The 115,343-nt window shown below is 48.5% G+C and carries 97 protein-coding genes (1 of these 97 only partly in view); 71 read left to right on the plus strand and 26 right to left on the minus strand.

The window, feature by feature from the left end; all coding sequences use genetic code 11:
• The 10 genes from AC566Q_RS00295 to AC566Q_RS00340 all read left to right on the plus strand — a co-directional run.
• Window positions 1–1,068: the 3' portion of a UxaA family hydrolase gene (locus AC566Q_RS00295; protein ID WP_499612601.1), read on the plus strand. Its footprint begins 435 nt before the window's first position; only the last 1,068 of its 1,503 coding nucleotides appear in the window; its start codon lies beyond the left edge, outside the window; the stop codon is at window positions 1,066–1,068.
• Between the two features lie 13 nt (window positions 1,069–1,081).
• Window positions 1,082–2,503 (plus strand): glucuronate isomerase, encoded by a 1,422-nt coding sequence (gene uxaC / locus AC566Q_RS00300; protein ID WP_499612602.1) that lies wholly within the window; start codon window positions 1,082–1,084, stop codon window positions 2,501–2,503.
• A 2-nt stretch (window positions 2,504–2,505) separates the two neighbouring features.
• Complete coding sequence (locus tag AC566Q_RS00305) at window positions 2,506–3,969, plus strand: mannitol dehydrogenase family protein (protein WP_499612603.1); 1,464 nt, start codon at window positions 2,506–2,508, stop codon at window positions 3,967–3,969.
• On the plus strand, window positions 3,969–4,607 hold the full coding sequence (gene eda / locus AC566Q_RS00310) for a bifunctional 4-hydroxy-2-oxoglutarate aldolase/2-dehydro-3-deoxy-phosphogluconate aldolase (protein WP_499612605.1): 639 nt from the start codon (window positions 3,969–3,971) through the stop codon (window positions 4,605–4,607). The genes AC566Q_RS00305 and eda overlap by 1 nt, the downstream gene beginning before the upstream one ends.
• Window positions 4,604–5,518 carry a sugar kinase gene (locus AC566Q_RS00315; RefSeq protein WP_499612606.1) on the plus strand — a complete coding sequence of 305 codons (915 nt, stop codon included), beginning with the start codon at window positions 4,604–4,606 and terminating at the stop codon, window positions 5,516–5,518. The genes eda and AC566Q_RS00315 overlap by 4 nt, the downstream gene beginning before the upstream one ends.
• A gap of 159 nt (window positions 5,519–5,677) precedes the next feature.
• Window positions 5,678–7,045 (plus strand): alpha/beta hydrolase family protein, encoded by a 1,368-nt coding sequence (locus AC566Q_RS00320; RefSeq protein ID WP_499612608.1) that lies wholly within the window; start codon window positions 5,678–5,680, stop codon window positions 7,043–7,045.
• A gap of 1 nt (window position 7,046) precedes the next feature.
• Window positions 7,047–8,078, plus strand: coding sequence for a sensor histidine kinase (locus tag AC566Q_RS00325; RefSeq protein ID WP_499612610.1), 1,032 nt, complete (start codon window positions 7,047–7,049; stop codon window positions 8,076–8,078).
• Window positions 8,069–8,785 (plus strand): LytR/AlgR family response regulator transcription factor, encoded by a 717-nt coding sequence (locus AC566Q_RS00330; protein ID WP_499612612.1) that lies wholly within the window; start codon window positions 8,069–8,071, stop codon window positions 8,783–8,785. The genes AC566Q_RS00325 and AC566Q_RS00330 overlap by 10 nt, the downstream gene beginning before the upstream one ends.
• 153 nt (window positions 8,786–8,938) lie before the next feature.
• Window positions 8,939–9,292: an FAD synthase family protein gene (locus AC566Q_RS00335; protein ID WP_499617629.1), complete on the plus strand. Its 354-nt coding sequence runs from the start codon at window positions 8,939–8,941 to the stop codon at window positions 9,290–9,292.
• On the plus strand, window positions 9,289–9,894 hold the full coding sequence (locus tag AC566Q_RS00340; protein WP_499612614.1) for an SDR family oxidoreductase: 606 nt from the start codon (window positions 9,289–9,291) through the stop codon (window positions 9,892–9,894). The genes AC566Q_RS00335 and AC566Q_RS00340 overlap by 4 nt, the downstream gene beginning before the upstream one ends.
• 54 nt (window positions 9,895–9,948) lie before the next feature.
• Here AC566Q_RS00340 and AC566Q_RS00345 read toward each other — a convergent pair whose 3' ends face one another.
• Both AC566Q_RS00345 and AC566Q_RS00350 read right to left on the minus strand, forming a co-directional pair.
• Complete coding sequence (locus AC566Q_RS00345) at window positions 9,949–10,704, minus strand: rhamnogalacturonan acetylesterase (RefSeq protein WP_499612616.1); 756 nt, start codon at window positions 10,702–10,704, stop codon at window positions 9,949–9,951.
• Between the two features lie 149 nt (window positions 10,705–10,853).
• Window positions 10,854–13,550 carry a TonB-dependent receptor gene (locus tag AC566Q_RS00350; protein ID WP_499612618.1) on the minus strand — a complete coding sequence of 899 codons (2,697 nt, stop codon included), beginning with the start codon at window positions 13,548–13,550 and terminating at the stop codon, window positions 10,854–10,856.
• Window positions 13,551–13,987: 437 nt separating this feature from the next.
• On the opposite strand from AC566Q_RS00350, the gene AC566Q_RS00355 reads away from it, so the two are divergent.
• The 7 genes from AC566Q_RS00355 to groL all read left to right on the plus strand — a co-directional run bounded on the left by AC566Q_RS00355 (window position 13,988) and on the right by groL (window position 22,625).
• Window positions 13,988–15,178, plus strand: coding sequence for a glycoside hydrolase family 88/105 protein (locus tag AC566Q_RS00355; protein ID WP_499612620.1), 1,191 nt, complete (start codon window positions 13,988–13,990; stop codon window positions 15,176–15,178).
• A gap of 3 nt (window positions 15,179–15,181) precedes the next feature.
• Complete coding sequence (locus AC566Q_RS00360; protein ID WP_499612622.1) at window positions 15,182–16,852, plus strand: glycoside hydrolase family 43 protein; 1,671 nt, start codon at window positions 15,182–15,184, stop codon at window positions 16,850–16,852.
• On the plus strand, window positions 16,849–17,838 hold the full coding sequence (locus AC566Q_RS00365) for an alpha/beta fold hydrolase (RefSeq protein ID WP_499612624.1): 990 nt from the start codon (window positions 16,849–16,851) through the stop codon (window positions 17,836–17,838). Before AC566Q_RS00360 ends, AC566Q_RS00365 begins: the two co-directional genes overlap by 4 nt.
• Before the next feature lie 2 nt (window positions 17,839–17,840).
• Complete coding sequence (locus tag AC566Q_RS00370) at window positions 17,841–19,265, plus strand: glycoside hydrolase family 28 protein (RefSeq protein ID WP_499617631.1); 1,425 nt, start codon at window positions 17,841–17,843, stop codon at window positions 19,263–19,265.
• Window positions 19,255–20,427 carry a pectinesterase family protein gene (locus AC566Q_RS00375; RefSeq protein WP_499612626.1) on the plus strand — a complete coding sequence of 391 codons (1,173 nt, stop codon included), beginning with the start codon at window positions 19,255–19,257 and terminating at the stop codon, window positions 20,425–20,427. The genes AC566Q_RS00370 and AC566Q_RS00375 overlap by 11 nt, the downstream gene beginning before the upstream one ends.
• Before the next feature lie 227 nt (window positions 20,428–20,654).
• Window positions 20,655–20,945 (plus strand): co-chaperone GroES, encoded by a 291-nt coding sequence (locus AC566Q_RS00380; RefSeq protein WP_070175315.1) that lies wholly within the window; start codon window positions 20,655–20,657, stop codon window positions 20,943–20,945.
• Between the two features lie 33 nt (window positions 20,946–20,978).
• Window positions 20,979–22,625, plus strand: coding sequence for a chaperonin GroEL (gene groL, locus AC566Q_RS00385; RefSeq protein ID WP_499612628.1), 1,647 nt, complete (start codon window positions 20,979–20,981; stop codon window positions 22,623–22,625).
• An 84-nt stretch (window positions 22,626–22,709) separates the two neighbouring features.
• Here groL and AC566Q_RS00390 read toward each other — a convergent pair whose 3' ends face one another.
• Window positions 22,710–23,087 (minus strand): DUF3224 domain-containing protein, encoded by a 378-nt coding sequence (locus AC566Q_RS00390; RefSeq protein ID WP_499612630.1) that lies wholly within the window; start codon window positions 23,085–23,087, stop codon window positions 22,710–22,712.
• 90 nt (window positions 23,088–23,177) lie between these two features.
• Here AC566Q_RS00390 and AC566Q_RS00395 point away from each other — a divergent pair, with 90 nt between their 5' ends.
• Both AC566Q_RS00395 and AC566Q_RS00400 read left to right on the plus strand, forming a co-directional pair.
• Window positions 23,178–24,020 carry a helix-turn-helix domain-containing protein gene (locus AC566Q_RS00395; protein WP_499612632.1) on the plus strand — a complete coding sequence of 281 codons (843 nt, stop codon included), beginning with the start codon at window positions 23,178–23,180 and terminating at the stop codon, window positions 24,018–24,020.
• Window positions 24,021–24,399: 379 nt separating this feature from the next.
• Window positions 24,400–24,816 (plus strand): cupin domain-containing protein, encoded by a 417-nt coding sequence (locus AC566Q_RS00400; protein ID WP_499612634.1) that lies wholly within the window; start codon window positions 24,400–24,402, stop codon window positions 24,814–24,816.
• A gap of 216 nt (window positions 24,817–25,032) precedes the next feature.
• Here AC566Q_RS00400 and AC566Q_RS00405 read toward each other — a convergent pair whose 3' ends face one another.
• Window positions 25,033–25,560 (minus strand): NADPH-dependent FMN reductase, encoded by a 528-nt coding sequence (locus AC566Q_RS00405; protein WP_499612636.1) that lies wholly within the window; start codon window positions 25,558–25,560, stop codon window positions 25,033–25,035.
• Window positions 25,561–25,783: 223 nt separating this feature from the next.
• On the opposite strand from AC566Q_RS00405, the gene AC566Q_RS00410 reads away from it, so the two are divergent.
• From AC566Q_RS00410 to AC566Q_RS00430, 5 genes are all read left to right on the plus strand, one after another.
• Window positions 25,784–28,123, plus strand: coding sequence for a glycosyltransferase 61 family protein (locus tag AC566Q_RS00410; RefSeq protein WP_487118943.1), 2,340 nt, complete (start codon window positions 25,784–25,786; stop codon window positions 28,121–28,123).
• Window positions 28,124–28,635: 512 nt separating this feature from the next.
• A complete protein-coding gene (locus AC566Q_RS00415) occupies window positions 28,636–29,793 on the plus strand; it encodes an NAD(P) transhydrogenase subunit alpha (protein ID WP_499612638.1) in 1,158 nt (385 codons plus the stop codon).
• A 3-nt stretch (window positions 29,794–29,796) separates the two neighbouring features.
• A complete protein-coding gene (locus tag AC566Q_RS00420) occupies window positions 29,797–30,081 on the plus strand; it encodes an NAD(P) transhydrogenase subunit alpha part 2 (protein WP_105933132.1) in 285 nt (94 codons plus the stop codon).
• A 12-nt stretch (window positions 30,082–30,093) separates the two neighbouring features.
• Entirely contained in the window at window positions 30,094–31,482 is a 1,389-nt protein-coding gene (locus AC566Q_RS00425) for an NAD(P)(+) transhydrogenase (Re/Si-specific) subunit beta (protein ID WP_499612641.1), read from the plus strand.
• 119 nt (window positions 31,483–31,601) lie between these two features.
• Window positions 31,602–32,090, plus strand: coding sequence for a helix-turn-helix transcriptional regulator (locus AC566Q_RS00430; protein ID WP_499612643.1), 489 nt, complete (start codon window positions 31,602–31,604; stop codon window positions 32,088–32,090).
• A 3-nt stretch (window positions 32,091–32,093) separates the two neighbouring features.
• Here the strand turns inward: AC566Q_RS00430 and AC566Q_RS00435 are convergent, their stop codons facing one another.
• From AC566Q_RS00435 to glpK, 4 genes are all read right to left on the minus strand, one after another.
• Entirely contained in the window at window positions 32,094–32,822 is a 729-nt protein-coding gene (locus tag AC566Q_RS00435; RefSeq protein WP_499617633.1) for a fumarate reductase iron-sulfur subunit, read from the minus strand.
• Window positions 32,823–32,854: 32 nt separating this feature from the next.
• A complete protein-coding gene (locus tag AC566Q_RS00440) occupies window positions 32,855–34,828 on the minus strand; it encodes a fumarate reductase flavoprotein subunit (RefSeq protein WP_499612645.1) in 1,974 nt (657 codons plus the stop codon).
• Entirely contained in the window at window positions 34,828–35,589 is a 762-nt protein-coding gene (locus AC566Q_RS00445; RefSeq protein ID WP_499612646.1) for a fumarate reductase cytochrome b subunit, read from the minus strand. Before AC566Q_RS00445 ends, AC566Q_RS00440 begins: the two co-directional genes overlap by 1 nt.
• 324 nt (window positions 35,590–35,913) lie before the next feature.
• Window positions 35,914–37,410: a glycerol kinase GlpK gene (gene glpK / locus AC566Q_RS00450; protein WP_499612648.1), complete on the minus strand. Its 1,497-nt coding sequence runs from the start codon at window positions 37,408–37,410 to the stop codon at window positions 35,914–35,916.
• A gap of 242 nt (window positions 37,411–37,652) precedes the next feature.
• Here glpK and AC566Q_RS00455 point away from each other — a divergent pair, with 242 nt between their 5' ends.
• Window positions 37,653–38,921 carry a pectin acetylesterase-family hydrolase gene (locus tag AC566Q_RS00455; protein WP_499612650.1) on the plus strand — a complete coding sequence of 423 codons (1,269 nt, stop codon included), beginning with the start codon at window positions 37,653–37,655 and terminating at the stop codon, window positions 38,919–38,921.
• A gap of 42 nt (window positions 38,922–38,963) precedes the next feature.
• Here the strand turns inward: AC566Q_RS00455 and AC566Q_RS00460 are convergent, their stop codons facing one another.
• A complete protein-coding gene (locus tag AC566Q_RS00460) occupies window positions 38,964–39,695 on the minus strand; it encodes a MauE/DoxX family redox-associated membrane protein (RefSeq protein ID WP_499612652.1) in 732 nt (243 codons plus the stop codon).
• A 175-nt stretch (window positions 39,696–39,870) separates the two neighbouring features.
• Window positions 39,871–40,248: a DUF3224 domain-containing protein gene (locus AC566Q_RS00465; RefSeq protein WP_105933142.1), complete on the minus strand. Its 378-nt coding sequence runs from the start codon at window positions 40,246–40,248 to the stop codon at window positions 39,871–39,873.
• A 283-nt stretch (window positions 40,249–40,531) separates the two neighbouring features.
• Here AC566Q_RS00465 and speA point away from each other — a divergent pair, with 283 nt between their 5' ends.
• Window positions 40,532–42,460 carry a biosynthetic arginine decarboxylase gene (gene speA / locus AC566Q_RS00470; protein ID WP_499612654.1) on the plus strand — a complete coding sequence of 643 codons (1,929 nt, stop codon included), beginning with the start codon at window positions 40,532–40,534 and terminating at the stop codon, window positions 42,458–42,460.
• 34 nt (window positions 42,461–42,494) lie between these two features.
• On the opposite strand, the gene AC566Q_RS00475 is transcribed toward speA, so the two are convergent.
• Window positions 42,495–43,598: a serine hydrolase domain-containing protein gene (locus AC566Q_RS00475; RefSeq protein WP_105933166.1), complete on the minus strand. Its 1,104-nt coding sequence runs from the start codon at window positions 43,596–43,598 to the stop codon at window positions 42,495–42,497.
• A 249-nt stretch (window positions 43,599–43,847) separates the two neighbouring features.
• Here AC566Q_RS00475 and AC566Q_RS00480 point away from each other — a divergent pair, with 249 nt between their 5' ends.
• Genes AC566Q_RS00480 through AC566Q_RS00490 form a run of 3 tightly spaced genes read left to right on the plus strand, consistent with a single transcriptional unit; the run spans window position 43,848 to window position 46,588 of the window.
• Complete coding sequence (locus AC566Q_RS00480) at window positions 43,848–45,239, plus strand: DNA-3-methyladenine glycosylase 2 family protein (protein WP_499612656.1); 1,392 nt, start codon at window positions 43,848–43,850, stop codon at window positions 45,237–45,239.
• Entirely contained in the window at window positions 45,239–45,691 is a 453-nt protein-coding gene (locus AC566Q_RS00485; RefSeq protein WP_499612658.1) for a methylated-DNA--[protein]-cysteine S-methyltransferase, read from the plus strand. The genes AC566Q_RS00480 and AC566Q_RS00485 overlap by 1 nt, the downstream gene beginning before the upstream one ends.
• Window positions 45,692–46,588, plus strand: a complete 897-nt coding sequence (locus tag AC566Q_RS00490; RefSeq protein WP_123324118.1) for a DMT family transporter — start codon at window positions 45,692–45,694, stop codon at window positions 46,586–46,588.
• On the opposite strand, the gene AC566Q_RS00495 is transcribed toward AC566Q_RS00490, so the two are convergent.
• A complete protein-coding gene (locus tag AC566Q_RS00495) occupies window positions 46,574–47,998 on the minus strand; it encodes a sensor domain-containing diguanylate cyclase (protein ID WP_499612660.1) in 1,425 nt (474 codons plus the stop codon). The two genes, AC566Q_RS00490 and AC566Q_RS00495, sit on opposite strands and share 15 nt — an antisense overlap.
• A 200-nt stretch (window positions 47,999–48,198) precedes the next feature.
• Here AC566Q_RS00495 and glmU point away from each other — a divergent pair, with 200 nt between their 5' ends.
• From glmU to AC566Q_RS00585, 18 genes are all read left to right on the plus strand, one after another.
• The gene (gene glmU / locus AC566Q_RS00500) at window positions 48,199–49,557 is read left to right on the plus strand and encodes a bifunctional UDP-N-acetylglucosamine diphosphorylase/glucosamine-1-phosphate N-acetyltransferase GlmU (protein ID WP_499612662.1); all 1,359 of its coding nucleotides are present in this window, start codon (window positions 48,199–48,201) and stop codon (window positions 49,555–49,557) included.
• Window positions 49,557–50,597 carry a Gfo/Idh/MocA family oxidoreductase gene (locus AC566Q_RS00505; protein ID WP_487118974.1) on the plus strand — a complete coding sequence of 347 codons (1,041 nt, stop codon included), beginning with the start codon at window positions 49,557–49,559 and terminating at the stop codon, window positions 50,595–50,597. The genes glmU and AC566Q_RS00505 overlap by 1 nt, the downstream gene beginning before the upstream one ends.
• Window positions 50,588–51,127, plus strand: a complete 540-nt coding sequence (locus AC566Q_RS00510) for a DUF6942 family protein (protein WP_499612664.1) — start codon at window positions 50,588–50,590, stop codon at window positions 51,125–51,127. Before AC566Q_RS00505 ends, AC566Q_RS00510 begins: the two co-directional genes overlap by 10 nt.
• Window positions 51,128–51,187: 60 nt before the next feature.
• Window positions 51,188–51,958, plus strand: coding sequence for a DeoR/GlpR family DNA-binding transcription regulator (locus tag AC566Q_RS00515; protein WP_499612666.1), 771 nt, complete (start codon window positions 51,188–51,190; stop codon window positions 51,956–51,958).
• Between the two features lie 2 nt (window positions 51,959–51,960).
• Window positions 51,961–53,793, plus strand: coding sequence for a glutamine--fructose-6-phosphate transaminase (isomerizing) (glmS, locus tag AC566Q_RS00520; protein ID WP_499612667.1), 1,833 nt, complete (start codon window positions 51,961–51,963; stop codon window positions 53,791–53,793).
• 208 nt (window positions 53,794–54,001) lie between these two features.
• On the plus strand, window positions 54,002–55,129 hold the full coding sequence (locus AC566Q_RS00525; protein ID WP_123324125.1) for a helix-turn-helix domain-containing protein: 1,128 nt from the start codon (window positions 54,002–54,004) through the stop codon (window positions 55,127–55,129).
• Window positions 55,129–55,680, plus strand: a complete 552-nt coding sequence (locus AC566Q_RS00530; RefSeq protein WP_499612668.1) for a DNA-binding protein — start codon at window positions 55,129–55,131, stop codon at window positions 55,678–55,680. Before AC566Q_RS00525 ends, AC566Q_RS00530 begins: the two co-directional genes overlap by 1 nt.
• A 93-nt stretch (window positions 55,681–55,773) precedes the next feature.
• Window positions 55,774–55,983 carry a helix-turn-helix domain-containing protein gene (locus tag AC566Q_RS00535; RefSeq protein ID WP_499612670.1) on the plus strand — a complete coding sequence of 70 codons (210 nt, stop codon included), beginning with the start codon at window positions 55,774–55,776 and terminating at the stop codon, window positions 55,981–55,983.
• 12 nt (window positions 55,984–55,995) lie between these two features.
• Window positions 55,996–58,137 carry a class I SAM-dependent DNA methyltransferase gene (locus AC566Q_RS00540; RefSeq protein WP_499612671.1) on the plus strand — a complete coding sequence of 714 codons (2,142 nt, stop codon included), beginning with the start codon at window positions 55,996–55,998 and terminating at the stop codon, window positions 58,135–58,137.
• The gene (locus AC566Q_RS00545) at window positions 58,134–59,345 is read left to right on the plus strand and encodes a restriction endonuclease subunit S (protein WP_499612673.1); all 1,212 of its coding nucleotides are present in this window, start codon (window positions 58,134–58,136) and stop codon (window positions 59,343–59,345) included. Before AC566Q_RS00540 ends, AC566Q_RS00545 begins: the two co-directional genes overlap by 4 nt.
• 14 nt (window positions 59,346–59,359) lie before the next feature.
• The gene (locus tag AC566Q_RS00550) at window positions 59,360–61,459 is read left to right on the plus strand and encodes a RecQ family ATP-dependent DNA helicase (RefSeq protein ID WP_499612675.1); all 2,100 of its coding nucleotides are present in this window, start codon (window positions 59,360–59,362) and stop codon (window positions 61,457–61,459) included.
• Window positions 61,456–62,796 (plus strand): DNA-processing protein DprA, encoded by a 1,341-nt coding sequence (locus AC566Q_RS00555; protein WP_499612677.1) that lies wholly within the window; start codon window positions 61,456–61,458, stop codon window positions 62,794–62,796. The genes AC566Q_RS00550 and AC566Q_RS00555 overlap by 4 nt, the downstream gene beginning before the upstream one ends.
• Before the next feature lie 12 nt (window positions 62,797–62,808).
• The gene (locus AC566Q_RS00560; protein WP_499612678.1) at window positions 62,809–66,069 is read left to right on the plus strand and encodes a type I restriction endonuclease subunit R; all 3,261 of its coding nucleotides are present in this window, start codon (window positions 62,809–62,811) and stop codon (window positions 66,067–66,069) included.
• Between the two features lie 269 nt (window positions 66,070–66,338).
• Complete coding sequence (locus tag AC566Q_RS00565; RefSeq protein ID WP_499612680.1) at window positions 66,339–69,044, plus strand: NERD domain-containing protein kinase family protein; 2,706 nt, start codon at window positions 66,339–66,341, stop codon at window positions 69,042–69,044.
• Window positions 69,045–69,166: 122 nt separating this feature from the next.
• Entirely contained in the window at window positions 69,167–70,699 is a 1,533-nt protein-coding gene (istA, locus tag AC566Q_RS00570) for an IS21 family transposase (RefSeq protein WP_499608196.1), read from the plus strand.
• 9 nt (window positions 70,700–70,708) lie between these two features.
• Window positions 70,709–71,449, plus strand: coding sequence for an IS21-like element helper ATPase IstB (gene istB, locus AC566Q_RS00575; RefSeq protein ID WP_123324632.1), 741 nt, complete (start codon window positions 70,709–70,711; stop codon window positions 71,447–71,449).
• A 74-nt stretch (window positions 71,450–71,523) separates the two neighbouring features.
• Window positions 71,524–73,884 carry a DEAD/DEAH box helicase gene (locus AC566Q_RS00580; protein WP_499612682.1) on the plus strand — a complete coding sequence of 787 codons (2,361 nt, stop codon included), beginning with the start codon at window positions 71,524–71,526 and terminating at the stop codon, window positions 73,882–73,884.
• 2 nt (window positions 73,885–73,886) lie between these two features.
• Complete coding sequence (locus AC566Q_RS00585) at window positions 73,887–75,323, plus strand: hypothetical protein (RefSeq protein ID WP_499612684.1); 1,437 nt, start codon at window positions 73,887–73,889, stop codon at window positions 75,321–75,323.
• Window positions 75,324–75,660: 337 nt separating this feature from the next.
• On the opposite strand, the gene AC566Q_RS00590 is transcribed toward AC566Q_RS00585, so the two are convergent.
• Window positions 75,661–76,209, minus strand: coding sequence for an outer membrane beta-barrel protein (locus AC566Q_RS00590; protein ID WP_499612685.1), 549 nt, complete (start codon window positions 76,207–76,209; stop codon window positions 75,661–75,663).
• Window positions 76,210–76,517: 308 nt separating this feature from the next.
• Here AC566Q_RS00590 and AC566Q_RS00595 point away from each other — a divergent pair, with 308 nt between their 5' ends.
• Together AC566Q_RS00595 and AC566Q_RS00600 are read left to right on the plus strand one after the other, a co-directional pair.
• Window positions 76,518–76,748 (plus strand): ribbon-helix-helix domain-containing protein, encoded by a 231-nt coding sequence (locus AC566Q_RS00595; RefSeq protein WP_499612687.1) that lies wholly within the window; start codon window positions 76,518–76,520, stop codon window positions 76,746–76,748.
• Window positions 76,749–77,036, plus strand: a complete 288-nt coding sequence (locus AC566Q_RS00600; protein WP_499612689.1) for a type II toxin-antitoxin system RelE/ParE family toxin — start codon at window positions 76,749–76,751, stop codon at window positions 77,034–77,036.
• A 34-nt stretch (window positions 77,037–77,070) separates the two neighbouring features.
• On the opposite strand, the gene AC566Q_RS00605 is transcribed toward AC566Q_RS00600, so the two are convergent.
• The 4 genes from AC566Q_RS00605 to AC566Q_RS00620 all read right to left on the minus strand — a co-directional run bounded on the left by AC566Q_RS00605 (window position 77,071) and on the right by AC566Q_RS00620 (window position 81,758).
• Window positions 77,071–78,447 (minus strand): NAD-dependent succinate-semialdehyde dehydrogenase, encoded by a 1,377-nt coding sequence (locus AC566Q_RS00605; protein ID WP_499612691.1) that lies wholly within the window; start codon window positions 78,445–78,447, stop codon window positions 77,071–77,073.
• Window positions 78,448–78,777: 330 nt separating this feature from the next.
• On the minus strand, window positions 78,778–79,590 hold the full coding sequence (locus AC566Q_RS00610; RefSeq protein ID WP_499612692.1) for a transglutaminase domain-containing protein: 813 nt from the start codon (window positions 79,588–79,590) through the stop codon (window positions 78,778–78,780).
• A gap of 341 nt (window positions 79,591–79,931) precedes the next feature.
• On the minus strand, window positions 79,932–80,792 hold the full coding sequence (locus AC566Q_RS00615; protein ID WP_499612694.1) for a DNA ligase: 861 nt from the start codon (window positions 80,790–80,792) through the stop codon (window positions 79,932–79,934).
• Window positions 80,793–80,861: 69 nt separating this feature from the next.
• Entirely contained in the window at window positions 80,862–81,758 is an 897-nt protein-coding gene (locus AC566Q_RS00620; protein WP_499612696.1) for a helix-turn-helix domain-containing protein, read from the minus strand.
• A 151-nt stretch (window positions 81,759–81,909) separates the two neighbouring features.
• On the opposite strand from AC566Q_RS00620, the gene AC566Q_RS00625 reads away from it, so the two are divergent.
• The 6 genes from AC566Q_RS00625 to arsB all read left to right on the plus strand — a co-directional run bounded on the left by AC566Q_RS00625 (window position 81,910) and on the right by arsB (window position 87,783).
• A complete protein-coding gene (locus tag AC566Q_RS00625) occupies window positions 81,910–82,809 on the plus strand; it encodes a DMT family transporter (RefSeq protein ID WP_499612697.1) in 900 nt (299 codons plus the stop codon).
• 161 nt (window positions 82,810–82,970) lie between these two features.
• A complete protein-coding gene (locus AC566Q_RS00630) occupies window positions 82,971–85,076 on the plus strand; it encodes an alpha-glucuronidase family glycosyl hydrolase (protein ID WP_499612699.1) in 2,106 nt (701 codons plus the stop codon).
• A 127-nt stretch (window positions 85,077–85,203) separates the two neighbouring features.
• Window positions 85,204–85,539 (plus strand): metalloregulator ArsR/SmtB family transcription factor, encoded by a 336-nt coding sequence (locus AC566Q_RS00635; RefSeq protein ID WP_499612701.1) that lies wholly within the window; start codon window positions 85,204–85,206, stop codon window positions 85,537–85,539.
• Between the two features lie 23 nt (window positions 85,540–85,562).
• Window positions 85,563–86,033: an arsenate reductase ArsC gene (locus AC566Q_RS00640; RefSeq protein ID WP_499612702.1), complete on the plus strand. Its 471-nt coding sequence runs from the start codon at window positions 85,563–85,565 to the stop codon at window positions 86,031–86,033.
• The gene (gene arsH, locus AC566Q_RS00645) at window positions 86,033–86,755 is read left to right on the plus strand and encodes an arsenical resistance protein ArsH (protein WP_499612704.1); all 723 of its coding nucleotides are present in this window, start codon (window positions 86,033–86,035) and stop codon (window positions 86,753–86,755) included. The genes AC566Q_RS00640 and arsH overlap by 1 nt, the downstream gene beginning before the upstream one ends.
• Before the next feature lie 11 nt (window positions 86,756–86,766).
• Window positions 86,767–87,783 (plus strand): ACR3 family arsenite efflux transporter, encoded by a 1,017-nt coding sequence (arsB, locus tag AC566Q_RS00650; protein ID WP_499612706.1) that lies wholly within the window; start codon window positions 86,767–86,769, stop codon window positions 87,781–87,783.
• 20 nt (window positions 87,784–87,803) lie between these two features.
• Here the strand turns inward: arsB and AC566Q_RS00655 are convergent, their stop codons facing one another.
• Complete coding sequence (locus AC566Q_RS00655; RefSeq protein ID WP_499612708.1) at window positions 87,804–88,790, minus strand: Kelch repeat-containing protein; 987 nt, start codon at window positions 88,788–88,790, stop codon at window positions 87,804–87,806.
• 296 nt (window positions 88,791–89,086) lie between these two features.
• Between AC566Q_RS00655 and AC566Q_RS00660 the strand changes: the two genes are divergently transcribed.
• The 5 genes from AC566Q_RS00660 to AC566Q_RS00680 all read left to right on the plus strand — a co-directional run bounded on the left by AC566Q_RS00660 (window position 89,087) and on the right by AC566Q_RS00680 (window position 93,875).
• Window positions 89,087–89,662 carry a DUF2239 family protein gene (locus AC566Q_RS00660; protein WP_499612710.1) on the plus strand — a complete coding sequence of 192 codons (576 nt, stop codon included), beginning with the start codon at window positions 89,087–89,089 and terminating at the stop codon, window positions 89,660–89,662.
• The gene (locus tag AC566Q_RS00665; protein WP_499612712.1) at window positions 89,646–91,061 is read left to right on the plus strand and encodes an MATE family efflux transporter; all 1,416 of its coding nucleotides are present in this window, start codon (window positions 89,646–89,648) and stop codon (window positions 91,059–91,061) included. The genes AC566Q_RS00660 and AC566Q_RS00665 overlap by 17 nt, the downstream gene beginning before the upstream one ends.
• Window positions 91,058–91,450: a carboxymuconolactone decarboxylase family protein gene (locus AC566Q_RS00670; protein WP_499612714.1), complete on the plus strand. Its 393-nt coding sequence runs from the start codon at window positions 91,058–91,060 to the stop codon at window positions 91,448–91,450. Before AC566Q_RS00665 ends, AC566Q_RS00670 begins: the two co-directional genes overlap by 4 nt.
• A gap of 151 nt (window positions 91,451–91,601) precedes the next feature.
• A complete protein-coding gene (locus AC566Q_RS00675) occupies window positions 91,602–92,912 on the plus strand; it encodes a short-chain fatty acid transporter (RefSeq protein ID WP_499612716.1) in 1,311 nt (436 codons plus the stop codon).
• Window positions 92,913–93,038: 126 nt separating this feature from the next.
• A complete protein-coding gene (locus AC566Q_RS00680; protein ID WP_499612718.1) occupies window positions 93,039–93,875 on the plus strand; it encodes a sulfotransferase family protein in 837 nt (278 codons plus the stop codon).
• Window positions 93,876–93,930: 55 nt separating this feature from the next.
• On the opposite strand, the gene AC566Q_RS00685 is transcribed toward AC566Q_RS00680, so the two are convergent.
• Entirely contained in the window at window positions 93,931–94,464 is a 534-nt protein-coding gene (locus AC566Q_RS00685) for a helix-turn-helix domain-containing protein (RefSeq protein WP_499612720.1), read from the minus strand.
• A 162-nt stretch (window positions 94,465–94,626) separates the two neighbouring features.
• Here AC566Q_RS00685 and AC566Q_RS00690 point away from each other — a divergent pair, with 162 nt between their 5' ends.
• Window positions 94,627–95,649, plus strand: a complete 1,023-nt coding sequence (locus AC566Q_RS00690) for a 1-aminocyclopropane-1-carboxylate deaminase (protein ID WP_123325323.1) — start codon at window positions 94,627–94,629, stop codon at window positions 95,647–95,649.
• A 66-nt stretch (window positions 95,650–95,715) separates the two neighbouring features.
• Here the strand turns inward: AC566Q_RS00690 and AC566Q_RS00695 are convergent, their stop codons facing one another.
• Window positions 95,716–96,723 carry a LacI family DNA-binding transcriptional regulator gene (locus AC566Q_RS00695; protein WP_105933377.1) on the minus strand — a complete coding sequence of 336 codons (1,008 nt, stop codon included), beginning with the start codon at window positions 96,721–96,723 and terminating at the stop codon, window positions 95,716–95,718.
• A 291-nt stretch (window positions 96,724–97,014) separates the two neighbouring features.
• On the opposite strand from AC566Q_RS00695, the gene AC566Q_RS00700 reads away from it, so the two are divergent.
• Window positions 97,015–98,184, plus strand: a complete 1,170-nt coding sequence (locus tag AC566Q_RS00700; RefSeq protein WP_105933376.1) for an MFS transporter — start codon at window positions 97,015–97,017, stop codon at window positions 98,182–98,184.
• 8 nt (window positions 98,185–98,192) lie between these two features.
• Here the strand turns inward: AC566Q_RS00700 and AC566Q_RS00705 are convergent, their stop codons facing one another.
• The 3 genes from AC566Q_RS00705 to AC566Q_RS00715 form a co-directional block, all read right to left on the minus strand.
• The gene (locus tag AC566Q_RS00705) at window positions 98,193–99,065 is read right to left on the minus strand and encodes a dioxygenase family protein (RefSeq protein WP_105933375.1); all 873 of its coding nucleotides are present in this window, start codon (window positions 99,063–99,065) and stop codon (window positions 98,193–98,195) included.
• Window positions 99,066–99,191: 126 nt separating this feature from the next.
• Entirely contained in the window at window positions 99,192–100,088 is an 897-nt protein-coding gene (locus AC566Q_RS00710; protein ID WP_105933374.1) for a tetratricopeptide repeat protein, read from the minus strand.
• A 135-nt stretch (window positions 100,089–100,223) separates the two neighbouring features.
• Window positions 100,224–101,192: a GGDEF domain-containing protein gene (locus tag AC566Q_RS00715; protein WP_105933373.1), complete on the minus strand. Its 969-nt coding sequence runs from the start codon at window positions 101,190–101,192 to the stop codon at window positions 100,224–100,226.
• 396 nt (window positions 101,193–101,588) lie between these two features.
• On the opposite strand from AC566Q_RS00715, the gene AC566Q_RS00720 reads away from it, so the two are divergent.
• From AC566Q_RS00720 to AC566Q_RS00730, 3 genes are all read left to right on the plus strand, one after another.
• The gene (locus AC566Q_RS00720; protein WP_105933372.1) at window positions 101,589–102,446 is read left to right on the plus strand and encodes a class II glutamine amidotransferase; all 858 of its coding nucleotides are present in this window, start codon (window positions 101,589–101,591) and stop codon (window positions 102,444–102,446) included.
• Between the two features lie 97 nt (window positions 102,447–102,543).
• Window positions 102,544–103,431, plus strand: coding sequence for an ABC transporter ATP-binding protein (locus AC566Q_RS00725; RefSeq protein WP_105933371.1), 888 nt, complete (start codon window positions 102,544–102,546; stop codon window positions 103,429–103,431).
• Between the two features lie 11 nt (window positions 103,432–103,442).
• Complete coding sequence (locus tag AC566Q_RS00730) at window positions 103,443–106,997, plus strand: ABC transporter permease/M1 family aminopeptidase (protein WP_499612724.1); 3,555 nt, start codon at window positions 103,443–103,445, stop codon at window positions 106,995–106,997.
• A gap of 36 nt (window positions 106,998–107,033) precedes the next feature.
• Here the strand turns inward: AC566Q_RS00730 and AC566Q_RS00735 are convergent, their stop codons facing one another.
• Both AC566Q_RS00735 and AC566Q_RS00740 read right to left on the minus strand, forming a co-directional pair.
• Window positions 107,034–108,302: a patatin-like phospholipase family protein gene (locus AC566Q_RS00735; RefSeq protein WP_499612726.1), complete on the minus strand. Its 1,269-nt coding sequence runs from the start codon at window positions 108,300–108,302 to the stop codon at window positions 107,034–107,036.
• A gap of 88 nt (window positions 108,303–108,390) precedes the next feature.
• Window positions 108,391–108,573, minus strand: coding sequence for an oxidoreductase-like domain-containing protein (locus AC566Q_RS00740; protein WP_499612727.1), 183 nt, complete (start codon window positions 108,571–108,573; stop codon window positions 108,391–108,393).
• Window positions 108,574–108,874: 301 nt separating this feature from the next.
• Between AC566Q_RS00740 and AC566Q_RS00745 the strand changes: the two genes are divergently transcribed.
• Window positions 108,875–109,015: a hypothetical protein gene (locus tag AC566Q_RS00745; protein WP_499612729.1), complete on the plus strand. Its 141-nt coding sequence runs from the start codon at window positions 108,875–108,877 to the stop codon at window positions 109,013–109,015.
• 14 nt (window positions 109,016–109,029) lie between these two features.
• On the opposite strand, the gene AC566Q_RS00750 is transcribed toward AC566Q_RS00745, so the two are convergent.
• Window positions 109,030–111,384, minus strand: a complete 2,355-nt coding sequence (locus AC566Q_RS00750) for a fatty acid cis/trans isomerase (protein WP_499612731.1) — start codon at window positions 111,382–111,384, stop codon at window positions 109,030–109,032.
• Window positions 111,385–111,632: 248 nt separating this feature from the next.
• Here AC566Q_RS00750 and AC566Q_RS00755 point away from each other — a divergent pair, with 248 nt between their 5' ends.
• The 5 genes from AC566Q_RS00755 (at window position 111,633) to AC566Q_RS00775 (ending at window position 115,336) form a co-directional block, all read left to right on the plus strand.
• Window positions 111,633–112,319, plus strand: coding sequence for a CsgG/HfaB family protein (locus tag AC566Q_RS00755; RefSeq protein WP_499612732.1), 687 nt, complete (start codon window positions 111,633–111,635; stop codon window positions 112,317–112,319).
• 7 nt (window positions 112,320–112,326) lie between these two features.
• Window positions 112,327–112,677 carry a DUF4810 domain-containing protein gene (locus tag AC566Q_RS00760; RefSeq protein WP_499612734.1) on the plus strand — a complete coding sequence of 117 codons (351 nt, stop codon included), beginning with the start codon at window positions 112,327–112,329 and terminating at the stop codon, window positions 112,675–112,677.
• Window positions 112,677–113,339: a DUF799 domain-containing protein gene (locus AC566Q_RS00765; protein WP_499612735.1), complete on the plus strand. Its 663-nt coding sequence runs from the start codon at window positions 112,677–112,679 to the stop codon at window positions 113,337–113,339. The genes AC566Q_RS00760 and AC566Q_RS00765 overlap by 1 nt, the downstream gene beginning before the upstream one ends.
• Window positions 113,340–113,568: 229 nt before the next feature.
• Window positions 113,569–114,288 carry a DUF4198 domain-containing protein gene (locus AC566Q_RS00770; RefSeq protein WP_499612737.1) on the plus strand — a complete coding sequence of 240 codons (720 nt, stop codon included), beginning with the start codon at window positions 113,569–113,571 and terminating at the stop codon, window positions 114,286–114,288.
• 76 nt (window positions 114,289–114,364) lie between these two features.
• Window positions 114,365–115,336, plus strand: a complete 972-nt coding sequence (locus tag AC566Q_RS00775) for an acetyltransferase domain-containing protein (protein ID WP_499612739.1) — start codon at window positions 114,365–114,367, stop codon at window positions 115,334–115,336.
• Window positions 115,337–115,343 lie beyond the last annotated feature (7 nt).

Raw genomic sequence — 115,343 nt, forward strand, 5'->3', positions numbered from 1 at the left:
GAACGAATCGCCGCGGAGTGCGATCGTCGTTTCTTTGGTGAATGCGATGGCTTTCGTTCATTCACCCATCCGTTTGGCTGCTCACAATTAGGCGATGACCTGCACGACACACAAACCATACTCGCCTCGCTGGCATCGCACCCTAATGCGGGTGCTGTATTGATTGTGGGACTGGGGTGCGAAAACAACCAGTTATCCAATCTGCTTGAGAAAGTAGACCGCCCTGCCGGACAGATCCGGTATTTTAACTCCCAGCAGGTTGGCGACGAAATTGAGGAAGGTATCCGCCTTATTCATGAAATGCTGGCTGATGTTGGCAAGTGTACCCGGGAACCTATTGATGGCAGCGAGTTGGTACTGGGTGTGAAGTGTGGCGGGAGTGATGCGTTTAGTGGCATTACCGCCAACCCGCTGGTGGGTCGCATGACTGATTTAATGGTTAAACAGAACGGCAGTGTGCTGCAAACTGAAACCCCGGAAATGTTCGGTGCCGAACAGTTATTGATGAACCGTGCGACCAGCCAGGCTGTATTCTCCGAAATAGTTGAACTGGTTAACGACTTTAAACAGTATTTTATTGATAACAACCAACCTATTTATGAAAACCCGTCTCCGGGTAATAAAGCCGGCGGACTCACCACACTGGAAGAAAAGTCCCTGGGCGCCGTGCAAAAAGGCGGACAGGCACCGGTAAACGGTGTATTGCAGTATGGCGAGCCTTTGTCAAAGAAAGGCCTCAATTTGCTTCAGGCACCAGGCAACGATGCGGTAAGTTCCACTGCGCTCGCCGCCAGCGGCGCGCACATCATTTTATTCACCACCGGACGGGGTACCCCGCTCGGCTTTCCTGTACCCACAGTGAAAATCTCATCTAACAGTGAAATTGCTCATAAGAAGCCACACTGGATAGATTTTAATGCAGGCCAGATATTGCAGGGCACCAGTATTGATGACTGTGCTGCTCTGCTGTACCAGCAATGCCTGAATATTGCGTCGGGCGAGAAAACCTGCAACGAGAAAAATGGCAGTCACGAGATAGCGATCTGGAAACGTGGCGTAACCCTGTAACAAAGAGACTGATATGAAACCAATACTATTACACGAAGACAGATTGTTTCCGGCCGACGAAGCAACCCGATCTGTTGCTCGCGCGCTGTATCAAACAGTCAAAGACCTGCCTATTATCAGCCCCCACGGTCACACCGATCCGCGCTGGTTTGCCTATGACGAAAATTTTGGTAATGCCACCGAGCTGTTTATTTTACCCGATCACTATGTGTTCAGAATGCTCTATAGTCAGGGCGTTTCGCTGGAGAATCTCGGTATTCGTCGCTGGGATGGTGGTCCAACCGAAAGCGACCCGCAGAAAATCTGGCAGATTTTTGCTGACCATTATTACCTGTTTGCCGGTACGCCATCCAGAATGTGGCTCGATACGGTATTTAAGAATGTGTTTGGTTTAACCGACATGCTGTGCAGCGAAAACGCCATGGAGTACTACCATTTCATCACAGCAGAGCTGGCGAAAGACGCATACAAACCCCGCGCTTTAATGGACCGCTTCAATATTGAACTGATTGCCACCACTGAAGGGGCTCTGGATAATCTTGAGCACCACCGGGTATTAAAAGGCACCGGCTGGGATAAACGTGTTATTACTTCCTTCCGTCCGGATGATGTGGTGGATGCCTCCCGTGAAGACTTCGCACAGAATATTGAGCTACTCGGTGAAATTACCGGTGAAAATACCAGTGACTGGGAAGGTTATCTGGCGGCTATTCGCCAGCGTCGGGCTACATTCCGCGAACATGGTGCGACGGCAACCGACCACGGCCACCCTACTGCCCGTACCGCAGATCTGTCGAAGGCTGATTGTCAGGCGCTGTTCAGCAAATGCCTGAGCGGCAAAGCCAGTGAGGCCGATCAGGAATTGTTCCGCGCTCAGATGCTTACCGAATTAGCGGGTATGAGTATTGAAGATGGGATGGTTATGCAAATCCATCCGGGCGCATTCCGTAATCACAATAACGATGTGTTTACCAAATTCGGCCGCGACAAAGGCGCAGACATTCCGCTGCAAACCGAATACGTCAACGCCTTAAAACCGCTGCTGGATAAATACGGCAACGATCCGCGCCTGAACATCATTTTGTTTACGCTTGATGAAACCGTCTATTCCCGTGAGCTGGCGCCGCTGGCTGGTCATTATCCGTGCCTCAAACTGGGGCCTGCCTGGTGGTTCCACGATAGTCCGGAAGGCATGTTGCGTTATCGCCATCAGGTAACAGAAACCGCCGGTTTGTTTAATACCGTTGGCTTTAACGATGACACCCGCGCTTTTCTGTCGATTCCGGCTCGCCACGATGTAGCCCGCCGCATTGATTGCCGGTTCCTGGCCAATATGGTGGTGGAACATCGAATCAGCGAAGAAGAAGCTGGCAGCCTTATTAAACAGCTGTCTTATGATTTGGCGAAAAAAGCTTACAAACTGGGGCAGGCATAATCATGGCGGCGTCATTAACTAATTCTACGCTGGCCACCCTGCCAGCCGAGGTCAAAAAGCCAGAATACGATCGCACTGAACGCAGTCGCGGTATTGTGCATATCGGGCCGGGCGCGTTTCACCGTGCCCACCAGGCAGTGTATACCGATATGGCTATGGCCTATGGCGGTAACTGGCGCATTACCGGCGTGTCGATGCGCAGCGCTACGCTAAAGCAAAAGCTCGCCGATCAGGGCAACCTGTATTCACTGGTGGTACTGGATAATGAGCCCTATGTGCAGGTAATTGGCGCCTTCGATAGCGTACTGGTATTAAATGAAGACCGTGAAGCCATCATGGCGGCGCTGACCGACGCCAATACCCATATTATTTCGTTAACCATTACCGAAAAAGGCTACTGCCTGACCAGCAATGGTGAGCTCGATACATCCCATGCTGACATTATGCATGATTTAACTCACCCTGATGAGCCGGTATCGGCGGTAGGACTTATTGTTAGCGCGCTCAAGCACCGTTTTGAGCAGCAACAGGCCGATATCACCGTGATCAGTTGCGATAACCTGGCTGATAACGGCAAAAAGCTGGCCAGGGCGGTATTGCAGTTTGCTCAGAAAATTCAGCCCGAACTGGCGCAGTGGATTGAACAGAACATTGCCTTTCCCTGCACCATGGTTGATAGCATTACGCCGGCTACCGATGAAGCACTGATTAGCCTGGCGGCCGACAAGCTGGGTGTTGAAGATGCCTGGCCTATCCAGCGCGAAGGCTTTACCCAGTGGGTGGTTGAGGACAAATTCAGCGGGCCTCGTCCGGCCTGGGATAAGGTTGGTGTCACCTTTACCGATGATGTTGCTGCCTTTGAAAATGCCAAACTGCGTATTTTGAATGGTACCCACTCAACGCTCGCTTACACCGGTATTTTGCTTGGTAAAGAAACCGTTTATGAAGCGATCAGCGACAGCGCCCTGGAAGCGTTTATTCGTCGTTTGCTCAGTGATGAAATTATTCCATCTATCAATGCAGAAGGCGTGATGGATTTAGCGGCCTACGCGGAAGATATTTTAAATCGCTATAAAAACCGCCACATTCGCCATTTGTTGGCACAGATTGCCTGGGATGGTTCGCAGAAGCTGCCTTTCCGTGTGCTGAATACCGTGCGCGATAACTTAAAGCTTGGTCAGCAGGCAAAGCTATTATGCGTGCCGATTGCGGCATGGATTTTATTTATTGCTAAACGCGCTAACGATCAGGAAGAGCTGGTGGATCCCTTGGCAGAGACCTTAATTGGTTTAGCCAATCAGCACCAGGGTGACCTGCCGGCGCTCGGCGCAGCTGTGCTGAATCTGCCTCAGGTGTTCGCCGAACTGACTGCCAGCACATGGTTTAAAGACACCGTGCTGGAATATGTTGAAGCACTGTCGTCCATCAACACCAACAATGCGACTGACGTGTTGGGAGCCTTGTAATGAGCGACTTTAAAAGCCTGATTAAGGGCACACCATTGCTGCCGATTTTGCAGCCACAAAGTGTAGAGCAGGCCGTTAATATTGCCGGTGCCGTGCATGCCAGTGGCTTGCGTAGTATCGAAGTAGTGCGCCGTACACCCGTAGCGGCGGCCGCGGTAACCGCCATTCGTGAAGCATTTCCGGAACTGTTAGTAGGCATGGGTACTGTGTTAAATCAAGACCATGTGCAGGAAGCGGTAGACGCCGGGAGTCAGTTTATTATTACCCCGACTATCAGTGAAAAACTGCTGTTGGCACTGAGCGACATTACTATTCCCTATCTGCCTGGTACTGCTTCTCCCTCAGACATTTTACTGGCCGTCGAGGCCGGCTTGTCGGAAGTGAAATTCTTTCCGGCCAGTTTAAGTGGTGGTGCCGCTATGCTGAATAATTTCAGCGCTATTTTTCCGCAAGTATCACTCTGCCCAACCGGTGGTATTTCCAACTCTAATTTGCATGAGTACAGCAGCCTGCCCAATGTGTTCGCCGTGGGCGGCTCCTGGATGATTCCAAAAAGCTGTGTCGCAAGCGGCGACTGGCAGGGCGTAACCGCTGCCTGTGCGCTGGCGCAACAACAATTTACTAAGGATGCCGCGTGAAAAGAGTCGTCATTTTTGGGGAATGTATGGTGGAACTGGTGTCAACCAGCGCCACCGAACTGAAGAAGAGCTTTGCCGGTGACACATACAACACCGCAGTGTACTTAAAGCGCAATGCGCCGGGCTTGTCGGTAAGTTATCTGACCGCTATTGGCGAAGACTTTTTAAGTAATGAGCTGCTGTTTGCCATGGGTGATGAGCAAATAAATACCGACCATGTTTATCGCTGCAGTAAACGTAATCTGGGTTTGTATATGGTGCGAACCGACAAGTACGGTGAGCGTACCTTTGCCTACTGGCGGGATGGTTCGGCAGCCACACAAACCCTCAATGTGATGACTCAGGCCCCGGACAATATCGAGATGTTCTATTTCTCGGGTATTTCGGTGGCGATTTTAGATGTTGAGCAGCGCGAGAAGCTGTTTGACCTGATCAATACCTTACGCAGCAACGGATGCCGAATTGTCTTTGATCCTAACTATCGTCCGCGACTGTGGCGTGATCAGCAGGAAGCTCAGGAGTGGATGGATAAAAGTTACCAGGTTGCTGACATCGCATTCCCCGGTGGTGACGACCACCTGGCGTTATATGGCCATACCAATGCTGATGATGTGCTTGCGCATCTCGCTCCGTTTGGCATTAGCGAAGTGGTGATGAAAAACGGCGCGGTAGGCGTGCATATTGTGAATCACGAAGGCCAGTTTATCGTTCCGGTACAAACGGTAACAAACGTGGTGGATACCACCGCCGCAGGTGATGCGTTTAACGGCGGTTATCTTGCAGCGCGGTTATCCGGTAAAAACGTGACTGAGTCCGCCAGCTTTGGTGCCATGGTGGCCGGTACGGTTATCCAGCACCCCGGTGCCATTATTCCGGCCGACACCCTAAGAAAGGCCGTAACCCCCCTTTAATGAATAAATCAGCAGGGTAATTTGCCGCCCTGCTGATTTACCGCCTATCCCCGCTATTTACCATTTACCCGTCGTTATCACCGTTAGTCATTTAATCCACCAGACTTGATTTAATCAGGCATTCTGTGTTCCATAGCACAACCGTTAAGGAGACATTTTATGCTTAAGTGGATAACAGGTTTGGTTGCCGGATTACTGCTGGCAAATAGCAGTACAGCAATGGAAACCGCGGGTGATTGGCACGGCGAACTCAATATTCAGCCTGGTGTATCACTGCCTTTGGTACTGCATATTGCGGGCAGTGAGCCTGATTGGCAGGTTAGTCTGGATAGCCCGAACCAGGGGGCATTCGGCATCCCGGGCAGTGCCGGCAAAATCACGGAGACGCAGGTAACGTTGAAGTTTGCTGCTATCGGCGCATCTTTTGAAGGGGCATTGGAAGATGGCGAGCTTGTCGGGACATTCACGCAAAGCGGTAAATCTTTTGCGCTGACCCTGGCGCGCCAGAGTGAGGAAGGCAAAGAAAAAGCCCGGCAGGCAGCAGCCCGGCCGCAGCACCCTAAGGCGCCTTTCCCCTATTCTGTTGAAGAGGTCAGCTACCCTCATACATCCGGGCCTTTTGCGTTTGCTGCAACGCTAACGTTGCCCAAAGGCAAAGGCCCTTTTCCGGCAGCCATACTGGTGTCCGGCTCGGGCCCTCAGGATCGTGATGAAACCCTGATGGGACATAAGCCTTTTCTGGTGATTGCCGACCATCTGACCAAAGCCGGCATCGCGGTATTGCGGTTTGATGATCGCGGTACCGCTAAAAGTGGCGGTACTTTTGCTGGAGCAACCATTGATGATTTCAGCACCGACATAGCTGCCGCCTTCGAGTACTTGAACACCCGGGATGAAATAGACCAGCAAAAGATTGGTCTGATAGGACACAGTGAGGGCGGTGTAACGGCGCCGATATTTGCTGTCCGTCAGCCTCAGGTAGCCTTTGTTGTGTTATTGGCGGGGTTGGGTGTGGATGGCACAACATTATGGGCCGAGCAACAACGGGATATAGCAATGGCCTACGGATTGCCCAATGGCGAGGCTATCTATCAGGCGATGCGTGTTTTTGCAGAGCAGGTGATTGCCGGAGAAAGTCCCCAGGCCATTGAGCAGGATTTACTGAGCAAAGGGTATGACAAGGCCACAGCCCAACAGTATCTTAAAGTGGTGGCTAACGAGTGGGGGCAAAGCTTTTTGACCTACCAACCCCAAGAGGTACTGCCAAAGCTGACTATGCCGGTACTGGCATTAAATGGTGATAAGGATTTGCAGGTGGCCGCGGCATCTAATATTGGTGGTATGGAGGCCATTTTTGCAAGCACCGACAACGAGGATGTGACATTGAAAATACTGCCAGATCTCAATCACCTTTTTCAGCAGGCTGAATCCGGCCTGCCCGACGAATACGGCAGGATTAATCAGACGTTTGCACCACCGGCGCTATTGATGATCAGCGACTGGATCAGCAGCCGGGTGGGAGAATAGTGTGAAGCAATACTGGCTGCTCCAGGTGACCGGTTGGGGATTATTCTACGCCATCGACTCAATGTTAAAAGTGGCCGCAGGCATAGTCAGCTATCCTCTATTTATCGCTGTCTTTATTCTCTATGGCTTTGCTATGGCGGCTTCACATTGTTTGCGTATCTGGTATCGCCGCTGGCAGCGTTTACCCTTGTTAAAAGTGGTCGCCGGCGTCCTGTCAGCATCTCTGCTTGCTGCTGCAGGTGCAACGAGTCTGATGCTCGGTACCCTGGTGGTCATCAAAAACCCAATTATCCAGCAGGCCAGCGGCGCACTGGATTTGTTGTTTATTAACAATTTGCTGGTGGTCTGGGCCGTTCTGCTTATCTGGAGTGGCCTGTACTTTTTTATTACCCGGCAACGCAAAGTGGATGAGCTGGAGACGTCTCAGGAAGATCTGCAGCAAAACCTGCAACAAGCGCAGTTAAACGCCTTGCTGAGTCAGTTGAATCCGCACTTTATGTTCAACTGCATTAATAATATTCGAGCGCTTATCTTAGAAGATGCTGCCAAGGCCAGAGAAATGCTGGCCAACCTGGCCGATATGTTAAGGTACAATCTGCAAAGTGATGCCGGGGAAACCTCATCGTTGTCTGCCGAACTGGCTATTGTTGAGACTTACGTGAGCCTGATGAAGATGCAGTATGAATCCCGTCTGGCCTACCAGGTGACGGTGGACGATAAAGTTAGCCAGGATTGCCCCGTACCGCGATTAATGCTGCAATTGCTGGTGGAGAACGCTATCAAGCATGGTATCGCCAGGCAGGTAGAGGGCGGTGTGGTTAGCGTGTCTATGGGCCTTGCCGAGCATTGCCTGCTGATTGAAGTGGCCAATCCTGGTTCACTGAAGGCCGGAGAGGGCGGCATCGGTGTTGATAATATTCGTCAGCGGCTTGCAATACTTTATGCAGAGCAGCAGGCGTTTACGCTGAGCCAACAGCAAGACAAGGTCGTGGCAAGGGTACAATTACCGTATAAGGACAAACCATGCGGGTAGTCATAGTGGAAGACAGCCGACTGGCGAGACTGGAGTTGTGTGAGCAGTTGTCGCAACTGCCAAATGTTACGCTGGTGGGGCAGGCCGATACAGTGGAAAGCGCCACTGCTCTTATCAACGAAGTGCAGCCGGACCTGATTCTGCTGGACATCGACTTACCCGGAGGCACCGGCTTCGACTTACTAGAGCAACTTGAGGTATTGCCAAAAGTGGTGTTTACCACTGCCTTTGACGAATTTGCTGTGCGCTCCTTTGAAGTAGATGCGCTGGATTATTTGCTTAAACCCATCACCTTACCGCGGTTAACCAAAGCTTTGGCCAAAACTGAGGCGCAACTTGCCGCGCAAGAGGCTGTTACCACCGAGTCCAGACTGCATGGCGACAGCCAGTTGTTTTTAAAAGAGGGCGAGCAATGCTGGCTGATCAGGCTTAAGCAGGTACAGCTGTTTGAGTCGGTTGGGAATTACACAAGAGTCTATTTTGATCAGCATAAGCCGATGTTGAATAAGGCTATTTCGCATATCGAGGCGCGTTTGCCCGAGGCCGAATTTTTTCGCATAAACCGTTCAGAAATTATCAACCTGGCCTTTATCGACGACATTGAAGTGCCGCTTAACGGCCAGTGGCAGGTACGTATGCAAAACGGGCGTATTCTGGTGCCCTCACGCCGCCAGGCTCAGGCATTCAGGCAACGGTTATCACTGTAACACCGCTTAAACAATGTTATCCTGAGTACATAGCTACGCAGGAAGAGAAGAATAAAAATGAAACCAATAGTCTATGTATCCGGCACCTTTGATTTATTTCACAGTAACCACCTCAAAATGATTGAATAAGGCGCTGGGTTTGGTGGTACGTTAATTGTAGGCGTGAGTACGGATGAACTTGTCTGTACTTATAAAAATCCCCCTGCGGTGCCTTATGAAGAGCGTGCGGCGATTATTTCTGCTTTAAAATATCCCAATATGGTTATCCCTCAGCGCTCGCTGGATCACACTGACCGGGTAAAAGATCTCAATATTGACGTGTTTGTGGTAGGTGATGACTGGCGCGGCAAATATGATTATCTGCGCGACTTAGGCGTAGAGGTGTACTACTTCCCTTACGGTGAAGGGGTTAGTAGCACCAGGTTAAAACAGCAAATCACCGAACAATACAATAAGCTGAAAAGCACAGCCGATAAACATGAAAACCCGGAGATTAAAAAATCATGAAGCGAGTTTTAATCACCGGTGGCAGCGGTGACTGGGCGCAGAGTTTTAAGCAGCAATACGGCGAGCAATTCCATATAGATACACCAGGGCGCAGTGAACTGGACGTCACCAGCGAAGATTCTGTTAAAGGGTATTTTGCCGGACTTTCGGCTCCCTATGATATTGTGATCAACAATGCCGGCTCCATCCATCCTAAGCGTATTCTGGCGTCGGACAGTGCGCAGTGGGTTAATGATATTCAGGTTAATCTGGTGGGTACTTATTACGTATGTAAGTATGCGCTTACTGCTTCTGAATCTACTCAGCTGATTCAGATTTCATCAACGGCCGGGTTTAATGCTTACAAAGACTGGTCGTCTTACTGCGCCTCAAAAGCCGGGGTGATTACCCTATCGAAGAGCCTCGCTGCCGATGGTTATAACTCGATTTGTTTGTGCCCCGGCGCCATTGACACTAAATTCCGCGATTACTTTGATTTACCTAACAATAATATGATGACCTGTGAGCAACTCACCGGTTACGTGATACAGGTTATAAACGGTGAATTTACACCGGGAGATGTGTTGTTTATCCGGGCTAACGAGTTTGAATTGAACCCGTAAATAACAGGCCAGCGTTGGATAACCGCCGGCCCTGTTTTGCTATAGTAAATTAACTTACAGCGAGTCGCGGTATACGTATTTCGCCAACGGGTGGTTACGGGCATGCAAATCGCGAATAAAAAACTGTGCAACCTTGGATGCGCCCACCACATTTAAATGGGTATTGTCGGTTTTGCCATCCGGATAGCGGGTGTATAAATCCGGCGGTACCTGAATAAAATACTGACGGCTTTCTGGTTCACCGATGGATTTTAAGAACCCACAGGTTTGTTCGTTAAGGTCAAAAAACTCAACCTCTTCTGATTTGGCGACTTGTCTGGCAGCGTTAGCGTAATCGATGAGTTTACGTTGCAGGTTACCTTCTTCATCAAAATGGCGTCGGCAAATCGAGCTGGCGATCATCGGAATGGCGTTGTGTTCACGCACTTCCTTAATGTACTGACGTAAAAACGCCGGATAGTCTTTGTCTACTGAAGCATAGCGGGTCGGGTCGTCTTTTTTCTGGTCGTTATGACCGAACTGAATTAACACGTAATCGCCTTCTTTCAACTCGGAAAGCACCAGCGCCCAACGTCCTTCATTGATGAAGCGGCGGGTACTGCGGCCATTGGCAGCGTGATTCACAATTTCCAGTTCTTCGTTTATGTACTGTGGCAGTAACTGCCCCCAGCCACGTTCGGGATAGGCCAAATTTGGCTTGTTCGACATAGTGGAGTCGCCCACCAGATGCAGCGCCACACGGGTAGGATCCCAGGCAAGAGAATGAGAGCAAAAAGCCGAGAGTATCAGCGCAAATAAAACGCGTTTCATCTTTTCTCCTTAAAAAATAAAAAAAGGCCATTTGTAACAAATGGCCTGGGGACCGGGCATGGGAGCAGGAATTAAACTGGTTCGTAACACCTGTTTCCCGACCCGGTCTAACAGCGGATCAAATGATCCTTGGGCACACTATAAAATCGTTACATTCTGTAGCTGGCACCGATGAAGAACTGACGACCAGTTTGGGTCACATTCCACAAGCGTCCACCCATATTGGGTGATACCAGGGCAACAATCGGCTCATCGGTCAGGTTAATGCCTTCAATCGACACTTTGAGGTTCTCTGACACATTGTAGCTGGCCGAGAAGTCGATATGGGTGGTGCCATCCACATAGCGTTCTTTGTTCGGGTTACTCTGGAATGACGTGGTGAACTCACTGCGTTTCGCCATAGAAACGCGGGCACTAAACAGGTCATTTTCCCAATAAACCGTAAAGTTAGACGATTTGTCTGACTGACCGGTGAGGTTTACGTCGGCATCAACAAACGTCATGTTAGCCAACACACCGAAGTTTTTCACCCACTCAGGTCCAGGCAGGAAATCCAGTTTTTGTTGGTACTGCACTTCGTAGCCGTCGAGCTTGCCGCCTCCGCCGTTAACCGGGCGACGTACTTCAAAGTCGGCATTATTCACGATGTCAGCCTGACCGCCCAGCACGCTGTCGGGTAAGCCAATTTGTTGCCAGTTAAGGGTGCTGGTTTCGTTGGTCGGGAACGATTCAATGTCCTTAATGAAGTAGGCGAATGACAGTAACGCACCTTCAGCAAAGTAGTACTCTGCAGACAGGTCGTAGTTGGTAGCCCGGAACGGTTCGATGAACGGGTTACCATAACTAACACCCAGGTTGAACGGGTCTACACTTCCACCCGGCGACAACGTGCTCAGGCCAGGACGAGACATTACGTCGGCATAAGAGGCACGTAATACCACGTCTTCGGTGAGATCGAGTGCCAGGTTAACCGATGGCAGCGTATCGCTGTAATCGTTTTTAACCGTGGTTGGGTCGCCATTTACCAGGCCAGTAGATTCGACATCGGTTGTCGCATAACGCACACCAGCGTTACCGCGCAGGTCCATGTCACCTACCGGGAAGAAAAAGTCAGCCTGGATAAAGTAGCTCATGTTTTCTTCGCCAACCGCATAAGTATCACCACCGCGAGGCGCATAACTCCAGCCACCACTGGCCAGGAATTGCGGCAGTTGAGCGTTGTCGGCCATAAAGAATGACTGACCACCTGCGCTGACCACGTTACCGTCGGCAGCGGTGACCACATTGCTGATACCAAAAGCGACGTTATCGACCGTGCCGTCGGCCGCATCAGCATTAGCAAAGGTCCCGTCTGCCCGTGAACCGGCGATTTCATACATGTAATCTTTGTACGTAACACCACCTTTCAGGGTGACGGAATCATTCAGGATATAGGCAAAATCAAGACGCGCGTTGTCGTAACTGGATTCTGCATCATATAAACGGTCGCGGTACTCTGATAATTCCCAGTTGGCCGGATTTGCTGTATCAAAGCTGTAGCCAATGGTTGGACTCATCGGGCTGCTGTAATCAAAAGTTACCGCGGAGCTGCTTTCGGCGTAATCGAGCATACGGCGTGAGTCATTTTCACTAAAGTGCTCATAAATAATAGTGGTTTCACGGTTATCCAGAACTGACTCAGAAGTACCTGCCAAAAGGTGCAGTTTTAAATCGTCGTTAATATGATGAACCACATCGACACTGAATTGCGTAAACTCCGATTCCCAGTTTGACTCAAAGTTTTCTGAACGCACATCTACATCGTGAGCTGTCGCCGCCACAATGCTGTCGTTACCGTCTATCGTGTAGTCGGTCAGGTAAGTCTGGCCCACGCCCAGAGAGTTAGTCCGCGCCAGAGAGATAGCCTGCATAAATGGCTCAAGACGCTGTGCTTCAATTTTGGCGTATAAGGCATCTACGGTAACCGTGGTGTCGTCGGTGGGTGCAAACTGCATTGACGCGGTAATGCCGGTGCGGTCCAGGTCGTGGCTCTTATCGGCAAAACGAGGGAAGCGCGGGTGCCAGTAGCTGCTTAAATCTTCGCTCTGGGTGCCTAAGCAGGAATCGTCGGTACAGAAGCTATCGTCTTCCCAACGGCCGGTGTCAGCGCCAACGTTGCTAATTAACTGAGAAGAAAATGACGCTGAGACTAAAAAGCCAAAGGTGCGGTCTTCGTTGGTGTAGCTGGTGAGTGCCGACAGTCTTGGATCGGCTTCTTCAGATTGGTCGTTGTAAGTGCCCTGCACATTGAGGGCTGTTACGTTGTCTTTAAAATCAAACGGTCGACCGGTGGTTAAGTCCACCGTGGCACCTAAGGTACCTTCTTCAATTTCGGCAGAAGAGGTTTTGTGAACGGTTAGCTGGCTGAACAGTTCAGAAGCAAACACGTTAAAGTCGAATGCACGGTTTTTACGCACACCACCAGGACCAGCAGACAGTGATTGCGCCTGCATGCCATTCAGCTGCACGCGGGTAAAACTGGAGTTAAGACCACGAACGGTAATTTCACGACCCTGACCGGCATCACGACTGATGGCGATACCCGGGATACGTTGTAATGACTCGGCAAGGTTCTGATCAGGAAAGTCTGCAATATCTTCGGCGAGAATGGTGTCGACTGCGCCGGCTGAGGCGCGCTTGGTGATCAGGGCTTTTTGCAGGCTGTCTGCAAAGCTTGAGGCGCGAACCTCTATAACTTCAACATCATTATCAGGTACATCCTGGGCTTGCACCAGTGCAGGTGTTAGTAAAGCACAGGCTACCGCCAGACTTAATGGGGCTTTGTTAAAACTCTTGGCAAATTTCATTCGTGGCTTCCTCACGTTTTTTATTAACCTGTTCTGCAGCGTATTCATTCCGTCAGCGGCTGCTAAACATGTTGTGTGCATGGGTACGTATTCTGTTAAACCTGTTGTTATTATGTGTATGGGTTAACAAGAGGTTAACAAGAGGTTAACAATATAGATATAAATGCTACCGGTGGCAAACGCCGTTCACAAAATTTTCAAGAATTCGCTGGTTTTGTCATTTATGTTCCATATTCGAAACATCTGTTGGTTAGTTTGAGAGGCCTGTTCAAGCAATTTTTTATACTAAAGATTAATGACTTACGTTAAATCTTGCGCGTTTTCATAGCGTCTTTTTGAGCATTTGTTATTGTGTTTACATGTTGACAACAATAGTGAAATTACTAAAATGCTACCGGTAGCATAATTTATTTACATTTTTTCAACAGGGGTCGAAAATGATCGGACAGGTGATAAGGACAACGCTGGTGGCATTGCTGTTTACAACCACAGCAGTAGCGGCGCAAACTGACACACTGGATAACACCAAGCCTTGGTATCAACGCATGGTGGAATCAGAAATGGTGCGTTTCCCAGAGGCCTGGATGATGGACTGGGATAAAGAGCCGACCTGGGACTATGTTCACGGTTTAAATTTATTGGGTTTTGCCCGGGTTTACGAAAAAACCGGTGACAAGCGTTACTTTGATTACCTCAAGGGCTACTACGACGAGCTCATCGATCAGCAGGGCAATATCGCCACCTATAAAACGGAAAAGTTTAATATTGATATGCTCAATGCCGGAAAGGTGCTGTTCTTCTTATATGATCAAACCGGCGATGAAAAGTACATGCTCGCTGCAGACAAGCTGCGCGCCCAGTTAAATGAACATCCGCGCACCAGCGAAGGCGGATTCTGGCATAAAAAGCGCTATCCAAGTCAGATGTGGCTCGACGGTCTGTACATGGGGGCACCTTTCTATGCAGAGTACATCATGCGCGCCAGAAATCCAGAGCAGCTCGATGATGTGTTTTTACAGTTTGAATTAATTGAAAAGCATCTGTACGACCCGAAAACCGGCTTGCCACGTCATGGCTGGGATGAATCCCGGGATCAGAAATGGTCAGACAACGCCACGGGGTTGTCACCGCACCACTGGTCACGAGCGCTAGGCTGGTACGCCATGGCAATGGTGGACGTAATGGATATTGTGCCGGCGCAAAACTCCAAACGTGCCTGGCTGGCAGCCCGCTTTGAGAAATTTATGTCGCAGGTAGTAAAATACCAGGATCCCACCGGTGCCTGGTATCAGGTAACCGATTTAGGCGACCGTGAAGAAAACTATCTGGAAGCCTCCGGTACGGCCATGCTGACGTATGCCATGGCCCGTGGTGTTAATTTGGGCGTATTACCAGAGTCTTACCGTGCCCATGCTGAAAAAGGCTTTGCCGGGCTAGTGGACCAAATGATTTCTGTGGATCCGGCAACCAACGTGATTAGCCTCAATCAGGTGTGTGCGGTAGCCGGGCTGGGTGGTAATCCCTATCGTGACGGCAGCTTTGAGTATTATATGAGCGAACCTATTCGCCCGAATGACGCCAAAGGCGTTGGCCCTTTCATCCTGGCTGCACTGGAATTGGGTAAGTAACCCATGCGCACTATTGCCCGGCTCTGCGCGCTAACGCTGCCCCTGTGTATTCTTGCCGGGTGCAGCGGTCAGCCCGACGGTCAGCTTGAATATACGTCGCTGAAACCTGCGGATAATCGTTTGCACATCAGCGACCTGGGCAATGGCTTTTATAAAAACCCCATACTGCATATTGATTATTCCGATCCGGATGTAGTGGCCGTAGACGGCAACTATTACATGACTGCGTCGAGTTTTAATGCTTCACCCGGGCTACCGGTGCTGCATTCAACGGATTTAGTGAACTGGACGCTGATCAACTATGCCCTGCCTCAGCAGATACCCCAGGCCCATTACGATAAACCGCAGCATGGTAATGGCGTGTGGGCGCCTAACTTTCGTTATCACGATGGTAAATACTGGATATTCTATCCTGACCCGGACTTTGGTATTTACGTAGTGACCGCTGATGATCCGGCCGGTACCTGGAGTGAACCCCGGCTTATTCTGCCTGGCAAAGGTATTATCGACCCAACGCCGCTATGGGACAAAAACGGTAAGGCTTATCTGTTACATGCCTGGGCGAAAAGCCGGGCAGGATTCAACAATGTCCTTAGCCTGCATGAAATGGCAGCGGATACCTCCTGGGTAAACCCTGAGTACACCACTATTGTGGACGGCCATCAGCTAACAGGCTACCGAACCCTTGAGGGGCCAAAGTTTTACCAGCGTAATGGCTATTACTACATTTTTGCCCCGGCTGGTGGTGTAGAAACCGGTTGGCAGGCGGTATTCCGGTCGCGCAATATTTTTGGCCCTTATCAACATAAAACGGTGATGGCCCAGGGCAATACGCTAATAAACGGCCCGCATCAGGGCAGCTGGGTAACCACCAGTAGCGGTGAGGATTGGTTTATTCACTTTCAGTCCCGCAAAGCCTATGGGCGCATTGTTCATTTACAGCCGGTGACATGGTTGAATGACTGGCCGGTAATAGGCCGTGACGATAACAATGATGGCACCGGAGAGCCGGTTTATAGCCATCGTAAACCGCTTAGCGCACTGCCTGGCCGAATAATGCCGCAGCCAACCAGCGATGAATTTACCGCTAAAACGGTGGGTATTCAGTGGCAATGGAATGGCAACTTCAAATCACAATGGCTGGACGTTAGTGAGGGCCAGCTTACTCTGAATGCGATGCCAAAAGTGTTTGATACCGGAGATAATTTGTGGATGACACCTAATCTGATGCTGCAAAAACTGCCGGCACAGACGTTTCAGGTTCGCAGCCAACTTAAGGTGCCAAAAGCACAAGCGGATATTGAAACCGGCTTACTGCTATTTGGCGAAGACTACGCCTGGATTGGCATCAAAACCATCAATAACGCCCCGCATTTGGTTTATGTGCAATGTCGTGGTGCTCGTAAAGGGTGCGATGAGAGTGTTCACGACTACGGTGAAGTCGCGCATGAAAGTATCGAGCTCAGGTACATTCTGGCCTCTGATGCCACGGTGGTATTTGCTTATCGCTATAGCGAGAGTGAGCCTTTCACCGTAGTAGGTGAGCAGTTTAAGGCCCGCCGTGGTCGCTGGGTGGGTGCCAAAACCGGTGTGTTTGCCGTGGGGGAGTCGGGTGCTGACGCGCGCTATGATTATGTGCGGTTCCTGCCGATGCACAGAGAGGTTGTTCAGTGAGTTATCAAGGCGTGGCATCCCATCACATTATCGGGTTAATCATGAGCTTGCTGGTGTCGGCATCGGCACTGGCTAAAGATATCACCGTGGATGACAGCTACTCTCCCGGTGAGCGCTTTGCCCGCTACAAAGCAAAACATTCTGAGTTGGCATGGCCGGCTCAGACTTTCAGAGCAGGCCAGAGTATTGCCTTTGAAAGACCTTATAAGCGTGTTGACGGACGCGACCTGCATGCCGATATCTTCTTCCCATCGGTTGAGAATCAAAACGGCCAGGCTGTGGTGCTGGTCCACGGCGGAGGATGGCGCTCAGGAAACAAATCACACTTTTATCCGTTGGCGAATCTGTTGGCTCAGCGTGGCTATGTGGTGATGACGCCTGAGTACCGGCTGTCGGTTGAAGCCCCTTACCCAGCCGGGATGGTAGATATTAATGATGCTATCAGCTGGTTAAAGGAACGGGCTGAAGACTTTTCGATTACCCCCGACAAGGTAGCGATTGGCGGCGGCTCTTCAGGTGGTCAGATGGCCGCTCTGGCCGGGCATGCGGCGGCCAGTGACCGATATCATTCGCAGCCAGAACAAAATACTAGTGTTAACGCAGTCATAGATCTGGACGGGGTGCTCGACTTCACCACACCGCTGGCATTGCAGTTTGAAAATAAAAAGCAGCATAGCTCCGCTGCAGCGTTGTGGTTGGGCGGCACCTATGAGGAGTTGCCAGAGGTTTGGGCAGAGGCTTCGGCAACGCAGCATTTGCATCCGCAGTCACCTCCAACGCTTATTATCAGTAGCGGTCAGCCACGCTTTACCGCTGGCCATGCCGAAATAACCGGCTATCTGAAAAAGCATCATATTATTCATCAGTACATTGAGCTTACCGAAACCATTCATACCTTTTGGTTATTTGAGCCTTATTTAAGCCAAACCGCCCAATGGATTGATACCTTTTTACAGCGAGTTCAAAAACAAGGAGAACAGCAGTGACATTGTCTTTAACCCGCAGAAATCTGTTAAAGCTGGTTGGTCAGGGCTCTGCAGCCGCTGGCGTTGTGAGTTTAAGTGGTTGTTCTGGCGCTATGCAGGCCGACAGTGCATTTGCCTGGAGTGATGAAGCGACAGCCATCCGCTCGCGCATTGTCCCCCCCACTTTTGCGGATAACACGTTGAGTATTACGGAGCTGGGCGCTAAACCCGGTAAGGGACAGAATGTTGGCCCGCAAATCAAACAAGCCATTGAGCAGGTTGCCGCTGCCGGCGGCGGCAAAGTAGTGGTACCACCGGGTGAGTTTTATACCGGGCCTGTGCACCTGTTGTCGAATATCAATCTGCATATTGAAGAAGGTGCCACGCTGCACTTTATTCCTGATCCTGAACTGTACAAGCCTTATGTGTTTACCCGTTGGGAAGGGACTGAACTCATGGGTTATTCGCCGCTGATTTATGCCTTTGAGCAAACCAATGTGGCCGTTACCGGTAAAGGGACGCTGGAAGGTGGTGGCAGCCCTACCCATTGGTGGCCCTGGAAAGGCAAGTGGAAAGCAGCGCAATGGGGTGACGACCCGGTAGAAAATCAAAAGTTTACTCGCGACGTGTTGCGTCAGATGGGCGAAGACAACGTGCCGGTGAGCGAACGGGTATTCGAGGAAAACTACCTGCGCCCACCGTTTATCCAGCCGTATCGGTGTAAGAATGTGTTGATTGAAGGCGTGACCATTAAAAATTCCCCCTTCTGGCTGGTTAACCCGGTGCTTTGTGAAAACGTTACGGTGCGCGCCGTGCATTGCGACAGCCATGGCCCGAACTCTGACGGCTGCGATCCGGAAAGCTGTAAAGATGTATTGATAGAAGATTGTTTGTTTGATACCGGCGATGACTGTATTGCGATTAAATCCGGTCGTAACGGTGATGGCCGCCGGGTGGCAACTCCTTGCGAAAACATCCTCATTAATGAGTGCAAAATGGCTGCCGGGCATGGTGGTGTGGTGATTGGCAGCGAAATTTCCGGTGGTGTGCGCAACCTGTATGCCCAGCACTGTGAAATGAGCAGCCCGGAACTGGATCGTGGGATCCGGATTAAAACCAACTCCATTCGCGGTGGTCACCTGCAAAACCTTAACTACCGCTATCTGCGCATTGGCAAAGTGAAGGATGCCATTGTGATTAACTTCTACTACGAAGAAGGTGATGTGGGCCAGTTTATGCCCAAGCTGGAAGCCATCACTATCGATAACCTGCATGTAGTAGAAGCGAAGCGGGCCTTTATGATGCGCGGTTATCCGCACACACCGATTACCGGCGTAACCTTAAAGAACATTACCTTTGAATCCGTGGAAAAGCCGTCGGTTATCGAAAATGTGGCCGACGTTACCCAGCATAATGTCACCGTAAACGGAAAGCCTTATGAGATTTGAGTTAGTGAAAGGTGTGTTCATTTGCCTGGTTTTATTGGTCACTGTGGGCTGTGCAAGCACCCGGGAGCAGGCCGACTTTACCGTTAATGCCCGGGTGAGTAACACCAACCCCGGCAATATGGTGGCAGATGGCCCTGAAGTGGTGACTTATTCCACCATTCAGGCTGCCGTGGATGCTGCGCCGCAAGGGGCGGCCGACTGGACGATTTTTATTGCCCCTGGTCACTATCACGAAAGAGTAGTTATTGAGCGAGAGGGGATAAAGCTGGTGGGCAGCGGCCAGGACAGCACCCGGATCACCTATAACCGCTATGCAGGGCAACCGGTTGAGCCCGGCAGCGATGAAACCTGGGGCACCTTTCGTACTGCAGTAGTGGAAGTGCTGGCAACGGATGTTGGCTTATTCGATTTAACCATTGAGAACACCTACGACTACCCGGCCGACGACAGGTTACCCAAAGGACACCAGGATAAAATTCGCGGTACTCAGGCGGTTGCACTCAAAATTGCAGAAAGCGCCGACCGCACTGTTTTGCAACGTGTTACATTGCTCGGGTATCAGGATACTCTTTACGTGCAGGGCGGCAGGACATTCGTTACCGATAGTGAAATTCGCGGCCATGTGGATTTCATTTTTGGCAACGGTAATGCTCTGTTCGACACAGTGGACATTGTTTCTCGCCCCAGAGCTCACCCGATGACCTTTACCGGTTACCTTACGGCGCCAAGTACCCTGCTGGACAATGACTTTGGGTTTACCTTTATAAACTGCAGGTTACTGCGAGAGCTGGACATACCGGATAACTCGGTGCCGCTGGGACGCCCCTGGCATCCAACTACCACCTTTGCTGACGGCCGGTACGCGAATCCCTTTGCGGTAGGCAAGTCGACATTCATTAACACCTTTATGGATGCGCACATTGCCAATGTGGGCTGGGGATCCATGGGCGGCACCGCTAAAGATGGCAGCCGCAAGCAGTTTGACCCCATCAATGATGCCCGCTTCAGCGAGTCTGGCAGTTACGGGCCGGGAGCCGCGATTAATGATGCTCGTCCTCAACTCAGTGAGAGTGAGCTGGCGGACTATAAAAAGCGTACTATTCTGGCCGGCTGGCAGCCTTCGCTGTTGCCACCGAGTCGATATCAGGCCTTTATTAAATAGCGATTGCCAGGCTGGCAATCGCCCTTCCCCCTGCCAATTTGTGCTATCAGAAAAAAATTTCACTTTTTTTTTAACATAGCCCTTGAGTTTGTCCGGGGGCTCCCCCATTTATCCACGCAGACAAGATTTTACGGCCCTTACAGGCCAACTAGGCAAAGGCCGCACGAATATTTTGTGCAGCCCAATAACACTTAAATTGAATAGTTGATTATTCAGGAGATTTGAAAATGGCAATTCGTCCTTTACACGATCGCGTTATCGTCAAGCGCGCAGAGCAAGAAAGCAAATCTGCTGGCGGTATCGTATTGACCGGTTCTGCGGCAGAAAAATCGACTCGCGGTGAAGTAATCGCTGTGGGCAACGGTCGCATTCTGGAGAATGGCGAAGTGAAAGCATTAGACGTAAAAGTCGGTGACACCGTTATTTTCAACGACGGTTACGGCGTAAAAACCGAGAAGCTGGACGATCAGGAAGTGCTGATCATGAGCGAAAGCGACATTCTGGCAATCGTAGAATAAGAACCCGTTTAACCGAATTAAGAGGAATTAATCATGGCAGCTAAAGAAGTACGTTTTGGTGATGACGCCCGCACAAAAATGCTGAAAGGCGTAAACATTCTGGCTAACGCAGTTAAAGTTACCTTAGGTCCTAAAGGCCGTAACGTTGTTTTAGACAAGTCGTTCGGCGCGCCTACCATCACTAAAGATGGTGTATCTGTGGCCAAAGAAATCGAGCTGGAAGACAAGTTCGAGAACATGGGCGCTCAGATGGTTAAAGAAGTAGCGTCTAAAGCGAACGATGAAGCGGGTGACGGTACAACTACTGCAACCGTTCTGGCTCAGTCAATCGTTACTGAAGGCTTAAAATCAGTGGCAGCGGGCATGAACCCAATGGATCTGAAGCGCGGTATCGACAAAGCGGTACTGGCAGCAGTTGAAGAACTGAAAGCTCTGTCTACTGATTGTGCAGACAGCAAAGCGATTGCTCAGGTAGGTACTATCTCTGCAAACTCTGACGCCGAAGTAGGCGACATCATTGCTCAGGCAATGGAAAAAGTAGGCAAAGAAGGCGTAATCACTGTAGAAGAAGGTCAGGCTCTGCAAAACGAGCTGGACGTGGTTGAAGGTATGCAGTTCGACCGTGGTTACCTGTCTCCTTACTTCATCAACAACCAGGAAAGCGGTGCAGTAGAACTGGACAGCCCATACATCCTGTTAGTTGATAAGAAAATCTCTAACATCCGCGAATTACTGCCTACGCTGGAAGCGGTAGCAAAAGGCGGCAAGCCTCTGCTTATCATCGCTGAAGATGTAGAAGGCGAAGCGCTGGCAACTCTGGTTGTGAACAACATGCGCGGTATCGTTAAAGTTGCAGCGGTTAAAGCACCTGGTTTCGGTGACCGTCGTAAAGCTATGCTGCAAGACATCGCTATCCTGACTGGTGGTACGGTTATTTCTGAAGAGATTGGTCTGGAGCTGGAAAAAGTTCAGCTGGAAGACTTAGGTACTGCTAAGCGCGTTGTTATCAACAAAGACAACACTACCGTTGTTGACGGTGCAGGCGAAGAAGCAGCTATCGAAGCGCGTTGCGAGCAAATCCGTGGTCAAATCGCTGATTCAACTTCAGACTACGACAAAGAAAAACTGCAAGAGCGTCTGGCTAAACTGTCTGGCGGTGTAGCAGTAATCAAAGTTGGCGCAGCCACTGAAGTAGAAATGAAAGAGAAGAAAGACCGCGTAGAAGATGCATTACATGCAACTCGCGCTGCGGTTGAAGAAGGTGTGGTACCTGGTGGTGGTGTTGCGCTGGTACGTGCGGCGGCTAAACTGGCTGACCTGACTGGTGACAACGAAGACCAGACTCACGGTATCAAGCTGGCCCTGCGTGCGATGGAAGCGCCTCTGCGTCAAATTTCTATCAACTCTGGTGCAGAAGCCTCAGTGGTTGTTAACGAGATTAAGAACGGCTCTGGTAACTACGGTTACAACGCAGGTAACGACACTTACGGCGATATGCTGGAAATGGGTATCCTTGATCCAACTAAAGTGACTCGTTCTGCGCTGCAGTTTGCTTCATCAATCGCTTCACTGATGATCACCACTGAAGCCATGATTGCTGAACTGCCTAAAGAAGACGCACCTGCAATGCCTGATATGGGCGGCATGGGCGGAATGGGCGGCATGGGCGGCATGATGTAAGCCACCCATAAGCTTAACGCTTATAAAGAAAGGCACTCTTCGGAGTGCCTTTCTGGTTTTTAGGCCACATACTCAGGCTGTTAACTATTCGCCAATAACATAATCAGCTTTGCCGCCTTCGCCAGAAGTAAAATACCCGGTTTGTCCCTCTAGCGCTTTAGTCGTATCGCACTCAATAATGGTAAAGTGGCTGGATGCAATACCTTGTTGAAATGAGCCAGTGTGACTTATCACCAATCGACATGCCTGATTATCAATTACGCCGTCAATGTATTCAAAACCACTGAAACTAGCATTACCGGCAGCATCATAATGCATGTGATAAAAAACCTCGCTGGTTCCGGTTAGTTCACCGGTATAGTGCTGTCTTACTTTTGCTATATTGAGTTTACTGCCCTGCTCAAAGGTTTTTTCAGTAGTCTCTTGCCAGTCGGTTATCGAAAACATGCCTCGTAATGTCATGTAAACCTCTTTGTTATATATCCTGTTTGATTTTGCAGGTTACCATTACCGGTGCCTCTGGTATTGTAAAAACACGTCAGCCAAGCTTTTGTGAGAGCCATTGATTTGCAGTACAGTCATCATCGCGCATCAGGCGTTATGCACCATAGCGACAGTCAAAAACACTACCGCTTGCGCCGTTATGTGCCTGATACTCGACTGGTGAACCTTGTTGAACAGTACTGGTTAGTAAACTGGCAACTGAAAAACGGTCGGGAGCATATTCAAAGGAATTTGCCTGATCCTAACTTTCACTTAACGTTCGATCGCCAGGGGGTAAGACTTATTGGGCCGGTGAGCAAAGTGTATCAATATCCGATGGTTGCCAGTGGTTTTGTGATTGGCGTTAAATTTAACCCTGGTTCACTCAACGTGTTGTTAGAAAGTCCATCAAGCGATTATGTCGATAAGGAACTCTCTGCCAGCAAATATTTCGGGTCAGACGTGACTGACATTTTTGCAGTGGGTGCTGAGGCCCTGACTGACGAAAGGATTGTATCGACATTAAACAAGTTCTTAGGCCGCTTTGTAGAGCCGGTTACGGCACAACAAACGCAGGTAGCAAGGCTGCTGGAATGCATAAAAAATAGCAGTGAGATTTATACCGTTGCGCAACTGGCGCAGCGCGCTGACATTTCGGTAAGGACGTTACAGCGATTATTTAATCAATATATTGGACTGTCGCCAAAATGGCTGTTGCGTAAATACCGCTTGCGAGAAGCACTTGCAGAGCTTGAAATAAACAAACTGACCATGATTGAGCTGGCCACTCAGCTTGAATATGCTGATCAGTCGCACCTGATCAGAGATTTCAAAGATATGATTGGGATGTCACCAGCGCAGTACCTGACAAGAGAGATAGTCTCTATAAGCAGCGAAAGTCAACAGCGATGAACGTCAATACAGTTGGCATTGACTGAGATACTTGAGGAACCGAGGTCTCCAAACGTCAGATCCTTGATATGGTTTTGAAAAGTGGAAAGCTAACAATCCCGGTAATTACAAGATGAAAAAAATCGGGCCGCTGCGTATCGTTTACCGTAAGTTTGCTACCTAAATTGACTCTGCAGAAAAACCTCTAAACGTTTTTTACAGCGTAGTGTTACCGATAGTCAGTGTCTAATAAAAGGTAATTCAGTAGGTGGTATTGAATTTCCTTTCTAGTCGTCATCATACTTTGATGTTTCGTCGTTTTTAACTGCAACGAAACGGGTTTATTGTTAAAGATGAATACTAATAATGTTGATTTTTTGTTGACTGACTGGGTAGAGGAATGAAGAAAGTATCGTCGAAATGTTGGCTGGCTGGCTGGCTGGCTGGCGTTGTTTCATTGTTGAGTGGCTGTGCAATGGCAGAGACCCATACAATTCCAACTGAACGAGTGGGAACAAGCCCTAAGGGATTGGAAACTGTTGATTTAGGTTCTGGTTTTGATAGCAGTCAATGGCGAAACCTTCGTATGCGGGAAGCAACTTTGCAGCCCGGGGGGAGTTTACCCATGCACAGTCATGCCAATCGGCCTGCGGTCGCTTACATGTTGCAAGGTGAATTAACGGTTTACATCGAAGGTAAGCCAGAACCGATAGTTTATCGTGCAGGTGAATACTATCAAATCTATAAAGCTAGTCATGCAATGCGTAATGTGGGCGATGTACCGGTAGTGTTTATTGAAGTTGACCTGACGAATTAGTAAATGTTTCCCGCAAACGTTACTCATTGAGCGTCAGGCTCAACTGGCATAAAACAGCGAAAATCAGTCTCACGGTGTCATGCCGATTTGATAGTTAAAATTAAGCCTCTTGTGAGCTGTACTTGATATAAAAAGGTGCGTATCGACTAATACCAGTCACCTTAAGTGACTGGTATTAGCTTGTTATTGAGCACCTTTACACTTGTACTCCAGTTACTACTCAGACAGCTTAGCTACAGCTGCTTTTAGTTCCGTGATCAATGCATCGTCGGTAACTTTACCTGCATCCATATCAAATTTGTCATAAAAGCCAGGGACGGAAACGGTTGCTTTTACGCTAGCGGCGTAGAAAGGCGCAGAAGCTTCAGCTGCGGCTAACACTGATTTCGCGCCACTTGGGCCCGGAGAGGTAGCCAGATAAACCGCCGGCTTTTGCTTGAACAATTCACGGTCGATTCGTGTTGCCCAGTCAAACAGGTTTTTATATGCCGCCGGGTAATGGCCATTATGCTCAGCATAAGAGATAACAAACGCATCAGCGTCGGCCAGATCGTTTAAGAATTCTTTAGCGCCGTCAGCCTGGCCAATTTCTTTTTCCAGATCTTCGCTGAACATAGGCACATCATAATCATTGATGTCCAACACTTTAACTTCTGCGCCGTCAACCAGACCGGCAGTATAAGTAGCCAGTGCCTTGTTGATTGAAGTTGAACTGGTACTTGCTCCATAAGCTACAATTTTCATAATTTGCCCCTTGCTAATTTAGTCATTATGATAATGATAATGGAGCCTGAAAAGCACATCCATCAGATTAAAACCCCACAGATATTCGTTTTTTCAGAATGATGTTTACAAAATGGACAAATATTCGTCAGTTAAAACGAAGGCACAAAATACGATTTCCGTTGTGCGAGGCGGCTGGTATGTGTGCTAATATGACGCCGTTTTCCAGGGACAGAGCAGTAGTTTGAATAAGCGCGTTATCTTCCATGTGGGCCCGCCAAAAACCGGTAGTTCGGCGATCCAACAGTTTCTTCATCAGCATCGCCAGCAACTGATGGCGTCGGGAGTGTTATATCCCGCGCACTCTGTGGACGAAAACGGCATTAGCTCGGGTAATGCCAGAGAAATTTGCGCTCCGGATCCAGAGGGCCGTCTGGCGTTGGATCATCAAAAACTATCCAATGTTCTCAACGCCTTTGAGAACAACCCTGAAGCTCACATACTGCTGTTAAGCTCCGAATCGTTTTTCAGAATTATGGATGACATTATTCAGGCTGTGCCCGATGCTGAAATTATCTGCTTTCTGCGAAACCCGGTAGAGTTTCAGCTGTCAATCTACAACCAGTCGGTAAAACGTCATGGCAATCAAAAGCCTTTTGCGCCGGGTAAGCGCCTCAACCTTGGCCAATGGGAGAGCATTTTAAAAACAGCCAACCAACTTGAGGCTCGTCAGCTCCATTGCTTCGCTTATAAAAATCATGGTGAAAAAGGCAATGTCATTACCGACGTCCTTGGCGTGTTAGGTCTGCGGGATGAACTTTCAGTGAGTGATAAGTCGGTGAACGTATCTTACAGTTTCGCCGCGCTCGAACTCAAACGCTGGCTTAACCAGTTTCCGATTAGCGCTTTACAAGCAGAGCTGGATGCTTATTTACAGGCGGCCAGTGCCGGCGCAGGCCGTTATCGTTTGCTGGACGATGAAACTCTGGCAGCTTATAAACAGCAGCTTGCCAATGTCACTGCTAAATTTCAGCAGTTACTGCCACAACAGGACTGGCAACTGGTTAATGAAGCCCTCAATAACGTTGCTGCATTGCCCTGGTATCAGCAGGGTGTGCATGAGTCGGATATTGCCGGATTAGTCTGTCAGTTACGACAGGATAAGCCCATGCTTTTCAGGGCACTAAGTGTAATAGTCGATTCAGCGGAACAGGCGGATGACGATGCGTCGTTGAAGAACCTGTTTGAGTTGAGCCGTGGTGCACGTTGGTTAGCGGCATTACCGTTATTCTGTACGCGTATGCTGGGCGAAGTCAGACAAAAATTGAATGCCTCGACGCGCAAATCGACGCTGCAACCCCCGGCATCGCTTAATAACGCAGTAAAGGTCAGCAATGCTGACATTATTCCGCAACTATCCGGCTCGACGCCGGCTAGGATCCGTGGTGGTGTGCGGGCACAAGCGCTGCCGGAGTTTGCTCATCAGTTTCGGTATCAACAAATCAACTTACAGCAAACGGCACCAGTGCGCGCGACCAATACTGAAGTAATCGCCGGCCAGCCAGAAATTAGCCGCTGCAAAAAGGGCCATTATTACTATGGCGGGCCAGTTTTCAGTAACTTTGGCCATTTTATCGCTGAGTCGGTTCACCGCCTGGCGGGGCTGCCAGGAGCTGAGCAGCAGGCGAATATCAGTAAGGTTGTTTTTTTACCTCAACTGCGCCGCCGTTTTCGCCTATTAGCCACACCGTTATTACCGCCTCATTTTTATGAAATTCTCGATTATCTGGGAGTAGACAAATCGCGGGTCGAATTAATTAATAAGCCCCAGCGGGTTGAAAGTTTGTGGGTTGCGCCGCAACAAAGCCTGTTCCGTAGCCACCGAAAAGTTTCTGCGGATTATCGTCAGTTTTTACTGCATTGTGAGCGCCGGGCCGGCGTGCTGCCTGATAAGCACCTGCCCGCAAAACTCTATGTGAGTCGAACGCCATTTTTAATGCGGGGCAGCTTTGCCGGAGAGCGGTATGTAGAACAGTTTTTTGCCCGGCAAGGTTACACCATCTTCCGGCCAGAGAAACACTCACTGTATGAACAGTTTCGCTATTACAAAAGTGCCGCAGAAATCGTGCTTGCCGAGGGAGCCGCTTTACACGTAATGGAATTACTTGGCGAAATGAACGCCCGGATAACGGTGCTGCAGCGCAGGAGCAATTCCGACCAACTGTTTAGCCCGATACTTGAAGCCCGCTGTAAGAATGTTAATTTCTTCGGAGCGTTAAAGGTATTGCCGTCCTTGTTTGTTGTAAAAGGTTATAAAAGTGCTGCCCACGGTAGTGCATTATCTGTTCTGCACGCTTCGGCGTTTAAAGAGCACCTGACACAGCAGCTTGCCCTTAACGGCTTTGATACTGATGAATTCCTGGCAACGGTTCGACAGGATATTGATAGTTACTTCAACGCTTATGTTGAAACGCTTCGGTCAAACGATGATTTAAAGCAGATACCGGATGAATTTATTGAAAAGGTGAAAGAGTTAGAGCCTCCATACACAGGGGGCATAGCAGAAAACTGGCCCGCTGATTGATTACCGATAAACATAGTTTGGATATTTGTGAGGGGCCGCCGTTGATGATCCGTTCGCTTGACATATTGCTGAAAAAAGCATCGCAATTATGCCGGTAAAATAAACATCCAATACCAAGCGGTGAAAATCATAGTGCAGCCCGTTGCATATCTGCGCTAAATACTCAATTCCCCGCCCGCACTATTTACCTACTTCTTTGAATTGTATTATAAGTAAGAGTTATAAGGCTTAAACGTTTCATAAGTGGTATTTACGTGTTTAAGGGTAAATTTTCTCTTTCAATTTCGATTTTATTTATGCATTATTGGCTTCTCGCTGTAATCCTTTCCTAAAACTCCAATAAAAATGGAAGATTACAAAATTGTAGATATAAACCAGTTTTATAAAGCAAGAGCTTTACAATTTTGTAGTAAATGGATCAAAAGCACCTTGTGGCAACAAACAGATACCGCTTAATCGCTCCTTAAAAACGGCGGTTAGGTTAATTTTGCCCGGAGGAAAGGAGGATACTCTTGAAACTCTTAGTTCTAAACGAAGCAAGGCACGCTATTGATGATAGTTTTGTCGAACAGCGCTGCGCTGTAACGCCTGCCACAGTGATGCGGTTTACCCGAATGGGCTTTACCGTCATGCTTGAACAAGACGCTGGCGCGTTATCAGGCTATCCCGATGCCGCCTACACCGAACAAGGTGCCAGTATTGTAGAAGCCACAGCCGATGTGCTCGGTGATGCTGATATTGTGCTCTATGTTAATCGCCCACTGAGTAGCCAGCTTGAACAACTCAAAGCTAATGCCCTCGTGATTGGTCATATCGACCCGTTCTTCCAGCAGGAACTGGTTGAGAGTATGGCCGGCAAAGGGTTGTCCACGCTTTCTGTTGAGATGATCCCGCGTTCCTCCCGTGCCCAGAAAATGGATGCCCTGAGTTCTCAGGCGAGTCTGGCGGGTTATGTGATGATGATGCAGGCCGCGAATGCCCTGCCAAGCATCCTGCCCATGATGATGACACCCTCCGGTACCATTAAACCGGCCAAGGTGTTTATTATTGGTGCTGGTGTAGCTGGCCTGCAAGCCATTGCGACTGCTAAGCGTTTAGGCGCTAACGTGCTGGCTTACGATACCCGCCCGGTAGTGGCCGAGCAGGTAGAATCTTTAGGCGGCAAGTTTCTCAAAATTGATATTGGTGAAACCGGTCAGACCAAAGACGGTTATGCCAAAGAGCTTACCGACGAGCAAAAAGCCAAGCAGCAGGAAGCGCAGCGCGATGCGATTGCCGACTCGGATATCGTTATCACCACGGCCCAGCTGTTTGGACGTAAACCCCCGGTGCTGATTTCCAAACAAACTCTGGCGTTAATGAAGCCCGGAAGTGTTGTGGTGGACATGGCTGCGCTATCGGGCGGTAACGTTGAAGGCTCTGTGCCTGGCGAAACAGCGGTGGTTGAGGGCGTTACCGTGATTGGTGACGGCAACTGGAGCCAGCGCGTGGCTCGCGATGCTACCGATATGTATGCCAATAACCTGATCAATCTCATTGATGAGTTTTTCGATAAGGAATCCAAGCAGTTCACGCTGGATCTGGAAGACGAAATCCTCGCAAGTAGCGTAATTACCCACGCTGGCGAGATCACCAATGACATGCTCAAAAACGCATACAAAGGGGGCTAACGCATGGAAACTATTTACCTGATCTTTATTGTTCTGCTGGCTGCCTTTTTAGGGTTCGAACTTATCCGTAAGGTACCGGCTACACTACACACGCCGTTAATGTCCGGCTCTAACGCAATCTCCGGGATCACCCTGGTGGGGGCGTTGGTAGCCTCAGGCTCTGACAACGATACGCTAACCACTATTTTAGGTACGGCAGCCGTAGCGCTGGCGAGTATCAACGTGGTGGGCGGGTATATGGTTACCGACCGTATGCTCAGCATGTTCAAGAAAAAACAAGGCAAGTAAGGAGATTATGCTGTGAGTGATAATGCATTGATCATTAATCTTGCCTACGTACTGGCAACCACGTTATTCATTGTTGGCCTTAAATTACTGAGTCATCCGTCATCGGCCAAAAAAGGCAACCTGGTATCGGCTATAGGTATGTTTATCGCCGTGGTCGTTACCTTAATCGACCAGCAGATTATCAGCTATCACTGGATCCTGGCGGGTTTTGTGATTGGCGGAGCGTACGGTGCATGGAAAGCCAAAAGCGTAGAGATGACTTCGATGCCAGAAATGGTGTCGCTGTTTAACGGTTATGGCGGCGCAGCATCACTGCTGCTGGGCTGGGCAACCGTTTCCGGTATGAGTGCTATTACGCTGGCCACTACCGACTCACTGGTTTTTGTCACCGTGTTTCTGACTATTTTAATTGGTGGTGTCACCTTCTCGGGCTCTGTGATTGCCTGGGGTAAGCTCTCTGGCAAGATGTCGTCGAAAGCGTTTATCTTTACTGGTTTGCGTGAACTGAGCATTCTGCACCTGATTGCGTTTTTTGTGGTGGGTTACTTATTTGCCACTGACCCGGGTAATCCAATGTGGTTATACGTGTCAATTGCGCTGGCATTAAGCTTTGGTATCTGGGCAACCATCTCCATTGGCGGTGCTGATATGCCGGTGGTTATTGCGCTGCTTAACTCGTATTCAGGTGTTGCAGCCTGTGCGGCAGGTCTGGCGGTAGCTAACACCATTTTGATTGTGACTGGCCTGCTGGTGGGCGCGTCGGGCCTTATCCTGACCAACATCATGTGTAAAGCCATGAACCGCTCGCTGATGAATGTGCTGCTATCTGGATTTGCCAAGCCGGTAGAAATGGGCGAAGCCATTGAAGGTGAAGTTAAAATCATGTCTGCCCAGGATGCATTCTATGTGCTGGAAGCCGCGCAGTCTGTACTGGTTGTGCCGGGTTACGGTATGGCGGTAGCACAGGCTCAGCACGCAGTGCGGGAAATGCAGTCGCTGCTGGAAGAAAACAACTGTACGGTAGAATATGCCATTCACCCGGTAGCGGGACGTATGCCTGGCCATATGAACGTACTGTTAGCCGAAGCCGATGTACCCTACGATCTGCTGTGTGAAATGGATGATGTTAACCCGCGTATGGAAAACTACGATGTGGTTATCGTTATCGGGGCTAACGACGTGGTTAACCCGGCAGCGAAAGAAATGAAAGGCAGCCCGATTTACGGTATGCCGGTTATCGAAGTGTATCGCGCTAAAACGGTATTTGTGCTCAAGCGTTCCGCCAATGCTGGTTTTGCTGGTGTAGATAATCCGTTGTTCTTTAAAGACAACACCCGCATGGTATTGGGCGATGCCAAAGAAACAATCAATAACATCGTTCGCGAATTTGGTGACGACTAGCCATCACTTTTAGTCAATCATCGTAAAAATGGCCTGCATAACCCAATTGTGCAGGCCATTTTTTGTTTTGACTGATAATATAAATCACTCTATCCGGCAGACGATTATTGGAGTATGCGGTGAAAGATAAAGTCCTGTCAGTTGCACTGGTGTGTATTATTGCGCTTAAGTGTATGGACCTGTACATCGATTTTTCCGAGGACCTTGAACTGATACATATTGTACAGGAGTCTTTATTAATCCTTATTTCTTCGGGATTGTTTCTCTTTTTGATTTTCGATATTCGTCAACGTTCCACTGCCTTAAAAGCACTGCGGGCAGATCTGGAGCTTTCTAATTCCAAGGTCAGCCAGATGAGTGAAGAACTCAAGCGTTCCAAACGGGATTTCTTCGCTGCTGTTCAAGAGCAGTTTGAACGCTGGCAACTCACCCCCAGTGAAAAGGAAGTGGGGTTATTTTTGCTCAAAGGTCTCAGCCTGAACGAAATTGCAGAGTTGCGGCAAACGTCCGAGAAAACCATTCGCCACCAGGCGTCAGCAGTCTATAAAAAGTCAGACTGCACCGGCCGCCATGAATTAGCCGCGTTTTTCTTTGAGGAAATGGGTTAACGGCTAACTTACCCCGGCAACCGCCATAGCACGGCGCATATAAGCAATTTGTTGTGCTAGGGGGAGTTCTTTGGGGCAGAAGTCTTCACACCCCAGCATAGTCATACAACCAAATACACCGTCTTCGTTACCGATAACGTCGTAGAATTTCGCATCGGTACGATTGTCCCGGGGATCAATTTTAAAACGAGCTAATTGATTTAAGCCTACTGCGCCAACAAATTCCGGCCGCATTTGGGCAGTACCACAGCCGGCGATACAGCAACCGCACTCAATACAACGCTCCAGCTCGTAAATCTGTTCGGCCTGCTCTGGTGCCATTTTTTCTTCCATCGCATCAAAGTTACTTACTTCTGCGCTGTGAATCCAGGTTTGTAAATGCTCACTCATGCCGCGCATCCACTTACCCGTGTTCACCGATAAGTCGCCGATCAGCTCAAAGCCGGGTAATGGCATTAACGTCACTTTGGTCGGAAGCTGGCTTATCAAGGTCCGGCAGGCAAGGCCCGGGCGACCATTTATGAGCATGGCGCAACTACCGCAAATACCGGCCCGGCACACAAAATCAAACTGCAAAGAGGGGGCCTGTTTAGCGCGAATTTCATTTAACGCGATAAACAGCGTCATGCTGTCTGCTTCTTCTAACTGGTAGGTTTCAAAATGCGGCTCGCTGGCCTCATCGAAAGGGTTATGCCGAAAAATCGCAAACTCAATGGTTCTCGCGGTGCTCACCTTTACCGGAATGGTTTTTTCTGTGCTGGCGTTCATGCATCAAGCTCCTCGGATAAACGGGCGTTGCGGCCACGGAAGGGTTCGGGCAAGCAGCCTGTAAAGGGCATCAGTTGCTGTTGTTTGGCAAAACGGTCTGCATCGCCTGCTTGTACGCCATCTACTTCGGCCTGACGAGTAGGCGTATCAGGGTGATCAATGCGCTCTTTGCCACCATAACCGCGCCAGCCGGGCGGCAATTCCATGCTCATTACATCGAGCGGCTCATAGTCTATGGCAGGCGAGGCTGCCTCAGGTGACCAGCTGGTCAGCGTACGCTTGAGCCAGTCTTTGTCGTTTCTAAGCGGGAAGTCTTCACGGCAATGCGCGCCGCGGCTTTCTTCCCTGGCTAATGCACCACTGGCCACACACAGGCTTAGCTTAAGCATCTTTTTGGCGCGATAAGCCGCGCAGAGTTCCGGGTTTACACCACGGCTGGTGTCGCTGACTTTTATTCGTCCGGCACGCTCATACAGCGATTGCAATTCAGTAACCGCCTCAGCCAACTGCTCGCCATGGCGAAAAATCCCTACCTTTTCGGTCATCACTGATTGCATGGCCTCAATAATGTGCCAGGCGTTTTCGTTATTCTCGCTGCGCTGAAACGACGCCAGTTCATCACGAACCGCACTAACCTGGCTATCAATGGCCGTAGAACTGATCGCCAGTGACGCTTCAGTCAGCAGGCTGTCGGCCATAAACTCGCCTACAATCATGCCAGCCACCACGGTTTCTGCTACTGAATTACCGCCAAGGCGATTGAAGCCGTGCATATCCCAGCAGGCTGCCTCGCCGGCGGCGAATAAGCCTTTCAGCGTAGGTGATTCGCCGCGGTAATCGGTACGGATACCGCCCATAGAATAATGTTGAGCCGGGCGCACCGGAATAAGCGACTCGGTAGGGTCGACACCTAAGAAATACTGGCAGATTTCTTTTACTTCGCGCAGTTTGCTGTTGATATGCTTTTTGCCCAGCAAACGGATATCCAGCCACAAGTGTTCACCAAAACGTGACTTTACGCCGTGGCCGTTGCGAATATGGGTTTCCATCCAGCGCGACACCACATCGCGGGAGGCAAGCTCGCGCTTCTCGGGTTCATAATCCGGCATAAAGCGGTGCTCTTTTGCATCCAGCAACAGGCCGCCATCGCCGCGACAGCCCTCAGTAACCAGTATACCCGCCGGGAAAATTCCGGTGGGATGAAACTGCACCGCTTCCATATTGCCCAGTTTGGCAATGCCGGTTTCAAGTGCGATAGCAGTACCAATGCCCTGATTAATTACGGCGTTGGTGGATACCCGGTAAATACGGCCGAAGCCGCCGGTAGCAATACAGGTGACCTTAGCCAGGTAAACAATCAGTTCGCCGGTAATGAGGTTTCGTACAATCGCACCCTGACAGCGGCCGTCTTCGTGGAGCAGAGCAATGGCCTCCATGCGCTCGTGGACTTCAATGCCTTCGGCTATGGCCTGATTACTCATGGTATACAGCATGGAATGGCCGGTGCCGTCTGCCACATAGTTAGTACGCCATTTGGCCGTGCCACCAAAGTTGCGCGCGGTAATCAACCCGTGTGACTCATCCCGTTCTGTAATCGTCACTTCTTCGCCGTTGATCACGCTTTTATGATCGCCTTTTTGTACCCGGTTCCAGGGGACACCCCAGGCAGCCAGTTCGCGCACGGCTTTAGGCGCGGTATGCACAAACATGCGGGCAACCACCTGATCGGCGCCCCAGTCGCTGCCGCGAATGGTATCGGCAAAATGCACGTCTTCGTTATCGCCCCAGCCTTTGGCACTGTTGCCTAAGCTGGCTTGCATGCCACCCTGGGCGGCGGCACTGTGGGAGCGTTTAGGCGGTACAAGGCTTAAAATGAGCGGCGTAAAGCCGCGGCGTTTAACCCCAATAGCGGTTCGTAAACCCGCCAGACCACCACCAATAATCAGCGCATCGGTTACTATAGTTTGCATTAGTCATTCTCTCCTTGCGAGGCGCTGTGCAGCTGCGAATATTCGGCGGGTTGATAACGCTCTCCGGCGCTATCCTGATGCTCGTAGCCTACTTTCATATAGGCGGCGAGCGTCAGTGATCCCAGTACCAGAAAGAATAAAGTGAGTACCCATTTGGCTATGGTCAGGCGTTTGCGGCCAACTTTTGGATCCTTGCCCATAAACCAGCCCCACTTGACGAGCACCCGGTACAGGCCAATGCCGCCGTGGAGCTCAACCACAAACAGCAGCATTAAATACAGCGGCCACATGCGCCCAGTCCATACTCTGTCGGATGAGGCGTACGGGCCGATATCCGCCGGATGCATGATTAACTGGTATAAATGAACAGAGGCCAGAAAGAATAAGGCGAAACCGGTGAACACCTGCACATACCACAGGTAACTGTCGGTATGGCGTATACCGCCAAGATGATTGTGCAGGGTACGGTACTGGCGGTGAGTGGCCGGAAACTTACGCATCGCCAGAAACGCGTGAAGCACAACTAACGACAGAATAAACAGCGCAAACAGGCTCACCAGAATGGGGTAGCCCTTACCAAAGATTGGCTCGCCCTCAAACATCTTGGTCACCCAGTACATGGCATCATTGCCCAGCAGAATGCTCGACACCATAAACATGTGCGCCCACATGAACAGGGCCAGAATGATGCCGCTGACACTTTGCAGCATGTCCATTACAGCGGGGCCGCGGGGGCTGGATAGCGGATTTTTGAACAGCACAGCACTTTCTCCCTGAAAGTCGGGTTCCCTGCATGCAGGGAAAGATGGCCTGAGTGATTGAATGTAAGAGTTACGTTTTACTTTGTTATGACATGGCTGGTTGGGATTGCATAAGACGACAGCACAAACCATGCGGTATTTGTTTTACTTTACGGCACTAAAAAGTGTGGCGCAATGCACTAACTAAGGCAACTTTACCAATGTTTGTTCTGGATCATCCTCTGGTTTCAATCTCCCGTAAAAAGAGCAGGGTGGTTAAACTACTGGTACAGTTTTGTCTCGACAAGGAGCCTAAATGGCCCCTGGCTGTGCAGAATTTGGTATTTAAGAGGTCATCAGCAGGGTTGCTTTTACCGCTTTATGCCACTGGGTTAAACGCTGCTCGCGGGCGCTGTCGGTGGCATTGGCTTCAAACTCACGCTGGCAGGGATTCGCTTCGGCCAGTTGGTTTAATTCGGTGATATCTCCGGCCTGAAAAGCGGCCAGTAGTGCAGCGCCCAGTGCGGTGGTTTCCATCACTTTTGGCCTGACTACCGGCACATTCAACGTATCGGCCAGATACTGGCAAAACCACTCGTTGGCCACCATACCACCATCTACCTTTAAAATAGTTGGTGGATTACCGCCGCTGCTCATGGCAGTGACTAAGTCGTGGGTTTGAAAACAAATCGATTCGAGGGTAGCGCGCACAATATCATTGGCAGTAGTGGCACGGGTGATGCCGAAGACTGCCCCACGGGCATCAGGATCCCAGTGCGGTGCACCAAGACCGGTAAAAGCGGGCACTACCACCAGGCCGTGTTCGTTACCCACTTGTCCGGCAATGGCTTCGGAATCGGCGGCTTTTTCAATTAAACCCAGCCCGTCGCGCAGCCATTGTACCGCCGCGCCAGCAACAAAAATGGAGCCTTCTACCGCATAATGAGTAATGCCGTTAAGCCGATAAGCAATGGTGGTAAGCAGACCGGTGTGGTTGATATCGCAACGGCTGCCGGTATTAACCAGAGCAAAGCAGCCTGTGCCATAGGTGGCTTTAACACTGCCCTGAGTAACACAGCCCTGGCCGACCATGGCAGCCTGTTGGTCGCCGGCCACCCCGCTGATGTTTAGCACCACAGGCAACAGGCCTGGCTGTGTTCGGCCAAAATCGTCGGCACAATCTTTTACCTCTGGCAGCAGGCCGGCCGGAATATCAAACAGCGCCAGAAGTTCCTCATCCCACTGCTGGCTGTGAATATTAAACAAACTGGTGCGACTGGCATTGGTCACGTCGGTGGCGTGCACGTTGCCGTTGGTTAAGCGCCAGATTAAAAACGTATCAACGGTGCCGAACAGCAACTTGTTATTTGCGGCCAGCTCAGCCGCGCCTTCCACATTGTCGAGGATCCAGCGAATCTTGCTGGCCGAAAAATACGGGTCCAGTTTAAGGCCGGTTTTATGTTGTACCAGGTCTTCGTGCACTGATAAGTTGCTGCAATAGCCGCTGGTGCGCCGGTCCTGCCAGACGATAGCGTTATACACTGGCTGGCCGGATTCTTTGTTCCAGACCAGCGTGGTTTCCCGTTGATTGGTGATCCCCACATGTTTGACTGACAGTTTGAGATCGCTGGCAACGGTTAGCGCCTCACGGGCGACATTCAGTACCGACTGCCAAAGTTCCTCGGGATCCTGCTCTACCCAGCCGTTTTTAGGGTAGTACTGCGGAAATTCCCGCTGCGCCGTGTAAATCATTTCAAACTGTTGGTTAAATAAAATGGCCCTGGAAGACGTGGTTCCCTGGTCGATGGCCAGGTAGGCAGAATTACCGGTTGCAGCAGGCATACGTCGCTCATTTTAGAATTAGTTATAATGCTGTAGTTTAACGGGATAAAAGCGGAACGCCAGTCTCTGACTATGGCGCGCGTCATGACGCAATAATTATGAGTTAAGTTAATTTATTGCTTTGCTGCCTGCGATTTTTACTTTAATGTAAGTTAAGACTTATATTAATAAGCTTTACCCGCTCCTACCTGCGGCATCAGCGGTTTATTACTTAACGACCTTTGACTACTCAAGGATGAAATATGACTCGCTTTCGCTGCTTAAGTGCTTTTATAGCACTATATTCCTGTGCTTTGCATACCAATGTTAGCGCTGAAGAATGGCAACAAATCCCGGTGCCAGCCTCAGTAGAAATCATCAATGATGAGGGGCAACCGCAAACGCTGTCGCCAGCCTGTGCTCTGGAGACAATCACTGACCCTGCTACCGGGGCTGTTATTCCAAACGATTTCCACTTTTATTTTAAACCGGGCAATGCCGGTAAATTAGTGGTCTTTTTTAATGGTGGTGGTGCCTGTTGGAACGACGCAACCTGCGTGACATCGCTGGCTCTGAGCGGTGTACCTGGTGGCCGTCCTACTTATAACCCGTCTATGTACACCGAAAACTCGCCGGTCAATGCCGGGGGCATATTCGATGATGATAATCCGCGTAACCCCTTTGCCAACTGGAGTAAGGTGTTTATTCCTTATTGCACTGGCGATATCCACATTGGCTCAAATGATGTGGTGTATGAAGATACCACTGGCATAATCACGGGCGTGCCTGCCGCGCCGGTTCCGGTGCGCCATCGCGGCTTTGATAATTTTATGGCTGTGCGCGAATGGTTAAAAGACTACTATGCTCACAGCACGGTTAAGCCCCGCAGAATGCTGGTCGCCGGTTCCAGTGCTGGTGGTTATGGTGCCACTATCAATTTCCCATACCTGCAAGCTGCGTTCCCAAGAGCCCGTACCGCTTTGTTAAGCGATGGTGCAGCCGGCGTCTTGTCTGCGGGCTTCGTGGAATCGACCTTCTCCTTCGGTCATACCTGGGGCGTAGAAAATAGCCTGGCGCCTATGTTTGCTCAGTTTATGGGAGCTTATCAGGCAGCTACGTTAAATCAGGATATGATGGGCGTGCTGGCGGCCAGCTATCCCCAGGTTCGTTTTGCTCAGTATTCCACGCAACTGGATGCAGTACAGGTGCTGTTCTACAAAATTTCCTCAGAGATTGACGCCGGTAATATGGATCCGTTTACCTGGGGCCTTACTGAAGATGACTACCTGTTGTTTATGGAGTGGAGCGCAGCAATGACAGGCTCTTATGCTTTCCTGAATGAGTATGTGCCGAATTATCAATATTTTATTGGCGCAGGTGATGCACACACAGTGCTTACGAATACTTATCTCACCGCGCCGGGAGAAAATCCGTTTTATGATGAAAGAGCGGGGCGAATGCGATTCACTCGCTGGCTTCATCAGTTTGCTAACCGCTGGCAGTTCAGAAAAACCAGTGTGATTGACCAGTAAATAGCTAAGGCTGCCATCTGGCAGCCTTTTTAATGACACGAATTAGCTCAGTAGCATCAGTAAACCACCGCCAATCATAAACAGGTTTTCCGACAGTGAAATAAAGCCCAAAGGCACATTGCTGTCGCCGCCCACGCAGGCACATTTGAGTTCTCGCTTGTCTACATACACCGCTTTAAATACTGATACGGCACCAACGGTGCCGATAAACAGCGATACCGGAGCAACCCACAGGGCTGGCAAACCCGTTATCATGCCGATACCCGCATAGGCCTCCAGAAATGGATACCAATAACCGTAGCGCAGCCAGCGCATGGCAAGCAGGTCATAGGTAATAAAAGACTGCGTAAAGCTGTATAAATCCTGCAGTTTCTGCACTGCCAGAAAACACATGCTGACGGCAATAAACAGCAATAATGAAGATAAACTCAGCAGGCTGCTGGATGAGGCAAACTGCCAACCGACGGTCATTAATGCTGCTACCGAAAAGATGGCGATAACCGGAGTGTAGGTAGTCCCTGTCTGGCCCGCCTCGCCTTTACCGAAATACTCGCGGAGGTCGTCGTAACCGCCAATCCGCTGGCCATCAATAAAGGTTTGAGGGGTAGTTTTAACATCGTATTGCTGTTTAAACGCATCGGTTTCTTCGCGGGAAGATAACTGATGATCTTCCACCTCAAACCCTTCCCGCTCCAGTAAATCTTTAGAGCGCAGGCCAAAAGGGCAAATATGTTGTGATGTCACCATGCGATAAAGCTCGGCTGTTTTATTCATGAAGTCCTCCGCAATGAAAATTATTCACACCCTACGCGCCCGACCTGCAATAACTACAGCACAACACGTTAAAATAGAGGGTGTTTAACACTTTACGGAAGAGCATTGCAGGAACCATTCCTGCAATGGTAAATCATTATTGTTAACTGCTTAGTGGCTTACTACCGCGGGGGCCTCAGGTAAAATCGAATTCAAAGTCGTAGTAGTGCTTACCATCGACTATTTGAATTTGCATATTTCCGTATAAACCTTCCAGGCCGTCGGTGGCTGTATCTGGTACCACTACGATGGTTAGCTTTTGCTCGCCCCGGCTCATAATGCCCAGATGTTGCAAAGAGAAGCTGCCTTTTTTACCTTGCAGTTCGCCTTCAAAGGTTTCGATGGCTACGTAACCTGCTGAACCTGGCACGGTGCTGCGCTTACTGAGCATCTGTCCACTGGAAGTACCGGCAAGCTCGCCGGTAAAGGATTTTGTGAATAGCATTCTGCCCATGTCCAGCTCGTCCTGCTGTGGGGTTAACTCAACGGCAAATTCTCCTAATACACGTTGCATTCCCTCATACTCCTTTCCGTGGACTTATCCCGGCACCATGAAATGCTCACAGATAATATGTTAACGTCATGAATTTGTACTACTTTATGGTACTGTGGTGAGTAAAAAATAGTCAACAAATTTCTATCATATTGACTTAATACGTAAAAAAGCAGTAATCCGGGTCAGTGCCAGGTGCGTAAATTGTCATAGCGCTGATTGTAAAGACCGTTATAATACGCGCCATGAGCATGTCAGCTGCAAATCATTTTTACCAGCACGCAAAATATTTAAGGTGTTAGCGATGGATGGAACTTCTCAGGAGTGGTCTGTTGAAGAGGCAGAACGCGTATACGGCGTTTCCCGTTGGGGCGGTGGCTATTTTCACATTGGTGAAAACGGCAATATCAAGGTCACACCCAACCCTTCAGATCCATCAATTCAAATCGATTTCAAAGCGGTCATTGAAGAGATCCATCAGGAAGGCGTGCAACTGCCAGTTGTAGTACGTTTTCATGATATTTTGCGTTCTCAGGTTGCTAATCTGAATACTATCTTCCGCAATACCATTGCAGAGGCTGAATACAGCGGCGAATATCAGGGCGTGTATCCGGTGAAAGTTAACCAGATGCGTGAAGTGGTGGAAGAGATCGTTGATGTGGGTGAACACTACAACTATGGTCTTGAGGCCGGTTCTAAGGCTGAGCTCATTACCGTGTTGGCACTTAACACCAATGAAGACTCATTGACCATTCTTAATGGCTATAAAGATGAAGAGTTTATGCGTTTGGCATTGCTCGGTCGCAAACTCGGTCGGCGCATGGTTGTGGTTGTTGAGAAATACTCAGAACTACTGCTTCTGGTTAAAATCTCCAAAGAACTGGGCATTGAACCGTTAATTGGTGTACGCGCCAAAATGACAGTAAAAGGCCGTGGTAAATGGGAGAGCTCCGGTGGCGAACGAGCCAAATTTGGCTTGAGCTTTGCCGAAATCATTAATACCGCCCGTTATCTCAAAGAGCAGGGCATGGCGCATTGCCTTAAGTTATTGCATTTTCATATTGGTAGTCAGCTTACCGATATCCGCTCGGTAAAAGAGGCGATTTCTGAAGGTGGTCGCATTTATGCTGAAATGCATAAGATGGGTTTCCCGCTCGATTATGTTGATGTGGGTGGTGGCCTGGGTATCGACTACGACGGTACTGCTTCAACCAGTGAATCCTCGCGCAATTACTCCATGCAGGAGTACGTGGCCGACGTGGTTTATGGTATGAAAGAGGTGTGCGATCTGGAAGGTGTTCCGCATCCTCATCTGGTTAGCGAAAGTGGCCGCGCGATTACCGCCCACCACAGCTGCGTAATTACTCAGATCGTGGGTGAAATTCGCTCTAATAGCGCAGGAGTAGATACCGGCGAGGCTGAAGGTGAGCATTATTTCGTTAAGAACATGCGGGAAATGGCCAGCACCTTCGACCAGCAAACCAATATGCAGGAAGTGTATAACGACGCCTCCCAATATAAAGAGCAAGCGTTGGATGCCTTCAAGTTACGGGTACTTTCGTTAGAAGAATTGGCAAAAATCGAAACGCTGTACTGGGAAATCATGGAACGGTTGCAGGAGTATTATGCTCACGCTGACTATGTACCTGAAGAGCTCCAGGAGCTTGATTACAGCTTGTCATCACAGTACCTGTGTAATTTCTCGGTGTTTCAGTCTGCGGCTGATACCTGGGCTATCGACCAGTTATTGCCGGTTGTGCCGATCACACGCATGAATGAACGTCCGGAGGTAAACTGTTCGCTGGTAGACATTACCTGCGATAGCGACGGTAAAATCGATCAGTTCACTGTCGGCCGTGAAATCACCGATGTGTTGCCAATGCACAAGCTGAAGCCTGATGAGCCCTACTATATTGGTCTGTTCCTGACCGGCGCGTATCAGGACGTAATGGGTGATATGCACAATTTGTTTGGCCGTCTGAACGAAGTGCACATTTTCAGTTACGATGACGATCCGGAAGATTTTTACATCGAAGAAGTGGTGAAAGGAACCTCAGTGGAAGACGTACTGAGCATCATGCAGTATAACCCGAAAGCTATGGCTTACGATGTGAAGCGTTTAATCGACAAGCAGGTTTCTGCGGGCAATATCAAACCCCGTGAAGGAGTACGCTGGACAGACTTTTATGAAGCCTGTCTGAGCGGTTATACCTATTTAAAAACCGGCAAATAACACCAGTCCCGCCCGCCATTCTGTGGGCGGGAAACTACTCAGGCAAGCGACGCTTTGCCTGCTCAAAGTAAGCTTCCCAGAAGTCCGCTGTGGTGGTGTTTATGAGGTTAGACTCAGCGTTCATCAGCATCACATAGCCGGCTTTGTATTTCGGCGAAAACGACACATCAGCACGATAGCCTTTTACCCAGCCGCCATGATAGTTGAGTACTTCGCCGGCATAATCGTAGATTCGCCAGCCAAGACCATAATGGGCATCGCTAAGATCGTCACGCCAGCCGCGGCGGTAGACCTCACGGGTGGTACGTACCCGCGGAGTGGTAACTGCCGCCACAACATCTTCCGGCACAACAGTGGGAAACTCCAGTAACATAGCTTGCAGCCAGCGGGTCATATCATTGATGCTGGCATTTACACCGGCCGCCGGTGTAAACCGGTAGTAATTACTTTCCACCTGACCTTCGCGCCAGCGATTTCGCGCAATCGCAATATGCGGGCGAGCCCATTGCTCTGAGGCCAGCAAACCACCTTTGCCGGCACTGGCAGTATCCATCCCGAGCGGAGTGAGCAGTTGCTCCTGCAACTGGCGCTGATAAGAGGTATTGCGACTGACAAAGTATTCCTGGATCACGCCAAACAGCGCGTTCTGATAAGTGTAACACTCGCCGGGCTGACACAAGGGTTCGAGTCCGGCGAGTTGATTGAGGACCCGCTTTAATGGGTAATTCGCTTCAATAAGATTGTCGTAAGCGTTAGGCATAAAGCCACTGGACTGGCCAACAATATGGCCCAGTGTCATGCCTGGGTTCAATGTGCCTGCGGCGCCCAGCGTAGGGCTCATTTCGGTCACGGGGGTCGTCCAGTCGAGTTGATTCTGACGCACCAGCTTGGCCATCAGTACAGCGGTAAAGGTCTTCGATACCGATGCCAGGCGGAACACCGTATTCTCGTCAACAGGCTTCCCGCCACTGTGAGTTCTGCCGTAAACCTTGATAACCGGTGATTTGCCCTGCTGATAAAATACCATGGCGTAACCGGGCACATTGTATTTGCGTGCGTCGCGCTTTACCTGGGCAGCATAGTCTTCAAACCACTGGTCGGCGGCGATCGTGGTGTTACTAACAATGCATCCAGGCATTACACACAGCGCGATAAAACAGTACCGACGCAGCAAGTCCAAATAAGGCAAACAAAAAACTCCGGAATATGGGATTGAATAATATTGTGGCAAATGATCGACGCTATTATGCGGGGTGACCGCACAGTGATCAACTCATTGAAAGTAAGTGCTGATTAATCCATCGCTGACTGTCAGTTCCGATTTCTTCGCAACCTGTTCAGCAAAGCAGGCTACAATGGCCATATGTAAATCAACCGCGAGACTGCGATGCTCGACGCCGCTCTGCAACAACAGTACTCTGAGGCCCGAAAATCCAGGGATCGCCGGTTTGACGGGCGGTTTTTTGTGGCAGTAAAAACTACCGGCATTTTTTGTCGGCCTGTCTGTCCTGCCCGTCTGCCGGATGAAAAGAACGTGGATTACTATCATTATGCGCAGCAGGCTATTGAGCAGGGCTATCGGCCTTGTTTGCGGTGTCGGCCAGACAGCGCGCCGGGCTCATTTGCCTGGCGCGGCGTGAGCACCACCACCCAGCGTGCCATGCGGTTGCTGAGTGAGTCACTCGATGAAACGGTGCAGGCCATCGCCGAACGTTTGGGGATCAGCGAGCGTTACCTTGGGCAGTTAATCAGCCGGGAAGTGGGCATGTCACCCAAACGGTTTCAGCTCTACAGTCGGCTATTGCTGGCAAAACGCCTGCTGCAGCAAACGTCTCTGTCTGTTGAGGATGTGGCGTTAGCCAGCGGGTTTCAATCGAGCCGCAGCCTGCAAAGCCACTTAAAAAAAGATTTTGCCTTAACCGCAGGTGATATTCGCAAAGCTGGCGGGCGGCAGGCCATGGCATCGGAACTAGTGCTTTTTATGCCGGTTCGTTTACCCTACAACTGGCCCCAGATCCGGGACTTTCTGCAATTAAGAGCACTGACGGATATCGAGAGTGTGGATGCGCGAAGTTATAGCCGTGCCTTTAGTGTTGATAATGAGCCGGGTTTTGTTTGCGCTACCTTCGATGAACAACAAGGCGGCTTTCACATAAAAGCGCAGCTCACCCGACCACAGCACTTGCAGCCGTTGCTGAGCACTTTGCGCCGGGTACTGGATATGGACACTGATCCGCATAGTGTCGGGCAGGCATTAAGCAATGCTGGCGTACCGCCTGAGCTGCAGGCCAACGGCGTGCGTTTACCCGGCGTGTGGAGTGTATTTGAAGCCGGCTGTCGGGCGATTATAGGTCAGCAAATCAGTATCAAAGCGGCAATCACGCAGTTGCAGCGTTTGAGCAACGAGCTGGGTGAAAAGCAGCCATATGGCCATACTTTTCCAACCCCGCAGCAAGTGGCATCGTCGTCGCTGGATATGCTTAAAATGCCTGGAGCCAGAAAGCAGGCTATCCGCGATTTTGCCGCGCTGGTGGCAGCAAATCCGGGTAAGGAACTCAGCGACAGTGACATTCTGGCAATTAAAGGCATTGGCCCCTGGACCCTACAATATATTAAACTGCGAGGCGGCAGTGAGCCGGATATCTATCTGGAAAAAGATCTTATTGTTGCTCGTCAGGCACAGCGCTTTGCCATTAAGGCATCGCTGGGGGCACCATGGCGCAGCTACCTTACCATCCAGCTATGGTTACTGGCCAATCAGCACACCGGAGAATCTTAATGGCACTCAGTTACTGGCAAAGCCCTTGCGGACTTATGGCAATCAGCGCGGATAAACAGGGCATCACCAGCATTCGGTTTGTGTCAGAACCGGCCGCTGAGGCAACCCCCTCAGATCTTACTCAGGCCTGTTGCGAGCAGCTTGAGGCTTACTTCGACGGTCACCTGACCACTTTTAGCGTGCCGCTAAACCCTTCGGGTACAGCCTTTCAGCAGCAGGTCTGGCGCCAACTGCAGGCAATACCCTATGGTCAAACGGTAAGCTACGGCGCTATTGCCAATGGCATCGGTAAGCCCACGGCTTCGCGCGCGGTGGGCATGGCTAACGGCAAAAACCCGTTAACCATAATTGTGCCGTGCCATCGGGTGATTGGCAGCAATGGCAAATTAACCGGTTATGCGGGCGGGTTAACCAGAAAGCAGTTTTTATTGGCATTAGAAGGAGCAATTTAGGTGACACCGCGAGAACTGGGCGCATTATTACTCCTTGGCGCTATTTGGGGAGCCTCGTTTATTTTTATGCGCGTGGCAGCGCCTGAATTTGGCATAGTGCCGCTGGTGGTCCTTAGAACGTCACTGGCAACCCTGGTGTTTCTACCCTTTTTATTTCTCACCGGCGGTGGCCGGCAGATGGTTAAACTGTGGAAGCCAATGTGTCTGCTAGGGGCAATAAATACCGCGGTGCCTTTTGCGTTATTCAACTTTGCCAGCCTGCAATTACAAAGCGGGGTACTGGCTATTCTAAATGCTACCGCGCCGATGTTTGCTGCCATGTTTGCCTTTATCTGGTTGCGGGAACGCCTCAGTAAGCTCGCTATCGTCGGCCTGATGTGCGGGTTTGTTGGCGTAGTGGTGATTAGCCTTGATAAAACTCTGGGCAGTCAGCTCAGTATTGTGCCGGTACTGGCTGTGTTAGGTGCTGCCGGTTGTTACGGTTGGGGCGCTTGTATGATGAAAAAATCGCTGGCGGGGGTAAAACCAGTGGCGGTGGCTGCGGGCAGTCAGTTCTGGGCGTCGCTGTTAATTACTCCATTTGCATTAATGCAGCTGCCCCAGGCCTGGCCTTCGTCGCTGGCGTGGATGAACGCTCTGGCGCTGGCTCTGGTGGGGACTGGTTTGGCTTATTTGCTGTATTTCTATCTGATAGCTGCTGCCGGCCCGGCCAAAGCGGTGATGGTGGGTTATCTGGTGCCGTTATTTGGCATTGCGTGGGGCGTTATTTTTCTTAATGAGATGTTAAGTGTGTGGGACTTCTGTGGCGGACTACTGATATTGCTGGGGATAAGTTTTACTACAGGTTTTGCCCAGCGCATTGCGCACTGGGCAAAACAGCGGTTAGTCGTCAATTAACTGCACACGCACCAAATTCCGGCCGTCCCGGCGAGCCTGATATAAAGCATCCTCAGCGTGGGCGGTAAGCTCATTGAGGTTACGCTTAGAGGCAGTAAACGACACACCAAAGCTGGCGGTTAAGTGCATTTCCGGATAGTCGCTTGGCGGCGGCAGAATAGCAATGCCGTGGCGCAGAGTCTGCGCCAGCTCCTGCGCTTCACGAGGCCCCATTTCGGGGAGCAGAATAATAAACTCCTCGCTGCTCCAACGCCCCAGTACGTCCTGTTCCCGCAGGTGACTGGAAATAAAACCAGAGACCTTGTCGAGCACGTCATCACCGGCATTGCGGCCAAACTGGTCGTTGATATCCATAAAGTGATCGATGTCGACCATAATGATACTCAGTGACGCGTTTTGTTCCGTAAGCGACTGGTAGGTTTCTTCCAGCTGATTGCGATCCGGCAGGCGGTGAGTATTACGAATAATTAACTCCGGCTGCATATCGCGGCGGAAGTAATACAGCAAATTATAGATAAGCAGGAACAGCGCAAAAATAATCACCAGTATGGTAACCACACTGAAAATAAAGCCCTGAGAAATCTCTGCTTGTCTGGCGTCCAGCGGACTCAACAGGTAAACCGTCCAGCCAAACTGAGGCAGGCTCACTTCAGCAATGAGGTGGTCTTTACCATCAATGGTGATCAGTTGATTGTTAAGGGCGTTTTTGGCGCGGATAGGCTCCGGCAAGCTGGCGTACCAGGGTAATTCAGATAAGTTGGTAAACTCAGAATAGGTGGCGACCAGTGTTTGATCCGATGACAGCATAATGTCACCAGCACCATCCACGAACAAAAAGTCGTAGCCATACTGGCGTTTGTAGGTTTCGAAAACCGAAACGAAGCTTTTTAAACTTTTTCCTACGCCAAAAAAGCCTAAAAACTTACCGGCATCGTCATAAATCTTTATATCGATATAAAAATGTGGGTTTTCCCATTTACCAATATCGGCTACTGCATCGGCTTCTCTGTCACGATATTTAAAATACCACGACACCTCGCCTTCAATCAGCGCGAGCTTGCTACCATCAGAATTGTATTGCATGCGGGCCAGATCGCTGGCAATAAAGAAGGTTAACCCAAACTCCTTTTCCAGCCGGTCCAGGGCAGAAAATACCTCGGGTTCGTTGATATTTTCATGCTCCATTAATTCTACCAGCTCCCGGGATTTCCCAAGGGCTTCAGAAACATGCAGCGGTTTTAATATTTGCGACACAATAAGCGAGACCGCTGGCGACAACGACTGTTGTTGAGCCCGGCTTTGCTCGGCGACGATTTTTGAGATGCTGAAGTGTACCAGAGTGACAATGGCAATCACTACTACTGCAAACAGCAGTAATATACTTCGATGTAATGTCCTGAACGCATTCACTTGCTTTCTGCTTCTCCCTGTAAACGGTGTTATGGCCCGGAGCTGAGTATAATACAGTCAGAACGCTTTGCATGCTACTGTCGCCAAACACTGACGTATAACCTAATACACCTAAATAATCCGATGCCTGAAAATGAGCGCTGACTTGTTGTGCCGGCTTGGTTACACTATTGGCCAAATATCAGTTAAAAGGATGAGTTATGGCGTTTTCTGTAGTGGTTCTGGCAGCCGGTAAGGGCACCAGAATGAAGTCGGCGTTACCCAAAGTGTTGCACCCGGTTGGCGGTGTGGCGATGGTTCAACGGATTATCAATACCGCAGAATCCTTAACGGCCACGGCCGTGCATCTGGTTTATGGCCATGGTGCCGACCAGCTACAGGCCAATGTTAGCGGACAACAAATTAACTGGTGCCTGCAAGCCGAGCAATTAGGCACCGGCCATGCCGTAATGCAAACGGTTGAACATATCAGCGACGAAGAAGACGTGATGATCCTGGTAGGGGACGCGCCGCTGATTAAAGCCGATACCCTGCAGCGACTCATCGATGTAAAAGCCAGTTGCGAGTTAGCGCTTCTCACCGTAAACCTCGACGACCCCACTGGCATGGGGCGCATTATTCGTAACGACGATAACATTGTGGCCATTGTAGAACATAAAGATGCTACCGAGGCGCAGCGTGCTATTACCGAAATTAATACCGGCATGATGATGATGCCCGGTAAAGACTTAAAGCGCTGGCTCAGCGAGCTGAATAACGACAACGCCCAGGGCGAGTATTATCTTACCGACGTTATTGCCATGGCCGCCAACGAAGGCAAAGTGATCAAAGCTGCCCAGCCAGACTCGCCGCTGGAGGTTGAAGGTGTTAATAACCGCATTCAGCTGGCCCGCCTGGAGCGAACCCTGCAGCTATGGCAGGCAGAAGAACTGATGACCAACGGTGCCACTCTGGCTGACCCGCTGCGTGTGGATGTGCGTGGTGAGTTAACTACCGGACAGGATGTGTTTATTGACATCAATACGGTATTTAAAGGCAAAGTAACGCTGGGTAATAACGTGGTGATCGGCCCCAACTGCGTGCTGATTGATTGCGAAGTGGCAGATAATGCCGTAATCGAAGCAAACAGTATTGTGGAACAAGCCAGCGTTGGTGAATCCTGTACCGTAGGTCCTTACGGACGGTTACGCCCGGGCGCAGTAATGGAACGCGGTGCCAAAGTGGGCAACTTCGTCGAAATGAAAAAAGCCCGTTTAGGCGAAGGCGCCAAAGCCAATCACCTTACCTACCTGGGTGACGCCGACATCGGCGCCGGCAGTAATATTGGCGCAGGTACCATTACCTGTAACTATGACGGTGTAAATAAGTCTAAGACCCTAATTGGAGAAAATGCGTTTATTGGCTCTAATTCTGCGCTGGTTGCTCCGGTAGAGATAGGCGCAGGGGCAACGGTGGCAGCAGGCTCTATTATTACCGCTAAAGTGCCGGACGACGCACTGGCCGTGGCACGCAGCAAGCAGCGCAACATTGCTGGCTGGCAGCGTCCTAAGAAAAAATAATGGCTATTTCAGTATTGGTTATGGGTTTTGGCTACGCCGCCAAAACCTTTCACGTACCGTTTTTACAGGCGATGGATGCGTATAGCATTGCTGGCGTGGTGTCATCGGATCCGGCCAAGGTGCAGGGAACGTTGCCCGGCGTTAGCGTGTATAACAGCTTTGAGCAGGCAAGCACTGACAATCACTTTGATTTAGTGGTGATTACGACCCCCAATCATCTGCACGCCGAACAGGCAGAAGCGGCACTGCGCGCCGGGTGCCATGTGCTGGTGGAGAAACCCTTTACCCTCAGCAGTGAACGGGCAGAGCAACTGGTAGCGCTTGCTGCTCAGCTTAATAAACAGCTTTGCGTATTTCATAATCGCCGCTTCGACGGTGACTTCCTTACCCTTAAACAGCTAATCGCCGAGCGAACAGTGGGCGATATTAAGCGTCTCGAAAGCCGTTTCGACCGCTTCAGGCCCACGCCGCGTAAGCGCTGGCGGGAAAATGCCGGCCCGGGCAGTGGAATATTCTGGGATCTCGGCCCCCACCTTATCGACCAGGCCGTGCAGTTATTCGGGATACCGCAGCAAGTGTCGGCCGATATCCGTATTTTACGCAACGGCGGCGAATCCGACGACGCCTTTGAGGTAACACTGCACTATGCTGCTATCACCGTGAAACTGGGCAGTTCGCCATTCGAAGCAGGCCCTACACTACGATATACTCTGCAGGGAACCCTAGGCAGTTACCATAAGTACCACCTCGATCCGCAGGAAGACCAGCTTAAAGCCGGCATGTCGTTTGACGCCCCCGACTGGTCTGTAGCACCTGCGCCGCAGCACGGTACGCTTTACCTTGAAGATGAAAGTAAAACGGTGGCAACGCTCAACGGTGGTTACACTACCTTTTACCGTCAGCTTGCAACGGCATTAATTACCAGTAACCCCGAGGCGTTACCTGCCAGCGGGCAAAGTGTGGTTAATGTGATTAGGCTGATTGAACTGGCCAGGCTTGCCAGCGAACAGCAACAAACACTAAGCGTGGAATGCAGTTAACCGATCCGGATATAAACGCACTGGGCGATAGTAACGCGCGAATTCGTGTGTATATTGGCAATCGCCCCAATACGCTGATTGAGCACGTCCAGCCCGGCGTATTCCCGCTGATGGCTCAGGATATATACAATATCGGTCAGGTTTGCGGGAACGGTTGGCGAAAAGTGTTTAATGTTTATGCCAAGCTGATCTTTGCCCTGCCACCCACGCTGGGATTCAGAGACACCACATCCCGCTGGCAGGACTTTCGTGATAGCCGATTGTTACAAGCCGGCTCTGATACCGCGTTGTGGTTCACCGAACCCGAAGCGTTTTCGCCCGATGTGCTGCACATTATAACCGGCAAGACCTATGCAAACTCCCTTTCTGTGGCCTCCTCCCTGTACTGGGAAACGCCTGAATTTGCGTTAAATAAGCAACGCAACATGGTAGTGTGCCCGTACTTTGATTATCGCCAGCTTTCAAATGCAAAGATAATGTTTCTTATCAACTTGCTTGAGCGGTTACATTTACCTATGTATAAAAATTAATGCGTAACATTTGAAAGTTTAGTGTTATATTTAGTTTCAAATGAAATTTATAACTTTCAAATGAAACAAAAAAGAAACCTTCACGCGCGTCATGAAAGTATTGTTAACTGGGTTGTTCAGCACGGACAAACCCCGGTGGAAACCCTTGCCCGTGAGTTTTCGACATCTGAAGTCACCATTCGTAAAGATCTGACCCTGCTCGCCGAGCAAGGCCGTCTGGTCCGCCAGCACGGCGGCGCGGCGCCTATAACCAAGCCACAATCCTCGGCCAATAGCCAGTCATCGCTGAAACAGGCGATTGGGCAACTCGCAGCCTCACTGGTAAATGATAGCCACAAAATCGTTATCGACAGCGGCAGTACCACCGCCACGATGGTGGAGCACCTTAAACAGCCTTCGCAACTGGTGGTGATGACCAACTCGCTGGATGTCGCCAACCAGTTGGTCACTTTTGATAATGAACCTACCGTGCTGATGACAGGCGGTACCTGGGATAAACAGTCACAGTCGTTTCAAGGCAATATGGCGGGTAAAATGCTACAGTCCTATAGTTTTGATCTGGCCTTTGTGGGCGCAGCCGGACTCGATGTGGAGCGCGGCACCACCACCTATAATGAACTGACCCTGCTGAGCCAGGAAATGGCCCGGGTGGCCGGCAAGGTAGTGGTGTTGGCAGAATCAACCAAACTCAGGCATAAAATGCCGAATATTGAATTGGCCTGGCAACAGGTAGCAGTGCTGGTAACCGATGACGGTTTACCATTCAGTGCAGAACAACAATTAAATCAACAAGGTGTGAAGGTAATAAAAGCCTCACTCAATGGAGAATAGCTATGTGTGGGATCGTCGGTGCGGTTGCAGAGCGTAATGTAGTTGAGATATTGCTTGAGGGCCTGAAGCGTCTGGAATACCGGGGGTATGACTCCGCCGGGGTAGCATTGTTGCAACCCAATGGCATTCTGAGTCGCGTACGTCGAACCGGTAAGGTACAGGAGCTGGTGGATGCGCTAAGCGATCAGGAAGCGCTCGGTTCCACCGGTATTGCCCATACGCGCTGGGCAACTCATGGTGGTGTAACCGAAGCCAATGCTCACCCGCACTTCTCTGACGAACGCATTGCCGTGGTGCATAACGGTATTATCGAGAATTATCAGTCTCTGCGTGCACAACTCACCAGCAAAGGTTACACCTTTACCAGCGACACAGACACCGAAACCATTGCCCACACAGTGAATGAAGAATTAAAGAATACTGATTATTTACTGGCTGCCGTGCAGGCGTCAGTGAAGCAATTTCACGGCGCTTATGGCACCGTAATTATGGATCGCGCCGATCCGTCTAAGGTGGTGGTTGCCCGCTCGGGCAGTCCGCTGGTGATTGGTCTTGGTCTGGGCGAAAACTTTATTGCCTCGGATCAAATGGCGCTGCTACCTGTTACCCGTCGTTTTATGTTTCTTGAAGAAGGCGATGTGGCCGAGATTACCCGTCGCAGCGTATCGGTGTTCGATAAAGACGGTAAGCCGGTTAAACGCGAGATCATCGAATCGAATATCGAACACGATGCCGGCGATAAAGGCGGCTATCGCCATTACATGCTCAAAGAGATCCACGAACAGCCAGTGGTTGTGCGTAACACCTTAAAAGAACGTGTAAGCGACGAAGGATTGCTGCCGGATATCTTTGGCAAGGGGGCCGATGAATTGCTGGCTAAGATTAAGCACGTGCAAATTGTGGCCTGTGGTACCAGCTACCATGCAGGCATGACCGCGCGTTACTGGCTGGAGCATTTTGCCAATGTATCCTGTAACGTGGAAATCGCCTCCGAATTCCGCTATCGCAAATCGGTAGTGCATGAAAACAGCCTGCTGGTGACGATTTCCCAGTCGGGCGAGACCGCTGATACCCTCGCCGCACTGCGCTTAGCCAAAGAGCTGGGCTATACCGCCAGCCTGACCATTTGTAATGTGCCGGGTTCCTCGTTGGTTCGTGAGTCCGACATGGCGTTTATGACCCGCGCCGGCGCAGAAATTGGCGTGGCTTCCACCAAAGCCTTCACCACCCAGCTTACGGCGTTTTTAATTCTGACCCTAGCGTTAGGTGAGCATAACGGTATGGCCGCAACCGATAAACAAGCCATTGTGCAAGGGCTGCACAGCCTGCCCGCCAAGCTGGAAGAAACTCTGGCCATTACCCAGGGCATTGAAGACTTAGCCGAAGAGTTTGCTGATAAAAATCACTCACTGTTCCTTGGCCGTGGCGACCAGTACCCCATTGCCATGGAGGGGGCGTTAAAGCTCAAAGAGATTTCATATATTCACGCTGAAGCCTATGCATCAGGTGAACTTAAGCACGGCCCACTGGCACTGATAGATGAAGAAATGCCGGTAATTGTGGTTGCGCCTAACAACGAGTTACTGGAAAAGCTCAAATCCAACGTTGAGGAAGTGCGTGCCCGGGGCGGTATCATGTACGTGTTTGCCGATAAAGACGCGTCATTCGCCAGCGACGAAACTATGCGGGTCATCAATGTCCCACACTGCGACGGCCCGATCGCACCGATTATCTACACCATCCCGCTGCAGTTACTTTCTTACTATGTGGCACTGATAAAAGGGACAGACGTAGATCAACCAAGGAACCTGGCTAAATCGGTTACTGTTGAGTAACCGATAGACTTGCTTTATGTTGTGCACGTTAAATAATGATCGCAACAGTATTTAATGTGCGCAACTAATTTGAAAGTACGCAACTTATAAGTTCGCTACTGATACAAAGTACGAAACAAAAACGGTCACGGGATGTGGCCGTTTTTTGTTCACAATGTATACTTACTATAAACTTGACAAAACTTGACTTCACTATATACTGCTCGCCATGCAAAAGAGACTTAATATCAAAAGCGCACAAGATGCAATGGAACAAGCTGGGTTGAATCAAACCGCAGTCGCTGAGTCTTTGGGCGTAACAAAAGAAGCAGTTTCACAATGGCTAAATGCCAAATCTTTCCCAAGACCTAATAAACTGTTGAAGCTTGCAAAGCTCTTACAATTAAGTTTTGGAGAGCTTGTAATAAACGATGAGCCGAACGCTCCATTGATTGCTTTTCGCAAAAAAGCAGGCACTAAGACTAAAGATCATCATATAGAAAAAGCGCAAGAAATAGGTCGCTTTTTACGTCACCTAGTACCTTACCTACCTTTTCAAACACTGGAAATGCCACCAGTGCTAAAATCACCAAACCGTGATTATGAATATTTACGTCAAGTAACGTCTAAAGTTCGTGCTGACATTAATTTAGGTGAAATTGAAACTGTCGATTTCGTCCATTTAATTCGACGATTTACTGAGCTCCAAGCAGTAGTGGTTCCAGCTTTGTGGGGTACAAAGCAGCGACATGAGAATGCTATACATATCCACTTACCTGACTCTCAAACAACTTGGGTTTATCTAAATTTAGACACAAACATCCATGATTTTAAGTTTTGGATGGCACATGAACTTGGCCACTGTTTGTCTCCTTCTCTGTCTGGTGATGATGCAGAAGATTTTGCGGATGATTTTGCTGGCGCTTTGTTATTTCCATCTGCTCTTGCTGAAAAAGCATATACAGAGTTAAACCAGCAAAGAACTAGCGCTGCAAAAATACAGAAAGTAATTGAGTTGGCTGACGATCAAACCATATCGCCTTATACCGTTTTAGGGCAAACCAATAAATACGCGGCTTATAAAGGTTTACCAGAAATTGAGTTAAGTAAGGCGTTCTTTGGTGCGGTCACTAATTTTAACAAGCGCTTTCATAACTTAAGTGATGCGTTATTAGGTGATATTCAGAAGCTCGATGCACGAAATTTTATAAATAAAACAGAGAACGCGTTTGAGACGCCTTTCTTCGAGTTACTTAGAAAATACCTAAAAGAGCAAAACAAGGGCCCTGGATATGTACAAGTGGTTATGGACATGCCATTGCTCGATGCTCGGAGCATACACTCTGAGTTAACTTAATGCCTCAATCAAAGATACTTGTAGATACCAACTCTTACCTAAGATTAGCACAAACAATACGACCACTATTGTTTGTGCCTTTCGGCGACAATGAATATTGCTTATATATCCTGCCTGAATTGAATGATGAGCTAGCTAATAGACGATTAAACTCTAAATTCCCTTGGGTTGACGAAGCTGAATATTCAGAAAATCGCAAAAGCTTTCCAACTGTCGGCCGTAAGCAAAAAAGAGCTATTCTCACTAACTTTGATTTTATTTGGGATTTTGTTCAAACCGGGCTACCAGGTCCATCGAGAGTAGATGCTTTATATATAGCTTATGCTTTAGAGCTAGGCGTTCCAGTTGTCACCGACGACCAAGATATGACAGAGCTTGCAAAAGAATTTGAAGTGCCAGTTATGCCTACATTAGAGTTACTAAAAATCATGCATGACAGTAACCATGCTGATTTAAAAAAGATTAAAGGTATTGTTGAATACTGGCGAGCTATTGGTGACTGTCCCGCTAATTTGCACCGTGATTTAAAAAAGTTCTTCCCCGACCTCTAATTGCCCATTCAACTCCTCACTTATTGATCTACATACGTAAAAGAGTAAACTGAACTCAATTGTACTTTTTCGACACTGGTGAGATTTCTCGTCATGAGTGACCCTATCCTGACTATTAAAGACGTCGCTGAATATCTAAAAGTTAATGAGCGCACCATTTACCGGCTAGCTGCAAGCGGCGAGCTACCTGGTTTTAAAGTAGGTAACTCTTGGCGGTTTAAGCGAAGTGAGTTGGAGCAATATATTGCCGAACAACACAATCGAGCCAATGAACAAGACCCAAATAAATCAAAAAATAATTAGGAATCAGAATCCATGGCACAACTGGAAAACATTGAAGCAATAGAAAAGCGCCTGTGGAAATCGGCTGATACCCTGCGCGCCAACTCTGAGTTGGCCAGTAACGAGTACTTTTTACCTGTAATGGGGCTGATCTTTTTACGTCATGCATACAGCCGTTATTTATCAGTTAAAGACGACATTGTCGCAACCTTGCCGAGTCGTGGTGGCAAAACCCGCGCTCTAACGAAAGAAGACTTTTCTAAAAAAAGCGCTATTTATTTAAAACCAGAAGCACAGTTTGATTTCCTGATCGCTTTGAGGGATGCCGATAATCGTGCTGAAGCGATTATCCATGCCATGGAGTCTATCGAAGCTGATTACTCCAATCTGCGCAATCAGCTTCCCAAACAGGAATACAACAATATTCCAAATGATGTTTTGGGCATGCTTTTGCGTACATTAAACCCTGAAGAATTAAAAAAGGCGACAGGTGATATTTTTGGTCGTATTTATGAATACTTCCTTACCCAGTTTGCTGACCAAGGGGCTCACGATGGAGGTGAGTTCTTCACTCCTGTGTCATTGGTTCAATTATTGGTAAATGTACTAGAGCCAGACCACGGTAAGATATTCGATCCTGCCTGTGGTTCCGGTGGCATGTTTGTTCAAAGTGCTCATTTTATGGAGCGTCATGCGCAGGATCCTCATGAACTGACCTTCTTTGGGCATGAAAAAAACCGTGTGACAACACGCCTGGCCAAAATGAATCTGGCGGTACACGGGTTAGAGGGAAACGTAGAAGGTGGCGAATCAGCAATTACTTACTACAACGACCCACATGAAGGATTATTTGGTACCGTCGATTATGTCATGGCAAATCCGCCATTTAACGTCGACGAAGTTGATGCCGACAAGATCAAAGGTGATAAACGTCGATTACCTTTTGGCTTGCCTGGTGTAAATAAAAACAAAAAAGTCAGCAACGGTAACTATCTTTGGATCCAGTATTTCTATAGCTATTTAAACGCTACAGGCAAAGCAGGGTTTGTAATGTCTTCTCAGGCATCCAGTGCTGGGCGAGATGAAGCTAAGGTACGCGAACAACTGGTGAAAACCGGCCATGTAGATATCATGGTTGATATTCGTGGTAACTTTTTCTATACCCGAACTGTGCCTTGTCAGCTTTGGTTCCTAAATAAAAATAAGCCCGAGTATTTAAACGACAAAGTGCTCATGTTGGATGCGCGTAATGTGTACCGTAAAGTCACTCGAAAAATTTATGACTTCAGCCCTGAGCAGCAGCAAAACTTAACCGCGATAATCTGGCTTTATCGTGGTGAAGGCCAAAGATTTATCGAACTGGTTCAACAATACATTAAAAGTTCGCTACTTGAAGCTGGTCAATGCGAGAGTGTGGAAGAGCCAAAATGTAAACCACTTCCAGATTTCACTGAACAATTAGGTAAGCTAAACGATGCCTTTAACCCGTTTATGGAAAAGCTGCAACAAGACAAGGTAGACACCGAATCTTATCAAGACTTCCTCAAAGCAAAAGACTCTGTAGAGCATGGCTGGGCAGCCTTCCAAACTTTAACGAAGGAATTACAGACCTCATGGGGCAGCAATAAATTCAACGATGCTGCAAGCTTATTGAGTTTTACGGACAAGGATACCTGCTTAAAAGAGCTGGCGGATCAAAGCCGTAACTTAATTAAAGAGGCCGACTTAGCGTATAAATTGGCAACTCGCGTTATCGAACTCGCTGAAGCCAATGAAGCGAAAGAAAGCGAACTTTGGGATAACGCATTACTCAATGGCCGTAGCCGCACTAATCTAAAGAAAACCGTCGATGAAGCTCGCAAGCTGGCCGTGGAGCAACTCAAACAAGTACGTTATTTCTATAAGCAAGCGCACTGGTTATTAAGCCGATTCCCTGAGGGGAAACTTTGCGATGTTGAGGGCTTGGTTAAGCTGGTAGATAAAAAAGATATTGAAGCCGCTGATTGGAGTTTAACGCCAGGCCGTTATGTCGGTGTGGCACCAGAAGAAGTGGATGAAGAGTTCGACTTTGAAGAAGCTCTACGTGATATCCATATTGAACTGCAAGGTTTAAATTCCGAAGCCGCAGAGCTAGCCGAAAAAATTGCCCGTAACTTTGAGGAGTTGGGGGTATGACTCAGGTATTCGATTTGCTTGAAGAACTAATCGAAGAAGATAGAAGCATCACTTATGGTGTTGTTAAACCGGGTGATGACCCTGAAGAAGGTGTCCTTTTTCTCAGAGGTGGCGATATAGCAGAGGGAAAAATTCTAACTCAAAACCTTAGAAGAATTACGAACGAAGTTTCGACTCAGTATAAAAGAACCTTATTGAAAGGTGGCGAGCTTGTAGTTTCTTTAGTAGGAAATCCGGGTGAGGTTGCTGTTGTACCAGAGGACATGGCTGGGACTAATATTGCGCGGCAAGTTGGTCTTGTTCCCTTGAAGCCGGATGTAAATGCAAAATTTATTATGTATTTTCTTCGGTCACCTCTTGGCAAAGCAGAGCTCTTTACAAGGACAAAGGGAGCTGTTCAACAAGTGATAAATCTCGCTGACCTTAAGACTGTAAGGATTCCTAGAATAGATGAGGAATCAAAGGAAAAAATCGCTTCATTTGTTGGTGCCTACGACGACCTAATCGAAAACAACCGCCGCCGTATTCAGCTTCTGGAAGAATCCGCTCGCCTGCTGTATCAGGAATGGTTTGTTCATCTGCGCTTCCCCGGCCACGAGCAAGTTAAGATTATTGATGGTGTACCGGAGGGGTGGGAACCGACTCTCGTCCCCGATGTGATTGACGTTAATCCGAGAACTCCTGTCGAAAAAGGGAAAGAGATTTGGTATGTACCCATGTCATCACTATCTGAAACAGCGATGACAGCTAATACAGCTGATTTTGAGCGGCGAACCAAACACACCAATGTTAAATTCAAAAAGAATGACGTTTTGTTAGCTCGGATTACTCCATGTTTGGAGAACGGTAAAACAGGCTATGCCTATTTTCTTGCGGAAAATGAAGTGGCTTGTGGGTCTACAGAGTTCATCGTATTGAGAGGAGATCGAGTTCCATCGGAATTTGTCTACTGTTTAGCTCGATCGTATCCGTTTAGAGAGAACGCAATTAAAAGCATGACTGGATCGTCTGGTCGGCAGAGAGTTCAGAATTCTTGTTTCGACAAATATTCTGTTCCCTTGCCGCCAAATAGCATTTTGGAAGAATTTGTACATGTTGTTCAGAACAACTTCGAGCAGATCCGAAATTTAATGACACAGAATGCCAAGCTCGCCCAAGCCCGTGACCTGCTTCTACCAAAACTCATGAGCGGCGAATTAACTATTTAAATCAAGGAATGATAATGAACCGAGCGCAAGCCCAACAATTACTACAAACAGCGTTAGCAAATCCTACGGCCCAATTTCGTGATGGACAATGGGAAGCCATTGATGCACTCGTTAACCATCGTCAAAAACTTTTAGTAGTCCAGCGAACTGGCTGGGGGAAAAGCTCGGTTTATTTTATCAGCACTAAAATATTTCGTGATCGAGGTATGGGGCCAACGATTATTGTCTCGCCCTTACTGGCTTTGATGCGCAACCAGATAGAGTCCGCGCAGCGATTAGGTATTGTCGCTGAAACCATGAACTCTACCAATCAAAACGACTGGCAGGCAGTAACCCAGCGTATTCTTAATAATCAGATTGATTGTTTATTAATATCACCAGAGCGATTAGCGAACGACAACTTTATTGAAACAGTGTTGCAACCGATTGCTGACCGTATCGCCTTGATGGTGATTGATGAAGCCCACTGTATATCGGATTGGGGGCACGATTTCCGCCCAGATTATAGGCGCATTGTTAATATTTTACGCCAACTACCGGCCAATACCCCTGTGTTAGGTACTACAGCTACAGCAAATGATAGAGTCGTTGAAGATATACAAACGCAGCTTGGTGATATTCAAATTCACCGAGGTCCGTTAATACGAGAAAGTTTAGCATTGCAAGCAATGACACTCCCAGATCAAGCATCTCGTTTAGCATGGATTGCACAAGTGATTCCTACCTTACCTGGCACTGGTATTGTTTATACCCTAACGGTTCGAGATGCAGAGCAAGTTGCTAATTGGCTATGTGAGAATGGTATAGATGCAAAAGCCTACCATGGCAGTGTGGAAGCGGAAGGGTTTGAAAATAGTAATTTGTACCGACAACACCTTGAGGAGTTACTCTTACATAACGAATTGAAAGTGCTTGTTGCAACGACGGCTTTGGGTATGGGTTATGACAAACCAGATTTAAGCTTTGTTATTCATTATCAAGCGCCTGGCTCTATTGTTGCTTATTATCAACAAGTTGGGCGTGCAGGTCGTGGTATTGAACAGGCGGTAGGCGTGCTTATGTCGGGAGTTGAAGACCAAGATATTCATGCATTCTTTAGAGATTCAGCCTTCCCTTCAGGCCAACAGGTTGACGAAATATTAAACGTACTTGAACAGAGTGATGGACTTTCGCTTCGTAATATTGAAGAGCAAACTAATTTGCGCCATGGCCAGATTGAAAAAGTGCTCAAGTTGCTTAGTGTCGAAAACCCTGCGCCAGTAATTAAAGAAGGTAGCCGCTGGTTAAGAACACCTATTCGCTACCAAATGGATCATGCCAGAATTGCTCATTTAACAGGACAAAGAGTTCAAGAGTGGCAAGAAGTGCAATCGTATATTCAAGATGCTGGTTGTAAGATGACATTTTTACGCCGTGCATTAGATGATCATGACCCTACTCCTTGCGGTAAGTGTGCTTCTTGTCTTGAACAAGCTGTTGTAGATGTTGCGGTTGAACCAGCTCTAGTGCATCGAGCAGGCACATTTTTAAAACATGCTGAAATGGTTATTAAGCCAAACATTCAGGTCGCGGCAAATGCGTTTGAAGAATATGGGTTCAGAGGAAATCTTCCACAGCAAATTAGAGCACAAGAAGGGCGTGTTCTATCACGATGGGGAGATGCTGGATGGGGCCGAACGGTTGCAGATAACAAGCATGAAGGTCGATTCTGCGATGATTTAGTTGCGGCAATGGCTGAAATGATTCAACAACGCTGGCAACCTAACCCTGCACCTCAATGGGTATGCTGCGTACCTTCTCGGAACCATCCTGAATTAGTACCAGACTTTGCTCGGCGATTAGCTGCAAGATTAGGCTTACCTTTTGTAGATGCGATTAGCAAAGTTAAAGACAACCAACAACAAAAAGGGCAGCAAAACCGATTCCACCAGTGCCGTAACTTAGATGGTGCGTTCCAAGTGACACAACGTTATCAAGGTCAACCAGTATTGTTAGTGGATGACATCGTTGACTCAGGTTGGACGTTAACAGTGATAGCTGCATTATTACAACAAGCTGGCAGTGGTTTGGTATATCCGATTGCTTTAGCTTCATCATCGGTAAAAGATTCATGATTATTTCCACAAAGTTGTCATCAACAGCGCAAGCAACACTGTTATTGACTAGCTACTTCTCGAAAGCTAGCAGTGAAAAAACTAAACCGCTAACAAATGCTGAGTGGGGTCGATTTGCCTTATGGCTTAAAGAGAAGTCCATTACCCCGGCTGATCTGTTGGTGCAAGATCCTGCGCCGTTGTTACAAGGTTGGTTTGACTCTCGAATTAGTGCGGAGCGCATAATTGAGCTGTTAAATCGTGGCCACAGCTTGGCTCTTGCAATGGAAAAATGGCAGCGTGCAGGTTTATGGGTGGTTACACGCTCTGATCCGGAATATCCAAGACGGCTTAAACAACGCTTGAAGACCGATTCTCCCCCAGTCCTATTTGGGTGCGGTAATAAAGATTTATTAAATGCGGGTGGCTTGGCCGTTATCGGTTCGCGCAATGCGAGTGACAGTGACTTAGCATTCACCGATGAAATAGGTGCAAAAGCAGCCATTGAAAATATTGCTATTGTATCGGGTGGAGCTCGTGGTGTAGACGAAACCGCTATGTTAGGTGCAATTCGAACTGGTGGCGCTGTAATAGGTGTTATGGCTGATAGTCTTCTAAAAGCAGCTACAAGCAGCAAATGGCGAAGAGGTTTGATGGATGGTCATGCTGTTTTGGTATCACCCTTTTACCCTGAAGCAGGATTTAGTGCTGGCAATGCAATGGCAAGAAACAAATATATCTATTGCTTGGCTGATAGCTCCATGGTTATACACTCAGGCAAAAAAGGTGGCACACTTAACGGTGCGGAAGAGAACCTCAAAAAGGCATGGGTACCACTATGGGTAAAAACAACCAATGACAAAGATGCGGCAAATACTGATTTGGTTGTGAAAGGTGGACATTGGTTACCTGAATATACAAGTGACTTTACTATTTCAGATTTATTTAACACTACAAAAGTACATGTAGAGCAAGCTTCTATCGAACAGGCTGACCTTTTTTCTATGCCTGTACAAAATGAGTTGATTGAAGAGCCTGAAGTTAAGTTGGTAAAAGAGAAAATTCAATACTCTGTTAATGATATTTCAGATAATGAAATGCCAGGAAAGCAAGATGATCTCCCCAAAGAGTCGGTTGATGGTAGTGCAGCTGTAATAACTTTTCCTGTTGATTTTTATGAATTATTCATCTCGGAACTTCAGAGGTTAGCTCAAAAACCTGTTACGATGGAAGAGTTAATGGAACAAACTCAACTACATAAATCGCAATTGACCGATTGGTTGAAGCGTGCTGAAAACGAAGGAGTAGTGAAAAAGCTTAACCGTCCAGTACGCTTTAAAGTAGAGATCAGAAACTAGAGGGATTTATTCATGGCCATGACAGAAGAAACGTTAGTTCAGGAAGTCACCGCAGACTACTTGCTTAATAAACTGCACTGGGACGAATCTGTTTATGGTATGCATGAAAAACTTGGAAGGGAAGGAGATCTAGGCAGGTTATCAGAGCGCGAAACTGTGCTTTCACGTTATTTGGGTGAAAAACTTATAGAGCTAAATCCGGGCTTACCTGATATCGCCTACAGAGAAGCACTGCGTATTGTTTGTGAAGTATCGCCATCTTCTAACTTAGTGTCGGCGAATAAAGATAAATATTCGGACCATAAAAAAGGCGTAAAGGTTACCTTTAAAAATGAAAAAGGCGAGCGTGTAGAGAAACATCTCCGCCTATTTGATTTTGAAAATTATGAAAATAACCACTTTTTACTCGTTCGAGAGTTTTGGATAAAAGGGGATATTTATCGGCGCAGAGCTGATCTTGTTGGATTTGTAAATGGAATCCCACTCGTGTTTATGGAGGTCAAAAACGTCCACAAAGATATTCGTGCTGCTTATGAACAAAACCTTGCCGACTACAAAGATACCGTCCCCCATCTGTTTCATCACAATGCGTTTATTATTCTAGGGAATGGTATAGATGCCAAGATAGGTTCAATTTCTAGTAAGTTTGAACATTTCAATGACTGGAAGCGACTGAAAGAAAATGAATCTGGTGTAGTGGATATGGAAACCTTGTTAAAAGGGACCTGTTCAAAGTCTAATCTGATGGATATCTTCGAAAACTTTACATTATTTGACGAGAGTTCAGGAAAATTAGTAAAGATTGTTGCTCGTAACCATCAATACCTCGGTGTAAATCGTGCTATAGACGCCGTGATTAATCGAAATGCCCGAATGGGAAAGCTTGGGGTTTTCTGGCATACACAAGGCTCAGGTAAGTCTTATTCAATTGTTTTCTTTGCTCAAATGGTTCACCGCAAATTAGGAGGGAATTATACCTTTGTGGTGCTGACTGACAGGGAAGATTTGGATACTCAAATATACAAAACTTTCGCCGGTTGTGGCTTGGTAGATAACGATAAAGACCCATGCCGAGCTGAAAGTGGGAAAGATCTTAAAACTCTCATCGGTGCGCAGAAAGCGTATGTTTTTACTTTAATTCAAAAATTTAACGAAAAGGTGGATCCCGAAAATCCATATTCGGAGCGTGATGACATCATAGTTATCACGGATGAAGCGCATCGCACGCAATATGGAACGTTTTCACTCAATATGCGAAACGCACTTCCAAAAGCCAGTTTTATTGGCTTCACCGGGACTCCCTTGTTCAAAGATGATGAAATCACTAAAAAGGTTTTTGGTGATTACATTTCCACATACGACTTTCAGCGAGCTGTAGAAGATAACGCAACGGTGCCGCTTTACTATGATGCTCGAGGTGAAGAGCTTGTATTTACTGATGACGATGGCAATGAGCATACTGTTGCGGATCCCAAAGGCATTAATGAAAGGATTGCAGAAAAGCTCGATGAATTAGAAATAGATGATGTCGATGTACAACAAAGGTTGGAGCGAGAGTTAAAACGTGATTATCACATTATCACCGCAACCAGCAGATTAGATCAGATAGCCCGTGACTTTGTGAGCCACTATTCAAATGGATGGGAAACTGGCAAAGCAATGTTTGTGTGTATTGATAAGATTACTTGTGTCCGTATGCATAAACTTATCGACTTTTATTGGAAGGAAGAGATTAAAAGCAAAGAAAAAGAACTCTCCTCTGCAACAGATGAACAAGATCTAGCTTGGCGCGAAAGACAGTTAGCATGGATGAAAGACACGCTGATGGCGGTTGTAGTCAGTGAAGAACAAGGTGAAGTTGCAAAGTTTGAGAAGTGGGATTTGGATATTAAACCGCATCGACAGCTAATCAAGACGGGATTTTTGCTTGCTGATGGCTCTCGGCTGGATATGGAAGAGGCGTTTAAAGATAATGAACACCCATTTAGAGTGGCTGTAGTTTGCGCCATGTGGTTGACAGGTTTTGATGTTCCCACACTTTCTACCCTATATTTAGACAAACCTCTGAAAGCGCATACTTTGATGCAAGCCATTGCTCGGGCAAACCGAGTGGCAGAAGGGAAAAATAATGGTTTGATAGTTGACTATTGTGGGATCCTGAAGAATTTACGTAAGGCGTTAGCGACATTCGCTGGTGCAGGTGATGAAGGGCACGGTGGTGAGGGTGGTGAGAATGAGCCAGCCAAGCCCAATGAAGAACTTCTTGAAAGCTTGAATGAGTCTATAAGTTTTATTGCTGAATTTTTGCAAAAGCATAAATTTAACCTTTCACTAATTGTAACCGAAACCGGTTTTGCAAAAAATGCAGCAATTGCGCAAGCCAAAGAAATTATTAATCAGAATGATGAAACTCGGAAACGCTTTGAAGTCATGTCCCGAGAGGTTTTCAATAAGTTTAAGGCTTGTATTAATGTGCCTGGCATCAACCAATTTCGAGACCTTCGTGATGCGATAAACGTAGTTTATAAGAGCTTACAATCAGATAAGGAGAAAGCCGATATCTCAGATATCATGAAACAACTTTATAGTATTGTGGACTCATCAATCGACACTTCTCGCAAGGTTAATGAATCAAAAAAAGACCGCGACCGAATCTACGACATCAGTAAAATTGACTTTGAACGACTTCGCCAAGAATTTGCACGCTCAGAAAGTAAAAATACAACTGTTCAATCCCTTAAACATGCCGTAGAAAAAAAGCTTGCCCGACTAATGATGCAAAATCCATTACGAACGGATTATCAGCAGCACTATGAGCAGCTTGTCAAAGAATACAACCAAGAAAAAGACAGAGTTGTAATAGAGAAAACTTTTGAGGCTCTCTTAAAGTTTAACGAAGAGCTTTCCCAAGAAGAAAAGAGAGCCATTCGAGAAGGGTTAGATGAAGAGTCACTCGTTTTATTTGATCTGCTTAGTAAGCCTGACTTGCAGAAAAATGAAATTGTGAAGATAAAAAAGGTTGCATCTAGTTTGCTTACGGAGCTAAAAGCAGAGCGTTTAAAAATAGCAAATTGGCAACAGAAAGAATCAACTCGTGATGCCGTAAAACAGCAAATTTTTGATTTTTTATACGATGAGCGAACTGGTCTACCTGTAGAGAAATACGAAGAAGAAGAAATAGCTGAGATCACTGATAGAGTCTTTATGCATATTTATCGTGCCTACCCGAAATTGCCGTCGCCCTATTACCCTGAGCAGTCACATACGCAGTAGTTGAAAAAAGGATTAAGGAGTGAGCTATGTTTCCAAATAATGCTGGGCTAAAACCAATTCGTGTATATGAGAATGACGAGCATTTTGGGGTCGAAATTTTTACGAATTGAAGTTAATTGCAGGTTCTTTAGCTGACACCTCATGAGATGTGTCGCAAGTGACTTGAGTACATCCCTAAAAAATTGAAAGTTATAACACTCTTAAAGACGGCAATTAAAGAGACTTTTTAATTGGTCTTAAGCAATTATTAATAAATTTTGGAAGAAAGCATGGAAGTAGAAATTTGGGATGGTGGCTTACAAGAGCAGGAAGTTGCGGCCATAGAGAAAATAAAGACTGTCTTTTCAGGGCTCGGAACTTCACCTAAGACTCCCGCTCGTGGAGAATCTCTTCGCGACCAACTAAAAAGCAGCATTGGCACTAAAAGCAAACGGATGTTCCCATGGAAAGGCTATGCAGGCTTTCGATTTGTTGATTCAAAAAACCATGATGGTGAGTTCGATTTAATTATTGTTACCCACTGTAATGTAATTATCGTTGAGCTCAAAGACTGGAACTATCAACCGGTAACTGCAAAGGGGGATACTTGGTACAAAGGTACCAAAAACATGAAGCGTTCCCCCGTTAGTACGACTCGAGTCAAGAAGCAGACATTAGAAACGAAGTTGGCTCGGCTTGCTGACCGATTTACAAATAAAGGATACGTACCTCATGTGCATTTCTTTGTTGTCATGACCGGTGATGCTGATTTCAGCCAACTGCCCGAGGATCAGTTGCTTCATACAATATCACTGGATGATTTTCTAAAATTTGCAGATCGTAAGACTTTCAATGCTCATTTCAGGCCACACCCAGATGCTCAGGTCCTAAACAAGGATTTTCCACTATTCGACAAATTGTTTTTGGGGCCACAAACTGCTCCAAAAGCGATGCGAGTTGACGGCTATGAAGCAGTAGATGTAATTTTCGAACATCCAAAGAAAGTTTATAAAGAGTACATTGCTAAGTCTGAAATCTCGATTAACACAGAAGCTTTAATTCGGGTATGGCAGTTCAAGAATGTTGAGGGTAAAAAGGCCTATACACCGGAAGGAAGGGCAGAAATAGTTTCGCGCGAGAGAGAAGTACTACAGCACATTAATCATCAGAACCGAGACTTATATAACCACTGCTTGCGTTCATTGACTAGCTTCCAGAAAGATGAAGTGACAGCAGAATATAGTGAAGTATACGAACTTCCTCCAAGTCATGTTCGGTTTAACGAATTTATTGGAAAGTATGGTAAGGCTTTCACAGACCTAGACCGTTTGAATGTCACGAAGCTACTTATTGCAAAGTTTGGGGATCTGCATGAGATTAAAATAGCCCATAGAGACATAGCTGATCATAGCCTTTGGATTTCACCTTCAAAAGAGGTCGCACTTTCAAACTTTATTTCGGCTTATCACCAGCCTATCGGTACGGTTGGTGATTACCGCAAGAGTCTGTCTGTTGGGGCCGCTGAAGCTAAAGAGATGTTGGATGAGGGAAAATTAACGCCTTTTCAGCAGGATGTTCATGCATTGGGACTTGTTGCTTGGCATTTGCTTATTGGGAAGCGTATGTCGCCTAAGAGCTTGGAGACAGTTCAGGATGAAATGTTAAATAGCGAAGAGTGGTTTTCCGATGTGCTGATAGATGCTGTTGCCGCTAAATTTACATCTGCTACAAAGTTCTTTGATGCCTTAAAAAAAGCAGAACCTCAAGGCGAGGCTATTCCAACATTTGACGATACTGAGCTTGATCCTTACCGTCACGCTATCAATCATTCTCGCCAGTATAGAGAAGATGGTGATTTTATAATTGAGACTGCTGAAAAAGAAGTCTATATCTCTGGGGGAAGGCTCGTAAAAGCTTGGTTGAATGCCGGCGGACAAGGAGATGACTCAGCCGCAAACTTCCAAGTTCTTAGGTTTCTTAAGCTGCTAGATAAGCTCTCGTCCATAAAGCCTACTTACCTCCCTAAAATCCGCGAGTTCGGTATTGCTTCAAAATCATCGAGTCTTTATCTGGTTACAGATAAGGTGAACGGAGAAACTTGGGATAACGCAGTTATCGAAGAAAATGAAAAAATAGAATTAATAGGTAAATTTGTTGCGGCTGTTGAACATTTACACGGACTTGGAGTGGCTCATGGTGATATTCACCCTGGGAATGTGATGCTAGAGTCAGAAAGTCGTTCTCTTTATTTGATCGATATTCCTGACTTCTCGCCGTTTGGTGAAGAGCCCAAGAATCATAACTATAGTCCCGAATATATTGATAAATGCACATCTTTTGAACGCGACAACTTTGCGGTGATGAAGATGTCCTGCGAAATGTTGGGAATGTCTTGGGGGCATGAGTCTGAAACATACCCAGCATTATCAGATGCGATTCGAGCTGAACTTGAAGATCTTCAATTTGGATTTAAGAATTTAGGACGCTTCAAAAAGGCGATTGATAACGGTAACACTTCGCTAGAGCAAAACCTGATTGAGATTACAGCAGGTAACGCCGAAGAGACCGTTACTATACTGCCTGATAATGGACATCTGTATGTCAAAATTGAACCTAATCATAATAAGCCAACTGAAACCAAAGTAACCTTTACGGGGATTGGAGGTAGCTTTTCTGCGATGTTTTGCAAAAAGCAAAAAGCTCTGGTTGTAGGCTTTAAACCAAGAACTCGTTCATCTATTCGCAAACAAGATATTGAAGAAAGCCAGTTTGAGATTTGCACCGGTTTACGGATTATTCCTGGCTACCCGCAACAGATTTCAGCTTTGACAGAGCTGCTTAATAAAGATGAGTCTTTCTCACGAGCTATCGAACTTACGTCAGTTCCTGAAGGAGACGAAGAGCTTGAAGTGCATACACCGGAGCAAACCGGACATCGATTCCGGCTTTATCCGGACACCCTTTCCGTTTTAATCCGGACACCGATTCCGGGATAAACCAGCCAGTTTTCGTCTAACTCCGGAATCATTGTCCGGAATGCCGGAATACCTCTCTTTTCTCTTTTAAATCAATTAGTCACTATCCTCGTTATCAATTGAATTATAGCGAGGACGTGAACATGACAAAAAAGAGGACATCTATGGCAAATATCAAAGAGATTTTGCGCCTTAAATTCGAATGTGGTTTGTCTGTCAGAAAGATCGCCGCCTGTACCAAAGCTGGACGCTCAACCATCTCTGATATCCTGACGCGCTTTGAACAAAGCGCTTTGCGTTGGCCACTTACCGACAACTGCTCCGATACCGAGTTAACGCAGGCCCTGTATCGGGATAAAACGGCAGCTCAAAATAAGATCATGCCTGATTTCGCTCAGTGCTTTATCGAGCTTAAGCGTAAGGGCATGACAAAGCAGCTTCTGTGGGAAGAATATGTCGCCGAGCATCAACACAGAGCCTACCGTTACAGTCAGTTCTGTGAGCATTACCTTCGATGGCATAAGATGCAAAAGCGAAGTATGCGTCAGATCCACACTGCCGGCGATAAGTTGTTTATCGACTACTGTGGCCCGACAATCCCGGTCGTGAACCCTGATACCGGAGAGGTTCGGTATGCGCAGATCTTTGTGGCAACGTTGGGAGCATCCAATTACACCTACGTTGAAGCCTGCCCCAGTCAAAAGCTGGAGCACTGGCTGGAAGCGCACGCAAACGCCTTTGAGCACTTCACAGGCGTGCCAGCGCTTCTGATCCCGGATAACCTTAAAGCCGCGGTCACCAAAACGGATCGTTACGAGCCGAAACTCAACGACAGTTATCGTAAACTCGCGAATCATTACGGTACAGCGGTGATGCCCGCACGGCCTTATAAACCGAAGGATAAAGCCAAAGCAGAAAACGCGGTACTGATTGTTGAACGCTGGATCATGATGCGTCTTCGCCACCGCATATTCCACACTTTCCATGCATTAAATCTGGCGATCCGGGAGCTGATGGATGAGCTGAATCAAAGAGAGATGAAACAACTGGGTGCCAGCCGCAAAGCTTTATTCGACAGCCTGGATAAACCCGCGCTGAAACCTCTCCCGGTCCAGCGCTACCTCTATACAGAAAGCAAACGCGCCAAGGTAGGACCGGACTATCACATCGAATACCGACAGCACTATTACTCAGTCCCTCATCAACTGGTAGGCCAGCATGTTGAACTGGAGGCGAACGCGCGGTTAATCCAGATCTACCACCAGGGAAACCTGGTGTCTCAACATCCGACCAGCAAGAAAGCGCACGGCCTCAGTACACACACGGAGCATATGCCCAGCAACCATCAGTACCAGAAGTGGTCACCGGAGCGCCTGCTGAGCTGGGGTGGCAATGTTGGGGCTGCGACCCGACAGGTTGTCAGTGCTCAGCTCAGCGCCAAAGATCATCCCGCGCAAGCGTACCGCAGTTGCCTTGGCCTGCTTAATCTCACCAAAAAATACGGCGATGTGCGCCTGGAACAAGCCTGCAAAGATGCGCTGATGGTAGATAAGCCCTATCTGCGCTTTATCAGAAACCTGCTTAAAAACCACCGGGAAGGCCAGTTATCTTGTGAGTCTCATACCACCCCGGATATCCAGCACAGCAATGTGCGTGGCCCAAATAGTTACCACTAGGAGAACGACATGAATCAGCTTAATGAGCAACTAAGAACCCTGCGTCTTGGCCATGCCGCCAAGGGCCTTGAGCAACAGCGAGAGCAACTCTCCACCTATGCTGAGTTGACGTTCGAGGAGCGGCTTAGCCTGCTTCTTGAGTGCGAGGTACTGGGGCGAAGCCAGGCCAGGATCGAACGCCTGAAACGACAAGCCAAGTTACGTATTGATGCCTCACCCAATCAGCTTATCTACAAAGAAGATCGGGGGCTAAAACGTATCCAGATAAGTGAACTATTAACCGGGAGCTACCTGCTAAAGCACCAGAATATCCTACTCACCGGACCAACAGGTGCCGGAAAAACTTACGTAGCCTGCGCCTTGGCAACCCAGGCCTGTGAGCAGACGTACAGCGTTCGTTACTATCGTCTTAGCCGTTTACTGGATGATCTGAGTTCAGGGCGGCTGGATGGCAGTTATCAAAAACAGCTACTCGCCTTATCAAAGAAACAGCTGCTGGTAATCGATGACTGGGGAATGGAAAAGATGAACCAGGAGCAAGCCGGTCATCTACTGGAGTTACTGGAGGATCGTTATCAAACAGCCAGTACAATCATGGTAAGCCAGCTCCCGGTTAAAGAATGGTACAACATGATAGGCAATGCAACGGTGGCAGATGCTCTGCTGGACAGGCTGATCCACAACAGCCATCGGATTGAGTTGGGAGGAGAATCAATGAGAAAGCTGGCACAATCCGGACAGATAGGATAAAAATAGGATTAGAGAAAAGCGAGGAAAACAGGCGTCCGGATTAAACCGGTGCTGGTGTCCGGATAAGCCGGAATATGCATGAAGAAGATACGCTAACACTTCAACTGGAAGAGGCTTTTTCGCGACTTGATAAGCAGGTGTCGGAGGCAACATCAGCAAAAACACTCGAAATACCAACAGCTAAGTTATGGCGTGCAATCCTGGATACTGAGACTGAGTCGTATCCTAATATTGAAGTCAGCGGCGAAGTTATTCCAGTAGCGGACGCTAAAGGGGAGCTTTTAATTCATTATACCGCTGATGTAGATCCTCTAGGGGGTTTTAGTAGCAGTGATGAAGTTGAAGCTGTATTGGTCGATCAAGAAGGTGTAGAGCGATTTATAGGTGAGGTGTCACTTAAGAAATCAGCTCTTAAAGAGATTCGCTTAGTTAGAACTCGTGCGGCCGCATACAATTTGACAGACTCTGATATTATCTTCTTCCGCTCCAAACAGGATCGTGCTTCTTATCGTAAGCGCAAAAGAGCTTTAGAGCGTCTGCTTGATCGAGAAGGTGTAATGCCAGACCTAATGGATCTATTTGATCCATCTTGTGATAAAGCTGCCCACAATTACGGTATATCGTTAAGTGATAATGACTTCGCAAGGTATGACCGTGAAGATCAGCATGGAAACAAAATAAGTCTAAATGAACAGCAGCGAGAGGCGTTCGCTAAATTGGTCAACAACGGCCCTCTCTCTTTGCTGCAAGGGCCCCCAGGAACAGGTAAAACAGAGTTTATCGCAGCCTTTGTACATTATTTAATTGAGAAGCAGAACACTAAACGGATTCTGTTGGTTAGTCAGTCACATGAAGCTGTAAATACAGCCGCTGAGCGAATTAGGAAGCACTGCGCGCGGCTGACCACAGATCTTGAAATCGTCCGGTTTAGTAACCGGGAAGGAGCAGTTTCTCTAGGGCTCAAAGATGTCTATTCGAACGCAATTACGACAGAGAAACGGGAGCTTTTTAACGCCGAGAGTAAGTATAGAGTCGAAGCTTTAAGTGAGGCAATTGGCTTAGAATCAGAGTTCATTTCCAAAGTTGTGATGGCTGAGCTTAGGTTATTCAAACAAATTGATCATCTTGAGAAGTTGCTATATCAAGTTAATGACTTAAGCGATGAGAAAGATATAAAGAAGCTCAAAAATATAGCAGTAGAATTGGATTATACAATTCGTTCTAAGTTAAGAGCAGAGTATGAGATTAGGTTGGATGATGAGTCGAGAGTCTCTGAAGCCAAAGACATTTTGATATCCAAGCTATGTAGTGAATATGGTGTCAGACCTGATGAGGCTAGAAGAGTTAAGGCGCTTGCAAAAATTTCACGGGATATGCAGGATGCTTTGTCTGGAGAACGGGTTAACGTTGACGAGTTTTATGCTCGCTCCAGACAGTTGGTGACTGGAACTTGTGTCGGCATTGGTCAAGGCCACATCGGTATTCAAGAGAATATCTATGATTGGGTGATCATTGATGAGGCTGCACGCTCAATTGCGAGTGAACTAGCTATTGCCATGCAGTCAGCTAAACGAGTCTTGTTAGTAGGAGACCATTTGCAGCTACCTCCACTGTACTCCGAGGCGCATAAGGAGGCTTTAGCGAGAAAGTTGGGTATCCACAGTTCGCGAACTGAAATCGATGAAGTGTTGCGAAGTGACTTTGCCCGAGCATTTAACTCTAATTATGGTGCTCAAGCTAGTGCAGCACTGCTGACGCAGTATCGTATGGCTCCACCTATTGGCGAGCTGGTCTCAAATACTTTCTATGAAGGCAAGCTTCGTAATGGTGAAAGAGTAATTCCTGATGTATATCAGAAAGCACCGTTGGCTCTGCGCAGTATGGTGACTTGGCTAGATACTTCTAATTTGGGTCCACGGGCACACCACTTAGAAGATCGTGGAACAAGTATCTACAACCGTTGCGAAGCCGACCAAATAATATCTGTGCTCAAACAGGTATCTGAAAATGCTGATTTTGTAACTGAATTATCTAAACTCACCAGCAAAGATGAAGCCGCAATAGGTGTAATTTGTATGTATGCCGAGCAAAAACGTTTGCTGCGCCAAAAATTCAATCAGGAAATCTGGAGCGATGGCTTTAAAGATATAGTTAAAATTGACACGGTTGATAGCTATCAAGGTAAAGAAAATAGAATCATCATTTTGTCTTTGACGCGATCTGATAAACGACATAGCCCCGGGTTTCTGAGAGCTCCCAATAGGATCAACGTTGCGATGTCTCGTGCAATGGATCGTTTATTAATTGTAGGAAATGCAGATATTTGGAAGGGGAACAACAAAGAGCTGCCATTAGGCTCTGTTGTTCGTTACATGACTGAGAGTGGTCAGAAAGCTGGGTATACATTCATCTCAGCTAAGCAGGGAGCTAACTAGGAATGATAGCTGATAACAAAGTGACTTATCATGAAGTGGATTTCTTGCTCCCCGCACAGAGGTTTAATATTCAGTTTTCATATGTCTCTCAAAGGGGGTTGCCATTTATCAGAGAGTTTGTGTTGAGACTTGTACATGTTGCACCAATGAGTAAAGCACAAATCTCGACCTATTTTGGATTTAGCCGACGTGAGACAGAGGAAGCTATTTCCGACTTGGTTGATCGCGATGAATTAACTCTTTCTCCTGAAGGTCGCCTTACCCTGACCGAAAAGTCAATTGGTTACTTTTCTGAAATTGGCGACATTCCTAGGCTTTCTTCTGTTCAAGATAGCGGAGCTACCCTCTCATTTGACTTAGCTACATTTACTTGCTTCAGCAACCAGAATATACAGGATAAGTGGATAAATGGCATATCGCTAAAGGTGGATGACAGCAATGCTTCTCAAAGTGAAAAGTTAGTTGAAAAACACTTTCAGCGTCGCTTCAATCAGATCTTGGATAAAGGCTATTTATCTCACTTACAAACTTCGGATGGGAAAGATCAACCGACAATTTATACTGTAAATTCAGTGAACAAACTGCGTCAGTTGCCATTACGTTTGACTACTGTGTTTCAATTAGATATCGATGGTAAGGCTGTTGAGCGAGAAGATTATGAGGAGCTTAATAATTCTGAAAGTGTCCATGAACTAATAGCTTTAGAGTTATCTCGGTTATCAATGCACAACAATACAATGAGTATATTCAAATCTATGATTTCGGTAGGGGATGAAGATACTTTGAAGCTGTTTGATTCAAAAACGAATCTATTAAATCCCAATTATTTAGAGGATATGCAAGCTTTAGAGGAGCATAACGCTTCCGGCAGAGTGACTTTCCTTGGACCGATATACTCTACAACCAATTGGAAAAAACTGCAGAAGGTCCTGGCTCCAGTGCTCAATAAGCGTATTAAAGACAAAGCTGATTTTGGTAGCAGTCGATTTATATGGGTGGCTCCATCGGATGCATACTGGGCGAAGAGTGGACAGTTTTCTTCAAGCCTCAGCGAGTTAATTCGCAGATCCAGTACAAAAAAGAAGAAACTATATAACCCTGTTCTGTATGTACCCGTTTCCGATGACAAAGATTCTAGAGTAGCATCTCAATGGAGGCATGAACTTGGGGAGTTTCAAACTAATGTGAGTGGGCTTGTGGAAGGCTTCTTAGATGGTAATGTTGAGATACTTTATTTAGAGGATGAAGTGGCTGTTGTGATTTACCATTTCACTCAGCCTGAAACGTTGCCAATAACAATGCCTTTGGGCTTTATTACGAAAAACAAAGAATTGGTTATGAAACTCGGGAAATTGGTTAGCGGCTATATCAACGGCAGCTCAGCTTTCGATAAACCAAATGACTGCGGCCCTATAGCATCTATACTAATGAGTAATTGAGGGATAAATTTGTAGCTAGCGCTGTTCGCTGAATGACGATAAAATTCATAATTTTTAAAGGCTTATGTCGTTTCTTGCAACTTTATTGTTATGCTGTGTGTTACATTAAAGCTAAATTAGCATAATAGTTAACAACTTTGTTTATTATAGCTTCCTATCTAAGGACGAAAAATCAATGAGTTATGTGGTTTTATATTAACAACTTTATTGTTAGCCGACACGGTTGTGGTCTTTGTGATGCTGCTAAGGTAATGTTTCCCGTAAAGTTGGATAGCCTTTTAAACGTAAAAAATCCCGCAATTTGCGGGATTTTTATGCTTAACAATTTTGACTGAAATTAAAAGCGGTAGGCAATATTTAATGAGCCTGATGCGGCGACCACATCGTCTTCATCTTCATCAAGCATATCGGCGTAGTCACCAGCAGTTCGGATTGCCAGCGTAAAATCGAGTGATACTTTCTGCCAGTTGTAACCAATACCGCCGCTAATCTGGGCACCGGAGAAGTTTTCATCAAAGCCATCTGCTTCCATTTCTTCTGAGTAGAAGCCGCCACCGATGAAAGCTTTAAAGCCATTGCTAGCGAGCCCTGTTCCGAAGTATGCGTTGGCTTCTAGTCCTGAAGCTTCGAGCTCTGAGAAATCATCATGTTCCACTGAATAGTATTGGCCACGCAATGAAAAATGGTCATTAAACGCGTAGTCGCCAAATACACTAAAACCCGCAAATTGATCTTCTGAGTAGCCATCAGCTTCAACGACAAGCGCGTATGAACCTACCCCAGCGCTAAATTTACCGTTGGACTGTTGAGATTCGTGTTCAGTATTTGCGAACGCCGGAGAGGCAAGTAATGTAGACAGGCAGGCAGTTATTATTGCTTTTTGCATTTTTTAAATCCTTATTTAAACAACATTTCCACTCTATTGGAAATCGCGGGGAGGCTATCAAAATTTAACAATCAGGTAAATGAGGTGGACAAATAAAATGATTGTAAATTGTTGTTTTGTTAGATTTTGTTTGAATTTTGATAAGGGCGATTGTTCTTTGTCGGCATTTGACCGTAACAGAATCATGCGCTCTCAATATGTTTGACCCTCTCATGAATAGTCCTGGGTTACTGTGATCAACAACAGGCAGACATTTCAGAATGCCTGGTGTAATATCGCACCAGGAGCTAACTGTTGGATTGAAATTTATGCCTCGTCAAAGCATTACCCTGACTGAAAAAAATGATGAGTGGCTAAAGAGCCAGGTTGAAGCAACCCGGGAGTATGCAAACAAAAGTGAACTCGTAAACGATTTGATTCGCCGAGCTCGACGCACTGAGGCTATCAATCAAAAGCTGGAAAGTGCAGAAAATAGCGGATTCGTTAATCAATCCCCCGAAGATATGCTGAAAGAATTTAAAGCCGATTTGAAACGATAGATGAATCGTTACAAGTTATCGCTGAACGCCAAACAGGATCTCAAACGCATTTATGCCTACGGGTTTGCCGAATATGGCGAACTCCAGGCAGATAAGTACTTTGAAGGTTTTTTTCAGACTTTTGAAAAAATAGCGACGAACCCCGCTGCATATCAATCAGTTGACCATATTCGAAAGGGATACAGGCGTTGTGCTTATGGTGCCGACAGTATTTACTATCGCTTCAATGGTGTTGAGGTTGAAATTATGGCAATACTTGGGGGTCAGGATGTAGATGAGTGGCTTTAAGCCACTCATCCCGTTCTATTAATAACCGTTAGTCTTATTCAGAAATGAAAATGGTCTTTTCGTTAACAAACTCACGCATGCCAAAGCCACCATGCTCACGGCCATAGCCGCTGTCTTTCACGCCACCAAACGGCAGGTTAGGTTGAGCCAATGAATAGCCGTTAATATTCACCATGCCGGTGTCAAACTCCTCTCTGGCCAGCCTAACTGCTTTTTCTTTGTCGGTAGTAAAGATACCGCCGCCGAGGCCATAACGCGAGTCGTTGGCAATTTTCATGGCTTCAGCATCGTCTTTAGCTTTGATAAACGAAGCGACAGGACCAAATAATTCGTCGTCATAAGCAGGCATGCCCGGCTTTATGTTCTCCAGGATGGTTACCGGATAGAACCAGCCTTTACCGTTCGGCACATCGCCTCCCAGCAACACAGAGGCGCCTTTTTCCACCGATTCCATCACCTGCTTATGTAATTCATCGCGTAAATCTGCACGGGCCATCGGGCCTAGGTCTGTATCTTCGGCGCGCGGATCACCCACTTTAAGGGCTTTAAACGCGGCTAAGAATTGCGTTTTAAATTGGTCGTAAACCGACTCAGTAATGATAAAGCGTTTTGCCGCCACACAGGTCTCACCATTATTAACTATGCGCCCCTGCACACAGGCTTTAACAGCCGTATCGACATCGGCATCTGACAACACCACAAACGCATCGTTACTGCCCAGCTCCAGAACGGTCTTTTTAGCTAAACTGGCCGCCGTTTCTGCCACTGACTTACCTACGCCATCACTGCCGGTAAACGTCACACCGCGTACTTTATCGTGTTTGATCAGTGCACTGGCCGTTTTGCCATCAATAAGCAGCGATTGATAGACATGCTCCGGAAAGCCAGCATCGATGTAGAGTTTTTCAATAAGTTCAGCCATGCCAAAGACATTCTTAGCGTGCTTCATAACGGTTGTGTTGCCGGCCATAATGTTTGCTGCGCTGTAACGAATCACCTGGTAGAGCGGAAAATTCCAGGGCTGAATACCAAGGATAACGCCAAGTGGCTGATAGGTGATTATCGCTGTGCCGCCCTCGAATACGCGGTTTTCATCTTCCAATACGCTGGCTCCGTTTTCAGCGGTGTAGCGACAAATCGCTGCGCAGAGCTCCACTTCCTGTTTACCCTGCTCTACCACTTTACCCATTTCTTTAACCATCAAATCGATAATTGCATCAGACTGTTTTTCGATTTGGTCGGCAAGGTTATTCATCAGCTCGGCGCGCTCGGCAAAGCTGGTTTTCTTCCATGACAGAAAAGCCGTATTTGCCGAATCGACTGCTTGATTCGCCTCAGCTTCAGACATAAGCGTGTATTCTGCAACGGGTTGCTCGGTGGTAGGATTTACCGTGTTTACTGTCTCTGACATTATTTGTCTCCTGATATCAACATGTTCAGAGACGGGTGCAAGTCAGAGACCACTTTTAGAATTTATGTTTTCGTCTTTTAAATCAGTGTATTATAGAGTTTCTGAAAATGTAGACCTACCACAGGACTATAGAGTTTTCATTACAATAGTATTTATTTCACAGTGCCACTGCTTCAAATTTAGCCTTCGAAGAAAGTAGCAAGAGAAGATATTACTGAGGTAAGGGAACGCTCTGGGCGTTCATCGCAAATTTGCCATCGTGATAGGTGAAAAAACAGGCCTCATACGCCATTGAGGCCTTTATTCTTGAACGGTTTGCTGGCGGAAACCTCAGGCTTTTTGGTTAGCCTCATCAGGCGGTTCGATTTCACTCACGTTAACCGCCATGATTTTCGGCTGCACCGCAGGTCCAAACTGGGTATATGTGGCCACATCTGAGGCGTCATGGCCAAAGGCAATTGCCACACGCGCGCCGTCGGATGAGGGTTGGGTGGCATCAAATGTGTACCAGCGCCCACCTACGTAGGCTTCAAACCAGGCGTGCATGTCCATGGGGGTTAAGCCATGCAAATAACCCACTACCATTCTGGCCGGAATACATAAACTGCGGCACAGTGCGATGCCCAAATGCGCTAACTCTCGGCAAACACCCTCGCGAGATTGGTTAACCTCTGTGGCAGACTGTTGGAAGTAGAGCGAGTCAGGGTTAAAGTGCACGTTGGTTCGGATCCAGTCTTCGATAGCCGCCACCTGCTCATAGCCAGGCACACAATTGGCCACGATACTGTGGGCCATTTCTACAAACCGGTCCGACTCACAATAGCGTGAGGGCAGCAGGTAACTCAGCTCCTCATTGGGGAGTGTGTCGATTTCATTAAATCCCGCCCAGCGGTCGCCTATCATCGCTGGCGACGTTAATACCTTCGCCAAGGTTCGCACCGAAAATGTACCAACCGGCGCTACTAATCGCTGGCACGAATTGCCAAAACTGTCGTTGTATTCAATCACCGGGACATTAGGCGAAATAGTATAGGTTTGTTCAGCTACCCACTGATTAAAATCATTCCGGGGCCGTAACATCAGTATAAACGGGGTAGGTGTTGTTATATCAAAGGTGAGATTGCATTCTGTGCTTAACCACATACCCTGGATTTTTCCTTTTAAGTCGTGTGCAAAGCAACGATTTATCGCGCTCTGGCGTGAGTGTGTAAACAGAATCGGCGTTGGTAACTGGCTACTCAGAATTCGGGTAGCAGTTTGTGATTGCGATAGTTGCCGTTACTGAACTACTTTGCGTGTCTTGTAGGCTTGATGTCACCGGGCAAGGAATTGTGCAGTGTGATCAGGTTTCGCTAACTGCACTAATTCGTTACTAGTGTTTCTTGTTGTTATGTCTAGGATGGACCGTTTTGCTCTGCTTGTACAGTCTATTAGCCCACAGCCGTTGGTTTGGAGCCTTTAATATCGTTAGGTACTGACGTTAGTTAATTCGGCGGTGAATGTTTAACGGGGTTGTCTTCCTCCGGTCGCTCATGCAGAAAGCTTGCGAAACGCGGCATACCGCGCTGGGTAAGACCATAATATTTATAGGTTATCCAGCTTCCTACCTGTGGCGGTGACTGGCGGTTGGCCAGGCTAAAACCGCTGCCAATTTTAAACTGCCGTCCCTGGCGGGACTCCACCAACAATGAGCCCATCATGCCCCTGAACTTACCTTTGCCGGGCAGGTGGGCGAGTACTCTGGCTTCATCGTCCTGATAGCGTTTAGCCTTTAATAAACCCGGGTTACGCCCCTGCTGATAGTGCGCCTCGCGATGATGGAGCATAAGTCCTTCGCCGCCTTGTTGGGTAATGTTATCCAGGGCATCTTCCAGCGTAGGAAGTGAATCCAGGGTGAATTGCTCAATCATTTTCAGACTGGGATTATTGGCTTGAGCGATTAGCGTTTGCATACGCTTAACGCGCTCCTCAAAGGGCAGGCCGGTAACAGGCAGGTCAAACACCATCATTTTAATTGCATGCCAACGTTCATCAGGGTGATGACTGAGAACGGTGGAGGCAATCTCCTCAAAGCTGCCCCGTTTGCTCCAGAGTTCACCGTCCATGGGCTCAGTCGGCCAGTTGCGGGTAAACCATGGGGGCGGATTAATGGGGTTGCCGTTACGGGTAATAAGCTGAGTGCCTGTCCAGCGCGCCCGAATACCGTCGAGCTTTTCGCTCACCAGGTATTCACTGATGTCGATGTCGCCCTTATAGGATTCGGCCAGTTGTAGTGGTGCATTTTGCGCTGCTGCGGCGGAGCATAGCAGCATGCTTAGTAATAACAGCAGTGGTCTGATATTCATTTGTCTGTCCGGAGTAAAACCACCAGTGTAGAGGGTTTAGCTTTGCGGAAAACTGGGCCTTGGAATGGTTTAGCGTGGTTGGCTGTTGAGATACCGCTTAAGGCTTTTAGGCGTTACACCGGTTTGCCGTTTAACCACGCGGGATAAGTGGCTTTGATCGCTGAAACCGGCGGCATCCGCAATATCAACGAGTTTATGCCCCTGCGTCAGCAGATCACGCACCCGCTGTACTCGCCGTGATTCGATGTAGCGATGCACAGAGGTATAAAATGACTGGCGAAATGCCCGGGCAAAGTGAAACTCGCTAAGCCCTACCGTGCCGGCAATGTCTGCAATGGTGATGGAGCGTTGCAGGTTGTCTTCAATATATTGCTGCACGTTTTTTTTGCTGCGTAAACTCAAACCACCATAAATACGCACCTTTTGGGCAGCCCGGTGCGACTGCATCTTACATAATTCGGCAAACACGATTTGGACTACCGATTGAATGTGAAGCTGGTGGATGTCGTCATGCCAGTCCTGAGGCTGCCCCAGTTGCTGCAGGGCAGCAGCCATTGGAGCATGTTGCAGAAAAGAGTGGTCCGGCAGGGCAAATAAACGGGGCTCAAGATCCAGCTCCCGGGCAATAAACTCCCGCAGGTGGTTGTCGGTAAAGTACAGGTGAGTGAACTCAAAGCGTCCCTGGATCTCCCACACCGATTCCTGTTGTTGCGGGATAATGCAAATTGCATCCTTAAAGCCATTACGCTGTGAGCGGCGCCCATCAAGGCGATAAGTTTGCTCACCGCCGGTGGTGTAAAGCGAGAGTGTGTGCACTTCATCGGTATGATAACTCACTCTGTCCAGCTCATTTTGCCAGGCGGCCAGACGGATATCACCGGGCAGGCGCAATTCCCCTCTGAGTGTGGCGTTAGAATGGGATAGGGTGTCGAAGGTGGCCTGCTTCATCATTGCACTATTATTCATCAACGCCGGGAGCGGGCAAAGGATAATTTAACGCCTGGTACGCAGAAGACGTAAAAAAACCGCAGGATCGTCCCAAAATGTCAGGAATGTCCCAGTTTCTGTATGCTGCCGAGGCTATGCTCTTGGCTTTCCTTCTCTTTGAGAAAAGCTTATGACGCTGTTTTTATATGTATTAACAGTAGCCATTTGGGGGACCACCTGGTTAGCTATTTATTATCAGTTGGGCAATGTGGATGAGGTGGTATCGGTGTTTTATCGGTTCGGACTGGCCACTGCGATAATGATCCCACTGGTGATGTTGTTTAAAAAAGGGCGGATTGGCAGTTGGCAGGATCAACTGTTTTTTGTTGCGCAGGGAGCCTGCCTGTTTTCGCTCAATTTCATCTGTTTCTATTACGCTACCCGCTATATTCCCTCTGGTTTGGTATCAGTCATCTTTTGCCTTGCTACGCTCTACAATGCCATTAATGGTCGGTTATTCTTTAAAACCAGGGTCGCGAGTTATGTTTGGCTGGCGTCATTGTTTGGCGTAGTGGGCCTGGCACTGTTAATGGCGCCACAAATTCGCATCGACGACAGTTGGCTTACTACCCTCAAAGGGTGTGGTCTGGCAGCACTGGGTACCTTGTTCTTCTCGTTCGGTAATATGATTTCAGTTCGCCATGGCAAAGAGGGGATCACACCGCTACAAAGTAATATGTGGGCCATGATGTACGGCACTGTATTGTTACTGGTCATCTGTTTGGTTCGTGGTGTGCCTTTTGCCTGGGGTACAGGCGCTGAATACACTTTTAGCCTGCTTTATTTAGCTTTGTTTGGTTCTGTGATTGGCTTCACTGCTTATCTTTCTCTGGTCAGTCGCGTTGGTCCGGGTACTGCTGCCTATACCACGGTACTTTTCCCGGTAGTCGCGCTGAGTTTGTCTGCTCTGTTCGAGGGCTACCAATGGACTCATAGCAGCTCAGCGGGTCTGCTGTTAATTCTTGTGGGTAACTATTTAATGATTAATAAAGGTCGGTGGGTTATGCGCCCTGCAATTGTACGCTCTTAATATTTCTCGTGGACCGGAAGATAATTGGAAATTCCTGACTACAACGAAGCTTATTTCTTATTACGTTTTATTATGTTGTTAACACTAAATTTACTTATTCGCTGACGCTCAAAATTGGCAGTGATAGGCTCTGTATGATGTGTTAGCCATTGGAGTATTGCGTGCGAATTGTTGTCTGTTTATTGTTACTGATCAGCGCCCGGGTAATGGCGGTACCGGATTTTAGCGGCGAAGACGGTTACCGTCTTTGGCAGCGCTACGATGTCATCGATGCGGCCTTGCCGACGGCTACACTAAAGGTGGTTGGCCGCACCGAGACCCACAATATTATTCGCGATGAATTTCGCCGGGCGTTTGCTAACCGGGTAGGACAGTCGAGTGGTACCTTATTAGTACAAAAGATTACCCCCGAACTTCAGGCACGCTTCAACCTGCAGGCTGATGTTACTGCGCAACTCGGTGATGAAGGCTTTATTCTTAAGCGCCACGGTAACGATATCCTGATCACCGCAAAAACGGATATTGGTTTATTGTATGGCAGTTATCACCTGTTACGTCTGGTGTTTATTCAACAGCCGCTGGATTCGTTGTCGGTACTGCAAAACCCAAAAATTCAACGTCGCTTACTCAATCACTGGGACGATCTCGGCCGTCATACAGAGCGTGGTTATGCCGGTGAGTCGATTTTTGACTGGCATCGCCTGCCACTTGATAAAGACCAGCGTTATTACGATTACGCCAGAGCAAATGCGAGTATTGGTATCAATGGCATGGTGCCAATCAATGTTAACGCTAACGCCCTGATGCTCACCCCCATGTATTTGCAAAAGGTTAAAGCGCTGGCCGACATTGTGCGTCCTTATGGCATTAAAATGTACCTGTCCATCAAGTTCAGCTCACCGCAACAGCTGGACGGGCTGGATACCTCGGATCCCCTCGACCCGCAGGTACAAAAGTGGTGGAAACACAAAGCGGCGGAAATTTATCAGCTAATCCCTGACTTTGGTGGCTTTCTGGTGAAAGCCAACTCCGAAGGGCAGCCGGGCCCCGGCGATTACGGCCGCACTCATGCCCAGGGCGCGAATATGCTGGCTAGCGCATTAAAGCCCTATGGCGGCGTGGTGTTCTGGCGGGCTTTTGTGTATGCCAATGACCCGGCCAAAGAGCGCAGCCTGCAGGCTTATGATGAGTTTGTGCCATTGGACGGTAAATTTATGGACAACGTGATTGTGCAGGTGAAAAACGGCCCTATCGATTTTCAGCCGCGCGAGCCTTTCAGTCCGATGTTTGGTGCTACACCAGACACGCCGCTGGCCATGGAGTTGCAAATTACCCAGGAATACCTTGGCTTTTCTACTCACTTAGCCTATTTGGGCACCTTGTTTAAAGAGGCCATGGATGCTGATACTCACGTTAAAGGCCCGGGCTCAACCGTGGCTAAAGTGGTGGATGGTTCGTTGTATAACTATCAGCTTACCGGCATTGCAGGGGTAGCTAATACTGGTATGCAGCGTAACTGGACCGGTCATATCTTTGCTCAGTCTAACTGGTATGCATTCGGCCGTTTAGCCTGGGATCACACGTTAAGCGCGCAGCAGATCGCCAATGAGTGGATCAAGCAAACCCTTACCGTACAACCGCAGGCCGTCCGGCAGGTGGAAGCCATAATGATGCCCTCGCGGGAGTATGTAGTGGAATACATGACACCGCTTGGCCTGCATCACCTGATGGACTCCGGTCACCACTACGGGCCGGGTCCGTGGGTAGATAACCTCGGGCGGGCAGACTGGAATTCGGTGTACTACCATCGCGCTGATAAACAGGGAATTGGGCTGGACCGCACTGCTTCGGGCACGAATGCTATCAGCCAGTATGCGCCCTACTGGCAACAGAAACTTGCCAACCCGGACACTACACCGAAGGAGTTGTTGTTGTGGTTTCATCATTTGCCGTGGGATTACCAACTGGCGAATGGCGAGACCTTATGGAACGAACTGGTTGAATATTATTACCGCGGCGTAGATGGCGTCAGCGATATGCAACAGCGCTGGCAACAGGTAAAGCCCTACATTGATGCCAACCAGTTTCGTCAGGTTGAAATGGCTCTGAGCATACAATATCAGGAAGCGAAATGGTGGCGCGATGCCAGCGTACTGTATTTCCAGATGTTCTCTGAACGCCCTATACCTGCTGGTCTGCCACAACCTCAAGGCAGTCTGAAAGAGTTCCAGTCGCGCAAATTCCCTTACGCGCCGGGTCAGGGGTAAGCTTCACTCCTGACTGGCAAACTTCTAAGCGGTGATACGGGTAACCCTATCACCGTTTTTTTTATATTTGACATACGGTAAATCACATATATGATAAATTACATATGTGATTTACCGGATGTGTTGAATGATGCCATTACAACTTTTCAAATGCCTGTCGGATAACACCCGATTGCAGTCGGTGTTGCTGATAAGTCATCTTGAAGAAGCTTGTGTCTGCGATCTCATTGCAGCGCTTGAGCTTGACCAGCCCAAGGTATCCCGTCATCTGGCTGAACTGCGACGTTGCGGTATTTTGCAGGATGAACGGCGCGGTAAGTGGGTGTATTACCGGCTGCACCAGGATTTGCCTGAGTGGGCGCTGGATATTATCCGCCTGGCCGCTGAGAATAATCAGTCTTACTTTAGTTCCGCCATCGATAAACTTCATCAGTACCGGCAGCAAGGGCCGGGCTGTCAGTAACCACGCATTAAGCAAAGGTCATCATGAAAATTCTGTATATTTGTACCCATAATCGTTGCCGTAGCATCTTGTCTGAAGCCATCACTAACCATGTGGCCGGTGATAAAATCATTGCCAGGAGTGCCGGCAGCCAGCCATCCGGTGTGGTGCATCCGCTTTCTTTACAGTATCTCACTGAAGCCGGGATCCCTACTAAAGGTCTAACCAGTCAGTCATGGGATGAGTTTGAGAGCTTCGCGCCGGATGTAGTGGTAACCGTGTGTGATTCAGCAGCCGGCGAAACCTGCCCGGTGTGGTTCGGAAAGTCGGTCAAAGTGCATTGGGGACTGAGCGATCCTTCCAAAGTAGAAGGTAGCGACGAGCAAAAAGCAGCGGCTTTCCGCGCCTGCATCAGCGAAATCACTGAACGGGTGAATAAGCTGTTGCCGGTGGCAGAGAAAAGCGCGTTACCCGCCGAACTCAAAGCCGCGCTGACAGCACTGGGAGCGCAATAATGAGCGTCGAAGATACTTCACTGCCTAATATTGATGCGTCGCAACTGGATATTCCCAGCTTTGAAAAATGTCAGAGCGAAGTTGCCGCCGCCCATGCACCGCGTATATTGTTACTTTACGGTTCGTTACGTAAACGCTCCTTCAGCCGGCTGGTGGTGGAAGAGTGTGCGCGACTGCTCAGCCGGATGGGCGCAGAGGTTGAAATCTTTAATCCTGAGGGATTGCCGCAAACCGATACCGAAGATGAAAACCATCCAAAGGTGCAGGAGTTACGTTCGTTAATGATGTGGTCTGAAGGGCAGGTATGGTGTTCACCGGAACGGCACGGCTCCATGACCAGCGTATTTAAGAGTCAGATAGATTGGGTGCCGTTAAGTGTTGGCAGTGTGCGGCCCACTCAGGGCAAAACGTTGGCGGTGATGCAGGTGTGTGGCGGCTCGCAGTCGTTTAATGTAGTGAATCAACTGCGGGTACTTGGTCGCTGGATGCGGATGGTGACCATTCCAAATCAGTCCAGTGTGGCCAAGGCCTTTATGGAATTTGACGATAACGACAGAATGAAGCCTTCGCCCTATTACAATCGCATTGTCGATGTGATGGAAGAACTCATGAAATTTACCCTGCTGCTGCGCAGCAACAAGGACTATTTTGTTGACCGTTACTCCGAGCGCGTGGAGTCTGCGGAGAAACTCAGTGAGCGGGTCAACCAGCGGTCTATTTAAGGAGTCAGGTTATGGGATTGTTCGAACGTTATTTATCGGTATGGGTCGGGCTCGCTATTATTATCGGCATTGTGCTGGGTAGCCTGGCGCCGGGTATGTTTGCGGCAATAGCCAGTATTGAGTACGCCCACGTTAACCTGGTTATTGCGGTGCTTATCTGGCTGATGATCTACCCGATGATGGTGCAAATAGATTTTTCCTCATTAAAAGACGTGGGCAAAAAGCCTAAAGGTCTGGCGCTGACCCTGGTCATTAACTGGTTAATTAAACCGTTTACTATGGCGTTGCTGGGCTGGTTATTTTTCAAAGGACTATTTGCCGGCTGGGTCGACCCGCAAACAGCAACCGAATACATTGCCGGGATGATCCTGTTAGGCGTGGCGCCCTGTACGGCCATGGTGTTTGTGTGGAGTCAGCTAACCAAAGGGGATGCGAACTACACCCTGGTACAGGTGTCGATTAACGACGTTATTATGATTTTCGCCTTTGCGCCAATCGCCGGCATGCTGCTTGGCGTAACCGATATCACCGTGCCCTGGGATACCTTATTTTTGTCGGTGGTGTTGTACGTATTAATCCCGCTGGTGGCTGGCGCCATAACCCGTAAAAAGCTCGACAAGGGCGATGACCACGCCCGCCTGAACCAGTTTCTGGCGACCATGAAGCCCTGGTCCATCATTGGTTTACTGGCTACCGTGGTGTTGCTGTTTGGCTTTCAGTCAGACACTATTCTGGATAAGCCACAGGCCATTGTGTTAATTGCTATCCCGCTGTTAATACAGACCTATGGTATTTTTGCCATTGCTTATTTTATTGCCAGGCAGCTTAAACTGCCCCATAACGTGGCCGCCCCGGCGTGCATGATCGGCACGTCTAACTTCTTTGAGCTGGCGGTTGCGGTAGCCATTTCGTTATTCGGCCTGCATTCTGGTGCCGCACTGGCTACCGTTGTGGGCGTCTTGGTGGAAGTGCCGGTGATGTTGTCGTTAGTCTGGTTTGCCAACCGCACCCGTCATTGGTTTGTATAAAAGGGGCGCATAGCCCCTCCTCAGAAGCTAAATACCTGCACGCTGTCTACGTATAGGTCGATGCGACTAACCGTCCCGCCGATAACATAAATATCGTTACCCAGGGTTGTACTGGCAGCATGGCGACGAGGAAGCAGGGGAAGATTCGCATTGCTCCAAAACCCTGTATCAAAGTTATAGCGCAGGGTTTGCTCCAGCTCGTCGTAATTACCAAACGTGTAGAGATTATTCTTGATAATTGTCATGCAATGGGCGCTGGTTTCAATCGGCAAGGAAGTGAGTTCGCGCCATTGTGATGAGCCGGGCATAAACTCGTAAAAGGTTTTGAATTGTTTTCTGCCGTTAAAGCCACCGGCTAAATAAATGGCGTTATTATAAATAACAGCCTCGCTGGCAAAGGCTACCGGCATATCGTCTGACTCGGTCCACTGATGTGTCCTGGTGTCATACACACTCACCCACGCGACATGTTTAAGTCCTTTGCGCAGGCCGGCGCCCGCAGTAGCGCCGCCGAATACGTAAATCTTATCGTCTAAATACACTGCGGTGTTCATTCGGGTGGCACGGATATGCGATGGGGCTTGGGTGACTTCGTGGGTGCGGGTGTTAAATACTTCAACAGCCGATTGCAGGAAGGGACGTCGGCCCTCCAGACTCATACCGCCAATGATATAAACCGACTCTTTGCCGTCCCACACGGCGCTGAAATAGCGTCTTGGGATAAGTTTGTTTTTGAGTATTTGTGACTTTTGGGTTTGCGGATCGATAATCTCGATATCGCCGGAAAAGCCACTACTGGTTGTGCCGCCAAAGACGTAGATCTTCTCGCCATCGTTGGCAACGGAATGCCCATAACGGGCTTCGCTAAGCGTAAACTCTTGAGCCTCGATAACGGGATTGCCAGTTGGATTGCCAATTGGTTCACCGGGTGGTGTGACGCTGCACCCTGTAATAAAAAGTAAAACTATGAATAAAATACGAAATTTAATCGTCAGATGGACAAGCATAACTCTACATCCTTATAAATGCTTTAGAGTGTTATTAAATAAGCTTTATGTTGCATTGTCTATAAAGATGACCGTACTTGTACTCATTTATGTCTCTTAACGGACTAGTTGAGTCGCCTCAATAAATAATGGTAAATAATGGGGTCAGAGAACATTATTTAATGTTCTCTGACCCCATTATTTTTGCGTGCATGAAATTTCCAGCCAGATTTCACCCTTATTTTACCCGGGTAATATTGATTTAATGTTGAGCAATTGCTATTTTTACCCCGGTAAAATTAATCAGGAAAAAAATCATGAGTAGCACGTATATCGCGATACATAATAAATCGCTGATCGCTCAGGGGGAGTTGCCAGCGGTTATTCGCGAAGCACTAAGGCAGTTCCCGGAAGCCGAATCTTATTTATACAATCTGGACAATGGCAAGCGCGTGGACATCGACTGGCGCGGCGATGCCGAAGAGGTGATTAAGCGTCTGCCTGCTGCACTGGTGCCGCCTGCTAAAAAACGCGGCCGTCCTAAGCTTGGCGTGATCTCAAAAGAAGTCACCTTACTCCCAGAGCACTGGGAGTGGTTGTCGGTACAACGAGGAGGCGCCTCTACGACTTTGCGCCGCCTGATTGACTCGGCCATGAGCAGCATGACACCGGCGCAGGAACGACGCATTAAGCAGGACCAACTGTACAGCATGATGCGTGTATTTGAGGATGAAGCCGGCTTTGAGGCAGCCTCCCGGGCACTTTATCGCCTCGACGAAGCGGCTTTTACGCAGGCGACAGGCAATTGGCCCGAGGCGCTGCAGGCAATATATCAGGACAAGTTTAACCGCTTGCTAAGTATAGGAAATGACTCCCATGACGGCACAAACTAGCCACAACCCTTACGTTAGCCCGCCGCTTACGCGGGTATTTTTGAAAACCGCGTTGCCGATCATTCTGATGATGGTAGTGAGTGGTTCGCTGAATCTGGTAGACGCCTATTTTATCGGTGTCTTTGTGGGGGCCGATGCGTTGGCGGCGGTGACCGCGATGTTTCCATTGTTTATGGTGCTGATTGCATTGTCGACCTGGATTGCCAGTGGTTTTGCCAGTGTGATGGCCCGCCTTAGCGGTGCGGGTAAGCACGATGAAGCGCGCAACGCTTATGCTCAGGCCCTTACGCTGGCGCTGGTGATCAGCGTTATACTGTTGACGGTATTCAGCCTGACCGGTCAGGCGTTGGCGCTGGCCAGTACCAATGGTAATCAGACGCAGGCAGCAATGAGTTTTACCTACATGAGTATCATCATGTTCGGCGCGCCGCTGATATTTTGGCTGGAAGTCGCCTCAGACAGTCTGCGTAGTGAGGGGCATATCGGTTTTATCGCGCTGGTTTCACTGTTAACCACTGTGGGTAACGGCGTGATGAATTATGTCTTTATCGTGCTGCTGGAACTGGGTGTGGCCGGTTCTTCCTATGGCACCATAGCCGCGCAAATCATTGCTCTGTGTGCGGTGTGGGGCTTTCGCCGCAGCGCTAAAAACCGTCTCGGGCTACCATTTTTTGCTTTAACGACGGTGCGCAACCGATGGCGTGAGTTTTTGTCACTGGGCGCACCATCAAGCCTGACTTACGTGGGCGTGGCACTTACATCGGGAGCGATTTTGTTTAGTTTGCAGCAGTGGTTGCCCGACAGCTACGAAGTTACAGTTAGCGCCTATGGCGTGATCACCCGGGTAATGACCTTTATTTATTTGCCATTACTAGGGCTAGGCCTGGCCATGCAAAGTATTGTGGGCAACAACGTTGGCGCCGAACAATATCAGCGGTCTAATCGCAGTTTGTGTATTGCTGTGGGTGTAGCCCTGCTTTACGGCGTGGTAACCGAAGCGTTGCTGTGGTGGCTGCGCGCCGATATCGGCCTGCTATTTGTTGATGATCCGGCAGTAACCAGTGAAATAGCCAGATTGCTGCCTGTGGTGAGCCTTGCGTTATTCCTGCTGGGTCCGATAATGCTGATCAGCTTTTATTTTCAAAGTATCGGTGATGCCAGACGGGCGGGCATATTAAGTATTGCCAAAACCTATCTTTTTGCCCTGCCATTAATATTTGTATTGCCGTTAATGTGGGGAGAATGGGGAATATGGTATGCCGGGCCTGCGGCTGAGTTTCTTGCCCTGTTACTCACCGGCGGCATATTGTACCAACGTGCTATACAGGGCAATCATCGCTTTGGTTTATTGTATAAGGTGAATAACGAGACACCAATAGTTAACAGTGAGGCGATATGAGCAAAGATAATGAAACTTACCAGCAGGGTCTGAAAATACGGCGTGAGGTAATGGGCGATGCCCATGTTAACCGGGCTATGAATAACGCCTCTGAATTCAGCCAGCCACTGCAGGATATGGTGATCCGTAACGCCTGGGGCGAAACCTGGGTGCGCGACGGTATTAATAAGCAAACCCGCAGCCTGGTAACCATTGCCACGCTGGCAGCGCTGAAAGCCTATACAGAATTAAAAGGACACGTGCGCGGCGCACTACGCAACGGCTGCAGCGTGGCGGAAATTCAGGAAGTCTTGCTACACTCTGCCGTGTATTGTGGCATGCCAGCCGGGATTGAGGCGTTTCGCGCTGCCGAAGAAGCTATTGAGGTCTGGCAGGCTGAAAATGAATAGTGGGTATCGAGAGCTGTTGGTTTAATGGACTTAGACTCGGTCGTTATCTTGTTTTCGGCAAGAATGTCAAGGCGCAGTATCCCGTGTCTAAATCTGCAACTACAGTGATATCTATAAACTAAATAAAAGCAGTGCCTAAAGGAACTTAACAATGCTAACCGCCGCCGCCAAACCTTTTGTCAATCTGGTTGAAAAATACCTTCCCGATCCTTTCGTTTTTGTTTTAGCGTTAACCCTTTTGGTTATGGGGTCGGCAGTGGTGGTACAAAAACAACCGGTCACCCTGGTTATAGAATACTGGGGGGGAGGGTTTTGGAGTCTGCTAACATTCTCCATGCAAATGTTATTAGTTCTGGTGTCAGGCCATATGCTGGCTAGCACTGTGGTGGTGAAGAAGGCACTGAATAACCTTGCTCGTCTGGCTGCCACGCCCGGTAAAGCCATTATCCTGGTAACGCTGATATCCATGTTGGCAAGCTGGCTTAACTGGGGATTTGGCCTGGTGGTTGGAGCCTTATTTGCCAAAGCTATTGCGCGGCGAATTGAAGTGGATTATCGCTTACTGGTTGCCAGTGCCTACTCGGGCTTTGTCGTGTGGCATGGCGGGCTTGCCGGCTCGGTTCCTTTGACCATTGCGACTACGGGCCATTTTACTGAAGATCTGATTGGTGTTATCGGCACCAGCGACACCATATTTTCGCCATTGAATTTAATATTACTGGCGATCATGGTTGTGATCATGCCGGCCGTAAACAGAGCAATGATGCCAGCACAAAATGATTGCGTTTTTGTTGTTCCTAAGCGACTGGAGGAGGCTTTTCCGTCGCAACCTTCTGCTCAGTTGCGCCCGGCAGAGAAGTTTGAGCGCAACCCGTTACTTGCCATACTGGCAGGCGTAGCGGGCATAGCTTACCTTGCCTTATATTTTAGTGATGGCGGCACGCTTAACCTGAATATTATTAATTTTTTATTCTTATTTCTGGCTATCATATTACATGGCACACCTGACCGCCTGCTGTACAGCCTGCACCAGGCCATTCAGGGCGCAGGAGGTATTGTATTACAGTTTCCATTCTACGCAGGGATTATGGCTGTGATGGTTCAGTCGGGCCTGGCCACGGATTTATCCGAATGGCTAATTAGTGCTGCAACTGCCAATACTTTGGCGCTTTACAGCTTTTTAAGTGCAGGAATTGTTAATGTATTAATTCCGTCTGGTGGCGGCCAGTGGGCGGTCCAGGCACCGGTTGTGCTGCCGGCCGCAATCGAACTGGGCGCCGACGTTAGCAAGGTGGCCATGGCGGTTGCCTGGGGTGATGCCTGGACAAACCTTATTCAGCCCTTCTGGGCACTGCCAGTGCTGGCGATTGCGGGGTTAAAAGCCAAAGACATCATGGGCTTTTGTCTTGTACAGTTGATTATCACGGGTATCATCATCAGCACAGCGCTAATGATATTATAACTCGGTTATCTGCGGGTGATAGATTTAAGCTCTTTACGGGCCATTCCTGAAAGTCTTCATGTAACTTGCAGTGCCCGCTATCTTAAAGCAAGATATAACCACTTCTTACTTTGAGTCTTTGTATCAATGCAGCAACCCATTTTCATTATTGGTACGCAGCGTTCCGGCACCACGCTTTTAACCAGAATGTTGTCGGCACATCCCGGCTTATTTATTCAGAATGAAATGGGTACCTACGGTGTTTTTGATAAACCTTACACTACTGAAGTTTTGCACTCCAGAATAACCGGACGGCTGCGGGACCGGTACTCCGTTAATGTTAATTCCTTGGAGTCGGAAGGTGTTTTGTGGGGCTGGAAAGACCCGATGTTAACGCCACACCTGGATGAATTGGCTGAGCATTATCCGGATAGCAAATTTATCGTGATAATTCGTGACCCACGAGCTGTGGTTGCCTCTTATATTGATAATGCCTGGGGACTGGGTACTACGCCTTATACCGGCGCTTTACGCTGGCATGACGAAGTCACCACACAACTGGATTTTTGCCGGGCTCATCAACATCGCTGCTTATGGTTTACCTACGAAAATCTGATAGAAAACAATCAACAGGCATTATCCAGAATTTGCGAATTTCTGGACGTAGACTTCGATCAGAGCATGCTTGAGTATTATAAAAAACCATTGGAATTTGGTCAGAACCGTTCCAATATGAATACCCAAAAACCTATAGAAAAGTCGAGCTTATCCAAGTGGAAAGCGGCATTTTCACCCCGCCAGGTAGGCATCATAAATAACGTGTGCAAGGACGTAATGACCGAGCTCGATTACACTGATATGGCGGACCTTAATACCCGTATCGGTGGTCTGGAAAAAAGCTACTACGAATTACACCAAAAAGTCATGGGCGAGTTGCAACTGCAGTATCAGTTACGCAAGGCGCGCCGCAACAGGAAAAAGTAGCTACAAAGCTGCCGCTATCAAAGATATTAATAGGTGACTTGGCCGTCTACTCCCGTCAGTAGCAAATAATATTGTGAAAAACAGTGTATTCAGAGCGTGCTTTGTAGGTATGCGGTTGATCAGCGAAGAATCGCAGGCTTTGGCCGGCCTGTAGCTCATGCCAGGTATTATCGAAATACACCGACAGTTCGCCATTTAACACATGCACATGTTCGATTACGCCGGTCGCGTGAGGATCGGATTGTTGTTCATGAAAATTAAGCAGGCTGACTTCCATCACTTCCATTCGCGTGTCATCACGATACGGAAAAATGGCTTTAACCTTCATGTTCGGATCTTCCGGAAAGTTTTCGTCGCTGGTTCTCTCGTCTGAGCTGGTCGCAAAGAAGGCCGAGAAGGACGCATTTAAACCACTGGCGATTTTCCACAAAGTCGAAATTGTCGGGCTGGATTCCTGCCGTTCAATCTGTCCCAGCATAGCCTTGGAAACCCCGGTTAAGCGGGCTACCGAGTCCAGACTCAGGCCCTGGGCTTTACGTAATGCTTTTAGGTGTTGTGCGATATGTTGTTTGAATTCTTGTTCTGCCATAACGAAATAATTATTTGTGCGCTATAACGCACAGTGGTATGGTGAATTATCGCCGTGCAGTATAACGCACAACTGGCGTCAGGTCTGATAAATGTTACAAAGAGCAGTAAGGCCAGCACGGGCGGCGCAGTGAGCATCAGTCATTTTTTGGGAAACAGGTTTATGAAGTCATTGATCAGTAACTTTGAGCGTTACCCGCTTACTTTTGGGGTCACGCCTATCGAGTATTTGCCACGTCTGAGTGAGGCGCTTGGCGGTAAGGTTGATATCTATGCCAAGCGTGAGGATTGTAACTCGGGCTTGGCGCTGGGCGGCAACAAGCTCAGAAAGCTTGAGTACATTGTTCCGGACGCACTGGCCAGTGGCGCCGATACGCTGGTGTCAATTGGCGGGGTACAGTCTAATCATACCCGCATGGTTGCCGCGACGGCAGCGAAGATTGGCATGAAGTGTGTGGTGGTTCAGGAAAAATGGGTGCCACACTATGACGCGGTTTACGACCGGGTCGGTAATATCCAGTTGACCCGCTTAATGGGCGCCGATAGCCGCCTGGTGGATGACGGCTTTGATATTGGTATAAGAGACAGCTGGCAGAAAGCCATTCAGTCGGTCGAAGACGCTGGCGGTAAGCCTTATGCGATCCCGGCTGGCGCCTCGGTACATAAATACGGCGCGCTGGGTTACATTGGTTTTGCCGAAGAAGTTATCGCTCAGGAAAAAGAACTGGGCTTTAAGTTTGACTATATTGTAGTCTGCGTTGTGACCGGTTCTACCCAGGGCGGCATGATTGTGGGTTTCGCCAACCATGACCGTGCCGATACTGTAATTGGTATTGATGCGTCGGGTACCGTTGAGCAAACCCGTGAGCAGGTGACCAGTATTGTGAATAAAACGGCAGAGTTGGTAGGTTTAGGCCGAGAGGTACGAGAGGATGAAATCGTCATCAACCCGGATTACGCTTATCCTGCTTACGGTGTGCCTTCTGAGGAAACTAACGAAGCTATTCGACTGGCGGCGAAGACTGAAGCGATGATCACCGATCCGGTGTATGAAGGAAAGTCTATGCAGGGTCTTATCGACCTGACGAAAAAAGGCTTCTTCCCGGAAGGCTCCAAAGTGCTTTACGCCCACCTTGGCGGTGCGCCGGCACTGAACGGCTACAGCTATCACTATAAAGATGGTTGACAAGAAAGACCATTAGATTGATTAGAGGCGGCACTTACAGTTTTCGCCTCTAATAAAAAGCAGGCACTATCCGATACATCTGGCAACGGAACTTCTGGCGACAATGGTGGGCAGGTATTTATAGGTAACGTCCGTATCCGGTTGTTTACCCTGCGCGTAGTCCAGCGCCAGACTGGCCGCCTGGGATGCCATTAATTCAATAGGATAGTTCATGGTGGTTAACTTTGGGCGACAGAATTGTGCCTGTAGCACATCGTCGAAACCCATCACAGAAACGTCTTTCGGCACTTCAAGGTTGTGGTCATATAATGTATTGATGGCACCGGCAGCCATGGCGTCGTTGTAGGCCAGAATTGCCGTAAAGCGGGCGCCGGACGCAAGCAACTGGCGCATTGCGATTTCACCGCCTTCCTGGTTGGGGGCGGCATGGACTATCTGCGAATCGTTTAACTCAATTCCCCATTCTGAGAGGGATTCTGTGATCCCCTGCTCTCGCCCTTCGCGGTCTTCAATGGCGAAATCACTGCTGATAACTGCAATTTTACGGTGACCAAATTTGAGTACATACTCGGCCATTATTCGCCCGCCGGCGACATTGTCCAGCCATACACAGCGATGTTTGATAGCGTCAATATAACGGTTGATCAGCACAAAACCGGGGGCCTGTTTGGATAGCTCAATCAGGGTGTCGTCATCAAGAAATTTGGCGTGCACCACCATGGCTTTTACCCGGTGATTCAGCAATGTCTCGATTGCCTTTAGCTCGGTATCTGCCTGCACGGAGCCAGAGCTCATTAACAGTTGCGTGTTGGCTTTACGTGCCGCTTTTTCAATGGCATCGGCATAGGTGGCAAAAAATGGATCCATGAGTTCTGCCAGCACCAGCCCCAGGGAGGTGCTTTTTTGGGTGACCAGTGCCCGTGCGTTAATGTTGGGCCGATAGCCCATTTTGTCCATCACCGCTTTTACATGCTCACGGGTTTTCGGGCCCACCTTCGGACCATTATTGATTACCCGTGAAACGGTGGCAGGGGAAACGTTTGCTGCTTCGGCAATATCCTTGATGGTTATCATTTATCTTCCGTTACTAAAGGGGTGTACGGCATTTTTTCTTGTTAGCGTCATGATGAGGGTAATTTTAAAATGCTGCAAGGGAAACACGTTTCCCTGTTATCCCTAACGCCTGTCAGTCCGTTACCATAGTACTCTTGAGGGCTGACGTTTTGGATTAGTTTTTGTATTGTATCCAGGTCTTGATTTTACTTTACTTTCGCTCGAAACAGGCATAAATTCGCCGCCAATTCTAGCCCTGAAGTTTCTACTACCTCATTCTTAGGTAGCGCAGTTTTTCTTATGGATTCTAATATGCTCGATGTTGCATCTGGCAATAAGTCCGGCAGCCCGCTTGTGCCTGTTTTAGGATTGTCTTTCTTTGCGGTGGCTTCCGGCTTTTTAATGAGCCTAATCCCCTTGTCGCTCAAAGCCAATGGTTTGCCAGCGGATTTAGCACCATGGCTGGCTTCCATCTTTTATCTGGGCCTGTTGATTGGTGCTTTTACCATTCAGAGAATAGTGGCGGTAACTGGTCACCGGATTGCCTTTGTTATATTTCTTCTGTTACTCACACTTACCGTTGCTGTGCAGGTGGTCTGGGCTGGAGAAGTTACCTGGCTGGCAGCGCGGCTGGTTGCAGGGATCGCTGTAGCCGGCGTATTTGTGGTGGTGGAATCCTGGTTACTGATGACCGATACCGCCAAAGCCAGAGCTAAACGTTTGGGGCTGTATATGACTTCATTGTATGGTGGCACCGCGGTAGGTCAACTGGCTATCAAGCCGTTAGGTATCGACGGCGCTTTGCCTTATTTAGTGGTAATTGGCTTGCTGCTTGTGGCAGCGATGGTGCCCTTGCTGGTTAGATCCGGCCAGCCCAATCAGCACCAGTGCGAACCGCTGCGCCTAAAAGAGTTAAAAGTACTTAGTCGGCCTGCGATAATGGGCTGCCTGGTATCAGGATTAGTGCTTGGCCCCGTATACGGCCTTATGCCGTTGTACATCGCGCAAACGGATTATGCGCCCAAGACCGGGTTGCTGATGGCGGTGATTATTCTTGGCGGTATGCTGGTGCAACCCTTGGTAAGCTATTTATCGCCCCGTTGCAGCAAACGTTTACTGATGGCCGGCTTTTGCGCTATGGGTGGATTAAGCGTAATGGGCATTGCCTGGGCCGCTGAGCTCTCTGTCATTATGGGCTGCTATTTGTTGCTGGGTGCGTGCAGCTTTGCTCTTTACCCGGTGGCAATTGCACTGGCTTGTGATGGTTTGCCGGTTACTAAAATTGTCGCTGCTACCGAATTTATGCTGCTGAGTTATAGTATTGGCTCGGTAGCGGGCCCGTTATTGGCAGCGAATACCGGCATTACCAGTCAGGGCCTGCCGGTGTATCTGGCAGTGTGTTTAATCGCTACCAGTTTGTATATGTTGCTCAGCAGCAACCGTCGGGTACCCGCTAACGATCCCCCGGTTGCCAATTTGTGAATACGGGATCAGGAAATGATAATGCGTTTCCAGGCCAGTAAAGAGCCATCGGTATTCTGCGCAAGATTGAAAAGCTCATCGTCATCCCCGTCGAAAACCGTATCGCGGCTATTGTGAGTGTCGGGTTCGCCACGATTTAGGTAGTCGGGATGCGTTGAACAAATGGCATCAACGAAATCGTCATCAAAACCAAACTGAGAGATAAGCTGATCGCTATTGTTGTTTTTGACTCTGAAATGAATATGAATAGACCGGCTGCTGTACCAGCCCGGGAAACAGCTGTAAAAATTCACTCTGCCGCTGGCGTCGGTGACGGCAATACCGCGAAACCATTTTGCAGCCAGAGCGGCGCTGTCGTTACCGGTACAGAAAGACGAATTAAAGCCATTGCCGTCGACACTGTCGCTGCTATCACCTGAATAGATCCCGTCAACATCGCAGTGCCATACCTCGATTTCATAACCTGACAGCGGATTGCAGTTGCTATCAACCAGTTGCAGGCACAGCATCATTGGCAGTCCGGTTTGTTGCTCCGAAATATCATCGCGATAATCACTGTCAAAATAGCAGGGGCCTTCGGTCAGTGACTCTGTGAGCTCAACCGCGCAACTGCTCCCGGCATCGAACAAGCTGTCATCAGGAAATGATTCCGTTATCGAAACCGTTCCGCCGGATGCCCAGTCTGTGGTGGTTTCAACGCTGCCACCACTGCTGGAAGAGCCACCGGTATTGCTGCCCGAGGAGGATGCGGTTGTCGCTAAGTCGGCAGAAGGAGAGGTGCTGCTACTGTTGCAGCCCATAAAGAAAAACGTGGGCGCCAGAATGGTGATACCCGCCGCTGATTTCACCAGCATTCGGCGGCGCTGAAGATTTGTTGTCATAGCAAAAGTCCATAGAGTTAACGTACTCAATGGACCTGAAAATCTTGTTGTTATTGCAGGCTTTGCATAACTTTGCATTGCTTAGCGTTAACCTACATTCGCGGCAATCTCCATGAATATAGGAGCCTAGAATTCGTCGATGTTGTCCTGTAATTGTTTATCATCGGTGCTTGCCGCGAGCTTAAGGTGCTGTTTTACCGCATCAGTTGCGCTGGTAAGACGGTAGAGCTGGGCCAGCCGAAAGTGTGCCCATTGCTCAGATGGCAGGCCTGTGTCAGCCGGTACGGCCTCGACATACGCCAGCAATGCTTCGATACCTTGCTGGACGGACTGCTTACTAAATACCGCGTTGCGGCCTATCTGGTACAGGGCACTTAGCTTAAAGTGTGCTTCTTCGTCGTCAATAGGGGCGTTGGTAGCTTGGGTGAATTGCGCCAGCGCTTGCTCGTATTGCTCCTGTTGCTGTAGTGCCAGACCATGCTGGTAATAGAACTCGGCATGGCCGGGGTAGCGTTGTTGGGCGCTGGTCATGGTCTCCGTGTAGGCCTTATCGTCGTCGGTCTGACGGTAGTAATTTAATTTGGCGCGCATGCCTGCCTGTTCATCGAGTGCCGCAATATCGTTTACCTGTTGCCAGGCCAGCTCCGTGTCGCCTCCGGCAATGCCCGGCGCGCCCAGATAAAACATCATCAGGCCAAACTTATAATCGGTGTTCTGTGGTTCGAGTAGGGCCGCCTGTTTAAAGCAATCGAGGGATTTACCGGCATAGCTGAGGGCGGAGAAAATTGACTGGCTGGCCTGAATACCCATCACCTGGCCACACAAAAACTGCACATCGGCGCGTTTGGGGGCTAGTTCGAGCGCTTCTTCAATTTTATCTTCAGCATCGTCGATGTCAGAGCCCAGCAAGGTTTGCGCCTGCTCCAGTAAGGTATCAATCTTATCTGCTGGTGTATCGGCGAGGGTTAAATTAGTCGTCAATATGCCGCCGGCTAGCAGCAAAAGGGTGAGTTTACGTGGCATCAGTTATATTCCCTGTCGTGTTAATCGGACTCAGGGTACTGTTTAGCCTGGGTTGGTAAACAGTGCCAAAAGTCACTTTCCGTTTAAAAATGCCTAGCTTCAGACCTGACTGCTGAAATTGAGTTCAGAATCGGCCTAGAAAAACTCTATATCGTTATCAACAAACTGTTTTGCTGAGCGCTCGAGAATATTGGTCTGGTTCCGGCCATTTGATTTTGAAAGGTACAGCGCTTCGTCTGCAACTTCGATCATCAGCGGCACGGCTTGTTCTGTATTGATTGGCGTACAACCAATACTCACGGTAACGTTACCTGAGGGAAACTCATAATTCTCAACTGCCAGGCGGAATCGTTCCAGCACCGCCAGCGCCCCGTTTTCATCGGTTTGGTTAATGATCACCAGAAACTCTTCACCACCATAGCGGAACAAAAAGTCGGAATGGCGGAAGGTGGTGCGCATAATGTTCGCGAAGTGGATTAATACCTCGTCGCCGTACAGGTGACCAAATTTATCGTTTATGGTTTTGAAATGGTCAATATCGAGCAGTGCGATATAGGAATTGAGTTCGTTGTTGGCATTATTGCGATAAAAGTCGAGCACCTGTTCAAACGTGCTGCTGAGGGTCTGGCGGTTGTTCAGACGGGTAAGAATATCCCGTTCCTTGGTATCGAACAGACGAATCTGATGATCGTAAATCTTCGCCAGACCGCGCACCACCTCCAGGTTGTATTCGTCCACAACCCCTTTTATCAACACCAGCTTTTCAGGCGGTTCGCCGCGATTGACGTAAATATAAATGTACTCCTGCCGGTCACAGGTCAGGAAAGACACACCGGTTTCACCATGCAGGCTGATGTCACGCACGATATCGGTGAACTCGTCTTTGAAGTCTTCTGCCAGCGACAGGGGGAATTTGCGAATGAGTGGCTCTGGCGTCCGTTCGTCACGGTAGTTCCGGCCCAGAATTTCGTAGGAAGAGACCTTTTCGATGGTGTCGATTTCAAGCAATGTATTCATTAGCACGACATTCAGATCGTGAAATGTTTTGGCTTCCAGTAATCTGGAAGACAGTTCAAAAGCTCTGGTGAGGTCTGGAAAGGTCATCTGATTTTTATTATCGCTTTAGTCTGCGAAGCAACATCTTTAGTGTTTAATGTCGGCTGCGCTATTGTTAGGGTGATACAAACTGAATTAACGGGGCTGTTTATTCTGTTGACCTGAATATTATCTGCTAGCTTACCGCAATAGCGACTCCGGCATCCAGACTAAAATAGTATAAGTTGGCGAAAAAGTGTGTCAAATTAACCTTTTGAGAGCTTTTTGTTAAAAACTTATAGTAAACAGTGATTTACTTTTTTCTATGTGAGTATTTTAGTTGGTTAATGAGTGGCTGGCGCTGCTCTCTTTGTGTGGTGTCGCAGAATAAGTTTCTTAGAAAGTTGAATCCCCCGGTGTCAGTGATTATTCTTCCCGCATATCCGTTTATTTTGAGGTTAGCCAATGTGTGAATTGCTCGGCATGAGTGCCAATACGCCCACTGATTTGTGTTTTAGCTTTACCGGGCTAACGCGCCGTGGTGGAGGAACCGGGCCGCACAAGGATGGTTGGGGAGTCGCTTTCTATGAAGGTAAAGGCGTTCGGTTATTTCACGATCCTGAGCCGTGTGCCACCTCACCCATCGCTGAGTTTGTTGGCAAACTGCCGATTAAGAGTAAAACCGCTATCTGTCATATTCGTCAGGCCAATGTAGGCAATATTAACCTGGCCAATACCCATCCTTTTGTTCGTGAACTATGGGGGCGCAACTGGGTATTTGCGCACAATGGCCAGATCCCGGGCTTTTTCCGGCGGGTAGGTATGTACGAAGCCATTGGTGATACCGATAGTGAAGAGCTGTTCTGCGACATCATGAACCAGGTGCGTCATAGTCTGCCCCGGGATGCCATGCCTGAACAACTCACCCAGGTTTTGGTTGGGCTGGCCCAGGAGTATGCGCGCCAGGGAGTGTTCAACTGCTTGCTGAGCAACGGCGACTGGTTGTTTACCTTTTGCAGTACCAAGCTGGCCAGTATTACCCGGCGTGCGCCGTTTGGTCCTGCCTGTCTGAAAGACGTGGAAGTAGAGATTGATTTTGCGGCAGAAACCACGCCAAAAGATGTGGTCAGTGTGATTGCCACCGAACCACTTACCAGTGACGAGCAATGGGATGTTTACGAACGTGGCGAATGGCGTTTGTGGCAGCTTGGTGAGGTAGTTGCCAGTGGCAAAGTTGAGGTGCCGGTGCATTCCACAGAGGCGGCGCTGACCAGCCCCAAAAATATGCCCAGCGATTGTGAACCCCGGCCCGGACAAAGATGAAGCAAGAGTGTTATAAATCGTTACAAATTTAGAGCTTACCTGGTCAGCTTAATAGGGTAGTGTGAAAATCACACAATTATAAGCAGACGGAAAGGCCATGCTCTCAATCACTCAACTTACCAAAACCTACTCTAACGGCGTACGTGCGCTGGACGGTATCAATCTTAATATTCCCAAGGGGATGTTTGGCCTGTTAGGGCCAAACGGCGCAGGTAAATCTTCTTTAATGCGAACCATCGCCACCCTGCAGGCGCCCGACCAGGGCAGTATTGTCTTCGACGGTACCGATGTCATTGCTCAACCGAATGAGCTGCGGCAGCGATTAGGTTATCTGCCACAGGATTTTGGCGTATATCCGCGGATCAGCGCCGAACGTCTGCTCGATCATCTGGCCGTCCTCAAGGGCTTAAACAATAAAGCCGAGCGTAAAGAAGCAGTAGAAGGTTTGTTGGTACACACTAATCTCTGGCAGCACAGAGATAAGGCCGTTAGTGGTTATTCGGGGGGGATGCGTCAGCGGTTTGGTATAGCCCAGGCATTACTGGGTGACCCGGATTTGATTATTGTGGATGAGCCCACCGCCGGTTTGGATCCGGAGGAGCGCAACCGCTTTCATAACCTGTTGGTGAGTCTGGGGGAAGAAAAGGTGATTATCCTTTCTACCCATATTGTTGATGATGTGTCTGAGCTGTGCCCTAACATGGCGGTACTTGGCCAAGGGCAAATCCTCCTTGAAGGAAACCCCATTGAATTAACATATCAGCTTAAAGGCCGGATCTGGTGTAAGCAGGTTAGTCAGGAAGAGCTTAAGGAAATTGAACAACAGTACAGCCTGATCTCTTCGCGGCTGATTGCCGGTAAACATGTGGTGCATATTATGGCCGATGACGCGCCCGAAGGCTTTGAGGCGGCGCCGGCGAATCTTGAGGACGTGTACTTCTCCACCCTTTATGAATCACGTAAAAAATCAGCCCAGGCCGCATAAGGAGCGTTACTATGTTTTGGAAAAGCCTGGCTTTTGAATGGCGCTATTTCCTGCGTCAGCCGTCATTTACGGTAACCGCTCTGGTGTTCTTTTTACTGCCTTTTATGGCAACTACTACCGACAGCGTGCGCATTGGTGGTGGCGGTAATGTGTTGTATAACGGCAGCTATGCAATCGCTCAAACCGTATTGGTGATGGGCGTTTTCGCGCTCTTCTTACTGGTTAACTTTATTGCGGGGACGGCAACCCGTAACCACACTACTAAAATGAGTGAGCTGGTTTATACCCGCCCGGTAAATCCGGCCAAATACCAGTTGGGCCGCTTCCTGGGCTCAACACTGGTAACGCTAACGGTATTTGCGGCAGTGCCGCTTGGTGTACTGATTGGCTCATTAATGCCATGGGTCGATCCTGAGCGCATTGGTGCTACGCAGCTGAGTTTCTACTTAGCGCCCTTTTTCTACATTATTGTGCCGGGCTTTTTATCCCTCGGGATGATTTTCTTTGCTCTGGCGCAGCGCGTACGCTCGATGATGGCAGCCTACCTCACGGCATTGGGTATCTTTATTGTGTACGTGGTGGGTGGCGTAATCACCAGCGAGCCCGAGTATCGGGAGATTGCGGCGTTGCTCGACCCCTTTGCACTGCGTACCTTTGGGGAAATCAGCCGTTACTGGACCGTGTTTGATAAAAACGTAACCGCCATCACCCTGGATGGCGTATTACTGCAGAATCGCCTTATCTGGCTGGGCATTGGTGCGGTTATTCTGCTTGCCTTTGGTGGTATCTTTTCCTTCAAGTGGCAACAGGGCAGTAAAAAAGTTAAACCTTCCAAGGCATCCAGAGTGCCAGCGCCAGAAGGTAACCGCATTAGCTTTAAAGCCAGTGGCGGTTATCAATGGAGCAAATTTGTCACCAACCTTGGGTTCGAAATGCGCCAGGTGCTGTTGAGCCCGGCGATGATTGTGTTGGTGCTGTTCAGTATCTTTAACCTGACTTCGCTTTACGCGGTGGCCTATGGTGGTCTGTATGGCACGGATAACTGGCCACTCACGCAGAACATGACCCAGGCCATTGTGGATAATTTTGGTCTCACCATGATGATTGTAGTGATTTATTACAGTGGTGAGATTGTCTGGCGCGAGCGTGGCAGCGGCATGGGCGACATTATCGAGTCTACCCCGGTATTTAATGCGGTATTCTGGGTCTCCAAGTTGTTTTCTATGTGGGCTGTGCTGGCTGTTCTGTATGTTATCGGCATGCTGTTTACCATTTTCTTCCAGCTAACCAAAGGCTATACCAACCTGGAGTTGGGGTTGTATATCACCGAGCTGTTTTATGTTGAGCTGTTACCCTGGATGTGGGTTACCGTGCTGGCATTCTTTATTCAGGTACTGAGCCCGAATAAGTACATGGGTATGTTGATCACTTCCGCTTACCTTATTTCAACCCTGGTGATGAGTCAGTTAGGTGTAGAACACAATATGTGGACGTTCGGTAACGCACCGCAGGTATTGTATTCCGATCTCAATGGTTACGGCTGGTTCTTAACCGGATTTAACTGGTACATGTTGTACTGGGGCGCGCTGAGTCTGGCATTGTCTGTGATTGGCTATGGGCTTTGGCAGCGCGGTCCGGAAAGCAAGCTTAAAGACCGTTTCAAGCTGCTCGGTTATCAGATGGGCAACACCGGTAAAGGTCTGCTGGCCGCCAGCCTGATAGTGTTTATTGCCACAGGTGGGTATATTCACTACAACACCAAAGTGCTGAATGAGTTTACTGGCCGCGATGAAGGGCTTGATCGTCAGGCGGAATATGAGCGTCAGTTCGTGCAATACGAAGACGCTAATATTCCGATTGTTACCAAAGCCAATGCTTTGGTGGATATTTATCCTGAAGAGCGACGCATAGAAGCCACCGCCGAGGTAGTCGTTGAGAACAAACGGGATACACCGATTACCCGGGCGCTGGTGTCTGTTCCACGTCATACACCGGATTGGCATATTGACATCCCAGGTGCCAAAGTGGTGGAAATCATCGACGAGTTTAACTCTGCCTGGCTGGAGTTTGATGAACCGATGATGCCTGGCGATGAACTGGCTGGCAGTGTTTCGGTAGTGCGCGACCATTCGGGCTTTAAAGATCGCGGATTCGATCTGATGGTGGCAGAAAACGGCACTTTCATTAATAACTATGAGCTGTTCCCGATATTCGGCTTCCGTGGCGACCTGTTGATTAGCGATCGGCATGAGCGCCGTAAGCGGGATCTCCCTGAGCGTCCGCGCGCAAATAAACTGGAAGATGCCAGCAAGTACGCGCAAAGCTTCTTTGGCCCGGGCGTCGGGTTCATAGAGTTTGAAACCACGATTTCAACGTCTGCCGATCAAATTGCCATTGCGCCGGGATACCTGCAAAAAGAATGGACCGAGAACGACCGCCGTTACTTCCATTACAAAATGGATGCGCCGATGGTGGCTTTTTATTCCTTCCTGTCTGCCCGCCACGAGGTCAAGCGTGACGAGCATAACGGCGTGAATATTGAAGTGTATTACGATCCAAAACATGCCTGGAACGTGGATATCATGATCCAGAGTGTGAAGGACTCACTGGATTACTTTGAAGCCGAGTTTGGCCCTTATCAGCATAAACAGATGCGCATTATTGAATTTCCAGGTTATCGCTCATTTGCGCAGAGTTTTGCCAATACGGTGCCTTATTCTGAGGTGATTGGCTTTACTGCCGATTTGCGTAACAGTGAAGACATTGATTATGTTTATTATGTTACCGCCCACGAAGTGGCTCACCAGTGGTGGGGGCATCAGCTTGGCGCTGCCGATGTGCAGGGCAGTGCAATCCTGTCGGAAAGTCTGTCTCAGTATAGTGCCATTATGGTGCTGCAGAAGCGCTATGGCGAAAACATGATCCGTAAGTTCCTGACCTATGAACTGGACCGCTACTTACGTGGCCGCAGTAGCGAGCTGCTAGAGGAAATGCCGTTTATGCGCAGTGAAAACCAGCAGTATATTCACTACCGTAAAGGCTCTGTGGTAATGATGTCGATTCTCGACCGGTTAGGCGAAGAACGACTCAATGCGGCGCTTGAACAGTTAATGTCAGACTTCCGCTTTAAGTCAGATCCCTACCCGACTACGTTGGATTTACAGGCTGCGCTGAACGCGCAGGCCACACCGGAAGAGCAGGCGTTTATTGCCGATATCTTCGAGCAAATCACTTTGTATGACTTGAAAGTGGACGAAGTAGAAACGGTGCCGTTAGAAGAGGGCTATGAGGTGACCATTACCGTGAGTGGCGCAAAATATGCCGCTGACGGCCAGGGCATGGAAACCGAACAGCCACTTGAGGAGTGGGTGGATATTGGCGTGTTTAACAGTGATCCGTCGATACTCACCGATGACAGCCAGGTGCTCTACAAAGCCAAACACAAAATTGTCAGCGGCGAAAATACCATCACCGTCACTGTGGCTGAAAAGCCGCTGTATGTGGGTGTTGACCCGTTTGTTAAACTGATCGACCGTGACAGCGGGGATAATGTGAAACGGCTTTAACTGCGAGTGCCGGCTCGGATGAGCCGGTTACCGCCGTTATTTAAGACCCGCCAGTGTCAGGCGGGTCTTTTTATATTCCGGCCAGTCAAAGTTATTTAAAAACTCCAGCGAAGCGGCCAGACCGCGTTTGAACAGGTCGAGTTTCGCTTCATTCGACAACTCAAAATCCAGCCAGTGATGCTCACCGGTATCGATGCTTTTTACCAGCTTTTTGTAGTCGGGGTTTTTACGGATAAACTCTTCATCCGCGTCGTGGCGCATAGCGCCGATCAATGAACCCAGGTAGGGCTTAATACCATCAATGTTTCCTGCAACATACTCTTCAATGCCAAGCTTGGCACCAAACGTCGGCATTTTAGGGACCGAATGGGTGGTATGGAAAAGGTTGATAGGAAAGTTAGAAATTAATCCGCCGTCAACAAACACCGCAGTGTCGGGCATAGATTTCTTTTTATAACCCAGCGCCTGCCAGGCATCGGTTACCGATTGCGTTTTGGGTACCGGTACCTTAAACGGATAAAAGAAAACCGGTACTGACATGGATGCCCGGGCAAAGTCGGCGGGGTTGGCCTGATCCAGATCGGTATAAAACAGCTTTCCATCCCGCTCGGGAAGCACAATCTTGGTGGTACTGGAGAGTTCAGCGGTAACGACTTTTAATTCTACCTGCCAATTTTGCGGGTCAAATGGGGCCGGGTCCGGAACCTCAATGTTGTTAGGTAATGACACCGGGTCAAAGCGCAGGCCCGGTATCTGGGTATTCATTTGTTGCTTTAAGGCCTGCCATGAATCACTGTGATTTTCGGCCAGAATATCTTTAAGCCATTGGTGAAAAGTGGTGCCGGGGTTAAGACCAAGGTGTTTTAGTAAAGAGCGCAGGATAGCGAGCGAAACAGAATACTTCCACAACCAGTGTTTACCGGCCAGCCAGGCCTCTGTTGCCAGGCGGCTCAGTTTGTTGCCATCCTGAAAGCTGGCCATGGGCATATTGGCCACAGCGGCAATCATCTTTTCGCTTTTTGCGTCAAATGGCGTGCCGAGCGCCTTCACCAGCAAGGCATTAATGGCACCTGCTGAAGTGCCGGCCACCGAGCGAAAACGTATACCGGCTGCCTCCAGGCCGTAGGTATAGCCAACCAGTGACAAACCCAACACGCCGCCACCTTCCATCACCAGGTCGATATACTGGTGACCCGCTTCATCGACGATATCGGACACGCGCTTGGTGCGCAGTTGCTGGAGTTGATTGACCAGTGATTGCACTTCACTGTCTGCGGTAAAGTAATCAGGTTGAAGCTGGCTCATTGTCGGCATCCTTTGCAAAGACTGCCGTCAGGGTAGCGTCGTATGATTAAAAAGTGAACAGTTTTTAAGCCATTCCTCTGCTGCAACGTTAACGAGGCTTTTGCGCAGCACTGTCTTCTGTCACTGCTGTCTGGGTTTCTATCGCCCGTTTTGCTTCCCGCCATTCGGCTAGCTTTTCGTAATAATAGTCCCATACACAAGGACAACAGGCACCGCCGCCACAGCAGTCACTGGGTAAAGGTTTCTCTGGTTCGGGGGGAATTGTGTTCATAAAGCCTCCGTAATGCCCAGTATGTCGTTACTTAGTTGCACTTACAAATAATCCAAAATGATATCCTCCATAACCCATTTTCCATAAATTTAATAGCCGTTCGCATCATTCTAATGGCTCGTTTTACTTTGCTTATTTATCATTAGTAATTGATTTTTATTGTTATTTTGTTTTTAGGTTACCAGAGTTATGGAGTTTCATGATATTGACATGAAGATTGAATTAGGGTGCCATGTTAATTAAATGTTGACTTATGTTAATAGGCTAACAAGACCTTCACCAAACTAAGAGGTATGCAGCGATGGCCAGGGTAATCTCACAGCCACTGTCTGGTAAATTTAATCACTGGTTTAAGGAAAAGCTCCGTGACCCCAATATGTACTGCGCACTGTGTGGTGTGGCAGCCCTGGCTATCATAGAGCTGGCAGTATTTGGTGGCTGATTGCCTGCTATGGTTTACCAGTTAATCAGCCGGTTGTAATCCAGATAGCCAAATTCGAGTGGATAAGTGTGGCGATACCACTGATGAATGATATCGCTGACTTGCCAAAAATTAGCGGCGGTGCGTCTTACGCCGAAGGCTTCGTATAATCGTTGTAGGTCGGCTGCGTTTTGCAAGCCGGCGATCTGCTCACTAAAGGCCGGTAATTGTTCCGTGGCCAGATGGAAAATGGCGTTAGGGTGTGATGTGGCAAAACCGTAAGCCAAGGTCAGCGTATCTTCTTGTGGCAGGCGTCTGGCATCTTCTGCAATAATATGCGAGATATTGGTATAGGCGTTATTGCTCAGCAAGGTATAAACATGCTTCACCGCGCCGTTTTCATCTTCTATCAGCACGATGCTGCTCTGAGGCAACAGCGAGGCCGCAATGCCGCTGGTAGAGGTAATATGTTCCAGTGCGGTTAAGCTGGTATTGTCGGTGAAGCCGTTAGAAAGTTCATGGCGCGGGCTCAGCACATCAGCCAGATGTTGCTTAACCTGTTGGTATAATTCATTGAGAGGGTCGTCGGTGTCGAATGTCATGGCCGTTTCACCATTTAACTGATGGCCATCGGCAACATATTTCTCCACCGGACTGACCACACCACGATACCATTTATCCCACACCTTCTGGCGGGTTTGCGCCGGCAACAACGCCAGAAAATTAAACTCTCCTTCCATTCTAAGGAAGTCCATATAGATACGGCTGTTCAACTGGTGGCCGACATTTCCATAGACATCGTAGCCTGCGACCAGTAAGTAGTGAATTCGCTCAAACAACGGGTAGGTAATAATCCATGCCGTTTGTGGGCGCTCACCTATAAAGCCTTTTACCACCGTGGCAGCATCGTAATGGCGTAAAATAGTCAGGCCGGCATTGTCATTTTCGCCGTCGCCCTGCCAGATAATGTCCAAATCGAGTGGCACTTTGTTTTGAGCATGTTGGATAATATACTGGCTACGCGCCTCCAGATATTCCCGCTCTTGTTTGGCGTATTTTATCCAGTTGGTAGGCATGGCGTTAGATTGGGCTTCGGCGGGCATGCTGATGGTATTGCGCGCATCGCGCAAAAAGGCATCCTGGTGTTCCAGAATGTTACTGGACGGGTTTAAGAACATTACCCAGAAATGGTCATTGATGACATTGAGGGCTATTTGACCGCGACAAACCGGCCCCTTAATAAATTGCATAATGGTGTACTGGGCTTCATCAATCATAAACCGGTAGCGAGACGATACCGGAATTTGTGCAAAAGCCACAAAGGGATTAGAGGCGACTTCCGGCGTATAGCCGGGTAATTCCGAAACCTCATATTCGGGCTCAATAAACCAGCTCTTCCACTTGTCCATGCGCGCCTCATCCAGCCTGATCGGCATATGTAACTTACTGACAATGGTGTTTTTGACCGGCATAAAGCGGTAGTAAACCCGTTGATTATCGCTGTTGTCCTGATTACTAAAGGGCGGACTGAAAGGGCGCCGGGTTGCCAGCGGGGTAAAAGGTTCGCCCGGTGGTGTTAATGCCCGTTGCAACGAATAAAACCGGGTGTTGCCCTGTTTATCCTCAAAGTAAATATGGGCAATAAACAGGTGTTCATATAAATAACGGGCAACCAGCCTGTGCTTTAACGAGTCCTGGTTCAAAAAGGCTTCCCACTTTGCAATGCCCTGTTGATCACCGACAGGTATGGGGGCTGATTCAGAGGCCGGTGCGCCTGCCTGCAGCCAGGCCATAATTTGCTCATGCTCCTGCTGAGCAATGGCCGGTAAACCGTAGGGCATGCCCCACTGCGGATGATCCTTCTGATAAGCGGGGAATTCACCAATGGTCGGGCATTGCATCTCGCGGTTAATATCAAACTCAAAGTTATCGCCAAGGGGGGCGCCGGTGTTGGTGGGATGAGATTGCTTGAGCGCCAGCATGGAGGCCAGCACGCTGTTATCCAACTGGTTGTTATATTCGCTGACTTCATCGAGTACCGGATAAAAGTCTTTGCCACGCCATTCGCCCGGGCTTTGCGCATCAATAAATAGGCGGCTGGGACTATCGGCCAGCAGACGGTCACCATGATATACAGGTGCTTTATTGGCGCCGCGGGTAATACCCTCGTAGCTGCCGAGTTTTAACTGGCAGGGTGCATCGTAGCAGGCGTGACACACCACACAACGTTTGTCGAGAATAGGCTGTACAGTCTGACTAAAGGTATTGTCCGGATCAGTGGGGGGAGTATCGTAGGGGGAGGTTACACTTTCCTGTTCGATGATGGCCGGGGTGCAGCCAATGGCGCAGGCTAACAGCAACAGGCAGGTGATTTTTATTAGTTTTGACATGCAACCTATCTCACTACGAATTCGCTACCTCACAGATAATAACTGGTTTTGGGTCATTATACCCGTGCAACCTGAACCTGCTTTATTAAGGCTGAGTTCAGATGCGTTTTCTTACACTTTTTCGATTGAATTGTGACAAGCCGGGCTTTACGCTGCTGGCATTAAAATCTGCCATATTGCCTTAACAGTTTGAGCAGTATAATCAGGCTTTGCACCCTATTCTTGTGTACGTTTTTAAGGATACGAAAATGACAATGAACGTTTTTGGCAAGTCATCGGCTGTCGTTATGATGGCTGCCGTTATGTTGCTTTCTGGTTGTGCCACGCAGCAGTCCTCACGGGTGATTGATTCGCCGAAGGTAGAATCTTATAACACCGCTTATAACGGGGTAAAAAGCAAAGTGGTTGTGGGTAAGTTCGTTAACCGGTCAAGCTTTCAGAACGGCATTTTTTCAAATGGTACCGACCGTCTCGGCTCCCAGGCCAAAACGATATTAATCAGCCACCTTCAGCAAACTAATCGTTTCTCGGTACTCGACAGAGACAATATGCAAATGCTGTCTGAAGAAACCGGCTACGCCGGTAAAGAGCAATCAATTGCTGGCGGACGCTATCTGATTACCGGCGATGTGACGGAGTTTGGCCGTAAAACCGAAGGTGACCGACAGTTGTTTGGCCTGTTAGGCAAAGGCAAATCACAAATTGCTTACTCCCGTATAACGCTCAATATTGTTGATACCCAGACTACTGAGGTAGTGTATTCGGTTAGCGGTGCAGGGGAATACAGCCTGTCTGAACGCGAAGTGGTTGGCTTTGGCAGTACCGCCGGTTACGACGCAACCCTTAATGGCAAGGTATTGGAACTGTCTATTCGCGAAGCCATCAATAATCTGGTAAAAGGTATCGAAAGCGGCCAGTTCCAGCCTCAGGAGTAGTTGCCGGATGATACGGGTAGGGTTGGCAGTTATTGCCCTTATTGGGCTGGCCGGATGCCAGTCTTCGGCGAAACCGATGTACTATTATGGTGGTTACCAAACCGCGGTTTATCATTATTTTAAAAACGATCAGACCACCATTGATGAGCAAATCAATGCGCTGGAAATTATCATCGAGAAGGCCGCTAATTCCGGGCTTAGGGTGGCGCCGGGCGTGCACGCCCACCTTGGGATGCTGTATTTTGAGCAAGGCGACGGGGTAAATGGAGCGATGCACTTTGCTACAGAAAAGCAGCTGTTTCCTGAGTCTTCCGGCTACATTGATTTTCTGTTGGCTAACCAGAGGGGCGTACAGTGATGCTCCGCTTACTTTTAACGGTTGTGGCTGCTGTTACGCTGCTTAGCGGTTGTCAGACAACGCCCAAAGCCAGCTATGATTACACCGCTTTTCGTGCTGCTGAACCGGCTTCAATACTGGTGATGCCGCCGATTAACCACACACCTGAGGTGATGGCACCTTACGGGATGATGGCGCAAATCGTCAGGCCCATTGCTGAGGCCGGTTACTATGTGTTTCCGGTAGCGGTAGTTAATCAAACGTTTATTGCCAATGGCATGACAGTTGCCGAAGACGCACAGGCCATTAGTTACCAAAAACTGCATGAGATATTCGGTGCCGATGCTGCCTTGTATATTACTGTTCGTGACTACGGCACTTCCTATGCGGTGCTGGCCAGCGATACCACCGTATCGGCAGAGGCCAGACTGGTGGACTTACAAACCGGCCAGCTGTTGTGGCAGGGTGCTGCAAGTGCTTCCAGTGGTGAAAGCCGTGGCGCAAACAGTAACGGCCTGCTTGGCATGCTGGTTGAGGCGGCGCTAACCCAGATCATCGAAACCGTTACCGACCGCGGCTTTGACGTGGCGGGGATTACAGCGGCTCGGTTGCTATCAACCAAAGCACGCAATGGATTGCTGCCCGGCCCGCGTTCGGATAAAGCCAAACAAACCGAGCCGTAGGCATCTTACTTTGATAAACATGGTCTCAAACCCTCAGGGGCCCTGTTTTTCTGCTTATTTGTTGTCAGCGTTGTTAATGGAAATTGCTTCACAGGCGAGTAATTCAACCAAATATTCTGCAAAACTCTGCCTCATTACATCAATCTGCCAGATTACCTCCAGTACTATAAATCTAAGCTCGCCATGGCTTGGCCTATGGCATTAAATAAAAAGTACAGAGGGTGGAAACATGATTAAAAAATTGGGAATAATGAGTGCATTACTGGTGACGTGTTGTTCAGTTTATGCCCACGGTATTTACTTTGCTGAACGCGTGCAAAAAACGGCCCTGGTATATGGGGTTGGCGCCGATGATCTGAGAATCGTTAAGAGGTTGCCTAAGATCACTACGTTTAAAGCATTCAACGAGCAATGGCAGGAAGTCGATGCAGAATTAAAAGTGTATGACCCCATGGTCTTCGTGGAAGGTAAGCATGATGCGCTGGCTGCTGTAATGAACAACGGTGTCTGGAGTAATACCGGCGAAGGGCATTGGATTGGCAAGGGACGCGATGAGGTGCCTGATGCCATATTAAGTGAAGAAACCATCAAATATGCTGTTTTCCTGCGCGGACCGCTGCGTAAAATTCCAAAGCTGGATAGCCAGGTGCTGCAAATTGTGCCTGTGGGTGATAGTTTTCCGCTGTTGCTGGGTGAAATGCAAACTTACCAGGTTTTGCATAAAGGTAAGCCAGTTGCCGGCGCCATGGTAAAAGCCGACTTTATTAACGACACCGATGCCGAAGCTACGGTCTCTGATAACAATGGTATGGTTACCCTGCCGGTAAGAAATCAGGGCTTAAATGTTGTAGTAGCTACTTTTGATGCGCCTACAGACCGTCCGAAAATCATCGATAAATATGAATTACTGGCGACCCTGTCGTTCATTTTGCCCCATGAGCCAGAGTGATAACAAAACGTTAAGTTAAAACAATAATAAGACCAGGCTGGCCAGGCCAGCCAACGAGCTGTAAAAAGGTGAAAACATGAGTGTTGAGGCACAAACACCCACCGCGGTGATAAAAAAACGGGTTGCATCCATTGATATCCTGCGTGGATTAGTGATGTTGTTTATGTTGGTTGATCATGTGCGGGAGCGATTCTTCTTCCATCAGAATGTGAGTGATCCGATGGATCTGGAAACGACCAGTCCGGAACTATTTTTTACCCGCACAACGGCTCACTTCTGTGCACCGGTGTTTGTGTTTTTAACCGGGCTGTCAGCCTGGCTATATTCTCATCCACACAATAAAGCGCCTCGCTCGGCAACGCCGTTTTTGTTTAAGCGGGGTCTTTTTATTGTGTTTGTAGAGATCGCCATCATCAACTGGTTATGGTTTGGGACGTATGACAAGTTATATCTGCAGGTCATGTGGGCGATTGGCATTAGCATGATTGCATTGTCAGTGTTACATAAACTGCCTTACAAAGCGGTTTTTGCTTTAGGTTTACTGATTGTCTGTGGCCATAATCTGCTTAGCCCAATCAGCTTTGCGCCAGGTGAAAGTGGCTTCACTCTGTGGGCGATTTTACATGACCGGGGCATTATTTTTGATTCCGGTGCGTTCCAAATCAAAGCTTCTTATCCGGTATTGCCCTGGATTGGCGTTATCTTACTGGGCTACTGCATGGGACCTCTTTATTCTCGCGCTGTAGATGGTGCTAAACGTCAATCCACGCTGGTTAAACTAGCCTTGGGGATGTGGGGTTTATTGCTTATTTTGCGTGGCTTTAATATCTATGGTGAGGTGTTGCCCTGGGAAGTGCAGCAGGATGCCGTTCACACGGTAATGTCATTTATTAATTATACCAAGTACCCGCCTTCCATGAGTATAAGAAATATTAACGCTATGTACTACCCACTGTGTCAGCTGTATTTAAGGCCAGTTGCACGTGTGTCAAATGGGTACTTTTCAGGAATCAGTGAAGTAGTTGTCATCAAGATAGACGCAATATAACTGGTCT

Source organism: Alteromonas sp. H02, assembly GCF_059682525.1.

Excerpts from the sequence above, each read along its gene's own strand:
- AC566Q_RS00515 (WP_499612666.1), top strand. The coding sequence starts at position 51,188 with ATGAAACAAAAAAGAAACCTTCACGCGCGTCATGAAAGTATTGTTAAC.
- AC566Q_RS00665 (WP_499612712.1), top strand. The coding sequence starts at position 89,646 with ATGACGGCACAAACTAGCCACAACCCTTACGTTAGCCCGCCGCTTACG.
- AC566Q_RS00690 (WP_123325323.1), top strand. The coding sequence starts at position 94,627 with ATGAAGTCATTGATCAGTAACTTTGAGCGTTACCCGCTTACTTTTGGG.
- AC566Q_RS00545 (WP_499612673.1), top strand. The coding sequence starts at position 58,134 with ATGACTCAGGTATTCGATTTGCTTGAAGAACTAATCGAAGAAGATAGA.
- uxaC (WP_499612602.1), top strand. The coding sequence starts at position 1,082 with ATGAAACCAATACTATTACACGAAGACAGATTGTTTCCGGCCGACGAA.
- AC566Q_RS00765 (WP_499612735.1), top strand. The coding sequence starts at position 112,677 with ATGCTCCGCTTACTTTTAACGGTTGTGGCTGCTGTTACGCTGCTTAGC.
- AC566Q_RS00375 (WP_499612626.1), top strand. The coding sequence starts at position 19,255 with ATGAGATTTGAGTTAGTGAAAGGTGTGTTCATTTGCCTGGTTTTATTG.
- AC566Q_RS00725 (WP_105933371.1), top strand. The coding sequence starts at position 102,544 with ATGCTCTCAATCACTCAACTTACCAAAACCTACTCTAACGGCGTACGT.
- AC566Q_RS00610 (WP_499612692.1), bottom strand. The coding sequence starts at position 79,590 with ATGTGGTTAAGCACAGAATGCAATCTCACCTTTGATATAACAACACCT.
- AC566Q_RS00605 (WP_499612691.1), bottom strand. The coding sequence starts at position 78,447 with ATGTCAGAGACAGTAAACACGGTAAATCCTACCACCGAGCAACCCGTT.
- AC566Q_RS00465 (WP_105933142.1), bottom strand. The coding sequence starts at position 40,248 with ATGCAACGTGTATTAGGAGAATTTGCCGTTGAGTTAACCCCACAGCAG.
- AC566Q_RS00770 (WP_499612737.1), top strand. The coding sequence starts at position 113,569 with ATGATTAAAAAATTGGGAATAATGAGTGCATTACTGGTGACGTGTTGT.
- AC566Q_RS00730 (WP_499612724.1), top strand. The coding sequence starts at position 103,443 with ATGTTTTGGAAAAGCCTGGCTTTTGAATGGCGCTATTTCCTGCGTCAG.
- glpK (WP_499612648.1), bottom strand. The coding sequence starts at position 37,410 with ATGCCTGCTGCAACCGGTAATTCTGCCTACCTGGCCATCGACCAGGGA.
- AC566Q_RS00305 (WP_499612603.1), top strand. The coding sequence starts at position 2,506 with ATGGCGGCGTCATTAACTAATTCTACGCTGGCCACCCTGCCAGCCGAG.
- AC566Q_RS00750 (WP_499612731.1), bottom strand. The coding sequence starts at position 111,384 with ATGTCAAAACTAATAAAAATCACCTGCCTGTTGCTGTTAGCCTGCGCC.
- AC566Q_RS00485 (WP_499612658.1), top strand. The coding sequence starts at position 45,239 with ATGGCACTCAGTTACTGGCAAAGCCCTTGCGGACTTATGGCAATCAGC.
- AC566Q_RS00745 (WP_499612729.1), top strand. The coding sequence starts at position 108,875 with ATGGCCAGGGTAATCTCACAGCCACTGTCTGGTAAATTTAATCACTGG.
- AC566Q_RS00680 (WP_499612718.1), top strand. The coding sequence starts at position 93,039 with ATGCAGCAACCCATTTTCATTATTGGTACGCAGCGTTCCGGCACCACG.
- AC566Q_RS00740 (WP_499612727.1), bottom strand. The coding sequence starts at position 108,573 with ATGAACACAATTCCCCCCGAACCAGAGAAACCTTTACCCAGTGACTGC.
- AC566Q_RS00550 (WP_499612675.1), top strand. The coding sequence starts at position 59,360 with ATGAACCGAGCGCAAGCCCAACAATTACTACAAACAGCGTTAGCAAAT.
- glmS (WP_499612667.1), top strand. The coding sequence starts at position 51,961 with ATGTGTGGGATCGTCGGTGCGGTTGCAGAGCGTAATGTAGTTGAGATA.
- AC566Q_RS00345 (WP_499612616.1), bottom strand. The coding sequence starts at position 10,704 with ATGAAACGCGTTTTATTTGCGCTGATACTCTCGGCTTTTTGCTCTCAT.
- AC566Q_RS00480 (WP_499612656.1), top strand. The coding sequence starts at position 43,848 with ATGCTCGACGCCGCTCTGCAACAACAGTACTCTGAGGCCCGAAAATCC.
- eda (WP_499612605.1), top strand. The coding sequence starts at position 3,969 with ATGAGCGACTTTAAAAGCCTGATTAAGGGCACACCATTGCTGCCGATT.
- AC566Q_RS00475 (WP_105933166.1), bottom strand. The coding sequence starts at position 43,598 with ATGCCTGGATGCATTGTTAGTAACACCACGATCGCCGCCGACCAGTGG.
- AC566Q_RS00595 (WP_499612687.1), top strand. The coding sequence starts at position 76,518 with ATGCCTCGTCAAAGCATTACCCTGACTGAAAAAAATGATGAGTGGCTA.
- AC566Q_RS00320 (WP_499612608.1), top strand. The coding sequence starts at position 5,678 with ATGCTTAAGTGGATAACAGGTTTGGTTGCCGGATTACTGCTGGCAAAT.
- AC566Q_RS00535 (WP_499612670.1), top strand. The coding sequence starts at position 55,774 with ATGAGTGACCCTATCCTGACTATTAAAGACGTCGCTGAATATCTAAAA.
- arsB (WP_499612706.1), top strand. The coding sequence starts at position 86,767 with ATGGGATTGTTCGAACGTTATTTATCGGTATGGGTCGGGCTCGCTATT.
- AC566Q_RS00405 (WP_499612636.1), bottom strand. The coding sequence starts at position 25,560 with ATGAAAATTGTAGCTTATGGAGCAAGTACCAGTTCAACTTCAATCAAC.
- AC566Q_RS00715 (WP_105933373.1), bottom strand. The coding sequence starts at position 101,192 with ATGACCTTTCCAGACCTCACCAGAGCTTTTGAACTGTCTTCCAGATTA.
- AC566Q_RS00350 (WP_499612618.1), bottom strand. The coding sequence starts at position 13,550 with ATGAAATTTGCCAAGAGTTTTAACAAAGCCCCATTAAGTCTGGCGGTA.
- speA (WP_499612654.1), top strand. The coding sequence starts at position 40,532 with ATGGATGGAACTTCTCAGGAGTGGTCTGTTGAAGAGGCAGAACGCGTA.
- AC566Q_RS00510 (WP_499612664.1), top strand. The coding sequence starts at position 50,588 with ATGCAGTTAACCGATCCGGATATAAACGCACTGGGCGATAGTAACGCG.
- AC566Q_RS00455 (WP_499612650.1), top strand. The coding sequence starts at position 37,653 with ATGACTCGCTTTCGCTGCTTAAGTGCTTTTATAGCACTATATTCCTGT.
- AC566Q_RS00560 (WP_499612678.1), top strand. The coding sequence starts at position 62,809 with ATGGCCATGACAGAAGAAACGTTAGTTCAGGAAGTCACCGCAGACTAC.
- AC566Q_RS00390 (WP_499612630.1), bottom strand. The coding sequence starts at position 23,087 with ATGACATTACGAGGCATGTTTTCGATAACCGACTGGCAAGAGACTACT.
- AC566Q_RS00460 (WP_499612652.1), bottom strand. The coding sequence starts at position 39,695 with ATGAATAAAACAGCCGAGCTTTATCGCATGGTGACATCACAACATATT.
- AC566Q_RS00700 (WP_105933376.1), top strand. The coding sequence starts at position 97,015 with ATGCTCGATGTTGCATCTGGCAATAAGTCCGGCAGCCCGCTTGTGCCT.
- AC566Q_RS00525 (WP_123324125.1), top strand. The coding sequence starts at position 54,002 with ATGCAAAAGAGACTTAATATCAAAAGCGCACAAGATGCAATGGAACAA.
- AC566Q_RS00400 (WP_499612634.1), top strand. The coding sequence starts at position 24,400 with ATGAAGAAAGTATCGTCGAAATGTTGGCTGGCTGGCTGGCTGGCTGGC.
- AC566Q_RS00580 (WP_499612682.1), top strand. The coding sequence starts at position 71,524 with ATGCATGAAGAAGATACGCTAACACTTCAACTGGAAGAGGCTTTTTCG.
- AC566Q_RS00625 (WP_499612697.1), top strand. The coding sequence starts at position 81,910 with ATGACGCTGTTTTTATATGTATTAACAGTAGCCATTTGGGGGACCACC.
- AC566Q_RS00775 (WP_499612739.1), top strand. The coding sequence starts at position 114,365 with ATGAGTGTTGAGGCACAAACACCCACCGCGGTGATAAAAAAACGGGTT.
- AC566Q_RS00695 (WP_105933377.1), bottom strand. The coding sequence starts at position 96,723 with ATGATAACCATCAAGGATATTGCCGAAGCAGCAAACGTTTCCCCTGCC.
- istB (WP_123324632.1), top strand. The coding sequence starts at position 70,709 with ATGAATCAGCTTAATGAGCAACTAAGAACCCTGCGTCTTGGCCATGCC.
- AC566Q_RS00705 (WP_105933375.1), bottom strand. The coding sequence starts at position 99,065 with ATGACAACAAATCTTCAGCGCCGCCGAATGCTGGTGAAATCAGCGGCG.
- AC566Q_RS00585 (WP_499612684.1), top strand. The coding sequence starts at position 73,887 with ATGATAGCTGATAACAAAGTGACTTATCATGAAGTGGATTTCTTGCTC.
- AC566Q_RS00340 (WP_499612614.1), top strand. The coding sequence starts at position 9,289 with ATGAAGCGAGTTTTAATCACCGGTGGCAGCGGTGACTGGGCGCAGAGT.
- groL (WP_499612628.1), top strand. The coding sequence starts at position 20,979 with ATGGCAGCTAAAGAAGTACGTTTTGGTGATGACGCCCGCACAAAAATG.
- AC566Q_RS00635 (WP_499612701.1), top strand. The coding sequence starts at position 85,204 with ATGATGCCATTACAACTTTTCAAATGCCTGTCGGATAACACCCGATTG.
- AC566Q_RS00565 (WP_499612680.1), top strand. The coding sequence starts at position 66,339 with ATGGAAGTAGAAATTTGGGATGGTGGCTTACAAGAGCAGGAAGTTGCG.
- arsH (WP_499612704.1), top strand. The coding sequence starts at position 86,033 with ATGAGCGTCGAAGATACTTCACTGCCTAATATTGATGCGTCGCAACTG.
- AC566Q_RS00420 (WP_105933132.1), top strand. The coding sequence starts at position 29,797 with ATGGAAACTATTTACCTGATCTTTATTGTTCTGCTGGCTGCCTTTTTA.
- AC566Q_RS00755 (WP_499612732.1), top strand. The coding sequence starts at position 111,633 with ATGACAATGAACGTTTTTGGCAAGTCATCGGCTGTCGTTATGATGGCT.
- AC566Q_RS00660 (WP_499612710.1), top strand. The coding sequence starts at position 89,087 with ATGAGTAGCACGTATATCGCGATACATAATAAATCGCTGATCGCTCAG.
- istA (WP_499608196.1), top strand. The coding sequence starts at position 69,167 with ATGACAAAAAAGAGGACATCTATGGCAAATATCAAAGAGATTTTGCGC.
- AC566Q_RS00440 (WP_499612645.1), bottom strand. The coding sequence starts at position 34,828 with ATGCAAACTATAGTAACCGATGCGCTGATTATTGGTGGTGGTCTGGCG.
- AC566Q_RS00620 (WP_499612696.1), bottom strand. The coding sequence starts at position 81,758 with ATGAATAATAGTGCAATGATGAAGCAGGCCACCTTCGACACCCTATCC.
- AC566Q_RS00555 (WP_499612677.1), top strand. The coding sequence starts at position 61,456 with ATGATTATTTCCACAAAGTTGTCATCAACAGCGCAAGCAACACTGTTA.
- AC566Q_RS00530 (WP_499612668.1), top strand. The coding sequence starts at position 55,129 with ATGCCTCAATCAAAGATACTTGTAGATACCAACTCTTACCTAAGATTA.
- AC566Q_RS00505 (WP_487118974.1), top strand. The coding sequence starts at position 49,557 with ATGGCTATTTCAGTATTGGTTATGGGTTTTGGCTACGCCGCCAAAACC.
- AC566Q_RS00675 (WP_499612716.1), top strand. The coding sequence starts at position 91,602 with ATGCTAACCGCCGCCGCCAAACCTTTTGTCAATCTGGTTGAAAAATAC.
- AC566Q_RS00540 (WP_499612671.1), top strand. The coding sequence starts at position 55,996 with ATGGCACAACTGGAAAACATTGAAGCAATAGAAAAGCGCCTGTGGAAA.
- AC566Q_RS00330 (WP_499612612.1), top strand. The coding sequence starts at position 8,069 with ATGCGGGTAGTCATAGTGGAAGACAGCCGACTGGCGAGACTGGAGTTG.
- AC566Q_RS00710 (WP_105933374.1), bottom strand. The coding sequence starts at position 100,088 with ATGCCACGTAAACTCACCCTTTTGCTGCTAGCCGGCGGCATATTGACG.
- AC566Q_RS00760 (WP_499612734.1), top strand. The coding sequence starts at position 112,327 with ATGATACGGGTAGGGTTGGCAGTTATTGCCCTTATTGGGCTGGCCGGA.
- AC566Q_RS00685 (WP_499612720.1), bottom strand. The coding sequence starts at position 94,464 with ATGGCAGAACAAGAATTCAAACAACATATCGCACAACACCTAAAAGCA.
- AC566Q_RS00590 (WP_499612685.1), bottom strand. The coding sequence starts at position 76,209 with ATGCAAAAAGCAATAATAACTGCCTGCCTGTCTACATTACTTGCCTCT.
- AC566Q_RS00360 (WP_499612622.1), top strand. The coding sequence starts at position 15,182 with ATGCGCACTATTGCCCGGCTCTGCGCGCTAACGCTGCCCCTGTGTATT.
- AC566Q_RS00735 (WP_499612726.1), bottom strand. The coding sequence starts at position 108,302 with ATGAGCCAGCTTCAACCTGATTACTTTACCGCAGACAGTGAAGTGCAA.
- AC566Q_RS00380 (WP_070175315.1), top strand. The coding sequence starts at position 20,655 with ATGGCAATTCGTCCTTTACACGATCGCGTTATCGTCAAGCGCGCAGAG.
- AC566Q_RS00640 (WP_499612702.1), top strand. The coding sequence starts at position 85,563 with ATGAAAATTCTGTATATTTGTACCCATAATCGTTGCCGTAGCATCTTG.
- AC566Q_RS00355 (WP_499612620.1), top strand. The coding sequence starts at position 13,988 with ATGATCGGACAGGTGATAAGGACAACGCTGGTGGCATTGCTGTTTACA.
- AC566Q_RS00655 (WP_499612708.1), bottom strand. The coding sequence starts at position 88,790 with ATGCTTGTCCATCTGACGATTAAATTTCGTATTTTATTCATAGTTTTA.
- AC566Q_RS00600 (WP_499612689.1), top strand. The coding sequence starts at position 76,749 with ATGAATCGTTACAAGTTATCGCTGAACGCCAAACAGGATCTCAAACGC.
- AC566Q_RS00720 (WP_105933372.1), top strand. The coding sequence starts at position 101,589 with ATGTGTGAATTGCTCGGCATGAGTGCCAATACGCCCACTGATTTGTGT.
- glmU (WP_499612662.1), top strand. The coding sequence starts at position 48,199 with ATGGCGTTTTCTGTAGTGGTTCTGGCAGCCGGTAAGGGCACCAGAATG.
- AC566Q_RS00615 (WP_499612694.1), bottom strand. The coding sequence starts at position 80,792 with ATGAATATCAGACCACTGCTGTTATTACTAAGCATGCTGCTATGCTCC.
- AC566Q_RS00670 (WP_499612714.1), top strand. The coding sequence starts at position 91,058 with ATGAGCAAAGATAATGAAACTTACCAGCAGGGTCTGAAAATACGGCGT.